Annotated in this window: 98 protein-coding genes, 5 tRNA genes, 1 other RNA gene, 1 pseudogene and 1 riboswitch (2 of these 106 running past the window's edge); of the genes and pseudogenes, 50 read left to right on the top strand and 55 right to left on the bottom strand. The window is 50.2% G+C overall.

What is annotated here, in order from left to right; all coding sequences use genetic code 11:
• From HMPREF0044_RS06415 to HMPREF0044_RS06385, 6 genes are all read left to right on the top strand, one after another.
• Window positions 1-39 (top strand) — tRNA-Phe (locus tag HMPREF0044_RS06415) (it extends 34 nt beyond the left edge of the window).
• Between the two features lie 593 nt (window positions 40-632).
• Window positions 633-1,730 (top strand): P-loop NTPase family protein, encoded by a 1,098-nt coding sequence (locus HMPREF0044_RS06405; protein ID WP_006547319.1) that lies wholly within the window; start codon window positions 633-635, stop codon window positions 1,728-1,730.
• On the top strand, window positions 1,730-2,224 hold the full coding sequence (locus HMPREF0044_RS06400) for a hypothetical protein (protein ID WP_006547318.1): 495 nt from the start codon (window positions 1,730-1,732) through the stop codon (window positions 2,222-2,224). Before HMPREF0044_RS06405 ends, HMPREF0044_RS06400 begins: the two co-directional genes overlap by 1 nt.
• 85 nt (window positions 2,225-2,309) lie before the next feature.
• Window positions 2,310-2,753 carry a phage holin family protein gene (locus tag HMPREF0044_RS06395; protein WP_006547317.1) on the top strand — a complete coding sequence of 148 codons (444 nt, stop codon included), beginning with the start codon at window positions 2,310-2,312 and terminating at the stop codon, window positions 2,751-2,753.
• Window positions 2,750-3,025, top strand: coding sequence for a DUF3618 domain-containing protein (locus HMPREF0044_RS06390; RefSeq protein ID WP_006547316.1), 276 nt, complete (start codon window positions 2,750-2,752; stop codon window positions 3,023-3,025). Before HMPREF0044_RS06395 ends, HMPREF0044_RS06390 begins: the two co-directional genes overlap by 4 nt.
• Before the next feature lie 144 nt (window positions 3,026-3,169).
• Window positions 3,170-3,352 carry a DUF3073 domain-containing protein gene (locus tag HMPREF0044_RS06385; protein WP_006547315.1) on the top strand — a complete coding sequence of 61 codons (183 nt, stop codon included), beginning with the start codon at window positions 3,170-3,172 and terminating at the stop codon, window positions 3,350-3,352.
• A gap of 226 nt (window positions 3,353-3,578) precedes the next feature.
• Here HMPREF0044_RS06385 and HMPREF0044_RS06380 read toward each other — a convergent pair whose 3' ends face one another.
• Window positions 3,579-4,154 carry a hypothetical protein gene (locus HMPREF0044_RS06380; RefSeq protein WP_040313075.1) on the bottom strand — a complete coding sequence of 192 codons (576 nt, stop codon included), beginning with the start codon at window positions 4,152-4,154 and terminating at the stop codon, window positions 3,579-3,581.
• A gap of 283 nt (window positions 4,155-4,437) precedes the next feature.
• Here HMPREF0044_RS06380 and HMPREF0044_RS08380 point away from each other — a divergent pair, with 283 nt between their 5' ends.
• Window positions 4,438-9,747, top strand: a complete 5,310-nt coding sequence (locus HMPREF0044_RS08380) for a S8 family serine peptidase (protein WP_040313074.1) — start codon at window positions 4,438-4,440, stop codon at window positions 9,745-9,747.
• A 232-nt stretch (window positions 9,748-9,979) separates the two neighbouring features.
• On the opposite strand, the gene purM is transcribed toward HMPREF0044_RS08380, so the two are convergent.
• The 8 genes from purM to HMPREF0044_RS06335 all read right to left on the bottom strand — a co-directional run bounded on the left by purM (window position 9,980) and on the right by HMPREF0044_RS06335 (window position 19,017).
• A complete protein-coding gene (gene purM / locus HMPREF0044_RS06370; RefSeq protein WP_040313191.1) occupies window positions 9,980-11,080 on the bottom strand; it encodes a phosphoribosylformylglycinamidine cyclo-ligase in 1,101 nt (366 codons plus the stop codon).
• 62 nt (window positions 11,081-11,142) lie between these two features.
• Window positions 11,143-12,654, bottom strand: a complete 1,512-nt coding sequence (purF, locus tag HMPREF0044_RS06365; RefSeq protein WP_040313072.1) for an amidophosphoribosyltransferase — start codon at window positions 12,652-12,654, stop codon at window positions 11,143-11,145.
• A 65-nt stretch (window positions 12,655-12,719) separates the two neighbouring features.
• Window positions 12,720-13,022, bottom strand: coding sequence for a monovalent cation/H(+) antiporter subunit G (gene mnhG / locus HMPREF0044_RS06360; protein WP_006547310.1), 303 nt, complete (start codon window positions 13,020-13,022; stop codon window positions 12,720-12,722).
• Complete coding sequence (locus HMPREF0044_RS06355; RefSeq protein WP_006547309.1) at window positions 13,019-13,330, bottom strand: MrpF/PhaF family protein; 312 nt, start codon at window positions 13,328-13,330, stop codon at window positions 13,019-13,021. The genes mnhG and HMPREF0044_RS06355 overlap by 4 nt, the downstream gene beginning before the upstream one ends.
• A 2-nt stretch (window positions 13,331-13,332) precedes the next feature.
• Complete coding sequence (locus HMPREF0044_RS07990) at window positions 13,333-13,896, bottom strand: Na+/H+ antiporter subunit E (RefSeq protein ID WP_006547308.1); 564 nt, start codon at window positions 13,894-13,896, stop codon at window positions 13,333-13,335.
• On the bottom strand, window positions 13,893-15,617 hold the full coding sequence (locus tag HMPREF0044_RS06345) for a Na+/H+ antiporter subunit D (RefSeq protein ID WP_050754375.1): 1,725 nt from the start codon (window positions 15,615-15,617) through the stop codon (window positions 13,893-13,895). The genes HMPREF0044_RS07990 and HMPREF0044_RS06345 overlap by 4 nt, the downstream gene beginning before the upstream one ends.
• Entirely contained in the window at window positions 15,614-16,153 is a 540-nt protein-coding gene (locus tag HMPREF0044_RS06340) for an NADH-quinone oxidoreductase subunit K (RefSeq protein ID WP_006547306.1), read from the bottom strand. The genes HMPREF0044_RS06345 and HMPREF0044_RS06340 overlap by 4 nt, the downstream gene beginning before the upstream one ends.
• Entirely contained in the window at window positions 16,153-19,017 is a 2,865-nt protein-coding gene (locus tag HMPREF0044_RS06335; RefSeq protein WP_040313070.1) for a Na+/H+ antiporter subunit A, read from the bottom strand. The genes HMPREF0044_RS06340 and HMPREF0044_RS06335 overlap by 1 nt, the downstream gene beginning before the upstream one ends.
• Window positions 19,018-19,215: 198 nt before the next feature.
• Between HMPREF0044_RS06335 and HMPREF0044_RS06330 the strand changes: the two genes are divergently transcribed.
• The gene (locus HMPREF0044_RS06330) at window positions 19,216-21,576 is read left to right on the top strand and encodes a heterodisulfide reductase-related iron-sulfur binding cluster (RefSeq protein ID WP_006547304.1); all 2,361 of its coding nucleotides are present in this window, start codon (window positions 19,216-19,218) and stop codon (window positions 21,574-21,576) included.
• Between the two features lie 49 nt (window positions 21,577-21,625).
• On the opposite strand, the gene HMPREF0044_RS06325 is transcribed toward HMPREF0044_RS06330, so the two are convergent.
• Entirely contained in the window at window positions 21,626-22,660 is a 1,035-nt protein-coding gene (locus HMPREF0044_RS06325) for a LacI family DNA-binding transcriptional regulator (protein ID WP_006547303.1), read from the bottom strand.
• A 158-nt stretch (window positions 22,661-22,818) separates the two neighbouring features.
• Here HMPREF0044_RS06325 and HMPREF0044_RS06320 point away from each other — a divergent pair, with 158 nt between their 5' ends.
• The 4 genes from HMPREF0044_RS06320 to lacZ all read left to right on the top strand — a co-directional run bounded on the left by HMPREF0044_RS06320 (window position 22,819) and on the right by lacZ (window position 29,148).
• Complete coding sequence (locus HMPREF0044_RS06320) at window positions 22,819-24,114, top strand: ABC transporter substrate-binding protein (protein WP_006547302.1); 1,296 nt, start codon at window positions 22,819-22,821, stop codon at window positions 24,112-24,114.
• Between the two features lie 189 nt (window positions 24,115-24,303).
• Window positions 24,304-25,203 (top strand): carbohydrate ABC transporter permease, encoded by a 900-nt coding sequence (locus tag HMPREF0044_RS06315; RefSeq protein ID WP_006547301.1) that lies wholly within the window; start codon window positions 24,304-24,306, stop codon window positions 25,201-25,203.
• Window positions 25,196-26,005, top strand: a complete 810-nt coding sequence (locus tag HMPREF0044_RS06310; protein ID WP_006547300.1) for a carbohydrate ABC transporter permease — start codon at window positions 25,196-25,198, stop codon at window positions 26,003-26,005. The genes HMPREF0044_RS06315 and HMPREF0044_RS06310 overlap by 8 nt, the downstream gene beginning before the upstream one ends.
• Window positions 26,002-29,148: a beta-galactosidase, LacZ type gene (gene lacZ, locus HMPREF0044_RS06305; RefSeq protein WP_006547299.1), complete on the top strand. Its 3,147-nt coding sequence runs from the start codon at window positions 26,002-26,004 to the stop codon at window positions 29,146-29,148. The genes HMPREF0044_RS06310 and lacZ overlap by 4 nt, the downstream gene beginning before the upstream one ends.
• 152 nt (window positions 29,149-29,300) lie before the next feature.
• Here lacZ and HMPREF0044_RS06300 read toward each other — a convergent pair whose 3' ends face one another.
• The 6 genes from HMPREF0044_RS06300 to HMPREF0044_RS06275 all read right to left on the bottom strand — a co-directional run bounded on the left by HMPREF0044_RS06300 (window position 29,301) and on the right by HMPREF0044_RS06275 (window position 34,639).
• Complete coding sequence (locus HMPREF0044_RS06300; protein WP_006547298.1) at window positions 29,301-30,608, bottom strand: hypothetical protein; 1,308 nt, start codon at window positions 30,606-30,608, stop codon at window positions 29,301-29,303.
• A gap of 11 nt (window positions 30,609-30,619) precedes the next feature.
• Window positions 30,620-31,228, bottom strand: a complete 609-nt coding sequence (dcd, locus tag HMPREF0044_RS06295; protein ID WP_006547297.1) for a dCTP deaminase — start codon at window positions 31,226-31,228, stop codon at window positions 30,620-30,622.
• Window positions 31,229-31,265: 37 nt separating this feature from the next.
• The gene (locus HMPREF0044_RS06290; RefSeq protein WP_006547296.1) at window positions 31,266-31,670 is read right to left on the bottom strand and encodes a PASTA domain-containing protein; all 405 of its coding nucleotides are present in this window, start codon (window positions 31,668-31,670) and stop codon (window positions 31,266-31,268) included.
• A gap of 96 nt (window positions 31,671-31,766) precedes the next feature.
• The gene (locus HMPREF0044_RS06285) at window positions 31,767-32,273 is read right to left on the bottom strand and encodes a DUF3592 domain-containing protein (RefSeq protein ID WP_006547295.1); all 507 of its coding nucleotides are present in this window, start codon (window positions 32,271-32,273) and stop codon (window positions 31,767-31,769) included.
• Window positions 32,274-32,312: 39 nt separating this feature from the next.
• Window positions 32,313-32,738, bottom strand: a complete 426-nt coding sequence (locus HMPREF0044_RS06280) for a DUF3592 domain-containing protein (protein WP_158027173.1) — start codon at window positions 32,736-32,738, stop codon at window positions 32,313-32,315.
• Between the two features lie 512 nt (window positions 32,739-33,250).
• The gene (locus HMPREF0044_RS06275) at window positions 33,251-34,639 is read right to left on the bottom strand and encodes an amidase family protein (RefSeq protein WP_006547292.1); all 1,389 of its coding nucleotides are present in this window, start codon (window positions 34,637-34,639) and stop codon (window positions 33,251-33,253) included.
• A gap of 651 nt (window positions 34,640-35,290) precedes the next feature.
• On the opposite strand from HMPREF0044_RS06275, the gene HMPREF0044_RS06270 reads away from it, so the two are divergent.
• Both HMPREF0044_RS06270 and HMPREF0044_RS06265 read left to right on the top strand, forming a co-directional pair.
• Entirely contained in the window at window positions 35,291-36,283 is a 993-nt protein-coding gene (locus HMPREF0044_RS06270) for a helix-turn-helix domain-containing protein (protein WP_040313183.1), read from the top strand.
• Between the two features lie 49 nt (window positions 36,284-36,332).
• A complete protein-coding gene (locus HMPREF0044_RS06265; RefSeq protein ID WP_006547290.1) occupies window positions 36,333-36,977 on the top strand; it encodes an alpha/beta fold hydrolase in 645 nt (214 codons plus the stop codon).
• 264 nt (window positions 36,978-37,241) lie between these two features.
• On the opposite strand, the gene HMPREF0044_RS06260 is transcribed toward HMPREF0044_RS06265, so the two are convergent.
• A tRNA-Gly gene (locus tag HMPREF0044_RS06260) sits at window positions 37,242-37,312 on the bottom strand.
• A 128-nt stretch (window positions 37,313-37,440) separates the two neighbouring features.
• Here HMPREF0044_RS06260 and HMPREF0044_RS06255 point away from each other — a divergent pair.
• Complete coding sequence (locus HMPREF0044_RS06255; RefSeq protein ID WP_006547289.1) at window positions 37,441-37,905, top strand: (deoxy)nucleoside triphosphate pyrophosphohydrolase; 465 nt, start codon at window positions 37,441-37,443, stop codon at window positions 37,903-37,905.
• A 65-nt stretch (window positions 37,906-37,970) separates the two neighbouring features.
• On the top strand, window positions 37,971-38,690 hold the full coding sequence (locus HMPREF0044_RS06250) for a TetR/AcrR family transcriptional regulator (protein ID WP_006547288.1): 720 nt from the start codon (window positions 37,971-37,973) through the stop codon (window positions 38,688-38,690).
• A gap of 108 nt (window positions 38,691-38,798) precedes the next feature.
• Here HMPREF0044_RS06250 and trxA read toward each other — a convergent pair whose 3' ends face one another.
• The 3 genes from trxA to HMPREF0044_RS08105 form a co-directional block, all read right to left on the bottom strand.
• A complete protein-coding gene (gene trxA, locus HMPREF0044_RS06245; protein WP_006547287.1) occupies window positions 38,799-39,167 on the bottom strand; it encodes a thioredoxin in 369 nt (122 codons plus the stop codon).
• Between the two features lie 351 nt (window positions 39,168-39,518).
• Entirely contained in the window at window positions 39,519-40,109 is a 591-nt protein-coding gene (gene recR, locus HMPREF0044_RS06240; protein ID WP_006547286.1) for a recombination mediator RecR, read from the bottom strand.
• Window positions 40,110-40,111: 2 nt separating this feature from the next.
• A complete protein-coding gene (locus HMPREF0044_RS08105; RefSeq protein WP_040313069.1) occupies window positions 40,112-42,484 on the bottom strand; it encodes a DNA polymerase III subunit gamma and tau in 2,373 nt (790 codons plus the stop codon).
• Window positions 42,485-42,710: 226 nt separating this feature from the next.
• Between HMPREF0044_RS08105 and HMPREF0044_RS06230 the strand changes: the two genes are divergently transcribed.
• A tRNA-Ser gene (locus HMPREF0044_RS06230) sits at window positions 42,711-42,795 on the top strand.
• A gap of 457 nt (window positions 42,796-43,252) precedes the next feature.
• Window positions 43,253-43,657: a hypothetical protein gene (locus HMPREF0044_RS06225; protein ID WP_040313068.1), complete on the top strand. Its 405-nt coding sequence runs from the start codon at window positions 43,253-43,255 to the stop codon at window positions 43,655-43,657.
• Window positions 43,658-44,485: 828 nt separating this feature from the next.
• Here the strand turns inward: HMPREF0044_RS06225 and HMPREF0044_RS06215 are convergent.
• From HMPREF0044_RS06215 to HMPREF0044_RS06205, 3 genes are read right to left on the bottom strand one after another with little or no spacing between them, the layout of a single operon-like run.
• The gene (locus HMPREF0044_RS06215) at window positions 44,486-46,882 is read right to left on the bottom strand and encodes a DEAD/DEAH box helicase (RefSeq protein ID WP_006547281.1); all 2,397 of its coding nucleotides are present in this window, start codon (window positions 46,880-46,882) and stop codon (window positions 44,486-44,488) included.
• A gap of 36 nt (window positions 46,883-46,918) precedes the next feature.
• Window positions 46,919-47,377, bottom strand: coding sequence for a YbjN domain-containing protein (locus HMPREF0044_RS06210; protein ID WP_006547280.1), 459 nt, complete (start codon window positions 47,375-47,377; stop codon window positions 46,919-46,921).
• Window position 47,378: 1 nt separating this feature from the next.
• Window positions 47,379-47,831 carry a YbjN domain-containing protein gene (locus tag HMPREF0044_RS06205; RefSeq protein ID WP_006547279.1) on the bottom strand — a complete coding sequence of 151 codons (453 nt, stop codon included), beginning with the start codon at window positions 47,829-47,831 and terminating at the stop codon, window positions 47,379-47,381.
• A gap of 134 nt (window positions 47,832-47,965) precedes the next feature.
• On the opposite strand from HMPREF0044_RS06205, the gene HMPREF0044_RS07980 reads away from it, so the two are divergent.
• From HMPREF0044_RS07980 to HMPREF0044_RS06185, 4 genes are all read left to right on the top strand, one after another.
• Window positions 47,966-48,961 carry a phosphatase PAP2 family protein gene (locus HMPREF0044_RS07980; RefSeq protein ID WP_141553860.1) on the top strand — a complete coding sequence of 332 codons (996 nt, stop codon included), beginning with the start codon at window positions 47,966-47,968 and terminating at the stop codon, window positions 48,959-48,961.
• A 144-nt stretch (window positions 48,962-49,105) separates the two neighbouring features.
• Entirely contained in the window at window positions 49,106-50,935 is a 1,830-nt protein-coding gene (locus HMPREF0044_RS06195) for a ribonucleoside triphosphate reductase (RefSeq protein ID WP_006547277.1), read from the top strand.
• Window positions 50,936-51,023: 88 nt separating this feature from the next.
• Window positions 51,024-51,740: an anaerobic ribonucleoside-triphosphate reductase activating protein gene (locus HMPREF0044_RS06190; protein ID WP_006547276.1), complete on the top strand. Its 717-nt coding sequence runs from the start codon at window positions 51,024-51,026 to the stop codon at window positions 51,738-51,740.
• Window positions 51,741-51,836: 96 nt separating this feature from the next.
• The gene (locus tag HMPREF0044_RS06185; protein ID WP_006547275.1) at window positions 51,837-53,207 is read left to right on the top strand and encodes a uracil-xanthine permease family protein; all 1,371 of its coding nucleotides are present in this window, start codon (window positions 51,837-51,839) and stop codon (window positions 53,205-53,207) included.
• Between the two features lie 313 nt (window positions 53,208-53,520).
• On the opposite strand, the gene ffs is transcribed toward HMPREF0044_RS06185, so the two are convergent.
• The 8 genes from ffs to HMPREF0044_RS08220 all read right to left on the bottom strand — a co-directional run bounded on the left by ffs (window position 53,521) and on the right by HMPREF0044_RS08220 (window position 58,595).
• Window positions 53,521-53,616, bottom strand: an RNA gene (gene ffs, locus HMPREF0044_RS08020) — signal recognition particle sRNA small type.
• Between the two features lie 51 nt (window positions 53,617-53,667).
• Window positions 53,668-54,291, bottom strand: a complete 624-nt coding sequence (locus HMPREF0044_RS06180; RefSeq protein ID WP_006547274.1) for a LytR C-terminal domain-containing protein — start codon at window positions 54,289-54,291, stop codon at window positions 53,668-53,670.
• A 140-nt stretch (window positions 54,292-54,431) separates the two neighbouring features.
• The gene (locus HMPREF0044_RS06175; protein WP_006547273.1) at window positions 54,432-54,839 is read right to left on the bottom strand and encodes a hypothetical protein; all 408 of its coding nucleotides are present in this window, start codon (window positions 54,837-54,839) and stop codon (window positions 54,432-54,434) included.
• A complete protein-coding gene (locus HMPREF0044_RS06170; protein ID WP_006547272.1) occupies window positions 54,832-55,167 on the bottom strand; it encodes a hypothetical protein in 336 nt (111 codons plus the stop codon). The genes HMPREF0044_RS06175 and HMPREF0044_RS06170 overlap by 8 nt, the downstream gene beginning before the upstream one ends.
• A gap of 56 nt (window positions 55,168-55,223) precedes the next feature.
• Entirely contained in the window at window positions 55,224-55,460 is a 237-nt protein-coding gene (locus HMPREF0044_RS08170) for a DUF4244 domain-containing protein (protein ID WP_006547271.1), read from the bottom strand.
• 124 nt (window positions 55,461-55,584) lie between these two features.
• Complete coding sequence (locus tag HMPREF0044_RS06160; protein WP_040313065.1) at window positions 55,585-56,538, bottom strand: type II secretion system F family protein; 954 nt, start codon at window positions 56,536-56,538, stop codon at window positions 55,585-55,587.
• An 88-nt stretch (window positions 56,539-56,626) separates the two neighbouring features.
• The gene (locus HMPREF0044_RS06155) at window positions 56,627-57,787 is read right to left on the bottom strand and encodes a TadA family conjugal transfer-associated ATPase (protein WP_006547269.1); all 1,161 of its coding nucleotides are present in this window, start codon (window positions 57,785-57,787) and stop codon (window positions 56,627-56,629) included.
• Complete coding sequence (locus tag HMPREF0044_RS08220) at window positions 57,780-58,595, bottom strand: hypothetical protein (RefSeq protein ID WP_006547268.1); 816 nt, start codon at window positions 58,593-58,595, stop codon at window positions 57,780-57,782. The genes HMPREF0044_RS06155 and HMPREF0044_RS08220 overlap by 8 nt, the downstream gene beginning before the upstream one ends.
• Before the next feature lie 161 nt (window positions 58,596-58,756).
• On the opposite strand from HMPREF0044_RS08220, the gene HMPREF0044_RS06145 reads away from it, so the two are divergent.
• The gene (locus tag HMPREF0044_RS06145; RefSeq protein WP_006547267.1) at window positions 58,757-59,599 is read left to right on the top strand and encodes an HAD family hydrolase; all 843 of its coding nucleotides are present in this window, start codon (window positions 58,757-58,759) and stop codon (window positions 59,597-59,599) included.
• Here HMPREF0044_RS06145 and HMPREF0044_RS06140 read toward each other — a convergent pair.
• Window positions 59,576-60,451 (bottom strand): hypothetical protein, encoded by an 876-nt coding sequence (locus HMPREF0044_RS06140; RefSeq protein ID WP_006547266.1) that lies wholly within the window; start codon window positions 60,449-60,451, stop codon window positions 59,576-59,578. The two genes, HMPREF0044_RS06145 and HMPREF0044_RS06140, sit on opposite strands and share 24 nt — an antisense overlap.
• Before the next feature lie 63 nt (window positions 60,452-60,514).
• Here HMPREF0044_RS06140 and HMPREF0044_RS06135 point away from each other — a divergent pair, with 63 nt between their 5' ends.
• The 3 genes from HMPREF0044_RS06135 to HMPREF0044_RS07975 all read left to right on the top strand — a co-directional run bounded on the left by HMPREF0044_RS06135 (window position 60,515) and on the right by HMPREF0044_RS07975 (window position 63,371).
• Window positions 60,515-61,372 (top strand): hypothetical protein, encoded by an 858-nt coding sequence (locus tag HMPREF0044_RS06135; protein WP_006547265.1) that lies wholly within the window; start codon window positions 60,515-60,517, stop codon window positions 61,370-61,372.
• 117 nt (window positions 61,373-61,489) lie between these two features.
• Entirely contained in the window at window positions 61,490-62,686 is a 1,197-nt protein-coding gene (locus HMPREF0044_RS06130) for an ABC transporter permease (protein ID WP_006547264.1), read from the top strand.
• A gap of 7 nt (window positions 62,687-62,693) precedes the next feature.
• The gene (locus HMPREF0044_RS07975; protein WP_006547263.1) at window positions 62,694-63,371 is read left to right on the top strand and encodes an alpha/beta fold hydrolase; all 678 of its coding nucleotides are present in this window, start codon (window positions 62,694-62,696) and stop codon (window positions 63,369-63,371) included.
• Here the strand turns inward: HMPREF0044_RS07975 and nth are convergent.
• Complete coding sequence (gene nth / locus HMPREF0044_RS06120; protein ID WP_040313064.1) at window positions 63,339-63,974, bottom strand: endonuclease III; 636 nt, start codon at window positions 63,972-63,974, stop codon at window positions 63,339-63,341. The two genes, HMPREF0044_RS07975 and nth, sit on opposite strands and share 33 nt — an antisense overlap.
• Before the next feature lie 234 nt (window positions 63,975-64,208).
• Between nth and HMPREF0044_RS06115 the strand changes: the two genes are divergently transcribed.
• A complete protein-coding gene (locus tag HMPREF0044_RS06115; protein ID WP_040313063.1) occupies window positions 64,209-64,886 on the top strand; it encodes a Crp/Fnr family transcriptional regulator in 678 nt (225 codons plus the stop codon).
• Between the two features lie 169 nt (window positions 64,887-65,055).
• Here the strand turns inward: HMPREF0044_RS06115 and sp36 are convergent, their stop codons facing one another.
• Both sp36 and HMPREF0044_RS06110 read right to left on the bottom strand, forming a co-directional pair.
• Complete coding sequence (sp36, locus tag HMPREF0044_RS08165) at window positions 65,056-65,214, bottom strand: Sp36 family protein (protein ID WP_006547260.1); 159 nt, start codon at window positions 65,212-65,214, stop codon at window positions 65,056-65,058.
• 23 nt (window positions 65,215-65,237) lie between these two features.
• A complete protein-coding gene (locus tag HMPREF0044_RS06110) occupies window positions 65,238-65,579 on the bottom strand; it encodes a WhiB family transcriptional regulator (RefSeq protein ID WP_006547259.1) in 342 nt (113 codons plus the stop codon).
• 170 nt (window positions 65,580-65,749) lie between these two features.
• Here HMPREF0044_RS06110 and HMPREF0044_RS06105 point away from each other — a divergent pair, with 170 nt between their 5' ends.
• The 6 genes from HMPREF0044_RS06105 to HMPREF0044_RS06080 all read left to right on the top strand — a co-directional run bounded on the left by HMPREF0044_RS06105 (window position 65,750) and on the right by HMPREF0044_RS06080 (window position 71,455).
• The gene (locus HMPREF0044_RS06105) at window positions 65,750-67,891 is read left to right on the top strand and encodes a transglycosylase domain-containing protein (protein ID WP_006547258.1); all 2,142 of its coding nucleotides are present in this window, start codon (window positions 65,750-65,752) and stop codon (window positions 67,889-67,891) included.
• Window positions 67,872-68,804, top strand: a complete 933-nt coding sequence (locus HMPREF0044_RS06100) for a metallophosphoesterase (RefSeq protein WP_006547257.1) — start codon at window positions 67,872-67,874, stop codon at window positions 68,802-68,804. The genes HMPREF0044_RS06105 and HMPREF0044_RS06100 overlap by 20 nt, the downstream gene beginning before the upstream one ends.
• 40 nt (window positions 68,805-68,844) lie before the next feature.
• Window positions 68,845-68,918 (top strand) — tRNA-Pro (locus HMPREF0044_RS06095).
• Window positions 68,919-69,098: 180 nt separating this feature from the next.
• Entirely contained in the window at window positions 69,099-70,034 is a 936-nt protein-coding gene (locus HMPREF0044_RS06090) for a universal stress protein (RefSeq protein WP_006547256.1), read from the top strand.
• A gap of 45 nt (window positions 70,035-70,079) precedes the next feature.
• Window positions 70,080-70,152, top strand: a tRNA-Arg gene (locus tag HMPREF0044_RS06085).
• Between the two features lie 40 nt (window positions 70,153-70,192).
• A complete protein-coding gene (locus HMPREF0044_RS06080; protein WP_006547255.1) occupies window positions 70,193-71,455 on the top strand; it encodes an MFS transporter in 1,263 nt (420 codons plus the stop codon).
• Between the two features lie 289 nt (window positions 71,456-71,744).
• On the opposite strand, the gene HMPREF0044_RS07970 is transcribed toward HMPREF0044_RS06080, so the two are convergent.
• The 6 genes from HMPREF0044_RS07970 to HMPREF0044_RS06050 all read right to left on the bottom strand — a co-directional run bounded on the left by HMPREF0044_RS07970 (window position 71,745) and on the right by HMPREF0044_RS06050 (window position 77,355).
• The gene (locus tag HMPREF0044_RS07970) at window positions 71,745-72,554 is read right to left on the bottom strand and encodes a CHAP domain-containing protein (protein WP_050754372.1); all 810 of its coding nucleotides are present in this window, start codon (window positions 72,552-72,554) and stop codon (window positions 71,745-71,747) included.
• A riboswitch (cyclic di-AMP (ydaO/yuaA leader) is annotated at window positions 72,555-72,707 on the bottom strand.
• A 136-nt stretch (window positions 72,708-72,843) separates the two neighbouring features.
• Window positions 72,844-73,611 carry a C40 family peptidase gene (locus HMPREF0044_RS07965; RefSeq protein ID WP_050754371.1) on the bottom strand — a complete coding sequence of 256 codons (768 nt, stop codon included), beginning with the start codon at window positions 73,609-73,611 and terminating at the stop codon, window positions 72,844-72,846.
• A gap of 35 nt (window positions 73,612-73,646) precedes the next feature.
• Window positions 73,647-74,342: a metal-dependent transcriptional regulator gene (locus tag HMPREF0044_RS06065; protein ID WP_040313062.1), complete on the bottom strand. Its 696-nt coding sequence runs from the start codon at window positions 74,340-74,342 to the stop codon at window positions 73,647-73,649.
• A 410-nt stretch (window positions 74,343-74,752) separates the two neighbouring features.
• Complete coding sequence (locus HMPREF0044_RS06060; protein ID WP_006547251.1) at window positions 74,753-76,192, bottom strand: NCS2 family permease; 1,440 nt, start codon at window positions 76,190-76,192, stop codon at window positions 74,753-74,755.
• A 55-nt stretch (window positions 76,193-76,247) separates the two neighbouring features.
• On the bottom strand, window positions 76,248-76,985 hold the full coding sequence (locus HMPREF0044_RS06055) for a DUF3027 domain-containing protein (RefSeq protein ID WP_006547250.1): 738 nt from the start codon (window positions 76,983-76,985) through the stop codon (window positions 76,248-76,250).
• A complete protein-coding gene (locus HMPREF0044_RS06050) occupies window positions 76,978-77,355 on the bottom strand; it encodes a cold-shock protein (protein ID WP_006547249.1) in 378 nt (125 codons plus the stop codon). Before HMPREF0044_RS06050 ends, HMPREF0044_RS06055 begins: the two co-directional genes overlap by 8 nt.
• A 156-nt stretch (window positions 77,356-77,511) precedes the next feature.
• Here HMPREF0044_RS06050 and HMPREF0044_RS06045 point away from each other — a divergent pair, with 156 nt between their 5' ends.
• Together HMPREF0044_RS06045 and HMPREF0044_RS06040 are read left to right on the top strand one after the other, a co-directional pair.
• The gene (locus tag HMPREF0044_RS06045) at window positions 77,512-79,566 is read left to right on the top strand and encodes a TPM domain-containing protein (protein WP_006547248.1); all 2,055 of its coding nucleotides are present in this window, start codon (window positions 77,512-77,514) and stop codon (window positions 79,564-79,566) included.
• Between the two features lie 93 nt (window positions 79,567-79,659).
• Window positions 79,660-80,397, top strand: a complete 738-nt coding sequence (locus tag HMPREF0044_RS06040) for a PspA/IM30 family protein (RefSeq protein WP_006547247.1) — start codon at window positions 79,660-79,662, stop codon at window positions 80,395-80,397.
• 146 nt (window positions 80,398-80,543) lie between these two features.
• On the opposite strand, the gene HMPREF0044_RS06035 is transcribed toward HMPREF0044_RS06040, so the two are convergent.
• Window positions 80,544-81,485 (bottom strand): sugar-binding transcriptional regulator, encoded by a 942-nt coding sequence (locus HMPREF0044_RS06035; RefSeq protein WP_040313061.1) that lies wholly within the window; start codon window positions 81,483-81,485, stop codon window positions 80,544-80,546.
• Between the two features lie 273 nt (window positions 81,486-81,758).
• Between HMPREF0044_RS06035 and glpK the strand changes: the two genes are divergently transcribed.
• The 4 genes from glpK to HMPREF0044_RS06015 all read left to right on the top strand — a co-directional run bounded on the left by glpK (window position 81,759) and on the right by HMPREF0044_RS06015 (window position 87,859).
• A complete protein-coding gene (glpK, locus tag HMPREF0044_RS06030; RefSeq protein ID WP_040313060.1) occupies window positions 81,759-83,285 on the top strand; it encodes a glycerol kinase GlpK in 1,527 nt (508 codons plus the stop codon).
• A 401-nt stretch (window positions 83,286-83,686) separates the two neighbouring features.
• The gene (glpA, locus tag HMPREF0044_RS06025) at window positions 83,687-85,279 is read left to right on the top strand and encodes an anaerobic glycerol-3-phosphate dehydrogenase subunit GlpA (protein ID WP_006547243.1); all 1,593 of its coding nucleotides are present in this window, start codon (window positions 83,687-83,689) and stop codon (window positions 85,277-85,279) included.
• Entirely contained in the window at window positions 85,276-86,601 is a 1,326-nt protein-coding gene (glpB, locus tag HMPREF0044_RS06020; protein WP_006547242.1) for a glycerol-3-phosphate dehydrogenase subunit GlpB, read from the top strand. The genes glpA and glpB overlap by 4 nt, the downstream gene beginning before the upstream one ends.
• A complete protein-coding gene (locus HMPREF0044_RS06015) occupies window positions 86,594-87,859 on the top strand; it encodes an anaerobic glycerol-3-phosphate dehydrogenase subunit C (RefSeq protein ID WP_006547241.1) in 1,266 nt (421 codons plus the stop codon). The genes glpB and HMPREF0044_RS06015 overlap by 8 nt, the downstream gene beginning before the upstream one ends.
• Before the next feature lie 250 nt (window positions 87,860-88,109).
• Here the strand turns inward: HMPREF0044_RS06015 and HMPREF0044_RS06010 are convergent, their stop codons facing one another.
• From HMPREF0044_RS06010 to HMPREF0044_RS05975, 8 genes are read right to left on the bottom strand one after another with little or no spacing between them, the layout of a single operon-like run.
• Entirely contained in the window at window positions 88,110-88,796 is a 687-nt protein-coding gene (locus HMPREF0044_RS06010; RefSeq protein WP_006547240.1) for a potassium channel family protein, read from the bottom strand.
• Window positions 88,789-90,240, bottom strand: coding sequence for a TrkH family potassium uptake protein (locus HMPREF0044_RS06005; RefSeq protein WP_141553856.1), 1,452 nt, complete (start codon window positions 90,238-90,240; stop codon window positions 88,789-88,791). Before HMPREF0044_RS06005 ends, HMPREF0044_RS06010 begins: the two co-directional genes overlap by 8 nt.
• 51 nt (window positions 90,241-90,291) lie before the next feature.
• Window positions 90,292-91,860, bottom strand: coding sequence for a lysine--tRNA ligase (gene lysS / locus HMPREF0044_RS06000; protein WP_425357252.1), 1,569 nt, complete (start codon window positions 91,858-91,860; stop codon window positions 90,292-90,294).
• A 44-nt stretch (window positions 91,861-91,904) separates the two neighbouring features.
• Complete coding sequence (gene panD, locus HMPREF0044_RS05995) at window positions 91,905-92,348, bottom strand: aspartate 1-decarboxylase (RefSeq protein WP_006547237.1); 444 nt, start codon at window positions 92,346-92,348, stop codon at window positions 91,905-91,907.
• A complete protein-coding gene (panC, locus tag HMPREF0044_RS05990; protein ID WP_006547236.1) occupies window positions 92,349-93,236 on the bottom strand; it encodes a pantoate--beta-alanine ligase in 888 nt (295 codons plus the stop codon).
• Window positions 93,237-93,277: 41 nt separating this feature from the next.
• On the bottom strand, window positions 93,278-94,168 hold the full coding sequence (locus tag HMPREF0044_RS05985) for a Rossmann-like and DUF2520 domain-containing protein (RefSeq protein WP_006547235.1): 891 nt from the start codon (window positions 94,166-94,168) through the stop codon (window positions 93,278-93,280).
• Window positions 94,158-95,831 carry a PH domain-containing protein gene (locus HMPREF0044_RS05980; RefSeq protein ID WP_006547234.1) on the bottom strand — a complete coding sequence of 558 codons (1,674 nt, stop codon included), beginning with the start codon at window positions 95,829-95,831 and terminating at the stop codon, window positions 94,158-94,160. The genes HMPREF0044_RS05985 and HMPREF0044_RS05980 overlap by 11 nt, the downstream gene beginning before the upstream one ends.
• Window positions 95,831-96,313: a PH domain-containing protein gene (locus HMPREF0044_RS05975; protein WP_006547233.1), complete on the bottom strand. Its 483-nt coding sequence runs from the start codon at window positions 96,311-96,313 to the stop codon at window positions 95,831-95,833. The genes HMPREF0044_RS05980 and HMPREF0044_RS05975 overlap by 1 nt, the downstream gene beginning before the upstream one ends.
• Before the next feature lie 181 nt (window positions 96,314-96,494).
• On the opposite strand from HMPREF0044_RS05975, the gene HMPREF0044_RS05970 reads away from it, so the two are divergent.
• The 4 genes from HMPREF0044_RS05970 (at window position 96,495) to HMPREF0044_RS05955 (ending at window position 100,245) form a co-directional block, all read left to right on the top strand.
• On the top strand, window positions 96,495-97,253 hold the full coding sequence (locus tag HMPREF0044_RS05970) for a response regulator transcription factor (protein ID WP_006547232.1): 759 nt from the start codon (window positions 96,495-96,497) through the stop codon (window positions 97,251-97,253).
• On the top strand, window positions 97,253-98,746 hold the full coding sequence (locus tag HMPREF0044_RS05965; RefSeq protein ID WP_006547231.1) for a sensor histidine kinase: 1,494 nt from the start codon (window positions 97,253-97,255) through the stop codon (window positions 98,744-98,746). Before HMPREF0044_RS05970 ends, HMPREF0044_RS05965 begins: the two co-directional genes overlap by 1 nt.
• Window positions 98,747-98,755: 9 nt before the next feature.
• The gene (locus HMPREF0044_RS05960; RefSeq protein ID WP_006547230.1) at window positions 98,756-99,745 is read left to right on the top strand and encodes an HD domain-containing protein; all 990 of its coding nucleotides are present in this window, start codon (window positions 98,756-98,758) and stop codon (window positions 99,743-99,745) included.
• Window positions 99,746-99,957: 212 nt separating this feature from the next.
• Window positions 99,958-100,245, top strand: a complete 288-nt coding sequence (locus HMPREF0044_RS05955; RefSeq protein ID WP_006547229.1) for a WXG100 family type VII secretion target — start codon at window positions 99,958-99,960, stop codon at window positions 100,243-100,245.
• Here HMPREF0044_RS05955 and HMPREF0044_RS05950 read toward each other — a convergent pair whose 3' ends face one another.
• Window positions 100,246-100,971: a uracil-DNA glycosylase gene (locus tag HMPREF0044_RS05950; protein ID WP_006547228.1), complete on the bottom strand. Its 726-nt coding sequence runs from the start codon at window positions 100,969-100,971 to the stop codon at window positions 100,246-100,248. It abuts the gene before it with no gap.
• A gap of 91 nt (window positions 100,972-101,062) precedes the next feature.
• Here HMPREF0044_RS05950 and HMPREF0044_RS05945 point away from each other — a divergent pair, with 91 nt between their 5' ends.
• The gene (locus HMPREF0044_RS05945; RefSeq protein ID WP_006547227.1) at window positions 101,063-101,683 is read left to right on the top strand and encodes a LytR C-terminal domain-containing protein; all 621 of its coding nucleotides are present in this window, start codon (window positions 101,063-101,065) and stop codon (window positions 101,681-101,683) included.
• Window positions 101,684-102,164: 481 nt separating this feature from the next.
• Window positions 102,165-103,784, top strand: a complete 1,620-nt coding sequence (groL, locus tag HMPREF0044_RS05940; RefSeq protein ID WP_040313157.1) for a chaperonin GroEL — start codon at window positions 102,165-102,167, stop codon at window positions 103,782-103,784.
• Between the two features lie 138 nt (window positions 103,785-103,922).
• Here groL and HMPREF0044_RS05935 read toward each other — a convergent pair whose 3' ends face one another.
• Window positions 103,923-106,286 carry a glycogen/starch/alpha-glucan phosphorylase gene (locus HMPREF0044_RS05935; RefSeq protein ID WP_040313059.1) on the bottom strand — a complete coding sequence of 788 codons (2,364 nt, stop codon included), beginning with the start codon at window positions 106,284-106,286 and terminating at the stop codon, window positions 103,923-103,925.
• Window positions 106,287-106,867: 581 nt separating this feature from the next.
• Between HMPREF0044_RS05935 and HMPREF0044_RS05930 the strand changes: the two genes are divergently transcribed.
• The 4 genes from HMPREF0044_RS05930 (at window position 106,868) to HMPREF0044_RS05915 (ending at window position 111,278) form a co-directional block, all read left to right on the top strand.
• Entirely contained in the window at window positions 106,868-107,122 is a 255-nt protein-coding gene (locus tag HMPREF0044_RS05930) for a hypothetical protein (RefSeq protein WP_006547224.1), read from the top strand.
• A gap of 138 nt (window positions 107,123-107,260) precedes the next feature.
• Window positions 107,261-107,743, top strand: coding sequence for a glutathione peroxidase (locus HMPREF0044_RS05925; RefSeq protein ID WP_006547223.1), 483 nt, complete (start codon window positions 107,261-107,263; stop codon window positions 107,741-107,743).
• 260 nt (window positions 107,744-108,003) lie between these two features.
• Window positions 108,004-108,729 carry an ABC transporter ATP-binding protein gene (locus tag HMPREF0044_RS05920; protein ID WP_006547222.1) on the top strand — a complete coding sequence of 242 codons (726 nt, stop codon included), beginning with the start codon at window positions 108,004-108,006 and terminating at the stop codon, window positions 108,727-108,729.
• 2 nt (window positions 108,730-108,731) lie between these two features.
• Window positions 108,732-111,278 (top strand): FtsX-like permease family protein, encoded by a 2,547-nt coding sequence (locus HMPREF0044_RS05915; RefSeq protein ID WP_006547221.1) that lies wholly within the window; start codon window positions 108,732-108,734, stop codon window positions 111,276-111,278.
• Window positions 111,279-111,454: 176 nt separating this feature from the next.
• Here HMPREF0044_RS05915 and hemH read toward each other — a convergent pair whose 3' ends face one another.
• The 3 genes and pseudogenes from hemH to HMPREF0044_RS05900 form a co-directional block, all read right to left on the bottom strand.
• Entirely contained in the window at window positions 111,455-112,453 is a 999-nt protein-coding gene (gene hemH, locus HMPREF0044_RS05910; protein WP_245528819.1) for a ferrochelatase, read from the bottom strand.
• A gap of 101 nt (window positions 112,454-112,554) precedes the next feature.
• On the bottom strand, window positions 112,555-113,403 hold the full coding sequence (locus HMPREF0044_RS05905) for a M48 family metalloprotease (protein WP_006547219.1): 849 nt from the start codon (window positions 113,401-113,403) through the stop codon (window positions 112,555-112,557).
• Window positions 113,400-114,581 (bottom strand): annotated as a pseudogene (locus tag HMPREF0044_RS05900) (LssY C-terminal domain-containing protein). Before HMPREF0044_RS05900 ends, HMPREF0044_RS05905 begins: the two are co-directional and overlap by 4 nt.
• Before the next feature lie 431 nt (window positions 114,582-115,012).
• On the opposite strand from HMPREF0044_RS05900, the gene lysX reads away from it, so the two are divergent.
• Window positions 115,013-115,343: the start of a bifunctional lysylphosphatidylglycerol synthetase/lysine--tRNA ligase LysX gene (lysX, locus tag HMPREF0044_RS05895; protein WP_006547216.1), read on the top strand. The gene runs 2,924 nt beyond the window's last position; only the first 331 of its 3,255 coding nucleotides appear in the window; the start codon lies at window positions 115,013-115,015; the stop codon falls past the right edge of the window.

Raw genomic sequence — 115,343 nt, 5'->3', positions numbered from 1 at the left:
AAAATCGAAAGGTCACCGGATCGACGCCGGTCGGAGGCACAAGAAAGTCCCGCTTCCTTGGAAGTGGGACTTTTTAGTTTTAAAGAACCAGATTGGGGCTTATTGGGTTATAGGACAGGATCGGTTAATAGAACACGGATTTTGTACTGATTTTATGCAGGAAAGTCTATATAAAAATACGTGCATAGTAGGTGTATGGTTACACATGCTAAAACCTACCCAACCTGTGGTTTTCCAATGGCTCATAATGAGCATGCTACTAACGGAACTCAAAGATGAGTTTGTCACCAGTGTAAGGTTTCGCTCAGGTAACACAACAACACTCAAGCTCGTGACCTAGCTTATTTCCCAGATACAAGCCGCACCTATCGTGAGCTTCTAGCGAAGAATCCACCACAACTTGTAGTAGCCGATAGGAAAAGCAGCTTCACCTCAGTATGCGCTGCTGCCTGACCTAACACACGTATCCAACGGTTAATGAAAGCTCATAACCACATTAAAGGAAACCTTAACAGTCAACTACTCACAATACTTAAACACCACCGTGGAATGAACGCCAACCATCAACCAAATTTGTCCTATGACCTCAGATTGGCTTGGAAAAAACCCGGCACTCAGACACAATTACAAGTATGAGTGTGAAAAAATCCCTGCCCCCAACCGCAGCCCCCATTCTCAAAGTAGAGAAACTAGCGGATACAAAACTCACATGCTTAATCAGCCCACAGCATAGCGTATGTATCCTCACTGATACTGACCACGAAGCCACCCAACTATTAAACGAACTTTTTCTCACGGGCAAAGCAAACGCTACCTACACTACTGAAGCAGGGCAACTACATACCCCATCTGAGAACGTTCGCGCAACCCAGAAAAACCTCTGTAAATGGCGTCAAACAAACCTCAGTATCTGGACAGAAAACTCCGCCTTACCTAAAGGACTTAAGGTACACGATCTGCTCTCCCGCGCACACCGAAAATCCTCTACCCCGCTTAGTTACAGTGAGTACGAGCAAATTATTTCGCTCCTGAATCTCGCCAGCTTAAAATCCCAGCAGTTTAAAAACCTCAACGAAGCTGCACAAACCCGAGTAGCTTTAGGGGTCGCCCTCGTGAAAAAAACTCCCCTGCTGGTTGTTGCAAACCCCGCTGCGAAGCTTCCCTACGAACAAGCCCATGAACTGGTATTCACACTGCTGCGTGGAGCAAAACAAACGGGCAGCGCCGTCCTCTACACAACCACTGACCCTGCGCTCGCCAGCTACGCAAGCCAAACTTTCTTTTATTCCGAGGGCGGATTCCACGATGTATCCACGCACACAGCTAGCGAACTTCAGGCCCTCACCGCGCACCTGCAAGTAACTCAGGCAACGAAACTACATGCCAAACAACCCCTTGCCCCTGCTCCTGAACCAACCTGGCATCCACGCCCAGTCCCACTACCAACACAGCCACAAGTAGTAGCGGAGACCCCCGTATCTGCCACTATCGAAGAACGCATTAACCTCGACCTCCTCGGCACTTTAAAAACCCTGCCCCCTGCTGAACCCGACACAGAGATTCAGCCACTCCCCGGAGAAACTCTGGAAGAAACCTTGCAACGCCTGGCACCAGCACGCGACTTTGACCCTGACGCCGCGCACCTGCTCGATGAAGCTCAAAAAATTCTACAATCCTTACCAGGGGCAATCGCACCAGACTTCCCGCCCCAAATAGACGGAGGAAAATAATGAAAGTCTACCTAGCCCAAACTAAAACAGATTTCCTCTGGCTATCCTCTACCCTAGTGATCAACCTGTTGCTCGGACTTCAACTTACACAAATCCTCAACAGCGCGTACCACTCGCCGGCAATCCCCATTGCCCTGCTTGCACTGATCAACCTAGGAATCTGCGTCGGCTACGCAAAACATAATTTTCCGCAAGCCAACTACGCGTACATTACAGGTGAAAGTTGCCTTAAAATCTCCCGCAAAACTTGGATTCCTCTGGTAATCAGTGGTGGGCTGGGATACTACCTGCCTCTCGGCTTTATTATTTTCCTGCTTGAGCACTACCAAGCACCGTATGGGCGCCCAGACTTTTACTCTTATTTCATCTTCGGAACTGAACTGTCCTACTGGGTAGTTGCGGCTTTCATCGGCGTAGTCTGCTTTGGCGTGACTATCCCTACAGTAGCTAATCTCCTTACCAGAGCCAAACTCTACAAGGACGGTTCGTTTTAAACGCAATCAGTATAGTTCCAAGGAAAAATCTAAGAATTTGTGAAAAACTAGAAGCAGACAGAGTTTACTCTTAGGAGAAAAGAAAATGGCAACTGAAACCCCCAAGCCAGTTGAACCAGTGACTATTGTGGAAACCACGCAGTCACGCGGTAATACTTCCGTTGGTCAACTGTTCGCAGAAATGACCGCGCAGGTTAGCACCCTGATTCGCAACGAAATCGAACTAACCAAAGTTAAAGCTGCTTCCATGCTGAAGAAGCTCGGCATCGGCGCTATTTTGCTCGTTGTAGCTGCGGTTTTCGCACTGTATCTGCTGGGTTGGATTTTCCACACCATTGAGCTAGCTTTCGCACTAATTGTGCCAGCTTGGGCAGCTTCTTTGATTACCACCAGCATCTTACTGCTTATCGTCTTAGTGTTGGCAGGTGTCGGACTTGTGCTAGTGAAAAAGAGCCAAGCGGACAAACCAAATCCGCAGGAAAACATTAACCTCAGCATCGCTGCAGTGAAGAAAGGTCTTGGAAAATGAGCGAAGCACGCACTGTTGAAGAAATCGAAGCAGAAATTGCGCGTACTCGCATCGCTTTACAGTCAACCATAGACGAACTAACTCACCGCGTAGATCCTCGCGCACAGGTTGCTGATTTAAAAGAACGCGCTACTGAATACGGTGAAAAGGCAAAAGAATACGCCTTGGATACTGTTGAAAAGGCTAAGGCTGGTTCTTTGAAAGAAATCGGCATCTTAACAGGTGTTGCCTGCGCAACCCTGCTGTGTTTAGGTTTGCTTTTTAAGCGCTAAATTTTTTGTAACGATACGCAGTTTTTAAGGTTTATTTGCGTGCCAGATAGAGAAAATCTGTTTAATTCGTTACAATAAGCTAGATAGGTTAGTGAAAGTTTAGGAACCTTTGGTTCCGTTCTACAGTGGAGGGGGTCGACGCCTATGGGGCGCGGCCGTCAGAAGGCCAAGCAAACGAAGGTCGCTCGCAAGCTGAAGTACTTCAGCCCTGAGACAGACTACGACGCTTTGCAAAAAGAACTCGCAGCAGCTCGTGGAGAAGATGATTCACCATATGGTGAGATTCCTCCAGCTACTGACGATGATGACTGGGATGACTATCGCTAAAATATAGTCAGATTGAAAGGTACTTGTTCGCGCAACAGGTACCTTTCTTTTTATTTCTAATCTGTACCTGCATTACCTCGCTCAGTACAGGCTTCTACTATTCCGCTTTTCGCACCCTAAATTCAGAATATTCTTACCGGCTAAAAACCCTCAGCAACTACCGTGTTTAGCTTGAGGTAAAGCACTAAACTGCAAGGAACACGTTTTGTGTCAGATGGTTTTATCTTTAGGGAACTTTCCATCCTGTTTCTGGAGTCCATTTCCATTTGTAACCAGTGCTGGAAGTACACTCTACTGACGTAAATCCTTCTACCGCCCAGTGGTTAGGAGGAAGCTGCATCATTTCTGTTTTTATTTGATAGGGACCGGCTGCGGTAAGTGGGTTTTCGATAGAAGAAGTAGTGTTTTTTCCTATCCTGGTTGTCGAGTATCGGTAAATGAAGTAGCGTCCTGGAACAACCACAGGAATAACGATTTCATAGTGACAGATGGTTTTATCTGGTTTTTGAGACCAAAATTTTAGAACGTAGTTACTGAAGGTAAGTTGTTCGGTCTGCGGGAAATCTAAAAGTACACCCCAATATTTATTATCACTTGAGTAGTATCCATCTGGAACTGGCAGATTCGCTTCTTCCGCCAGTCCACCAAATCGTGGCTGCAACCGAGGCAAGTAGGTTTTATCTTTTTCTTGCCGTTCCTTTTTTATGCGCAGGGTTGAGTAGAGAGTGGCTCCCCCACCGAAAAACAAACCAAACGCGGCGACTGTTGTACCAGCCCATTCTGCTAGTGACCCTAGTTCCATTTGTTCCCACCCGACTTCATTACCAATGCTTACTTTATTTATTCTACTGAATAAGTTTTTCAAAAAACTCTGTGGGAACACCGTTATTTACAGTGAAAATCATTTTGCCGCCACGTGCATTTTAATTCTTCAGATATGAACAGCGAGTGAAAATACTCACAGATATGCCCCTAATGTGCATTTAATAGCTATCCATAACACTAAGCACTGTCCATTTTCCGAATCTTCCGCTTCTCACAAAGCAAAATATGAGATTCTAAAGTGATTTATGAAAGGAGTAAACATGCGTTCTCTGCATAGCAAAACAGCTTTATCACTAACTGCTGTACTTGCACTGGGGTTCAGTACACTGATTACACCCCCAGCTTTAGCAACTTCAGAACACACCAATGAAGATGCCCTCACTCTGGTCCAATCAGCTCCTAAAGACCAGCGTGTTAAGGTAATGGTTCTACTTCAATCACAGCCTGAAGATGGCCCAGCCTTCGCTAACCAGCTCGTGAATCTGCGACAAGTCCAGCAGCTTCAAGACCAGCTAGCACAAAAATTTGATATCACTCCGGATCGTGAATTCGGTCTGCTTCTAAAAGGCTTTTCCGCCTGGGTAAATGAGTCTGATATCCCAGAAATTCAAACTTTCCCAAAGGTCGGTAAGGTAGCAAAAGTACGTACCTACCGTCAGCTGGCAGTAAACCCAGCTCATTACCAGTCGATTCTGCCAGCTATGCACACGGCAGCTGATCTAACCCGATCTGAAACAGCACGTCAGCAACATCAGCTAGATGGTCGCGGGCTGGTTGTTTCTATTATTGACTCTGGTTTAGATATTAACCACCAAGATATGCAGCTCAGTGACGGGGTAGTCCCTAAACTGCAACCAGCAGCAGGTTTCAATGCAAAAGTCCCGTTTGGATACAACTATGCTGATGAAAACCAAGATGTCATTGACTCAACAGCTAGCCAGCATGGTCAGCACGTAGCAGGTATTGTTGCCGCAAACGCGGGCAATGACCTAAAAGGCATTAAAAACTTCACTCGAGTTACTGGCATTGCTCCCAACGCACAGCTACTAGCAATGAAAGTATTTTCTAATGATGTTGAGCGTGGCAAGGCTGCAGCAGCAGATGACATCATTGCAGCTATTGAAGACTCGGTAAAGCATGACGCTGACATTATTAATATGTCTCTGGGACAAACCAATGGATCTGCTGATGAAGATTCCGGCGAACGCTTAGCAGTTGCAAACGCACGTAAGGCCGGGGTCGAAGTTATCGTTGCTGCTGGTAACGAAGGCAAGAACTCTTCTTTCGCTGGCGCAACTGAAGATGACTTAGGGTTTGCCGATGACGGCACAGTTGGCACTCCCGCTACAGCTCCTTCTGCATGGGCGGTCGCCAGCTATGAAAACTCCACGATTGTGCGTTCGCTAGCTAAGTTTAGAGCTTTCGAAAAAATTGGTACTGTAGCTTCTGCAGGCACTGGAACTAACACTGGAAATCTTCCAAATATCCCCCCACCGCCTGCTCTGCCTAAAAATAGGTTAATTACTCGGGATGTACCTCCTCCGCCACCGTTGCCACCTGGTCCACCACCGGCACCAGCATTGCCTCCGGTACCTCCCCCACCACCATTACCACCGGCACCAGGATTACCTGATTTACCACCGCCGCCACCACTACCTCTGCCACCTGCACCAACCCCTGGTGCGGGTACCGTGGAAAATCCACGTGATGCGCAGATTGGAGCGCTCGTAACCGAAGGTGAATTCATTTACGACCTGCAAACTGGATCACTCGATGGAAAAACCTACCGTTTGGTCTATGGTGGTAAAGGTAAAGTTGGGGAAGTTCCTGCCAGCGCGAAAGGTAACTTCGTGCTTATTGAACGTGGTGAAGTAACCTTCCACGATAAGTTCTTCCAAGCTCAACTCAATGGAGCTGCCGGCGTAATCCTTTATAACCACGCTGACGGTGGAGACGATCTACCAGGAATGGGAGGAATCGAATCCTTCACATTCCCAGGTGTCGCTATCGGCCACCAGGCTGGTGAAGAATTACGTAAGCAACTAGAAAACGGGAAAATCGTTGAGCTAACCCTCACTGAAAAACGTCAGGCGCAAGCTAACCCAGCTTCCCTGCGTCCTTCAGACTTTACTTCCTGGGGTACTCCAGCAGATCTGTCATTCAAACCAGAAATCGCTGGTATCGGTGGTAACGTTTACTCTACTATTAACCACAACAAGTACAAAGTATCATCCGGTACTTCCATGGCTACGCCACACGTGTCTGGCGTAATGGCATTGATGCTCCAAGACGCTACGAAACGTTTCCCGCACCTTTCTGCAAATGAACGCATTGAACGCTCCCGCAAGGTGCTGTCTAACACCGCGCAGGTGCTAGCTGACACTAATGGAGTCCCTTTCGCTCCACGCCAAATTGGAGCGGGTCTGGTAGACACTCTTGCAGCATTAGAGGCTACCACTATCGCAACTGTAGCGGGTAAGCCAGTAGCCGAACTTAAAGAAGTTAAGGGATCTGAAACCTTCACAGTGACATTGCGTAACGATGGTAATGAATCACAATCGTTCAATGTTTCGCCAACCTGTGTGATCAATGAGGAAGAAACTGACGCGACTACGACTGTATGTGGTGTCGGTGAATCAGTAGTCGCCTCTGTAGCTACAGTTGTTGTCCCAGCTGGTGGCACTGCTGACGTAACTTTCACTGTGAACGTTCGAACAGGTGAAAACCACTGGGTTCAAGGCTGGGTCCAATTCACTCCGGTTACCGCCGGTGCTCACCCGGTACTTTCCCTACCTTTCTTAGGTTTCGCTGGTGACTGGAATGCTGAACCTATCATTGACGTTCCACTCTACGAATCAGCTACCCCTATCTTAGGTAAAGAAGGGGCCACTCCTCCGATGCGTACTGCACTGTACACCACCATCAACGGTGGTGAACTCACCCTTTCTAAGGATGCGGCGTTTATTTCTCCTAACGGCGACAACTACTCTGACAGCGTGTACGCAAAGGTAGCGTTACTGCGTAACACGGAAGAGATTTCCGTTTCCGTCCTGGATAAGGACGGTAAGGTGTTGCGTGAACTAGGTAAGGTTGAGGACGCTACCCGCCCATCTTTGAAGGAACTCGCAGAAGCTCCTCGTGGGTCGCTAACTCAAGATCTGTCGGGAATCTCCTTCAATGGACGTATCTACAATCCAAAGACTGCTAAGTTCGATACTCTTCCAGACGGAAAGTACACCCTGCGTGTAGCAGCTTCCTTAGGGAAAGACTGGCCAGCGCAGAATACCGACATGCAGTTCGGTATCGATACGGTTGCACCAACCGTTGAAATTCTCAGTGTGGAATACAACGAGGACGGACACGCAGTTGTAACAGTTAAAGCAACTGACGATAACTCCGGTGTGAATGCCGTACAAGGTTTCCCAGGCTACGGCTCAATGATTCCATCTGAAGAGCTTGGCAACGACACTTACCGTATTACCGTGCCAGCCCCACAGCTGTTCGAATACGTTGAAGTCTACGTATCAGACTACGCTACCAACGTAGTTCGCAAAGTTAAGTTCTTCAAAGACTCTGAACTCTTCTTCGACTCCGAACCATCCATTAAAGATGAGCATCTGGGAATTAATGCTATCTCCGATCAGACTGACAACGCCCTGTTCGTAGATGGCGAGCTGGCCCTCACCGGTCGTGTTGGTAAGGACGTAGCAAAAGTCCGCGTCAACGGTGTAGAAACCGAAATCGGCAAGGACCAGCGTTTCATCTTGCACGTCCCAGTTGTAGCTGGGCAGAACAACTTGGTTGTCGAAGCCCTTTCAGCAACCGGGGAAGTACTCTACAGTCGCCCGCTGTCTTTCTCACACGACCCTCAGCCACCACAGATTACGCTGACTGCACCAGCTGGTGCCCCTGAAGTGCCAGCACAGCTGAATGCTGACGGTACGCTCACCATTACCGGTACAATTACCGACGACATGGCGAAGGTAAAGCAAGTTGAAATCGACGGACAAAAAGTTACGGTAGCTGAAGATGGTTCCTTCACCTACACGTTCACTCCGTCCTCGAAAGACACGTTCGTAACTGTGCGTGCACTCGACGGTGCGAATATGGGTCAGGTGCTGATTCCACTAGCGCGCCCAGCTGACACTTCGGAAGCTCTGCGTCTACGAGCCAACGCCACCATTGAACGCGCGATTAACTTCGTGCAGGTAGGTGACGACTCCGTCACCGGAGATACCGGAGACCATACCTTCACCTGGGCGGGTATCCTTTCAAGGCTGCCTAAAACCTTCCAGGTAGACGGCAAGGACGTCACCGTTGAACCGGATGGACGTTTCAAGATTGAACTGCCACTGGCTGAAGGCATCAACTCTTACAACGTGGTTATCATCGACCACGATGACGAGATTGTGAAGGATACTGCCCTGCGCGTCTACTTCGACACCCACGCTCCTGGCATGGTTTTGGACGAGCCAAAGATTGACGCTGACGGTGCCCTCTACGTAAAGAACCTTGACCCAGTGAAGTTCGCGGGTGAGGTTTGGGATAACGCTTTCGGATATTCCTTAACTTTGAATGGCGATGCCGTTGAGAGTTTCTCTTCTCGTTTCGAAGCTAACCCAAATGTGAACCGCCGTCCTTTCTCTAAGGATGTGGAAATCGCTGCGGGTGACACAATTCTGCTGGGCTTGTACGACCAGGCGGGTAACTCCTTCCTGCAGTTAATTCCAGTGGTACATGATCCGATTGCTCCGGAAGTTAAAATTTCTGGAGTTAGCGCGGGTCAGCGTATTCCAGCTGATCGAGTAATCAAGGTGGTTGCCTCCGATGAGAATCTTGCGTCCCTGCGCGTGCAGTTGGACGGTCAGGAACTCGCCTTGGTAGAGACTAAGTCTGTAAAGGCTAAGGGTGCTGATTTCCACTTGGTTGGGGATAGGGACACTGGTTTACGGACTCCGGCTCTCTTATCTGGTAAAGAGGATGCGCCAGCAGAGCTTTCTGGTTCAGCTGTAGTGTCTGAAGCTGGCGCACAAACGCGTTCTGCGGGATCTGAAGCTCTGGCAGTTTCCCAGCCTTTGGAAGTTTCCGAGGGCGGCACAGCAGATAATCTTGTCACTGACGCAGCTTCTGCCGCAGCAGACCCTGCGGTGACTGCTGAGGATGAACCTAAACCAACTGGTGATGGTTACACAGAACTGACTTTCGCAGTGCCTACCCCACTTGCAGTAGGTAACCACAATCTGAATGTCACTGCAGTTGATAAGGCGGGCAACACCACCTTGCGGGCAGTTCCATTCATTGTCGGCACCCCTCAGGTTAAGGGCGATGGTCTGCCAACTGAACCAGTTAAGCCAGGTAAGGTTGTTAAACCTAAGCACCAGGGTTCCCCAGATGGCTCCCCGCTGGGTAACGGTAATGCTGGTCTGAGCGTCACTCACAACCAGGCAGGTAAAACTGCTGGCGACCTCGCTAACACAGGGGCTTCAACGCAGCTAGCTTTGTCTCTAATGACTTTAGCTGCCTTAGTTGGAACTGGTTTGCTGGCTTGGCGCCGGAAGATAACTAAATGAGCTAGTTACAACTAATAGATAACTGTTGGGGTTGGGAAGTTTAAACTTCCCAACCCCAACAGTTTTTAATACTCCCGTTTTGTCATCTGTCATACAGAATCCTCAGCACCGTAAATCATAGGGACAAAACTTAACCTGTCACCTAGAAGCATGTATGGTTGCTCATTAATAGCTTTCATAAAATGAAACGGAGGCTCACAATACTGTGAGCCTCCGTTAGTTACTGAATCTATTACAGCTGATACTTGTGAACCAACAACGCTGCACCGCCGTCAACGCCCTTAGCTCCCTGCACTAAACGACCTTCAGGTAAACCAGCTTCATCAGAAGCAACTACGCGCCCCAAAACCCACGCTGACATACCGGCAGCAGCTAAAACGGAAACAGCTTGGGCTGCGCCCTCGGCAGAAACCACAGCAACCATACCAACCCCCAGGTTCAACGTCTCTTCTAACGCTGCCCAAGGAACTGCCCCTAAACGACGCATCACGTCAAAAACCGGCGGAATAGTCCAAGAATCGCGTTCCACAATCGCAGTTAGCCCCTGCGGAATCACACGAGAGATATTCGCTCCTAAACCGCCACCAGTAATATGCGAAAGCGCATGCACCTGTCCGGGCAAAGCATCAATCAGAGCCAAACAGTCGCGCGTGTATAAGCGAGTTGGTTCCAAAACTTCCTCACCTAATGTGCGACCAAATTCATCCACGTGACGATCCCACTCCCAACCAGCATCAGCAATAATGCGACGCACGAGTGAATAACCATTGGAATGTAAACCGGAAGCCGCCATGCCAATCAGTACGTCGCCAGCCTGCACTCGGTGCGCGCCAAGCAGATTAGGCTCATCAACCACGCCAGTAGCTGCCCCCGCAATATCGTATTCGTCCTCAGCCATCAACCCCGGATGCTCCGCAGTTTCGCCGCCAATCAGCGGGCAATCCACCATCGCGCAGGCCTGCGCAACACCTCTCACAATATCCGCGATCTTTTCAGGAACTACCTTGCCAGTAGCAATGTAGTCGGTCATCAACAGTGGCTTAGCGCCCATCACAACCAAATCATCCACGACCATGCCGACCAGATCCTGACCGATAGTGTCATGAATATCCATAGCCTGTGCGATAGCTACCTTCGTGCCTACACCGTCAGTGGATGACGCTAAAAGCGGGCGCTTCATTCCAACCAACGCAGATGCGTCGATTAAACCTGCAAACCCTCCAGCGCCTGCCAAAACCGTGTTGTTATGAGAGGCATTAACCGCGGCTTTCATGAGTTCAACCGTGCGGTCTCCGGCTTCGATATCCACTCCCGCAGTAGCGTAGTCAACCATTTCTGGCTCCTTAGTTTCTTTATCGAGGGCGGATTCCACACCCACCCGTCACTTCTACAGTTTCAGCAGGTGGTGGCACCTGGGGTTCCCGGAACTGGCGTTCCCGGTGGGATAGGCATCGGGTATTCGCCGGTGAAACATGCAAGACAGAGCCGGTCTTTTGTTTGCCCAGTGGCTTCAACAAGTGCTTCCAACGTTAAGTATCCCAGTGAGTCAGCACCAATGGAGCGACAAACAGCGGCTTCGTCCATTGCAGATGAGATGAGTTCCGCGCGGGTGGGGAAGTCAATGCCGAAGAAGCACGGCCACATAACTGGCGGTGCAGAAATGCGCACGTGGACTTCTTTCGCGCCGGCAGCCCTAAGCATGGCAACTAAGGCGCGTTGCGTGTTACCGCGGACAATCGAGTCATCTACTACCACCAGGCGTTTACCTTCAATGATTTCCCGCAGTGGGTTTAGTTTCAAACGAATACCTAGCTGACGTAGGGACTGAGTAGGTTGAATGAAGGTGCGTCCTACGTAAGCATTTTTTACTAAACCCTGAGCGTACGGAATACCAGATGCTTGCGCGTAACCTATAGCCGCGGGCGTGCCAGATTCGGGGGTGGCGATCACCAGGTCAGCGTCCACTGGGAATTCTTTCGCCAGAGCAGCTCCCATAGCTTGTCGTGCAACAATAATGGATTTCCCAGCGATCTTCGTATCCGGACGTGACAAGTACAAGTATTCAAAAGCACAACCATGTGGAGTGGGCTCAGCAAATTTATATGAGCGAACTCCATCTGAATCAATAGCGATTAGCTCGCCGGGTTCAATTTCGCGAACAAAGTCAGCGCCCACAATATCAAGAGCAGCCGTTTCAGAGGCAAGCACCCAACCAGAGGTGAGGCGCCCTAACACCAGCGGGCGAATACCGTGAGCATCCCGAGCCCCATAAAGAGTCCGTTCATCCATGAAGCAAAGCGAAAACGCGCCAGTAACTGCAGGTAGCACGTTCAGAGCTGCTTCAATAAGTGAACCACGCACAGTTTGCGGAACTTCTACTTTAGTTCCTACATCTGCACGGTTAGCTTTTTCTTTTGCAGACCCATAAGCACCCAGCAGTGCAGTTAAAACCATAGTGTCCGTGGATTCAGAAGAAATCTCTCGTTCTGAAACTTCTTTAACTTTTCCACGTAGTTCTTGCGTATTAGTAAGGTTGCCGTTATGTGCTAACGCAATCGTTCCAGTCGGGGTGGGACCTAAGGCAGGTTGAGCATTTTCCCATATATCCGCCCCTGTAGTTGCGTAGCGAACATGTCCTACAGCAAGATGTCCTTTTAAACCGGTGAGTGCCTGATCATCGAAAACTTGCGACACCAGACCCATGTCTTTATAAATACGGATTGAGCGACCATCTGATACGGCGATACCAGCAGACTGCTGGCCGCGATGTTGCAGGGCGAATAGACCAAAGTAAGTGAATCGGGATACCTCTTCACCAGGGGCCCAAACTCCGAATACCCCACATTCATCACGAACAGGGGTGTCGGAAGGCGATAAATCTAAGGATAATTTTCCATCTCCACGCACAGTTTCATTCTAGTAGGCAAGCTGATTACGAAGTTAAGTTGTGTCAATAAATGGGCAACTCAAAATTAATCTTTCGTATTAAGTTCCGAAGACCGCGAAGCAGAACGCCCCAACAAATGAGAACCCACCGGAGCAGACAAGGTTTGGAATAAAACAATCAGCATAGAAACATAAAACCACTGCCAAGTTTGATGGGTACAAACCAGCCCCAAAGCAATTAAAAAAACACCCAGCCACTGTGGTTTCGCCGCCGCATGCATACGCGTAAAAATATCGTTAAATAACAAAACCCCCACAGATGCCACTAAAAGAACCAGCGCCGCGCCTACAAAACACACAGCCCCAACGTAAAGTAAAACCGTGTTCACTGTAACTCTCCCTCAACTACGGAGTCGATCAGTTTAACGCCCTCGTGAGAATCCCGTACCGCCACGAAACGACTCACAATCACCGCACTAAAGAAACCCGTCAAAGCCAACAACACTAAGAAAACCATAGTCTCTTCCCGTGGTGAATAAACGGTCGCTAACCCTCCACCTGCCAAAGCCACCACAGTCAGCACATCCACTGCCACAGCCCGATCCAAAATCGTTGGACCCAACGTTAAACGTACTAGCGTCAGCAACGCTGCCAACAATACTAAAACCCCCGCAAACACGTACAACCAAAATAGCATCGCTACTTCCCCTCACTGGTTTCCTGTGATCTCACATTCAACCCCGTAGAACAACGCATAATCCGCGCTTCCTGCGCTTGCGTAGCCGCAACCACTCCAGCTTCAAAACCGGAAGCTTCTAAATCAAACACGTGCAACGTCAACTCAGCTGCCTGCGCATCAACTTCCAACACAATCGTTCCCGGAACCAAGTTAATCAATCCCGCTGTCATCGCCAAGACAATATCCTGCGCGCATTTCAGAGGCACTACTACCACAGCCCCCTCCCCTACCGGAGCTGGTAAACCGCGTAACCGAGCTAACAAAGTAGCCAAAACTGCTTTCGTCACCAGCCAGGTAGCTAAAACCACATCACGTAAAAACATCAGCATCAAAAACAGAAACGGTAGCACACGTAAACGCCTGAAAAACCCACTATGCGGTAGTGGTAAAAATATCTGCACCGCGAGCGCTATGAAAACTCCACCAATAATAGTTAGTGGGTCAAAACTTGCGAAGAGGAGCATCCAAATTCCGAAAAGCCAACCGGTTATGAAAAGCGATACACGGTTTAATAAGGTTTTCACTTCCGTTGGCCTTTCTCATACCAGTTTATTGACCACTCCTGCAGATACTGTGGAGCTTCCTCACGTAAAGTTTTAGATTCACCAATACCACGCCTATCTTCACCTAGCACTGCGTGAATGTAGGTGTAACGGGTGAGCTGATCAAAAGCAGCAGCCTGCGCGTACTTATAAACGAACCCTGCAAAACCACTCATTGCTAGCATGACTACTAACAGTCCACCAGCGGCAACATACATTAAATGATTAGTACCTGTGGCTGATTTTTCAGCTTCAGTACGGGAGCAGTCTTGAAGCAGATCAGATTTATCTGCAAGTTGCCGTTGGCGTTGAATACGGATTTCATACGCGGCTTGCTGTCGAGCCGACATTTCTTCACCGAGTTCTCGGTCAATAACATAATGGTCATCAGCTGGCTGCCAAAAAGCGTAGTTCCAGACTTTCACCACTACATAAAGAGTGAGGAATGAAGTCACTAAACCTGCACCTAGCAACGCCCACGCCAGTAGCGAATTTCCTGAGTTCACAGACGCCTGTGCTAAGCCAAGTTTCCCTACAAAGCCGGTTAGCGGGGGAATGCCAATGAGGTTTAATGCCGCTACTAGGAACATTCCTGACAGCAGTGGGTATCCTTTGAACATTCCGCCGAGTTCTCGTAGAGAAGCAGTCCCTCGGTAGCGTTCAATCAAACCAACGATGAGGAATAAGGTGGCTTGTACCAGAATATGGTGGGCGGCGTAGAAAATCGTGGCTGCTACCCCATTTAGGGAATGTAATGCTAACCCCCAAATCATAAAGCCAATGTGGGATACCAGCGTAAATGAGAGGATACGGCGAATATCATCTTGGGCGACTGCTCCAAGGATACCGACTATCATGGTGGCCACCCCCACTACTCCTAGCAGCAGGTCTGTTTCACGCCCGGGGAATAGTAGGACTTCCAAACGAATCAGCGCGTAAATCCCAACTTTGGTGAGTAGACCGGCGAATACTGCGGTGACGGGAGCGGGTGCGGTGGGATATGAGTCTGGTAGCCAGGCAGCCAGGGGAAATACCGCGGCTTTGATTCCGAATGCGACCAGTAGGGTGAGTTCGATTATCATTCCCGAGGGCGCCTCTAACTCTCGCAGTCGGAGTGCTAACTCCGCTAAGTTAATGGTGCCTGTAGCCGCGTAAGCATAGGCAATGCCGATTAAGAAAATTAAGGATGACACTAGGGAGATCACTACATAAATGGTGCCTGCGCGAGTACGCCCCTCTGTGCCTCCAAGCGTAATCAGCACAAATGAGGCCCCCAGCAGCATTTCGAATCCTACGTAGAGATTAAATAAATCTCCCGTTAAAAAGGCGTTAGAAACTCCCGCAACCAAAATCAAATAAGTAGGGTGAAAGATTGCTACCGGCACATCCGGATCGTCATCAGTTAGGTTTTGTGCGACTGAATAAGAAAGAACCGCGAGGGTTACCAGCTGAGATACCACTAGCATCAAAGATGCTAACCTGTCGGCAACTAAAGTCACCCCGATTGGCGCCGCCCAGTTACCCATATCCAAAACTACAGGAGACTCATTAGCAGCAATTGCTAAAGAAATCCCCACGCCTAGAACAATCACTAAAGTGAGTATTGACATGAGCTGTTGCAAACGCGGACGGCGACTAGCTAGCAACGCTAAACCAGCTGCAAAAAGCGGTAATAGTACGGGGATTGGAAGTAGCCAGTTCACTTTACTTCACCGTCCTTTATTGCGCCCTCAAATTTTGAAGAATCTGTAGTTTTACCAACCAACTCATCTAAAATATGTGCGGGCTCCGCTGTTTCTATATCTTCTGCATCATAATCAACTGCCGGATCCTCATCACCCGTCGAAGCCTCAGCTAAAGACTGGGCAAACTCTGCACGCTTTGCGAGTAAACGATCCTCTACGTCGTCAATGACTTCATCGTGACCAACCTGCACCCACGAACGATACGCCAACGCCATTCCAAACGCCGTGGTGCCTAAACCAATCACAATCGCCGTAAGCATCATTGCCTGTGGGAGCGGATCCACCACACCAGGCAAACCAGTTTCAGCTACCCTATTATGTCCCAGTAAGGCAGGTAAACCAGCTGCACCTCCCGACGCTAAAATCAGCAGATTTACTCCATGAGTAAGTAACGCTAAACCAATCACAATCCGCGTCAAAGCCCGGTCAGTCACCAAATACGCGCCGCAGGCAATAAGAACCCCAGCTAACGCCACTAAAGTTACTGAAGCCATCACCCCTCCTGCTTCACTTCATCTAAATGAGCGCCCAGCGCCATCACAATGTCCAAAACCAATGCGACCACCAAAATATAAACACCCACATCCAATAACAATGCAGAAGTGAAATGTAAATGCCCGAAAGCCTGCCAACCCGTCAAAGCAGCTAAATCCCAATCGAACTCTGCGGTTTGCAAAACCGATCCCCCAAAAAGCAGCGGCAATATACCACTTAAAGTTGCTAAGAAAAGCCCCAGCCCCAGCAATCGCCCCGGATTAAGTGGCAACGCGAGTTTCAGCTCATGACGACCACCCGCCAAATACCGCAAAATTAAAGCAATACCCGCGACCATTCCGCCAACGAATCCACCCCCCGGCGCATTATGCCCCGTAAGAAGTAGCCAAATCGAAGCCACGACTAAGGTTGGGAACAATAACCGCGCACTAACTTCCAACATCAACGATCGCTGCTGCAAATTCAAAAACTGTACGCCGGGAAGCCACTTCCCACGCTTCAACATCGGGCGAACCCGAATCTGCTGCGAACGCCGCGTCAAATAAATCAGTGAAGCCACCCCCGTAGCAGTCACCAGCAGAACTGAAAGTTCCCCAACTGTATCCCACGCGCGTACGTCCACCAAAATAACATTCACAATATTTTTACCGGCGCCAAATACGTAGGCTTCCGCTGGAATCAAAACAGAATTCGGAACTGCCGTGCGCACCTGTGCAATGACGAGGCTCCCCACGGAAACCACCAACCCTAAACTGACCGCTACCGCTAAACGCACCCACCGGGAAGAAACCAGTGGACGGTCGGAAAAATACTTAGGCAACTTACGTAAAACCAGCACGAATACCAGTAGGGAAACTACTTCTACTACCAGTTGCGTAAGCGCTAAATCCGGCGCCCCGTAGTCAACGAAAATAATGGCCACGCTTAAACCAACAACTCCTAAAGCTAAAACAGCTTTCAATCGCTTCCGAGAACGCACTGTAATAATAGCTGCCAATACAGCGACAATAGCGGCTCCCACCTGTAACCCAGAATCAGCCAGCGGAACCGAATACTTAAACACTCCTTCAGCAGAAAATCTGCTAAACACTGAAACCAGACTGAACCCCAGCATACTAATCAGCACCAGCATAATAGTCATAACGTCCAGCGGTAATGAGCCCCGCTGTACCGCAGCCGTTACTTTTGCCGAACCCTGCTCCAAAAGCACCAGGGTCCACCGGTACAACGACGTAGCTTTTAAACCAGGTACCTCTAGTTTCGCTTGGAGTTGCTCAACCCGCCCTCTAAATAGGAAAAGTAGCCCACCGCCAACAAAAATCGCCAACGTAACCAGCGCCGGAGCCCACCCCGACCAGTACGCTACGTGCGCATGCCCCGGTAAAGTTTGGAATGTTCCCTGATGTAAAATCGCGTCAGCTAAAGACACCACCGGTAGGTAAAATGATAAGGCTGCCAAAACTGCCAAAGGAAAAGCTGCTAAACCAGGCAAAGGCTTACATTCACACCACGCAACCCCCGGTTTCACTCCAAAAGCCCCCCACCAAAAACGCAGGGAGTACGCGGCCGTCATAACCGAACCAGCTACCAAAATAAGTAAAAATACGCTCTGCATAGAATCTGAAATCCAAGTTGCATCAGTTCCAAATAACCCCGCAGAAACCGCAGACTCCTTACCTAAATACCCTAAAAATGGTGGGAAGCCCGCCATCGAAGCTGAAGTTACTAAAGCTAACGCGGCTAGTAACGGCTGGCGAAACAACAATCCCGAAATCTTACGCAGATCTCGTGTCCCTGTGAGTTTTTCAATCAAACCTACCGTCATAAACAGGGTGGATTTGAAAAGAGAGTGTGCGACTAGCATTACCACGCCCGTTGCCAGCAATGTTTGCGACCCAAATCCCACGGCAGCTGCGATCAGCCCCAGCTGTGAAACCGTTCCATAGGCTAAAACTAGTTTCAAGTCTGTCTGGCGTAACGCACGATAGCCACCTACCAGCATCGTTGCCAAACCGAATCCCACAACCGTCGCAGACCAACCTGGAATTAGTGACAATCCGGGAACTAAACGCGCCAGCAAATACACACCTGCTTTAACCATTGCTGCGGAATGTAGGAAAGAAGACACTGGGGTAGGTGCTGCCATTGCGCCGGGAAGCCAGAAATGATTTGGCACGAGGGCGGATTTTGAAGCGGCTCCGGCAAAGATTAATAGGCTCGCAATTATCGTCTGTAGTGAATCAACTGGATAATCTCCTCTTGCCATCGCTTGCAGTAGGTTTGAAATGATGAAGTAGTTTTTCGTCGTTGAATGAGGCAGGGCAATCATTACGAAGCCCGCGAACATCGCTAAAGATCCTAGGGAAGTAACGTGAATTGCCTGACGGGCGGCTGCTCTGGCCGCGCGGCGGTCATAATGATGGCCGATTAAGAGGAATGATAGGATTGTCGTCAGTTCCCAAAATAGATACACCATCATCAAGTGGTTGGCGGTTACCAGCCCGTACATGGCGGCTGCGAAAGCAGAAAAAACAGCAGTAAACAGGGGTAATCCAGCAGCGTTTTCAGGGAAGTAACGGCTGGCGTAAATCATCACGAGCGCACCAACTCCGGTGACAATTAAGCTCATCAGCCACGATAACCCATCGAGTTGAAAAGTTAAGGACAAGTCAAGGTTATTTACCCATATGTAGGACTGTTGTAGGGGGGTTTCAGAAAACGCTTGCTTGTATTGGGTTGCAGTCCAAATGAAGGTTACTAGCAGTGGTAGTGCCAGGATAAGCAGAGCGTTTCGTTTGAACCGGCGAGTCAGTGCAGGCGCAAATAGTGAGGCAGCGAATAAGAAGGTGACGAGGTAAAACACAGTTAGAGTCCTTGGCGCTGTTTGGGATGCTCTTTCCAACTTAACAGTGTGAGCTCGCTCGCGCGACATTTATTGCCGTTGTATGTCTTAGCAGAGTTGATATCTTCTTGCGACTGGGCTCCGCTTTACCTGTTGCGCGGAAAGTTAGATAATTAAGGGGACTATGCGTTCTACTTTAACTTGCTTGATTTTTTCGGAATGCACCCAGTATTAAAGGAGCTTTGGTTGAACCCGTCTACTGTGCGCCTCGTGAGCTTACTTCTCGCTGTAATTATTTCCGGGATTGGTTTAGCCGCGTTTCTTCGCGCGATTCTCGTACTGGTTTCACGTATTAAGCAGGGGCGTCCGCAACCTAGCCGGTTTAATCACCCGTGGCAGCGGTTAAAAATGCTGCTGTTAAACCTGCTGTCACATAAGGAATTTAAAGGTCGCCCGGCTGTGCGGATTGCGCACTGGCTGGTGATGGTTTCTTTCCCAGTTTTATTTTTAACCTTAGTAACCGGCTACGGGCAGCTTTTTAACCCGGCTTTCCAGCTGCCTCTCTTGGGGCATTTTTTCCTGTTTGAGTGGCTGGTAGAGTTTTTTGCTTGGGCTGGTTTAGCGGGCATTATTTGGCTGATTTTTGTGCGCGTGCGGGCTACGCATGGTTCAGTTGAAGAAGCCGAGGGCGGCACACTACGTGTTTCTGCTAAGCACGAGCCTAACAGCCCTTATCCTCAAGGAGCTTCACGTTTCTTAGGGTCTACCCGCTGGGAGGCTCGCTTTGTTGAAGCGATTATCCTTTTAGTGGTTGTAGCAGTGATTGGTCTACGAGCTTTAGAATTCGCCCTTGGGAAAACGAGAGCTACGAATGAGTTCGGGACTCTTATTCTGAATCCTGAGTACGCAACTGCCTGGCATTTCCCCCTAACTGCGTGGCTGGGGACTTTACTGGCTAAGCTACCAGTAAATGCTCTGCTGAGCGCCTTGTATGTTCTGGCTTTCCTTAAAATCGCAGTTTCTATGATCTGGATGGCTGTAGTTGGCGTAGTCACCACGATGGGCGTTGCCTGGCACCGTTTCTTAGCGTTGGTGAATGTTTATGCGCGTCGGAATGCAGATGGGTCTAAGTCTTTAGGAGCTTTGCCGCCTCTGTTGGTGGATGGTAAACCGGTTCGTTCTGATGAGGACTTAGAGTCTTTGGATGAGGATGCGGTACTGGGCTATGGTTCTGTGGCGGACTTGACATGGAAGGCTCGTTTAGATTTTTCGACTTGTACTGAGTGTGGTCGTTGTCAGGAGCTTTGCCCCGCATGGAATACGGGTAAGCCACTTTCTCCGAAGCTGTTGGTGTTGTCATTGCGTGACCATGTGGCGGCAGTGGAAGTTACGAAGGCTCTGCCATCTCCTGAGGGGAATGAGGTTGATCCAAATTGGCCACAGTCTGCACATTCTGTGGATGTTTTAGCTGCTTTGCGGGCGTCTGGTAATACGGGCGACTCTGGGGTTTCTTTGGTTTCTGCATCCCTGGTTGGTGAAGTGGTTTCTGAGGATGCCCTGTGGGATTGTACGACTTGTGGGGCTTGTGTAGATCAGTGTCCGGTGGATATTGAGCATGTAGATCATATTATTAATTTGCGTCGCCACCAGGTTTTGATGGAGTCTGCGTTTCCGCGGGATTTGGCGAAGCCTTTCCGCTCGTTGGAAACGAAGGGGAATCCGTATGGTCAGGCTGCGCGTAAACGTATGGATTGGGCAAAGAACCTTGATTTTGATGTCCCGGTAATCGGTGAGGACGTTGAGGATGCGTCTGAGTTAGATTGGGTTTTCTGGGTTGGTTGTGCTGGCGCGTTTGATGATCGGGCTAAAAAGACTTCTGCGGCAGTGGCTGAGTTGTTGTGGCGAGCTGAAGTACGTTTTGGCGTGTTGGGTTCAGGTGAGTCTTGTACGGGTGATCCGGCTCGTCGTGCGGGTAATGAGCTTTTGTTCCAGATGTTGGCAGAGCAGGCTATTTCCACTTTGCATGAGGCTTCGGTAAAGCGGATTGTAGTGTCGTGTGCGCATTGTTTTAATACGATTGCAAATGAGTACCCTGAGTTGGGTGGTACTTTTGAGGTGATTCACCATACGCAGTTGTTGAATCGGCTGGTGCGTGAGGGGCGTTTGCGGTTGGCGGCTCCTCCTGTTTCTACTTCCGAGGGCGACGCTGTTTCTTCCAGTATTTTGAAAACTAAGATTACGTTCCATGATCCTTGTTATTTGGGGCGTCATAATCAGATTTTTGAGGCTCCGCGTGAGTTATTGTCGGCGGATTCTCAGTTGGAGCTGGTGGAGATGCCACGATCACAGGACCGTGCTATGTGTTGTGGAGCGGGTGGCTCTCGCGCTTGGATGGAAGAGTCTCGCGGGCAGCGGATTGCTCAGGTACGTGCTGATGAGGCAGCTGAAACTGGGGCTACTGTGGTGGCTACGGGTTGTCCGTTCTGTACGCAGATGTTGTCTTCTACAAGTGCTTCGGTTGAGGTTAAGGACGTGTCGTTGTTGATGTTAGACGCGGTGCGTCGCGGGGATGTTGAGTAGTTTTTACGTTTCCCCAACATGAAAACCCGGGTTTTCGTAGTGGTGAATGTTATTTTCGAATACCTGCTAGCGCGGTACTTTCCCTGACGATTAGTTGTGTGGGGATGAGTGTTGCAAATTCGCCTGCGATTACCCCCTGGTTTATTTGTTGTATTACTAGGTCCACCATGGTTCGTCCGGTTTTTGCGAAGTCTTGACGTACGGTGGTGAGTGGAGTGGGTAAGAATTCCCCTAGTTCGATTCCATCGAAACCGATGACTGAGACCTCTGAGGGGACGTTTACTCCGGCTTCGGAGAGGGCACGCATGACTCCGACTGCGATTTCATCGTTGGCACACATAACTGCGGTGATTCGCTTATCGGCGGCAATCTGTTTTCCAGCTTGGTAGCCTGATGCGGCTGTCCAGTCGCCGGGGAAAGCGGGGATTATTGGCAGTTGTGCTTCTTGGAGGGCTTTTTCCCATTCTTCTTTACGTAACAGTGCAGATTGGGAGTTACGTGGTCCGGTTACGTGGGCAATGTATTTATGCCCTAGTCCGATGAGGTGCGCCATGGCTTGACGCATTCCGGCGCGTTGGTCGGCATTCACTGAGGGGAAAAGGTGGGTGAGGGCAGAATCGGCGACGACTACTGGAAGGCCTGATGGTAGGGATAGTTGTTCGTTAGTTGAGGTACCGGCTTGAACGATGATTAGTCCGTCGATGGCTTGTTCAGAAAGGCGTCGGACAAGTTTTCTACCGTCGCCTTTTTCTGGTTCGTGGGTCTGCACGAGCGCAATCGTATATCCCGCTTCGAGGGCGGCTTCTACTACTCCGCCCGCTGTGAGAGATTCACCAGTGCGTTCAATTCTTTGAGTGAGTACGCCTATGACTTTAAATTTTCCGGAGCGCAGGGCGCGAGCTGCGCGGTTTGGAGAGTAGCCGAGTTCCGCCATAGCTGCAAGGACTTTTTCCCTGGTTTTGGGGCTTACCTGCTGGGCTCCGGTGGAGATGCGGGAGACTGTTTGCGAGGATACCCCCGCTAGTTTTGCAACATCAGCAATTGAGGGGCCCACTCGCTTCTTTGCGCGTCGGGTTGTTACCATGACTCCTACTTTATCACCTGATTTCCACTCTGTTACCAAAGTGTTATTTAAGAATCTGGAAAATGTTTACGTAAACACGATACCATGTTTACGTAAACATCGAAGCGGTCACCGAAGACCGAATCAGTTACACATTCACAGAAGAAAGAGGCTCAAAGATGAGGAAACTCCGCAACTCAGTAATTGCCGTTGCAGCAGCAACCACCCTACTCTTGTCTGCATGTGGCGGCGGCGCTGCCGACAACAAGGCAGCTGATAAAGACGACAACACCCTCACCGTCTGGACCTGGGATCCAGCATTCAACATCTACGCGATGAAGGAAGCAGAAAAGGTCTACCAGGAAACCCACCCAGACTTTAAGCTCAATATCGTAGAAACCCCATGGGATGACGTACAGTCCAAGATCATCACCCTGGCACAGTCCGGTCAGACCGACCAGCTACCAGACATCTTCCTAATGCAGAACTACGCATTCCAGAAGAACGCTATCAACTACCCAGACCTGTTCACCGACCTAACCGACTCCGGCATCAACTTCAAAGACTTCCCTAAGTCAGTAGTTGACTACTCCACTGTTGACGGCATGAACTACGGCGTTCCATTCGACTCCGGCACCGCTATTTTGGCACTGCGCACCGACGTCCTGAAGGAAGCCGGCTTCACCGTAGCTGACTTCACCGACATCACCTGGAACGAATTCATCGAAAAGGGCAAAGTTGTTAAGGAAAAGACCGGCCGCCCAATGATCTCCACCACCGCTGGCCAGTCTGACATCGTTAAGATCATGATGCAGTCCGCAGGCGCATCCTTCTTCAACGAAAAGGGTGAACCAACTATCGCTGACAACGAAGTTCTGCTGAAGGTCACCAAGACCTACAAGGACCTGGTTGACTCTGGCGTACTGCTCGAAGTTAACTCCTGGGACGAATTCATTTCCTCCTTCGTTAACGACCAGGTAACTGGCGTAATGCAGGGCGCCTGGATTTCCGGTTCCATCCAGACCGCAAAAGACCAGTCCGGCAAGTGGGCAGTAACCTCCATCCCAGCACTCGATGGTGTTGCCGCCGCCACCCACTACTCTGCAAACGGTGGTTCCTCTTGGGCAGTTTCCGCTAACGCAAACGTAGAACTAGCAACCGACTTCCTGAAGTCCACTTTCGCTGGCTCCACCAAGCTCTACGACACCATCCTCCCAGCATCCGGCGCAATCGCTAACTACATCCCAGCTGGTGATTCCTCCGTCTACGCAGAACCACTGGAATTCTTCGGCGGCCAGGCAATCTACGCTGACATCGTGGGCTACGGCAAGCACGTACCATCCGATAACACCGGCGTTTACTACTACGAAGGACTGGCAGCAGTATCCGCAGCTATGACTAAGATCGTTCAAGGCCAAGATCCAAAGACCGCTCTGAAGGAAGCACAGGAAACCGTCGAATTCGAAATGAAGTAAGGTTTCCAACCTAAAACTAAGGTGGGGGCGCAGTCAACCTCTCCGACCGCGCCCCCACCTTCACACTTACACTCTTCTTCCGCCCTCGGGAAAATCCACGCACCCAAGCAACGCAGCCTACAAACACAACGAAACATCCCGATATAAAACCGAATTCGTCCGAGTCCACCCCATCAAAGGAGATGACCGGTGTCTAAAGAACGACGCTCATTGACGCAAGGACAACGCTACAACCTCATCGGCTGGTGGTTCCTGCTACCTGCCGCAGCGTTAATCTTTGTAATGAACTTCTACCCCATGTTCAAAGCGTTTCTGCTCTCACTGCAAACGGGACGCGGACGCAATCTAAAATACGCAGAACCACTCTGGTCCAACTACCAGCGTCTTTTGGAAGACGAAATCTTCCTCAAGACCATGAAAAACACCTTCATCTACTTGATTATCCAGGTGCCAATCATGCTGATTCTGGCACTACTACTTGCTGTACTACTGAATAATCCAAACTTAAAATTCAAAGGACTTTGGCGTACCGCTATCTTCCTTCCCTGTGCAGTTTCCCTAGTATCCTACTCCCTGGTTTTCCGCACACTCTTCGCCACTGATGGCTTCTTTAACGACGCCCTACTGGGTATGGGGATTATCAGCACTCCTATCAACTGGCTGGGACAAACCCACACTGCTCAGTTCGCCATCATCTTAGGCCTACTCTGGCGCTGGACCGGCTTCAACATGATTTTCTTCCTCGCTGGATTGCAAAACATTGACCGTTATACTCTCGAAGCAGCCAAACTTGACGGCGCTAACGCTTGGCAAACTTTCTGGTACGTTACCGTCCCACAGCTAAAACCAATGATTCTACTAACCGCCATCATGTCCACTAACGGCACCCTGCAGCTGTTCGACGAATCTTGGAACCTCACTAAGGGCGGTCCAGCCTACTCCACCATGACCATGTCCCACTATCTCTTTGATGTTTCCTTCTTAAAGAGCCCTAACTTTGGCTACGCAGCAGCGATTTCCTACGTAATCCTAATCCTGGTAGCAGTCCTCGCATTTATCCAAATGAAGGTAGGTGATAAGCGTGACTAAGAAACTTCGTAACGCACCCGCATACATTTTCCTCACGATTTTCGCAGTTTTCTCAGTCTTCCCGCTGTACTTCATGATGGTTTCCGCAACCAACACCTCCCAGGAAGTACTCGGCTCAAAGCTCCTACCAGGCACAAACCTGCTAGAAAACTTCAATAACCTAGTAGCCCAGCAGGATTTGGGTTCAGCCCTCTACCACTCTGCTGTAAACGCGATTCTCACTACCGTCCTGTCTCTCATATTCTGCTCTTTCGCAGGATACGGCTTCGAAATCTACCATTCTAAAGGAAAAGACCGCCTCATGGCAGTACTGCTATTAGCAATGATGATTCCATTCGCAGCCACCATGATTCCACTGTTCCAGCTGTTTGCACAGAATGGTCTTATCAACTCCACTGCCGCAGTTATCCTGCCAACTATTTCTACGCCATTCCTGATTCTGCTTTTCCGTCAGGCCTCCCGTAACTTCCCACATGAAATCTTAGAAGCCGCCCGACTGGATGGCCTGTCTGAAATCGCAATTTTCGCCCGCATTTACCTGCCCACTATGCGCGCTACCTACGCGGCAGCAGCGGTTATTACTTTCATGGCTGCGTGGAATAACTTCCTCTGGCCAAAAGTTATCCTGGTAGACTCTGCCTACCAGACTATGCCGATGTTGATTTCCAACTTTTCTTCCGGCTACGTCACTGACTACGGCGCTTTAATGCTGGCAGTTTTGATTGCTTCTTTGCCAGCTATGGTTATCTTCCTAGTATTGCAGCGTGCTTTCGCCGAAGGTATTACGGGGGCAATCAAATGACCTTTACTTTAGATTGGTTACGCGAACCTACGCGTATTTTCGACAACCGTTTAGAAGCACACAGCGATCACCGTTGGTTTGTTTCTGAGGCAGAATCCCACACCAAAGTTTCTAGCTTTGACCATGACCTGAGTGGAACTTGGGATTTCCGCTACTACCCTACTTTCACGGCTTTGCCTCACCCAGAAGACTTGTCACAACTAGCCACCCTTACTGAATGGGAGCAGATTCCAGTTCCAGGTCATCTGCAGATGCACGGCTACGACCGTAATCGTTATGTGAATACCCAGTATCCGTGGGATGGTTGGGAAAACTTAGAAGTTGGGGATTTACCTTCCTTACATAACCCGGTGGGCGTTTACCGACGTCGTTTTACTCGCCCTGAACAGGTGGCGACGGATAGTCGTTTCCGCTTAGTTTTCGAGGGCGCTGAATCTGCTGTTGCTGTTTGGTTAAACGGTAAGTGGGTAGGTTATGCGACGGATGGTTTCACTCCGTCTGCTTTTGATGTCACTGACTTGCTGGTGGATGGTCAGAACACTCTGTTGGCTGTGGTGTTCATGTGGCATTCAGGATCTTGGCTGGAAGACCAGGATTTTTTCCGCTTTGCTGGTTTACACCGTCCGGTGTGGCTGCTAGAAGTTCCCGCCACACATGTTGAACACCTTACTATCCGCGCAGATTTAAACGATGATTTCACCCACGCAACAGTCAGGGTTCGTGTCGAAGGTGTCGCAGCGGAATCCATTACCGCGGTTTTGCGTAGCTCCGATACTGATTTAGAGCTTAGTTTTAATACTGACGAAAAAGTTTTCGAGGGCGCCCTCGATAATCCTCGTCTGTGGAGTGCGGAAGACCCGTTCCTTTACGACCTAACGCTAACCGTACGTAACGTAAATGGGGAAATCACTGAGGTTATCCCCCAAAAGCTAGGCGTGCGACGCTTTGAAATTAAAGACAGTCTGTTGCTGATTAACGGTCAGCGTTTAGTCTTTAAAGGCGTAAACCGCCATGAATTCGGACCTAACGGGCGGGTAGTTTCTGATGACATGACTACTCGGGATTTGCTGGCGCTAAAGAATATCGGCTGTAATGCGGTACGTACCAGCCACTACCCTAACTCGTCGCATTTATACGCTGAATGTGACCGCCTGGGCTTGTACGTCATCGACGAAATGAATTTAGAAAGCCACGGGGTTTGGGATAAGCTACGTTTCTACGGGCTACCTGATACTGAGGCAGTACCGGGCGACTTCCCCCAGTGGCTACCCACCCTGCTTGACCGTGCGAAGTCAATGCTACGCCGCGATTTGAACCATCCATCAATCATCATGTGGTCTTGTGGCAACGAATCTTACGGCGGCACTAACCTACTGGAAGTTTCTAACTACTTCCGCAGCGCTGACGATCGCCCAGTCCACTATGAGGGCACCTACTGGGACCCACGCTACACCGATACCACCGATGTACTGACTTCCATGTACGTGCCAGCAGCGGAAATCGAAGATTACTTACGTGAAAACCGTGAAAAGCCTTATATCGTCTGCGAATACGCACATGCAATGGGTAACTCTTTCGGGGCGGTAGATAAGTACTTAGATTTAGCACGACGCGAACCACTGTTCCACGGTGGTTTCATCTGGGACTTCGCCGATCAGGCGGTTTTGCTGACCGATCCGCAGGGTAAGCCTTACTGGGGTTATGGCGGTGACAGTGGCGAAGCTCCCCATGATGCTGAATTCTGTGGGAATGGTATTTTCTATGCGGATCATTCAGAGTCTACAAAGATTCCAGAAGTCCGCGCGGTTTATGCACCTTTCCACTTTGTAGTTTCTGATACGGCAGTTGAGATTTCTTCTGACCTGTTGTTTACCGCGTCAGACCAGTTTGTTTTCCGTGTTACGCTGTCAGCTGATGGCGTTGAAGTTGCTTCCGCAACTTTTGATACTGCAGTTCCTGCCTTGGGTAAGGAAACTTATCCTTTGCCTGAATCTGTACAGATTCCTGCATTTGCGCCCGAATCTGTGGAGGTAGAGTACACGCTGACAGTTTCTGCGCTTACGATCAGAGCGACTGAGTGGGCACCAGCTGGTCATGAGGTGGCTTTTGGACAGTCCTCTTTCCGTTACCTTTCAGAGGTGCTTACGTTAGTGCCAAAGCCTGGTTCAGCACCGGCACGTCAGTTGATTGTTGATTCTGCTTCAGCAGAGCGTACCAAGCTTTCTACTGCTCCGATCCAGGTTACGGGGCTGAGAGTAGTGGATGGGATTCATAATATTGGTATTCATGGGGAACGGTTCTCAATCCTGTTCTCTAAGATTTATGGTGGGCCGATTTCTTACCGTTTTGGGGAAGTTGGTCGCGGTCCGGATGATGGTCGCCAGCTGTTAGCGGTACCTCCACGTCCATGTTTTTGGCATGCCCAGACTTCTAATGAGCGTGGCTGGCAGTCTACTTTCGTTGACGGCCAGTGGTTGCTTGCCAGCCGATACGCTCGCACGCTACCTGATGCCATGCCGACTTTGACTTACTCAGATAATGCCGCGGTGGTTACTTATGTTTATGAGCTACCTACTGTGCCTGTTTCTCAAGCTGAGGTTGCTTACGCGGTTTCTGCTACTGGCCGCATAGAGGTAACCGTTGAGGTAACTCCAGGTGATGGTTTAACTGATATGCCAGAGTTTGGTGTGCTTTTGGCAGCGCCAAAGGAGCTGCAGCAAATGCACTGGTATGGTGAAGGTCCAGTTGAATGTTATGTGGATCGTCGTTTAGGTACTCGTCTGGGTATTCATGATGCGCTTGTAGCTGATCAGCAGGTACCTTATCTGCGGCCACAGGAATCCGGTAATCGTACTGGCGTGCGTTGGGTTGAAGTTGTTGATGAGAGCGGTTCTGGGTTGCGTTTTGATTGTGCTGGTAGTCTCTTTGGCATGGAGTTTGCGGCACAGCCTTATAGCCCATATGAGGTTGAGAACGCGCGACATAGCTTCGAGCTTCCTCCGGTTTCTTATACTTGGTTGCGTCCGGCGTTAATGCGTCGCGGTGTGGGTGGGGATAACTCGTGGGGTGCTCGCACGCATCCTGAGTTCTGTCTGCCAGTTGGAGTGCCGTTGCGTTTTACTTTTGCTTTCCAAGGTATTTAAAACGTTTGTCGATATGAGAATTTCGATTTTCATATCGACAAACGTTCTTTTGCTGCGCTTATGCATATGAAATCGTGCGTTGGCATGTGATTATTTATTTTCCCGAGGACGGAAAATTATGTCCTCACACGTGCGCGGATGAGTTTCGAGTTTTAAGAGGCGACTAAAAATCCGTCCTCGTCTAAAATCTGACCAGCAGTAGCTTTGGAAATCAGGTACGCGATTTTCTCTATCTCATCGCGTACCCGCGAGCGTTCTAACCGCATTGTGCGCGTGAGTGGAACATTAAAATCGCTTACGTTAAAACCGTAGCTGGTGTGTCCAGCTGGAATCCATTGAATCCCGTATTCTACGGCTTTACCATCTGGCCAGGGCTGGTGGCGGATAGCCATTGGTAGGAAATCAGTTACCTGCACGGTGACGTGCACCCGTGAGCGGTTCCCCGCGGAAGCAAGTAAAGAGTATGATTCGGGCATAGTTGTTCCAGCGTAGGCTTTTTGCACAGCTGAGCTACTTACTTCGGCGACTCTTTCGTAGAGGTTCGCTGTGATGTCCCTGGCTAAAGCTAGTTCTTCTCGGTTTTGTGTAAGCTGGGCTTCTACCGTGTCAGTGGCGTTTCCTGACGGCACTATATCTGGGAAAAGTCCTTCTAGCAGGTAGGTTAAGTCTGCGGAATCTAGCCAGCGGTTTGAGTAGACTCGCAGGTTTACCGCACTTTCAGGGTCAGGTTGTACTAGTTTCACCTGTCCGGCAACTCGAATGGCTCCTGCGAGGCGTTTTGCTATGCGACGTACTGCGTTTAATGCGCCCAGTTCATTTCCTGCTGGGTGCTCACCTGAGAATACTTGTGACCAGGTATCTTGGACACCGATGAAAACACCCGTGTCGGGCACTCTTTCAGGCGTGACGTCTAGAATCCAGGCTTGTGGTAGCTCTGCGGGTACTTCCAGGGTGGCGGTGTCATTGGCGGTGAATTTAAATGGTCCTTTTAGAGAAGCACCTTCAAATAAGAAAAGCTGTCCGGGTCCTGCCCAATGTGCGGTTGCCCAGATTGAAACTGCCAGGGCTTCCAACTCGCGTGGGTCTACGTCATCTCCTAGAAGTAGCAGGTGTGCTCCCTGCGCTTTCTCAGCCGGCAGGTATACGGCGTCTTCCCAGCGTACTTGGAAGAGGTCTACTGCAGCTACTACGTCAGTTGCTTGTAGTTCCCCTGCTTGAGTAACTGTTAGGACTGGTTCGGCATAAAAATCTGTACCGAAAAGTGAAGCGTGTAGCATCGTGGAGGTAAGTGTGTATTCAGCGCTGATGTTGGTTTCCAGGATTGGGTCTGGGACGTTTACTCCGACGGGTGCTTCTGCCGAGGGATTTTTCGCTGATTCTAGTTGCTTGATGCGTTGCGCGATAGATACACGTTGTGCTACTCGTGGCAGACTTCCAGTTTTAGGGTTCTCAATTGTCACGCCGGTTGTCCTCAGAGGCGCTGGATGGAATCGTGGTCAGTGGATTCTGGAACGTAAACGCGGTGGAAGTTCAGGTGGGAGCGGGAGGCAGTTGGGCCACGCTGCCCTTGGTAGCGGGAGCCACTTGCTCCGGAGCCGTATGGTTTTTCAGCGTCGGAGGACAGTTGGAAGAAGCATAGTTGGCCAATTTTCATGCCTGGGTAAAGCAGGATTGGCATTGTCGCGGTGTTAGATAGTTCCAGGGTGACGTGTCCGGTGAAGCCTGGGTCGATGAACCCTGCAGTAGAGTGTGTGAGCAGTCCCAAACGTCCGAGGGAGGATTTTCCTTCCAGACGAGCGGCAATTCCGTTTCCAAGAGTAACTTTTTCATAGGTTGCTCCGAGTACGAATTCTCCGGGGTGTAGTACGAATGGGCGATCGCCGGTGTCCACTAATGCGGTGAGGTCACTTTGGTCTGCTGCGGGGTCGATAACTGAGTATTTGTGGTTGTTGAAGAGTCGGAAATAGCGGTCCAAGCGCACGTCGACGCTGGCTGGCTGGATCATTTGTGGGTCCCAGGGGTCCAGCCCAATCTGGCCGTTTTCAATGTTTGCCAAAATGTCGTGGTCGCTGAGAAGCATTTTCCTGTTCCTTCTAGTTTTAGTTCTATTTTTCGGATTATTTTTGGTTTTTTCCGCGGGCAACTTTTTCACGCTCTAATTCGGTTGAGCCTTCACGGTAGGCGAATAGGTGGAGGTTTGCTCCAGAGCGTGAGGCTTTTTTACCGGCGGCTGGAACTTGCCGAACGATTACGTATTTTTCAGGAATTTTTGAAGAGAAACCTTCATTTACTCCTAGGAATCTTCCACTGCCTTGTTCGGTGAATTCAAATTGTTCAAATCCGGCTTCTATTAGGGTTTCGCGTGCTTCGATAAGTGTCATCCAAGAAACGTCGGGGACGACTCGTTGGTCTGCTTGGGTAGTTTGGTTTCCGAAATATACCCAGCCGAGCAGGGAAAGTGCGATACTACCTGAGATGATCATGAATAGGTAGTCTGCCCAATTGTGGGTTTTTATTTTCACGCAGTCTCCTTCCTTTTCGGCGGGATAGTTATGAATAGAATACCAGTCCGGCGGTTAAGTAGCTTTCCAGTATCGGAGGGCGGTTTGTCCTCGCTTTTACATCTTTGTTGTAACCGCAGGTGTGTTACCTTTTGGACGTGTCAGTAGCTTCCGCGGACTAAATATGATGTAGATACAGGCTGCTGCCATGAGCCCAGCTAAAAAGAACTTCATGACGCTGTAGTTGAGGAAATGCAGAGTATTTTCGCTGGGGTTTTCAGGATTGTAAATTACTTTGATTTCTTTACCTATTTGCGGGCAGGTGAACTGAAATTCTGTATTTTCTTGTCCTTTGGGTCCCACATAGTGTTGGTTACCTACTTTGAACTCATACTGGAGCTGACAGGTGTACTTAGAAAGCCTCTTGTAATGGTGTACTACGCGTTTCTCAGCTACGGTCACAGTGGCGTTGGTGGTTACTGTGTGAGTAGTGAAGCTTTGGTAAATCGCGTTACCCCCATTGAGGTACATAAATATGAGGGAGGCAACTAGCATACCAACCGCAGCCAGTTTAAAGAGAAAAGCTTTAGATTTCTTTGTGTTACCTGTTTGTGGATTTTCCATGTCGGTTTATTTCCTGGTCTTTATACAATATATTTCTCTTTATCGCATACTACTCTCTTCCAGTCGTATAAGAGAGCGCTGGTGCAGCCGAGTGTAAATGTCGCTAATCCTGCGCACCAAATCGCTCTCAGGAGAGAGCCATAACTGTAATAGCTCATTGTCATTTGGATTATCAGGGTTATAAACGATTTTTAAGTTTTCCTCAATGGTATTACAAGGGTTATTAATTTTTTCTTTTGAAAGTTCTCCTGACCCCTTGTAAACTCGCCCTTTTAGTTCAAACTTGTACTTTAAAACACAGTTGTATGTAGTACGTTTGCTGGTATAGATTTTTTCTGTTTTTTGAATAACTTGCGCCTGAGTGGTTTCAGAAAAAGTAAAAGACCTTACCCAAAGGTCTGTTCCTCCAGTGTAGGAAGCCCAGTATAAAAAGACAGTAGCTACTCCACAGACTAAAACCATCACCACGTAGGTTAGTAGTTCTCTAAAGTAACTTTTTTCATATCAATAGGTTACTACTGGACTATTAAAAATAAACTGCAACTTCTTTTACGTCGTTTTTTGAAGCCTGTTGATAATAACTGCGGTGAGACTTACAGCTGGAAGCATTGCGATTCCCACAACGCACGGGGATATCATCATTCTTGGTGGTTGTGTTTCCGCGGATGGTTTTCCCGTTTACTTGATACTCATATTCCACTGAACAAAAATAGATTCCTTTTCCGAGTCTTAAATAGAATAAGCTTCTATACTCATAGGATCTGATAACGACGGCTTCGGTTGCACCACTATAATGAGCTGTGTCATTGGTTTTAAAAATACCCAGATACCAGGCACTCAGAACTACAAACAGAGCTAATAGTATCGCCAAGGTGGAACTGTATATAAAGCTTTCCCGTATCTTTTTTAAGTAAGGATTACGAACCTACTTATCAACTGCGGTCCTGGAATCTGAAACCATGAATTCGCTTTCGTGTCTACGCAAGGTCTAAGCTGTTTTCCAATATAGCAACCGCCCGCAACAAGTGTGCTTCGTCTTTACCAAAAACACTTGCCTGCACGCCAATCGGTATTCCTGTAGCTGTGCATCCAAGCGGAAGGTTAATGGCCGCATCTCCAGTAACATTTGCCAGACCAGTGAAAACCACCATTGGCATTGCACGAATTAGTCCGGTGATCGCATTGCAGTTTCCCAGAACCTCTTGTTTAGGAAGTTGACAAGCAATTGTCGGGCTGAGAATCAGGTCATAGTTACGATATTTGTTAGCTAGTTTCAGGGCAAGTTTCTTTCCTTTTGCTTCTGCTTTCAGCAGCTTCCCTCGGGAAATAAAACTGCCTATCCGCACGCTCTGTCGGGAACGCTTCTCCATATACTGCGGCGAGTCTACGCGTTGAGCTTCCGCATGCAATGCAGCGAAGAATTGTGGTAAGAACGCTGGCGTGGCGTCTGGCCAAGCCCCTAAGTTCTCCACCTGATGCCCAGCTTTTTGCAGTTTTTGTTGGGTTTTTTGGAGTACTTTTTGAACTTCAGGATCAACTTTCACCAGTGGGTTGGTGAGTTTTCCGATTATTCCAATACGCAGTTGGCGTAGGTTTACTTGTTGGTAAGCGTGTGTGAGGGATTCTGAAAGCGGTTTCGCTTTCCACAAGTCAGTTTCCAAGTATCCGCTGATCACGTCATATAGTAATGCCGTGTCAGCAGTAGTTTTTGTAAGTACACCAAGAGTTCCTAAGGCTCCCCACAGGTCCGTTTCGGGAGCGACGGAAACTCGTCCACGTTGGGGTTTAAGACCTACGAGCCCACAAGCTGCGGAGGGGATACGGAGGGAGCCACCTCCGTCACCACCGACGGCTGCGGCTACGATTCCAGCGGCGACGGCCGCAGCGGAACCTCCGGAGCTCCCTCCGGTAGTGTGTCCGGGAGCTACTGGGTTACCTACGCTGCCCCAGTTGGGTGATTCCGTATAGGGGTATTGCCCAAATTCGGGCATGCGCGTAGTACCGATGATGAGTGCGCCGGCGTCTTTTAACCGTTTTACGATTTCACTGTCGATGGGACTTGGGGATTTTTGCGCACTTCCGCCGTAGGTGGTGGGCAGTCCGGCGATAGCATTTTCTGCTTTGATAGCGATGGGCACACCCGCTAAGGGCAGTTTGTGTTTTTCGTTTTTACTGAGGGAATCCAAGTGATTTGCTTGGTCGCACGCAAGTTCTGGGGTGAGTTTTTCAAATGCGTTTAGAGTACTTTTTTGAGCGTTTTCGAGGGCGGTTTCGGCAATTTCTTTCGCGGTAATTTGACCACGTTGGATTAGTTCAACGATTTCAACTACCGTCAGCGAAGCTATTTCAAACTTTTTAACACTCATGGGCTTAGTGTATCTCAAATAAAATGAGGGCGTACACCTAAATGCACGCCCAATCAATCAGACCAAAGGTTGTCACGATGGATACAAAGGCTGGGGTGGATGCAGTCCGAGCCCAGGTGGGTGCATCTTCATATGTGGGTGGGTGCATCTTTGGGCGCAGGTGGGTGCAAAGCCGAGCCGGGTGGGTGCGCCTCTAGGTGCGGACGGGTTTACATTTCGCGCGAAAACGATTCAGAGGTGCAACGGACCGGATGTCAAATTGGTGAGGTGTCATGAGAAATTATGGAGTCGGCTTGCCGACTCCAAAGGAACTCATTTATGAGGTAGTAACCGTCAACAAGTATGGAATCACCGTACGAGGTGTCCCTCGGGACTCGTCTTTTCTGGGCCTCCAGGTGCCATTTTATCCCGGAGCCCCTTCGCAACACGAAAGTTTGTGCTGGAACACGTGCCTTGGGATCGGAGCACATCACCTGCAGTAAGGTCCGAGTGGATGCAACCAATGGTTGCGGGAGAAATTTGGTTGCTTTGTAGATCGCAACCGCTGGGTGGTGGATATGCCGCGTCCTCACTGGCAAAGTGGAGAATGAACCACCGCAGGGGAATGCGATGACAGTTGTGTCTCCCGCGGCCATACTGAAAGGAGTTACTATGTCATTTCGTGAGAACCTGCAGCACCTGAGGTCCACTCGCGGCCTTACCCAGGAGCGTTTGGCTGTCCTGCTCGGGGTGTCGCGTCAGGCGATCTCCAAGTGGGAGTCGGACCGCGCCTACCCGGAGATGGACAAACTACTCACCATCTGCGATCTCTTCGGATGCACCCTTGATGAGCTGGTCACTGGGGACCTGCGTACCACAGATGCGGACACGTTGGAGGATCCTCTGGTATCACAGGCCGTGAGCCCGGTGCAGGACTACACCGGGTACGACGCACACATGCGTGGATTTGCGTGGAAGATCGCAGCCGGTATGGGTGTGATCATCGCCGGTGCGGCCTTGGCTGTACTAATCGATGGCCTGGCGGTTGGCTCCTTCAAGGACGCTGCCGAGTTCGTGCTCATTGCTCTCGGGATCGTGTGCGGACTGGCGCTGCTGGTTCCAGTCGGTCTGAGCCATGCCGCCTTCCGCAAGGAGCACCCGTACATCGAGGACTTCTACACGAGCGCTGACCGTGCCCGCGGCATCCGGGAACTCGCCGTGAGCATCGTCATCGGGATTGCCGTCATCCTCGGCGGGATCGGCCTCATGCTCCTGGGAAACGCAGTTCATGAGCGGGAGGACGGCTGGTGGACGGCTGCTGTACTGTTCGGCGCCGCCCTCGGGACGGGCTTGTTCATCTGGGGCGGTATCCGTTACTGGCGTCTCGACGTCAGCGGCTACAACAAGGAGCAGCGCCAGGAGATCGATCCAGCCCGTCGGGCTGCGAGTGCCAGGGTGGAGCGGGTGTGCGGTGTCATCATGCTGATCGCCACCATCATCGCGCTAGCCGCCCTGTTCCTCGCCGCTCCATGGGCCTCTGAACACGTGATTGCCCGCGTCATCGTGGCGAACTTTTGGCTGGCCTGGGTAATCGGCGGTCTTGCCTGCGGCATCGCCGCCCTCGTACTGAACAAGTCGCAGCCGGACGAGTCGCAGGGCCTATGAGAACCCGTGTCCAACACAGGCGGCGTATGCCTAGGCCTGGTGGTGCATCGTGATAAGCGGAACTAGCGCCCTCCTGCTGCACGGGCTAGGAGAGAACCCAGACTCATACCAGGATCTGGCCACCACCTTGGCAGAACGCCAATGGCAGGTGTCTGTGCCGAGTCTCATTGAGCCTCACGAGGTGTCGAGCTGGACACTCACCACATGTACGGATCGGATCGCAGCGAGTATGCACGGTGAGCCCACCCACGTGATCGGCCATTCACTCAGGGCTGTCATAGCCCTTGATCTTGTGCAGCGTCATCCGCACCTCATCACGTCACTGTTCCTGTCTGCGCCGCAGGCGAGGGTGCCGCAGGCGTTACTAGTGCTCCAGAAGCTCGTCATGCAACTGCTGCCTGAAGACCGGGTCGCCCTTCCCGGTCTCTCGAAAGAGGCCCTCGTGACAGTCATGGGATCGCTCACCCATCTCGATCTGCGCGACGGCCTTGAGCGCATTGATCGGCCGACGACCGTCGCATGCGGCCTGCGCGATCTTGTCAATGTGTGGGCGGCGAGAACAATCCAGACGTGTATTCCGGGTGCGGCACTGCAGCTGGTACGTGGCGCAGGACATCAGTGGATAACCCAGCGCCCTAGTCTGGCAGCAACGCTGATACAGCATCACGTCACTCGCACATCGAGCCGAGGCTGATGCCACCACTCCTTGCTAGTGCTACCGCCCTAGGCCACGTGAGACCGCGCGGACACGTTTCCAACGCGGCGACACTGGTGCCAACCTACCAAAATCAGTGCCATTCCAACGAAAAATAGTGAACATTCAAAGGTCGCGCAACTGGGTTCAGTCCACAGCAACACAATTTGTCGTATAATCCAAGGTTCACTGTTTGAGCAGCAGAGTGCAATAAGAAAAATCCCCGGAAATATTTTCCGGGGATTTTTTGAAAGGATTATTACGAGCGGGTGACGGGAATCGAACCCGCCTCTACAGCTTGGGAAGCTGTCATTCTACCGATGAACTACACCCGCATCGCTACTCAAACATCAAGTAGCTTCTCTAATCATACTCTGCTCACTTAACGGCTTCAACATCACCTCACTTAACACCGTTTTTCATCCCACTACAGCCCGGAACTAATACGTGAGAAGATTAAGACATGACCCCTTTACTGGCACCGGTAGTTGCTGCCGCCATCTTCAATCCACATGCTAAAGACCCACAGATACTTTGTGCCCAACGCGCTTACCCAGACAACCTTCGCGGAAAATGGGAGCTTCCTGGCGGAAAAGTCGAACCCGGAGAAGAATACACCACTGCGATTATGCGTGAAATCAGAGAGGAACTTCGTACAGAAATCACTCTGCATAGCCCGATACTTAATCCCGGCAGCTCAGATGGGTCTTGGCCAATTTTAAATGGGCGCGTAATGCATGTTTGGCTTGCTACTTGCACAACTGCGCCCACTCACCACGATGACCATCTAGCAATCCGCTGGTGTTCTTTTACAGAGGCTAGCCATCTTGACTGGTTAAGCCCAAACATTCCGATTATGAAAGCCGCCTTCCAGGTCTTAACAGAAGCTAAGAGAACTAATTCCCTAAGACCGCTAGGTAATCTTTAGGACTTCCGTCATATTAATTTCAAGGTTATTGTGACATATATCGAAAGTTATGTCATAATAATACCATGCCTAAAATCGTTGGCGTCAACATTGACGAACACCGCGAACTAACTCGCCAAGCACTCTTCACCGCTCTATCGAATCTGCTTAAAGAACAGAGCTTTGAAACTATCACCATGGCACAGATTGCGCGCCGAGCAAATATCGGACGCACAGCGGTTTACAACCACTTCGCCGATAAAGAATCAATGCTACTAGAACTAATGAGTGCCACAACTCAACAGTTCACCAAAATTCTCAGCGAAGCTTTGGAAGTAGTTGACAACCCCCTACAGAAACTGCGTATTTTCATTCGCTCCCAGCTAGAGCTGAAACACCACTACCATCTGGGCGAAGGCATGAATCTACGTTCTTTAGCTGCTGGACGCGACACTTCAAAACTAAAAGAACATGCACGAATCCTTGACCATATTCTTTCCCACCTGCTTCAACTGGCACACCATTCCGGAGAGATTCAACCTCCATCCCCGCAGACAAATTCACTAATTCAAGCCTGCATTTCCGGCCAGCATGTACCTAATCACCCTGGTCTAAAGGCACAGGTAATTGGTGAAACTGAAGCATTTATTCTACGCGCACTAGGAGCAAGCGAATACTGCGTCCGCGATATTGACCCACGAGTTTCGGAACTACGTTTCATCTTCTGCGAAAAAGATGAAAAGCCGATTGACGAACCTGAGTCAGAAAGTAGCACCTATCTGCGTTGCCCTGTACACGTTTCCTAATTTCAAGGGCGGTTTAAAATCTATTAGTTTATGTTTTATCCCCAAGAGAACCTAGTTCTCTTGGGGATAAAACATAAAACAAAAAGTTACAAGCTTACTAACTGCTTATCACTCGCCAGCTTCTTCAGCTGCAATCTGGCGGCGGACCTCATCCATGTCCAGCCCCTTAATCTGTTCAATAATGTTGTCGAGTTCTCCACCCTGCAGCACACCTGAGTGACGGAAGATAGCTACACCGTCACGAAAAGCCATCAGGGTTGGAATGGACTGAATCTGCGCTGCTGCTGCCAACTGTTGTTCAGCTTCAGTGTCTACCTTGCCGAACACTACATCTGCATGACGTTCAGAAGCAGCTTCAAAGATTGGACCAAACATGCGACATGGACCACACCAGGACGCCCAGAAATCAACCAGTACGATGCCTTCTTTTTCAACAGCTTCGCCAAAGGATTCGTAGGTAAAGTCTACAGTTGCCATTTTTCCTCAATTTCTAAAAGGGTTTATTTGTCTATAAGTCTAATCTAGATTTACGGACGCTGCATTTTAACAGCAACCGTAGGGAAAACTCGCAACTCAAGTTTCATTCCTCACCCACCCCATTCTGATCTAAACAGAAATACTTACTTAGGCGTTCGCATCATATTAATACAGTTACAGCAGCAGTTGCTATTAGCGTTGGGACAACCGCTGGGAATATAAATATAGCCACATTAAAAGCAATCTGAATCACATCTTTAAGACCAGGAAAACTCTTAGAAAATCTGTAGACAATTTCAAAATAAACATGTTAAACTGACCGAAATAAAAGAAACCTCAAAGGTTTACGCGTTAACTCAACAAACGACGCCCTTCAAATGCGCGTCCCAGAGTAATCTCATCTGCATATTCCAAATCTCCTCCCACTGGTAAACCTAAAGCTAGTCGAGAGGCGGGAACCTGCATAGTTTCAAGCATTCGCGCTAAATAAGTAGCAGTCGCTTCACCTTCAATATTCGGATCAGTTGCAATAATAACTTCCCGTACATTCGTGAGCCGCCCTAGTAACTGACGAATCCGCAACTGTTCCGGCCCCAAGCCTTTAATCGGATCAATCGCCCCACCTAAAACATGGTAAAGCCCCCGATAAGAGCCAGTACGTTCGATAACTTCAACGTCTTTGGCTTCCTCAACTACGCAAATTAGCGTCGTGTCACGACGCGGATCCTGGCAGATACGACAGGTAGGCGCCTCTGCAATATTTCCACAATTTTCACAGAAACGAACTTTTTCTTTAACTACACGTAACGCGTTCGCAAGGCGCATCACGTCTGCCGAATCAGCCGAAAGAATATGGAAAGCAATGCGCTGCGCCGATTTCGGACCTACACCTGGCAAAGCCCCAAGTTCATCGATCAGGTCCTGCACCGCACCTTCGTACATTACTACCCTTCCTTTATTTCTTCGATTACTACTGCATTAAATACTCGTTGGACGACTGGAACACCAACTTCTCGGGTTTCAGCGACTTCTGCATCATAAAGTGACGCTCCCCCGGTTTCGTCATCCCATTCCTCATAAGTTTCTACCACCGGCGGCATAGGAACAACTTTTTCCTCTGTGACAGGAGCTTGCACGTTCCTATCATCAGTTAGTTGGGCACCATAATTTGGTTCTGGTAGCGGAGCATAAACAGGTTCTGGTTCATAAACAGGCGCCTCTAACGGTGGCAGCTCATAAGCAGGTTCCGGAATTTCTGCGTGTGCCACCACTGACGCATCCCCCAATTCAGAGATGGGGGCAACAGTTTCTGAGGGAGACTCATAAACCGGTTCCGGTAGAGGCTCATAAACAGGTTCTACTTCATAAACAGGTGCTTCTAACGGTGGTAGCTCATAAGCAGGTTCCGGCATCTGCACAGGAACTACAGCGGGTTCCGGAACTACATAAATAGGAGTTGCGGGTTCAGCAGCAGCTACAGGTTCAGAAGGACTGTCCTGCTCCAATGGTTTTCCCGGCACCATCACTTCCGGCCAAGCCTCAGCAACTTCAAGTGGCCCTACGAACTTAACTCGTTTAACCACTCCAAGGGTTTTTTCAACTACACCCGCAACGATAGTAGTTCCCTTTTCGCCTGAGAGTTTTTCAGCTTGTTCAACAGTTGGTAGCTGGAAAATTACCTCAACTTCATTTTCTTGGTGAACTTTCAAGGCAGCAACAACATTTTTCCACCCTGCATGTTCACTTAGGAAAATCTGGGTGAATACATCCCACTTTTCTATCAGTTTCACTTCTGCCACAGCTGGCTCTGCGACGGTTGCAAGCGGAGTAATCGGAGGCACTTCATAAACTGGCTCAACCGTTGAAACTACCGGAATAGCAGTAGTTACCGGAGCCTGTTCCGCTGTCGGAGTTATCGGAACAGTTGCTTCTTCTGTAGGCGTTGGCTCTACAGAAACCGGTGGGGCTGAAACTGTTGGGGCTATTGGTTGCAGCGGTTGCGCAGCTGGCGCAGAATGCACTGGCGAAACAGGAACTGACTGCGCCTCCCGAGCCTTAGCTTCTTGCATTTCCCGTAAACGACGAGCTTCCTCACGCGCTAAAGCTGCACCGCTCAACCCCGATGGGTAAACCACAGGAGCATCCGACGAAGCATTTCCAGCTGAGTCACCTCCCTGGTCGGTAATTGCCCTTTCCACAGATGCTTTCGCCGCCCCTTGGATTTCCACCAGGATACGACCAATCAACAACTCAACCTGTAGTTTAGGACTGGTTGCTCCCACCATTGAACGCAATGCTTCATCAGTTAAATCTGCAGCTTTAGAAAGTTTCGTGGCTCCCCATTGCTGCGCTTGCTGATACATACGTTCAGATTGTTCTACCGGAATTCCCTGCAGCAGTGTACGCGCGCCCTCGGGAGCTAAAGAAATAACCAGCAGGTCACGTAAGCGTTGCAGGAAATCTTCAATGAAGCGACGCGGATCGTGACCAGAATCAACCATACGTTCCAATGCGTCAAAAACAGCACTTCCGTCACCCGCATGTAAGTTCGTGACAATGCCATCAAGCAGGGTCCCGTCCGTGTAACCTAGCAGAGCAATCGCACGTTCATAGGAAATCACGCCATTTTCTGCTCCTGCCATGAGTTGGTCCAAAACTGAGAGGGAATCACGGACAGAACCGCCACCCGCACGCACTACCAGTGGCAACACCCCCTCAGCTACGGAAATGCGTTCTGCAGCACAGAGACTCGATAGGTATGGCATAAGTACGTCACCAGGGACTAACCGGAATGGGTAGTGGTGTGTACGAGAACGAATCGTGCCGATAACTCGTTCTGGTTCGGTGGTTGCGAAGACAAATTTCACATGTTCTGGTGGTTCTTCCACCAGTTTTAATAGTGCGTTGAAACCCTGCGGGGTAACCATGTGAGCTTCGTCAAGGATAAATACTTTATATCGGTCACGAGCCGGTGCAAATGCGGCTCTTTCGCGGAGTTCACGCGCGTCATCAACACCGTTGTGCGAGGCAGCGTCGATTTCTACGACGTCAAGGGAACCGGGACCACCAGTGGCTAGTTCAATACAAGAGGCACACTTACCACAGGGGGTGTCGGTAGGCCCTTCTACACAGTTTAGGCAGCGGGCGAGAATGCGCGCAGAGGTGGTTTTACCACAGCCACGTGGACCTGAGAATAGGTAAGCGTGGGTTACGCGATTTGCTTTCAAGGCAGCTTTAAGTGGTTCGCTCACATGATTTTGACCGATTACTTCTGCGAAAGTTTCCGGACGGTATCGTCGATATAGTGCAGTGCTCACATTCCCACTCTATACGGGAGCGCTGACATTTTCTGCCCCCTTATTTTCCCCAAGGGCGTCCTTTCACAGTTTTTCGTTGATTTTCTGAGGGTTTTTGAGGTTTTTGAGTTTTTCGTTAATGTCAAAAAATCCATGCAATTAAGGTCACATAGCTCGTAATTCGACGTAAGCGATGGTTTCCGGTAAACTTATTTTCTGTTGAAGTTATTTCATAGCTTTAACAACTGGAGGATTCGCCTAGCGGCCTATGGCGCACGCTTGGAACGCGTGTTGGGTGCAAGCCCTCGGGGGTTCAAATCCCCCATCCTCCGCAGCCACCCCGACATTTCATTGAGATGTCGGGGTTTTTCTTTTATTTTCTAGGGAAAACTAGAAATTTAGGAACGTGAATAATAGAAATATAGAAAATAGGATACAACCTGATATAACCTGGTAGTGGCACGTAGGTGGCACGGACACAACAGAACATCAATCGAAAAGAGAATAGCTACAAGCCAAGCAGCGTTAGGGTCAATACGTAAGCCACCCTCTGTGCATCTTCAGGCCCAATATGTTTTTTAAAAGCACGTCAGCTACCACGTCAGTTAATTTTCCGAATCAGCGAAAATGCTTACCGTAATGATTTCCAGGCAACCAGTACTTTAGACAATAGAAAGTACCGGCTAGAAATATCCTACGCATTAACGGACACTGGCTGGGTATGCACAGAGACTGTGAATCAGGTGGAGAACGTACATGCATCCCACGGACTAATCTAAAGGAGGCAACTTGCAGCCAGCACATTATAAGACCCTGCGTGAAAGCATGGGAATGACCCGTGAATGGGTTGCCTCCATGCTAGGCGTGAACCCTCGTACCGCTGGGTACTGGGAAGCTGTCAAAACCGATGAAGTCCCCGACTATGTCGAAGATTTTATCCTCGACTGGTGGGAGACCTATCAGGAGCGCGTGCGTGAAGTCCTAGCTGAAGTGCATGAAGAGACCATGAAGAATGGTAGAAGCCCCGAATGCGTGAATCTCACCAGGTTTGCTACCAAAAAACAGTGTCAGCGCGCGAACAGTTCTATGACCGCGGGAATGCACGCCGCACTACTCGGACACATCACCATGGCCCTGGAACAGGCTAAATTCACCGTCGAGATCAACTTCACTCCAATTAATGTAGGAGACTAAGAGACCCGAAATAGTGGCACGTATGTGGCACGACCCTTAAAAAGCCCGATATTTCAAGAGTTAGAGAAAATCCCATATCCTCCGCAGCTACCCCGATATTTTATTGAGATGTCAGGGTTTTTACTATTTAACGGGGTTTTATGCCGGGGCTTACCTACCGCGGTACAACTGAAAGTAGCGAATAGCGCGTGGAAGTAGCGAATAGGCTCTGTAGGTAGCAGTTAGTACGTGTAGATAGCGATTAGTGAAGGGCCCTTCACTAATCGCTACTTTTAACCCTGATTTTGACACTAATCGCTACTTACAAGGGGTTAAAAGTAGCGAATAGGGCGTGGAAGTAGCAAATAGTAAACAAGACCATGAGTAACTGAGCTGATGACGATGGTTGGTGCTGTTCTTTTGAGGAAAACTATTGTCGCATAACCCAAAAGTTCAGGTTTATGCAAAAACTGCTACCCCTGTGCACTAACTGCGTCCTTTCGGCACTAAATGCGTTCCTTAACTACAAGTAGCACCCATCCGGATCCCTTTCACCCAGGATGTGGATACCTCTAACGCGGGAACTTAAACTCGCACGCAACGAAAACGCCGGAGTTGCGATTCCCACGCAGGAAAAACGCGCGAACGCGATTTCCCACGCACAAATAGTTTCAGCCGAGCTCATTCGCTCGGCTGAAACTAAATATCCCATCAACACAGTGCGAGTTCTAAACTGTTTAGTCTTAAACTCTAACTTCCAGAGAATCTCTTGAAGATATTTATATCCTAAGTACACTACCTGAGCGCACACCTAAGCTAACCTTAAAGTTTCCTGGGAAATTAGCGATCTCACTTTCCCGGTGCATTCCTCACTAAAAACTTTAGAAGTTTCAGAGCCCCGCCCTTATCCAACGGATTATTTTTATTCCCACACTTCGGAGACTGCACACAGCCCGGACACCCAGATTCACATGGACACCCCGCCACTAGATCCAAAGTTCGCTGTGCCCAGGTAACCCCATGGTGGAAACCATAGTGTACAAACCCAGCTCCGCCTGCGAAAGCGTCATGGACGAAAACTGTCGGCGCGAAAGTCTGCTCGTGCAGAATCGTTGATAAACCACCTAAATCCCAGCGGTCACAAGTAGCTAAAATCGGCAGAATCGCGATCATCGCATGCTCACACGCATGCAGTGCACCCGGTAAATCTTTAAGCTCAATCCCCAGCTCCGTCGCTACTTCATCAGCTAGTTCAAACCAAGTAGACTGAGTTTCCAACACCCGCGAAGGCATACTTAGTTTTTGATTCCCCACGTACTCTAACTTCGGCAATCGCAACGTATCAAAATCTGTAACCTGCTCTGAAACTCGAGTACGCCCATGTTTCCAAGTTACTTTCCCTGACGGAGCAGTCCAGACTGTCACGCCCTCGGAAAAATTATCCGCATCCAAAATCTGCACGCTAGTTTGTGACCCCGCCACCGTACGAAACTGCGTAGTAATCCGCTTCGCTAACGCAACCGTCGCGGGACGCACACCCCCACCTACGACAGCGGGAACGTACTCAATAATCTGAAAAGTCTGCCCCTGGTGAACATACACCGCCCCTGGGTGTACCGCCGCATCTGCCTGCGCTACTGAAACCGTGCCGATTACTCGCCCAGTCTCAGCTTCCACAACCTGCACTTCCGTGTCCTCGCCACGCAACTCCGTTAACGTATGCGGAGCGGCATGCAACGCCACGTTCCAATACCAACCGGTCGGACGCAACCGCAGATATCCCGCCTGCTCCAACTCTGAAAATAGTTTTGTAGACGGCAAGCCAAAAACCGCAACATCATCCTCAGTAAGTGGATGTTCAGCAGCCGCTGCACAAATATGCGGGGTAAGAATGTACTGATTTGTCGGGTTAATCGTGGCTGCTTCGACGGGTTCAAAAATAATCTCTGGATGTGCCATCACGTAGTTATCCAGCGGATTATCAGCCGCAACTAATACGGATAATCCCGCGGTTTCCCCACGCCCGGCACGCCCAATCTGCTGCCATAAAGATGCCCGTGTTCCCGGCCAACCGACAGTTAAAGTTACGTCCAGCCCTGAAATATCAATGCCGAGTTCCAAAGCATTCGTTGTCACCAGGGAACGTAGTTGCCCGGTGCGAAGTGCGGTTTCCAACTCACGGCGTTCTTCTGGCAAGTAGCCACCTCGATAGGCTGCGACTGAGCCAATCAAATGCGGATAATAGGCAGAAATCTGTTCCCGGGAGTGGGCAGAAACTGATTCCGCAGCGGCGCGTGAACGCACGAAGGTGAGGACGCGTGCGTCCGCTCCAACCAGGTGGGCGGTTAGCTTCGCAGCTTCAGCGGTGGCAGACACCCGGCGAGGTTCGGTTTCGTTTTCAGCTATTGCATATCCTGGCTGCCATAGGATTAGTTCTTTGGCGGCGATGCGGGAGGTGTCCTCAGCAACTGTATGCACGTCTGCTTCAGTTACCCCGATCAGGGCGGCAGCGGTTTCAGCGGGGTGGGCGACGGTGGCGGATAGGAAAATGACTGTGGGGTTTGCGCCATAGAGGCGACAGAGCCGCAGCAGTCGGCGTAGCACCAGAGAAATGTGTGAGCCGGTGATGCCACGCCAGTAATGCATTTCATCGACGATTAAATATTTTAGTCCGCCCAAGAACCGTGCCCACCGTTGGTTTCCTGGCAGCATTACGTGGTGGAGGTAGTCGGGATTAGTGAGGATGAGGTTAGCGTTGGCGCGCACCCATTCTTTGGTTTCGCGGGGTGTATCTCCATCTGCAGTCCCCAGGCGGATACCAGTTAGGTCCGGGCAGAGTTCAGTGAGTTTGTGGGCTTGGTCGGCGGCTAGGGCTTTGGTGGGTGCCAGGTAGAGCGCGGTGGTGGGGCGTGCCCAGTCTTTGAGGCGGGCGCGTTTATTCGCATCATTTGAGTTTTCGAGGGCGGTGAGTACCGGTAGCCAGGCGCAAAGGGACTTACCGGATCCGGTGCCGGTAGCGATTACGGTGTGCGTGCCGTGGTGAATACTGGTTGCTGCTTGGGTTTGGTGTTGCCAGGGTTTTTCAATGCCTTTAGTTTTGAAGGCGTCTACTACTTGTGGGGTTGCCCAGTCTGGCCAGGTGCCGTAAATGCCTGGACGCCCGGGGAAACTGAAGTGTTTCACCAGGCGTCCACTTCCAGCATCGAGGTTTATGAGCAGATCTAGTAGCTTTTGAGTGGAGCTCATCTGCTTTCCTTTCAGCTGGTTACGTTTAGGGGAAGTTTACATACTTTTAATGGTTGAGACGACGTGTGCCATGAACTGCAATGCGTCGATGCCGGTAGATACTGCTGCAGAAATGTTTTCTAATAGCTGCGCGTTATCTAGTCCGGCTTCTACACCTACGATGTAGTCGGCGACGACGTGGGCGGTTTCGCCAGTCCATTCAATGTAGACGGTTGGGAAGTATTTTTCGCGGTTCCAGGAGTCCGCTGCGGTAAATAGGTGCGCCATTTTAGAGGCGTCTTTTTCTAATCCGGATTCCCAGATGGCACGAATGGAGAGGAATTTGTCGCCTGAGGTGAAGTTGAATTGGAATGGGACGTCGTTGATGCGTGCCAGTGCTGTGTGGTGTTCAGCGTCGATTTCCAGTTTGGCATCGAGGACGGTGAGTTGTTCGCTGATGCGTTCGAAGGTGACTTTCTGGATTTCGTCGGTGTTTTCTACGCAGTGCAGGTGCATGTCAGTTTTCCTTCCAAGTAACCAGGTTTGGAACTGCCATGTCGAGTTCCTGGAATAGGCCCATAATCATGGTGAGCGCGGTTTCGTAGAAGGTGCCGAGCTGACATTCGGTGGCGCCTTGGCTGACTACGAGGTTTACTTCTGCGCCGACTGAGAAACGCTGGTTATTATCCATTGGCAACATATATGCCTTTGGACCGGAGCGGTAGTTGTTACATTCTTGCACCATGGATACGAGGGTGGAGAATGAGTCGTCGTCGGTGGCAATGCCTCGCCACTGCCCGCGGATCTGCAATACGTTGTCGTTGTTCAGGTTAATGAAGATGATCCCGGATTGGGTTGGGTAGACGAGTTCGTTTTCGTATTCCTGAAATTCCAGGTCAAAGTCACTTCCGGCGAGGGAGCCGAGGAAGTTTTGCAGACGCTGGGCGTTGACGGGAGTTGGGTCGCTCACGAAGCAGCACCTTTCAAAGTTCAATCGTTAAGTCTTTCTCTAGGTTAATGTAGTTGCCAAAGATGCGCGCGCGCTACCGGTATGTGAGTGTTATGGTTAGGTGATAGATTTCTTTAACACTGGGGGTGATTTGGGTGCGCAAGGAACGTGTTTCTTTACCTGAATCTGCCATACAACGCCAGCGTGAACAAGTGGTAAAAAACCAGGGTTTAAAGGAAAAATCTGGGTTGCAGTTAGGTCCAGCGGACTGGCGTCGCCCGGTGCGTGTGGGAGCTTTCGGAGTTTTCTTACTGCTTTTCATAATTTCGACTTTTTTTAGTCTTTTTACGGCTACTGGTCAGGCGTTAGATCAGCTAGTTTTAGACATGGCGATGTTGTCTTTTCCGGGGGCGCGGTTTTTTGCGTGGCCGGTGGCTCGCTCTATTTCCCTGTGGGGGATTGCTGCAGTTACTTTAGTGGCAGCTTTATGGGCGGTAGCGAAGCGTCGTTGGGAGTTGGGCCTGCGGATTGCAATTTTTGTTTTAGGCGCAAATCTGACTACTCAGGTTTTAAAGAATTGGCTGCTGGGTCGCCCTTATTTGGGGGTGGGCTTTGAGCTTCCAAATTCTTTACCGTCGGGGCATACTACGGTGGCAATGTGCGCGGTTTTAGCTATTGTTGTGGTGGCTCCGCAGCGTGTGCGTGTGCCGGTGGCTATTGCGGGGGCACTTTTGGCAGCGAGCGTGGCTGTGAGTGTGGTGTTACTTGGTTGGCATCGTCCGTCCGATGTGGTTTCTGCGATTCTGGTGGTACTGTTGTGGGCTTTGGTTTTGGTGCCGCATGAGCGTCCGCAGGGTTTTTCGCAGGGGTTGAATCTGCGCCTCCTATTCTTAAACCTGGGACTTTTGTCCGCCTTCCTTTTGGGGTGCGCGGCTTTCTCGTCGCGGCTTCAATCCGTCATTACCCAGATGATTTCTTCTCCGAGGGCGCCCGGTAAAGTCACTGCCGCAGGTACCCCACTGGAAGTTTTTACGATGTTTCCGGGGGTTACTTTCTGGTTTGCAGTTTTTTCTCTAGCGGCAATTGTTTCCCTGGTGGGGTTCGTAGTGCACTTTGTGGTGCTTTTAGAGTCCGGACGTACTAACAAATAGCATATCTAGGGACACTTGGGCGTGTCGGCACTATATATAGTTTTTCGGAGTAGTGTTAGGAAGCGTCGCGGTTAGTTCAACTCACCGCCCTCGAAAAATAAAACCACACGGAAAACGGAAAATAAGCACGCAAGGAAGCCGATTATGACCTCCCCAACTCCGGCCGCAAACGCACCCATCTACCCCGTCGACGCCATCAGCACCATCGACGAATACCTCACCCGCTCAGACTGGCGCGTAAACGCCAACGCCAACCAGGACTACAGCCTCGGCGGACTCATCCTCAACACCAGCGGCAAAATGGTCGCCAACTACTGGCTCACCAAAATCTACTCCCCAGAAGCCGGCACCGCCCACCGCGAAGGCGACCTCCACATCCACGACCTCGACATGTTCGCTGGCTACTGCGCCGGCTGGTCACTCAAACAACTCATCCAACAAGGATTCAACGGCGTCCCCGGAGCCATCGCCTCAAACCCACCCAAACACTTCTCCTCAGCCTGCGGACAAATCGTAAACTTCCTCGGCACCCTCCAAAACGAGTGGGCCGGAGCCCAAGCCTTCTCCTCCGTAGACACCTACCTTGCCCCCTTCATACGACTAGATAATCTAAACTTCGAGCAAGTAAAACAGCACCTCCAAGAACTCGTGTTCAACCTCAACGTCCCCTCCCGCTGGGGCTCCCAATGCCCATTCACAAACTTCACCTTCGACCTCACCTGCCCTGCAGACCTCCGCGACGAATACCCCCTCATCGGCGACGAACTATGCGACTTCACCTACGGGCAACTACAAGCCGAAATGGATCTCATTAACAAAGCTTTCATCTCTGTCATGAACGAAGGCGACGCCGACGGACGAGTCTTCACCTTCCCCATTCCCACCTACAACATCACTCCCGACTTCGACTGGGACTCCCCACTCACCGACGCTCTCTTTGCAATGACCGCTAAATACGGTCTGCCCTACTTCCAGAACTTCCTTAACTCTGACCTGGATCCCGGTATGATTCGTTCCATGTGCTGTCGTCTGCAACTAGACTTACGCGAACTTCTTAAACGTGGCAATGGCCTGTTCGGATCCGCAGAGCAAACCGGCTCCATCGGCGTAGTCACCATCAACCTAGCCCGCCTCGGCTACCTCTACGCCTCTGACGAAAACGGTCTAATCGCCCGCCTCGATCAACTCATCGACATTGCCTCAAGCACCCTAGAAAAGAAACGCGAAGTCATCCAACACCATATGGATAACGGGCTATTCCCCTACTCACGCCGCTACCTGGGTACTCTCAACAACCACTTCTCCACCATCGGCATTAACGGCATGAATGAACTTATTGCCAACTTCACCCTGGGTGAATACGACATTACTGATCCACGCGGACACTCATTAGCCGTGCAACTTATGGATCACATCCGCGAGCGCATGGTAGAACTTCAAGAAGCCACCGGAAACCTCTATAACCTGGAAGCCACCCCGGCAGAAGGCACGACTTACCGGTTCGCAAAAGAAGACACGAAGCGCTATCCCGGCATTATTCAAGCGGGTACTCCAGAAGCGCCTTACTACACGAATTCTTCACAGTTACCAGTTGGTTTTACTGATGACCCATTTGAGGCCCTGGAACGACAGGAAGAACTCCAGGGTAAATACACCGGCGGTACTGTCTTGCACCTTTACATGGGGCAGCAGATTTCTTCCTCTGCAGTTTGTAAGACGCTGGTTCGCCGCGCGTTGACGAACTTTAAGATTCCCTACATCACGATTACGCCAGTATTCTCGATTTGTTCCTCTCACGGTTATATTCCTGGCGAGCATGCCCAGTGTCCTCAGTGTGCCTCTCGCGGAATTGTCACTGAATGTGAGATTTGGACGCGTGTGATGGGCTATTTCCGCCCTCTGAAGTCTTTCAATATCGGTAAGAAGTCAGAGTTCGCTGAACGTCAGCTCTTCACGGAACCAGTTTTCGCTTAAGGTACGTGCTTACGCGTCGCACGGGGACTTTATTCGCCGTGCGACGCGTAAGCGCAGGATACAGAAACTACGATTCTAAAGGTCTCAAATGCTTCAGATTGCAGGGGTTCAACCGCTTTCCTTAGTGGACTGGCCCGGTAAACTCGCGCTGACAGTCTTTTGCCAAGGCTGCCCGTGGACTTGCGTTTACTGCCACAATCACCAGATTTTAGACTGCCAACTTCCCGGCATCATCGACTGGGCTAAAGTTTACGAGACTCTCAAAAAACGGCGTGGACTCTTAGACGCGGTAGTTTTTTCCGGAGGTGAAGCCACCCGCCAAGGCCCTGCACTTAAAGAAACTTTACAACAAACACGTACCCTGGGATTTTTAACAGGCCTACACACTGCCGGAGCCTACCCACGTACCTTGCAGCAGCTTCTGTCTGCAAACCTCTTGGATTGGGTGGGGTTGGACATTAAGGCTCCGCAAGACACCTACCCTTTAGTGGTGGGTGCCAACTCAGCAAGCGGGATGAAGGCTTGGCAGTCCCTGGATATTTTGCTCGAGGGCGCTCAAAAAACCACAAACCCGAACTTCGCTTACGAAGTTCGCTTAACCGTCTACCCAGGAATGCCTTTTAACCCTACCGAAGTAGTAGGTACGTGTTTAGAAAAAGGCGTTGAAAACCTCGTCATCCAACAGGCACGCGCAACTGGAACACCAGCCGGATTTAGCGAAAACTTCCAAAACTGGGAGTCTGATTTCCAAACTATTAAGGCTGAACTCACCGCCCTAGGGAAAGAAAAATTGTCTTTCCGCTAACAAAATCCGGACAGGTTTGCTTCAAGCCCAGCAAGTAAGTAAGCTGAAATTCCGATCGAGCATTTTTGCTTCCGCAAACTCAAAGATCGGATTCCCATGAGCAACTCATCGTTCCTGAACGGCGTCGCCCAGGCATTTACCTGGAAACTTCACGGAAACGGCAAAAGCGTTTCCGCTGGCGAAGTAGTTCTGCCACACGAACGTCTCACCTGGCCACGCACCGTCGGAATTGGTGCACAGCACGTTATCGCAATGTTTGGGGCAACCTTCCTAGTTCCACTGTTAACCGGTTTCCCACCAAACACTACCCTTTTCTTCACCGCAATTGGCACTCTGCTATTCATTGCAATTACCGCTGGGCGACTCCCATCCTATTTGGGGTCGTCCTTCGCTTTAATTGCTCCTATCGGCGCGGTCTCTGCTTCCCTCGGCCCTGAATACGCTTTGGGCGGTGTCGTAGCTACCGGTCTGACCCTGGCAGCAGTCGGCATTATCGTCCACTTCGCGGGCGCTAAGTGGATTGACGTGGCAATGCCACCTATCGTAACTGGCGCAATCGTTTCCCTAATCGGTTTCAACCTGGCACCAGCTGCTTGGAATAACGTGAAGGAAGGCGCAGTCACCGCAGTTGTCACTATCACTGCTATTCTGCTGGTGACTGTACTGTTCAAAGGCATCATTGGGCGCCTCTCTATCCTAGTTGGTGTCCTGGTTGGTTATGCTACCGCAGCTCTGCGCGGTGAAATCGACTGGAGCAAGGTTGGCGAAGCAGATTGGTTTGGTCTGCCTCAGTTCCATTCCCCACAGTTCTCTGTTTCCGTTATGGGCTTGTTCATTCCTGTGGTTTTCGTACTGGTTGCTGAGAACGTGGGTCACGTTAAGTCCGTTTCAGCGATGACTGGTCAGAACTTGGATGATATTACTGGCCGTGCTTTGTTCGCTGACGGTATTGCTACCGCATTAGCTGGTGCTGGTGGCGGGTCTGGCACTACCACTTATGCTGAAAATATTGGTGTTATGGCGGCTACTCGCGTGTACTCTACGGCTGCTTATGTGATTGCTGCTGGCTTTGCTTTTGCTCTATCTTTGTTGCCTAAGTTCGGCGCTATTATTCAGACTATTCCAGCTGGTGTGCTGGGTGGTGCGGCTACTGTTTTGTACGGCATGATCGGCATGTTGGGTGTGCGTATTTGGGTACAGAATCGGGTTGATTTCTCTGATCCGGTGAACTTGAATACTGCTGCTGTGGCGATGATTGTGGCGATTGCTAACTACACTTGGGCTCCTGCTGGTCTGGAGTTCGCTGGTATTGCTTTGGGCTCTGCTTGTGCGGTTGGTATCTACCACATCATGCGTGCTCTTTCGAACTGGCGAGGCACAAATCTTGAGGCGGCTACTCCGGCTTCTGCGCCGGCGGGTACGGATTTGGAATCCGAGGCCTATGCTAAGCGTCGTGCACAGCACTGATTTTTAAGAGTTTAAAGCTCGGCTGGGATTGTCTTTTCGGATAGTTTCGGCCGAGCTTTTCTTTTTCTGTTTTTGTCCATCGTGTGGCATTCTTCTTTGTCGCGCGGTGGCTTTCGTTTTCATGCGACGCAGTTTCCGAGGGCGCTGCATGCAGCTTTCCGTCGCACGGCAAATTTAACTTTCGTGCGACGGAATAAGACTTACAGTCGTAAGTTTTCCTGCGGGTAAAACAAAAACGCCAAGTCTATTGGGGTTTCCCCGGACTTGGCGCTGATACAACTTGGTGGGCGGTATTCTGTTACCTGATTTGGATATAAAGGATCCCCCGCGCACCCGATAGAGCTACCCTATCCTTGCTGCCTTCCGGCCCTGGGGAGGTTCAGGAGATATCGTCACACGAGGGATCTTTTATAGAATACACGGTTTTTAACAAAACCTGTAGTCGAGTCCCATTTATAGGCTATTCCTTAACTTTCAAACAGCCTTCTGGGTTTTCAAACTCGACATCGCGTTTTTCAGCAATCGCTTTAAGTTCTTCTGCTGGTTTCATTTCTGTGAATGCATCACCAACGATGATCTGAATGACATCTGCAGCGTCTGGGTCATAGTAGACGCTGGCACCTTCAAATAGGCGTGCCAGGGAGTATGCATTTACAACGTTTTTACCGTTTGTGACGATGCGGATATTTCCGAAGAATTGGCCGTCGTAGTTGGCTTTTTCGGTGAATTCTAAGCCTACGCCTGCCAGTGCAGTTCCAACGGTATCTGCCAGTCCGGCGCGGGAGGTTCCGTTGAAGACTTTGATTTTTACTCCGGTTAAGTCTGCGGGTTTAACGTTTTTTCCTACGCAGGCGATGTTGCCTTTTTCAGCGAAGCGTTCGACTTTGTTGAAGCTGTTGTAGTAGGGGAATTTGAGTAGCCCGGTGAGGATGAGGAGTGCTACTAGGGATGAGATTCCCATGAGGACGACGATAACGTTAAAGACTTTGCCTTGCCGACGTTGGCGACGTTTACGATATGCTACTCGCGGCGTAATCTGTGGAGCGCGTGGCGCTTCCTGAGGTTCAGTGTTCTGCGTTTCCATCACGTTAATAACTTTATCTTATTCGTTGCATGGAGTGCAGTTACTTAATGGCATATAAAAAGTGAGGATCGCACTTAGCTCTCCCTTCTAAGTGGATCCTCACACAAACAACTATAACAGACTTGTATACCAAAGCAAATTTAATGACGTGCCTCACTAAACACTAGAGCGGGAATAGTTGCACGAATTCCCACATGGCTGCACGAAATACCCGTAAAGTGAAGCCTGTTCCCTTGATTTCTAAGGCAAACCCAAACTTCCGTTGCCGTAGAAAAACAACGGTCAACAATAGTTCGATTATCTGCTGCAAGCTCCGCAACGGTAACGCAAGTAGACTGCGTCACTGTCCCAATATCTTCTTTCAATGCCTCGGCTCCACCCAGCGCAACCACATCTGCTTTCAGCTGCAACTCCACCCGTTCTTGCTGAACCGTAACCACGCCACTAATCAACGCAACTACCAAAAGAAGCAGGCTGATTACTGCTAACTGATAAAGTGAAGCTGCTCCGCCCTCATTCTTGCCCGCATTTGGCATTCCCCTATTCATTACCCACCGCCTCCCGTTTCAGCACCAGTTGGCATTCAACGGGCACCAGCATCATTTGCTTCACTGCAGTGACCCGCACTTTTTCATTCCCGAGGGCGTCCACCGAAACCTCATACCCTGCTGTAGAGCTATAGGCTTCGCCCACTACAATCGCCCGCCCAGCTTCAAAGGCGACAGCACAGCTACTACCTTTCGCACCTGCAACTATGAGCATGCCAATTAGAAAACTGGTAACCAGGATCAGAGCGGGGAAGGCAAGTGCTGTTTCAGCTGTCACCATCCCCGCTTCCTGTTCCTGCCTGACTAAGTTCAGCTCATTAGCGTTCATGTCTTAATCCGACTACGCAGATTGAGCCAACTAAACCTTCAACTCTGAGCACTCTTTTATCCAGCTACACTAAGGGCATTTTGGATGATGCCAAAAAGAATTTGGCGGACTGAATCAGATTTAATAATCGCAAGGAGCAGGCCAGCGAAAGCTACCGCCGTGACGATCCCAACCGCATATTCGGCGGTAACTAACCCAGCTTCGCCCATGTATTCTTCTTCATCTGCCGTTTCCAAGCTAAGGCGTCGCAGCTTCAGACTGGATTCTGCTAACTGTTTTACTGTAGTGCGCATTTTCTTCCCTTCTTTCCTAGTTGAACTACAGGTAAGACCAGCTTCCTCTGCTACGAGAAAGTTTGCAGTACCGCCCTCGAAAACTGTGGAAAACTACCCCAACGAAAACTGCCTGTGCACACACTTAGGAGAGGAAAAGCAACCACGCCACCGGCACCACACCTAAAAGCACAAAGGCCGGTAAAAAACACAATCCCAACGGCAATGCCAACCAAACCCCTAGTTTTTGAATCTCTACCTGCACCCCCAGCAGACGTTCTCTGCGCAACCGTTGCACCACTAACTCCAAAGTTGCCAGCGGGTCAGATCCTCGCATCCAAGCAGTAAGAATCGCTAATCCTAAATGTGTTGTAACCACGTCAGATGCCGCCACTGAACTAAGAAACTCAGTAACTTCACTACTATCAGCCCCCAGCAGAAACAAACGCGATACCACCGCTAAATTCGGGTAACCACACCCTGCAGCAATCACTTCTAAACTCCGTGGCACAGCTAACCCCGCAACTAAACAGGCTGCAAATAAACGCACTGCCACCACCGGATCCACATTTTCACGCTTCTGTTCATGGAACTTAGCTACCAGTCGGCGCACCCACACGAAACCAGCCACCCATAATCCCCCGCCGGCAACTGCCACCAACCACCCCCAAAACGTGCCAGTAATAAATGCAGGTAAATCTGCTCCTAACAGCCATGCCAACCCTAACCCCACTGCCGGTAAAGCCGCTAAAAGACGCACAGTAGCCTGCGTGCTAGCAAACGCCACTTCCAAAGATTTCGCGTTTTCTTCAGCTTCTTCTAAACTTCCCACAATTGCTTCTAAAGCATCCGCTAACCCCACACCGATTTCAGCACTCACTTTCCCCGCAGCTCGAATAGAAGAAGCTACTTGCGCAAACTCAGGCTGATTCAAAACTTCTTCAGCGTCTACCCCAACCTGTAAATCCTCGCAGGCTTGTTCCCACGCTTGCGGTACTGACATTCCGCAACGTAGGTAAGCCACTACAGCTGCAACCACGTAGGCGGGCACAATCGGCAAGTTCATTTGCAGTGCCTGGGACTTCGTTTCTTCACCCAACCACTGGGCTTTAAAACTCCTCCGCCGGTTTAACCAGAAATACCCTTGCCCTATAAAGGCAAAACCTACGAGTATCAACAGAACTGTTTTAACCCCTCCCATGGGCACCTGGTTTCCATAGATAACTGCGCTCACCAACAAGTGGATTAGTCCAGATTGGTTTCACCACCAGCCCTTGCACAGCATCTTTTTCAAGGGCTGAGATTTCAATTATTTGTCGGATGAGTTTACTTCCCTTCCCAGCTGCCTCTGGCAAGTAACCTTTATCTACCCCGATACTTATTTTTCCAACGTGTACTAACGCATCTACCCCGGCAGTAGCTTGAGCATGGACAGCAGCTGGACTCATTTGCGCCAAAGCGCCTAAGGCTTCCAAACGAGCTGGCACGTCGGTCGCTGAGTTAGCGTGCAAGGTACCCCAACTGCCCTGGTGACCAGTGTTTAAAGCCCCCAGCAGGTCTCTAATCTCTGAGCCACGGCATTCTCCTAAAATGATTCGGTCAGGACGCATTCGCAACGCTGTTTGCACTAGCTGCGCTAGGTTCACTGCTCCCTTTCCTTGTACATTAGCTTGTTTTGCCAGTAGAGAAACTACGTGTGGGTGCGGTGGGTGTAGTTCTGCAGTGTCTTCGATGGTGAGAATCCGCTGGTTACTTGGCATGGCTGCAATTACGGCGGAAAGCAGGGTAGTTTTCCCACTTCCGGTGGCGCCACTGATAAGAGTTGAAGCGCGACTAATGATTAGGTTTTGTAAGACTTCTAAGCTGCCGGCGGGAAACATTCCGCGAGCGTCTAAATCCGCTAGGCTGAAATGGTTTTTCTTAACTGTGCGGATACTTATCACTGTTCCTTGTGGGGAAAGTGGAGGGATGATTGCGTTTATGCGAGTGCCGTCTGCCAAGCTCCCATCAGCTATGGGTTTAGCTTCATCCAACCGGGTCCCAGCTTTTGCAGCTAGGCGTACCGCTAGTTCTCTTACTTGCGCTTCACTGTAGACGCTACGTTTGATGAGAGTGAGTTCACCGGCTTTTTCTGCCCAAATATCAGTTGAGTTTATGAGAATATCTGTGATTTCCGGGTCAGCCAGCAGGTTTTCTAACTCTATTCCGGGGCCTTTTAAGGTGGCTTCCGCGCTAGCTAGGGTTTGCCCTAGTTCTGCGGGGGTTACGAAAGGGCTGGAGGTTTTACTAATAGCTTCTGCAACGCTAACGCCTTTGCCGATGAGTTGGCGGGTACCTGGTTTAAGCATGGGATTCCTCCGCCAGCAGTTCACGGATTCGGCGGTAGCTACGTATGATGGGGATTTCCCATTTTTGTGCCAGTAGTTTCGTTTCGGCTGCGGTTTTCCACCGCTGGTCGATGAGCAGGATTTTCGCATTTGTAGCGACGGCGAGCTCGTTAAGTTCAGCACTGATGCGTCCGGCATCTACCACGGTGGGGGCTGTGTGGCTGAGTTGGCAGAGTATCTGCGCTAAATATTTTTTATCCGAGGGCGCTGAGCATTCTTTCCCTCCGTCGATAACAATTTCTCCGGCCGGTAGGTACTCGGTAATGATGCCTTTTAGGTCGGTTTCTGCTGGCCAAGTTAAGTGCGTGTGTGGGGTTTTCACGCGTTGACGAAACTGCGGGTCTTCCAGAAGGTTTACCCGAATTAGAGTAGGTTTCGTAGTGCGTGGTTGGAGGCTCATAAGACGCGGGTGAGTGGCTAGCTTAGTGCAGCCGCTTTTACTTTTTCCGCTGGTTAAGAGGATTAGTGGGTAACGGGTGGGGTGAAGAAGTCGGCTGAGGATTTCATAGAGTAAGGGTTCTTCACCGGGGAGTTCTAAGTCCACCCCAAGGCGTAGAATCTTTTTCCAAGGCAGTTTCAGGATTTCAGTTAAGTCTGTCGTCACGGTTTCAGCTTGATCGATTAGAAGCAGACTCTTTTCTGCATCAAGGCTCACTGAGTCGGTCACTGTTGAAAGGGTTGCGAGTTCTGCAGGCAGGTTATAGAGTTTCAGCCTTTGTGTAATTAGTTCCCGGCGGGTGGCGTTACTGTGGGCAAGGTAAATTTTCATAGGCTGATTTAAGCAATATAGCTGTGTCCTTGTCCGCCCTCGGAAAAGAAACTGTGGAAAACTGCCCGCCGAAACTATCCTTGGGGATAACTTGATTTCCCGCGCGCAACCACTGTAAACAGGCTAGAATGTGGGAATAAGTTTGTAGCGAAGGAGCCCTTATGCGAAAGTTTAAACGCGCCGCATTTTTCGACTTAGATAAAACTATTCTGGCAACTTCCACTACCATGGCAATGCACGGACCACTGCGTAAAGCAGCGCTATTAACCCGCGCCGACGCTGTTTCCTCTACCCTACGCCACCTACCTTACCTGGTGATTGGCGAGGGTGAAGAGCGTAATAATCGCATGAAGGAAGAACTCGGGCGGATTTCCAACGGCTGGTCGTTAGCCTCTTTACGTAAGGTAGCTAATAAGGCTTCTATTACGCAGATGTATCCGCGGTGTTTTGAAGAAGCCCTGGATGAGATTGCCTATCATCAGGCAGCTGGACATGCCGTGGTTATCGCCAGTGCTTCTCCGGCTCCCCTAGTGGAGCCTTTAGCCCGCTTGCTGGGCGCAGATTTTGTGTTAGCGACACAGATTGAAGTTGTGGACGGTAAACTCACCGGCCAGGTTAAAGAATATAACCACGGTACTGAAAAAGCTGCTGCGGCTCGTCAATTAGCGGCTGCTCAAGGGTGGGATCTAAAGGATTGCTGGGCGTATTCTGATTCGATTTCTGACTTACCTTTATTTGAGTCCGTGGGCCACCCGATTCCAGTTAATCCAGATCGTCCGTTACGCCAGATTGCGACTGAGCGTGACTGGCAAGTACATCGTTATTCGCGCACGGTGAAGGTTTTACCGAAGCAGGTGATTCCACCGGTAGTGGCGGGCACTTTAACTACTTCTGCGCTGGCAGCTTTAGCTGGTTACTTACTGTGGAGTGCGGGTAAACAGGCGGGCTTGCGGGCAGCGCAGGCGCAACAGAACCCGTTGTTAAAGATTCGTACACTCTGGTAGTTTTCCAGCTTGCAGGTGGCGGATTAGTTGCTGAGAGGGAGCTACGGAGTCTGCCAAGATTTTTACCCACAGACGTAGCCAGTTTCCTAGCAGTTCCGGGTTGGCGCCAGCCTGGGTGAGGTTTTGTAGGGCTTGGGTGTAGGCTACTTGGTTGGCGCGGATTCCAGCCATGAACTGTAGGCAGCCGGTGGGTTCGACCCCGCTTTCAACTAGGTAGTTTCGCACAAAAGTCAGGGTTACCGTCTGGTTTTCTTGGGTGAAAATGGGGGCGAGCTGACTTTGTGCTACTAGCAAACCGGCTTTCAGTATTCCCGGGATCCCGTTGGTTTCAAATAGGTTTTGGAACAGTTCCAGGTGTTGGCTTTGCGGGATTGCCATTTGTGCGTGGGGTAAACTCACGCAGGCGAGTTTCTGCATGGTTGCTAAGGTTTGTGGCAGGGGCAGTTGGCGCGGTTGCGTTGCTTGGGGGCGGGTACCGATGTTTAAGAGTCCGCCGCGCCCATTTTTGGGTGGGTTGAGTTGGGCCCAGTGTTGGCTCACCCATAGTTGCATTTGCCAGTAGTCGCGGACACGTTTTTCTTCGACCGTGAGTTTTGGGGTTCCGCTGTTTTCTTTTTCCGAGGGCGTTAGGTCACGACTTTCTGTTGGCAGCAAGCTGATTTCTCTGAGGCGGTTTAACTCTATGTAGATTCCGTTTACAAACCCCAGGTCAAAGGCGAAGTGGAGGTTAGTTTCTGCCCTGGCTGCGTCTGAGTTGCGGCGGAGTCCTTCGGCGAAGCGTAGTTCCGTAAGGGCTTGGTTTAGCTGTTCTAGTTGGGTTTTAAACTGGGGGTCTGCCAGGTACGTGTTCATTTTCCTGTGGTTCCTGCGGGTTTTCTTACTGTTATCAGGATAGTCAAAGGTAGAGTATTTTGTATGACTCAGTCTCGTTTATGGCAGCAACAGAATCTTTTCGCGATTGCGGCGGCAATTATTTTCCCTATCGGCTTGCACTTACTTTTCCAAGCAGTTGCAGAACTAACTACGGTTGGTGCTTTGGGAACACCGTTGGCTGCGCCCCGCGGGCAGTTTCAGCTGCTGGTTTCCGGGGCTTTATTTACTACGGTTTCTTACTTGAGTTGGCGTAGTGAAACAGCTTTCCGCGTGATGGTGTTTTGGTCTGGGTTTTGGGCTTTCAGCACCTTGTTGACGGGGATTTTAGAGTGGAGTCGCCTGCAGTTCATTCTCTTTCCCGCTTTTTTAACTTCACCATTATTACAGTGGAGTCAGCTTCCCACTTTAGTTCTGTTGGTAACTTTTGCTTCGGCTTTGAATAGCCCAAATGCTTGGCAGAGTTCTGCTCCGGCGACTTCTAAAACTATTACACGCGGTAAAGTTTGGGTACTCATTATGGGCTTAGCTAGCTCAACTTCCCTTTATGGTTTACTTTACTTTTTAGCTCCTAAATCTGCGGTTCCTCTGGTAACTAAAAACTTGGCGCAGTTTCAGCATTCTCATATGTCTCATTGGGCTTTACTGATGGTTGCCGGGATTTTGGTTTACGCATTGACTTGGTTGGCGGTTACCTATCCGTCTCTTACCCAGCTTTTAGTGTGGGTTTCTTTGATTCTGCCTGGTTTAGTGGTTCTTCCACTTTTTCTTACTATCGCTGGTTGGGTGGCTACGCCGCATGATAGTTTTCTGGTTGGTTTAAGTGCTGTCTTGCCGACCTCGGGAAGTATTGGCCTGATTATTTCAACTCTCACGGCCATGCATTTGGTGCGCAACCGCTAACTTTTCCCCGTAAAGAGTGGGCTAACCCACGTCATAATCTGTTTTCATTCGGCACGCCTGCATGGAATTTTGCAGGTTTTTGACTAACTTTAGTATTAGCTATAAAAGGAGGTTTCCATGTCGGAACAAAATAAGGATGAGATTTTAGAACCTACCCCAGAAGCCCAGGCAGCGAACTGGGATTTAGGCGAAGTTGAAGCAACCCCTGAACAAACAGATCTGCTGCCACCTGCAGCAGAAGCTACCGGGGAAACCTTTGAGCTTCCTACTGATTTGAGCCTACCTGTAGAGTCCCAGATTATCCCTGCAGAACCCGAAATTCTGCCTGAATCCCCAGCCGTATCCGACGTGGACGCAGAGCTCACCTCCGAACCAGTCGCTGAAGACGCTGTTTCCGAAGCTGATATCTTCCTACCAGCTCAAGAAACCCCAGAAGCTGATGTGCCACGCGACCCATTGTTTATGCGTGAAATGCCGGAGTCTGAACCTACTCGTCGTTCTTTCGATTTTGCACAGCTTTCTGAAGGTGAGGCTGAAACCCCGGCTGAGCCAGTTCAGGAACTGGATCCAGTTCTGGCTGACTTGGAAGTAACTGAAGTTGAAGTAGCCACCGCTGAGGAAGCAGTGGATGTAGAAACCACCGCAGTGACTCGTAAGGCACTGTTGGAACGCGCTCAGGTTGAAGCAGAAGAAGCTGTTTCCGCTTGGAAACCACGCGAAGAAGACCTCCCAGTTTCTGAAAACACTACGGAACTAATCCTGGGTGATACTTCTGTCCCTCTGGTACTTCCTTCCCGTGTTTCCGCTCGCGTTTGGTCTTTCTTCATGACCCTGTTGGGCGCTCCGGTAGCTTGGTACTTGATTTCTGACGCGGCAGCTCGTTTCACTTTGGCGGATAATAGCCCATTCAAAACTGGCCAGCTCAACTACGCAGCCTGCATCGAGTTCACTGCCGGCGCACTGATCGCAGTTGTTCTGCTGTCCTTCCTGGTGCGTTCTTCTCTGGGCGCTCTGTTCTCAGGTTTAGCCGTCATGGTTGTAGGCGCGCCTTTCCTGTTGGTTCCAGGTTTAACTAAGGAAATCTTGCAGCCTGCCATTGACTGGTTGACTTCCTGGAATGATTTTGGCGCTAACCTTGCCCACCACTTGAACTGGACTGGTTACACCGGCGCAATCTTCATTGCGGGTCTATTCCTCTTCGTCATGGGTATCATTGCGATTCTGGCTCGCCGTGATGGCCGTCGCGAACAAGAAATTCGCGCTCAGATTGAACGCTACTCTCCAGAAACCATCAAGAAGCGTCGTCGTAAGTAGTTTCTAGATGTTTTCTAGCTTTTCTAAACGGCCGACCATTTCTAATACAGATGGTCGGTCGTTGTTGTTACCCACTGGTCCTTGGACGCATGAGACCGTTTACGCGGGTGGTTTAAACTTCCACGTAGTCTGTTTACAGCAACCGCTACTTACTGGCACGCAGCCACCAGTTTTCTTCCTCCACGACTTCGCTAACACTTGGTTACAGTGGCAGTCTCTGCTCCCCTTGCTAACTGATTTCAGTGCTCCGGTTTATGCATTAGATGCGCGGGGATTCGGCAATACTGATTTATCTGCGTCCCGCCCAACCGCTCAGCTTTTAGCTTCCGACATACGAGCTCTCGCCTATTCTTTAGGCTATTCTCAGATAAACCTAGTGGGTGTGGGCATGGGGGCTGTTTACGCTGCGGTAGTTAAGTATTACTATCCGGATTTAGTTGCCGATACTTTACTATTTACCTCAGATTTCCCAAGGCGTTTTGTCATTCAACAACTACGTAAGCCCAAGTTCCCTACTGCCGCTTACGAGTATGCTTTCAATCGCGTTTTCGCGTGGAAACGTGCTGGTTGGACTGCTAAAGCCCTTCTTGCCGAAAAAGAGGTTGTAAAGCACGCCCTCGGGAAAGAAAATCCTCTGTCAACTGAGCTGGAGCTAAGCCAAATAATCCGCGCTCGCTGGGCATAGTTGCTGTAACGGGCACTGTCCGCAAAGGGGTTTGCGCGCATCACAAATAGCGCGCCCATGCTCAATCAGCCGGTGACATAGCAGGGTCCAGTCATATCCAGGTAGCAGCTTCGCAATGTCTTTTTCAATCGCTAACGGTGTTTTTGCCTGGCTCCACCCTAGGCGGGTAGTTACTCGCCCTACGTGGGTATCCACTGTAATCGCGGGGATTCCAAAAGCGTTCCCCAGTACTACGTGCGCAGTTTTCCGCCCGACTCCTGGCAGTTTCTGCAAGGCTTCTCTATTTGCAGGGACTTCTCCGGCGTACTCTGCCACCAGGGCTTGAGAAAGCTCTTGCAACTGGGTGGCGCGTTTATTTTGGAAACCTAAGACGCGCGTAATAGAGGCTAAATCTGCGTGGTCTGCGTTAGCCATCTCAAAGGGAGTAGGATATTTTGCAAACAGCTGGGGTGTCACCGTGTTAACCCGCACGTCAGTGGTCTGCGCGCTTAAAACCGTAGCTACTAAAAGTTCGAAGGGGTTGCGATAATCCAAGGCACATTTGGCATTTGGGTAGGTTTGCGCCAAGACTTCTACAACCTCTGGTGCTGTTTCACCGTCCATGTGTACCTTTTCCTTCACCCATCTCGGTATGCCAACTTTGTCCAATTACCGACAAAATCTAGCTTATTTTTAACAAATATGCGTGAGAATGCGTAATTTTGACGAAAAATTAGCTAAGCTGGTGAGTGGCATCACAAGTATTGTGAACAGTGTATTCTGTATCGGCAGTGATTCCGCACGTGAATTTGCTGCCCTGTAAGATTTATCTGTCCGTATTAAAGATTGAAGGATACCGTGGAAGGCAACTACATCAGCCAAGTTCCTCTGTTTGAAGGACTTGATGAGGAACAGCAAGAATCGCTCCACTCCAAGATGGGTCAGAGCACCTTACGCCGTGGCGAAGTTCTCTTCGAAGAAGGCGACCCAGGCACTCGTCTGTACATCATCACTGAAGGCAAGGTTAAGCTGGGCCACACTTCCATCGACGGTCGCGAAAACTTGCTGGCAGTTCTTGGCCCAGGCGAAATTATTGGTGAACTAACTCTCTTTGATCCAGGCCCACGTTCCACCACTGCTACTGCAGTTTCCCCTGTAACTCTGCTGCACTTGGACCACGCTGACCTGGTTACTACTCTTTACAACAACCCATCCATGAGCAAGCACATGTTGCGCGCTTTGGCTCGTCGTCTGCGTCGCACCAATGAGTCTTTGGCTGACTTGGTATTCTCTGACGTTCCAGGTCGCGTGGCAAAGGCACTGCTGGATTTGGCAGAACGCTTCGGCTCTAACACTGAGAACGGCGTGCACGTTCCTCACGACTTGACTCAGGAAGAGCTGGCTCAGCTGGTGGGTGCTTCTCGCGAAACCGTGAACAAGTCTTTGGCTGACTTCGTTTCCCGTGGCTGGATTCAGCTAGAGGGTCGCGCAGTTACCTTGATTGATATTGAGCGTTTGGCTCGTCGCGCTCGCTGATTTTCTGATTTTCCCGAGGGCGGATTTTAACTGTTACAGTTAGGATCCACCCTCGGGCAATTCTCATATGCGAACTCGAGTTCCCATATGAGTTTCTAACCGAAGAAAACAAAAACTCATATGCGATCACAAGTTCCCATATGAGTTTTTGTGAAGTAGGTTCTTACACTCAGGCGATTGGACGCTTCATGTAAGCTACGAGGTTATCTGGATTAGTTGGAGATGGCACTACCTGCACCAGTTCCCAACCGTCTTGTCCCCACTGATCGAGGATTGCTTTAGTTACATGTACCAGTAGCGGTACCGTTGCGTATTCCCATTTTTGCATAGCTACAGTTTAAACCAGATTAGTTAGCCACGTACTTTTGAAAGCACATGTGGGACACGAGGTTCACGAATTTCTAAAGCCAGTGGGTCTTCTGAAGTAGTCAGCCACTTCCACCAGTTAGTGACGTCTGTGTAGTGTCGTAACATCGCACGACGTTCACGTTCAGTTAAACCACCCCAGACACCGAATTTAACTTCAGACTGTAGTGCATCTGCTAAACATTCCAAACGTACTTCGCAACTCATGCAACGTGCTCGGACTTGACGTTGTTCAGCTCCCTGAACGAATAAAGCATCTGGCGTATCAGTTGCGCATAGTGCGCGAGCAGCCCAGCTCTGGTCAGAATCTGCATTCGTGTAGCTCATGTTCACCCCATTGTTAACTAGCTAAGAATTAAATGCTCTATATGTGACGATACACACAAGCGAAGCAAAAAGCCAATTTACCGGTTTCCACTTTCGCCAAGTGATATACAAATTCAAATTTCATGACGTCTTTCTGGGCGTTTAAGTACGAAAACCAGTAACCTAGTAGTATGTCTAAATCTAAGCACCGTCAGGTTCAGAAGAAGCAGTACGTTACCCTGCTCAGCGCATTCGTAACCACCTCTGTTTTAGCTGGCTTCGTAACTGCAGGCATCGTCGCCCCCGCCGCTACCGTCGCCGGTATTACCGCCACTAGCGCTCCAAAGGTTTTTGACAGTTTGCCAGCAGAATTCGATGTACTGCCGCCCTCAGAAAAATCCACTCTCCTTTCCGCAGACGGTAAAGTGATTGCTTCTTTCTACGCTGAAAACCGTATCGTGGTGCCTCTGGAAGACATTTCTGAAAACCTCCAGAAAGCCATTGTGGCAATTGAAGATAAGCGTTTCTTCGACCACAAGGGAATTGACCCTGAAGGTATGGCGCGTGCACTGGTGAATAACCTCCAAGATCAGTCAACCCAGGGTGCTTCTACCCTCACCCAGCAGTTTGTTAAAAACACGCTACTTGAAAATGGTCTGCAAAGTGGCGACCAGGTAGCCATTGACGCTGCTACCGAACAGACAGTGACCCGTAAGCTTAAGGAAGTTCGTTACGCGTTAGCTTTGGAACAGAAAATGTCAAAGCAGCAAATTTTGGCGGGCTACCTGAATATTTCTCCTTTCGGCCCAAACGTCTATGGGGCGGAAGCCTCAGCGCAACGCTATTTCTCTCATTCCGCGAAGGAACTTTCCGTTGGTGAAGCTGCTCTGCTGGCTGGTTTAGTAAAGTCTCCGGTTGAGTATGATCCGTTGCAGCACCCTGAAGCGGCACAAGAACGCCGCGATATCGTACTAAACGAAATGTTGCGCCAGAAGAAGATTAGCCAGGAAGAGTTCGACGCAGCGATTGCAGTACCAGTTCCTGATATGTTGAAGCCCAACCTGCACCCACAGGGTTGCGCAGGCGCAGGTGCTTCCGCTTACTTCTGTGACTACGTGATTGCAGACCTGTTGCGTTCAGACCAGCTGGGTAAGACAGTTGACGAGCGTCGCCGCAACCTGCAGCGCGGCGGTTACACCATTAAGACAACGTTGGATTCCCGTTTAGAAGCACTTGCTTACCAGGCGGCCATTGACCGCGTACCTGTAAATGCTCCTGATGGACTAAATTCTGCGTTGGTGGCGACTGACCCTCGTAATGGGCATATTCGCGCTATGGCTCAGAACACCATTTATGAAGCTCCGAATGACACTAACCCAGGTGCTACATTTAACTCTTTTACCGTTGGTAAGGTACACGGCGGTCAAAATGGTTTCGTAGCAGCGTCTACTTTGAAGCCTTTCACTCTTTTAGAGTTCTTCCGCAAGGGACATACCGCTTGGGAACGCACTGGTAATCACTCTGATACTTTCCGTTTCGATGAGTTCAAGGCTTGTGGACAACAGTTGGGTGGCGAGGTCTGGAAGGTCGGCGAAGCTGGTAATAAACCAGGTTCTTTCGATGCTATCGGGGCTACCAATAACTCTGTTAACCGTTCCTTCGCCCAAATGGCAACTCACCTGGACTTGTGCGACATCATGAACGGCATGAAGGATCTGGGCATTACTAAGCAGGATGGTTCCGCAAATGACCCACTCCCTGCAAATATCATTAACACGGTTGCTACCCCACTGCAGATGTCCACTGCTTACGGTGCTTTCGCTAATGCGGGTATTGTTTGTGATCCTATGGCTATTACTGAGGTTTTGGACCGTGATGGAAATCCGGTAGCTAAGTTTGAGCCTTCTTGCCGTCAGGGCACTGACCCGGTTGCCGCTAAGAAGGTTACGACGGTTTTGGCTCGTTCTGCTAGCCAGTACTCATATTCTTCTGTGCAGATTGGCCGCCCGATTGTGGCAAAGACTGGTACCGGTGAAGATAACGCTAACCTGTGGGTACTGGGTGGCACGCCGCAGCTGGTAACTGCCGCTTGGGTAGGTCGTTCAGTTGAGTCTTCGCGGTCTTTGAATGGTGTTACTTTGGGTGGGGTTACTTATAATCCTGCGTATGGTATTAATGTGACTGCTCCAATGTGGCGTCAGTTCATGCTGGGGGCGCATGAGGGCGTAGAAGTTCAAGACTTCCAGTATGGCGACCTGGGTACTCCTCCAGCACCACCTGCAAAGAAGGATGACAAGAAGGACGCAAAGAAGGATGACAAGAAGCGGAACTAAGCTCGTTCCTGCGGTTGCGGGACTGGGTCTACTGGCGGGTGCCGGGTTGGCTTGGACGCAGTTTGAGCGTCGTTGGCCAGTTTTACGCGAGTACACTGTGGCTGTCACGGGTTTACCGTCTTCTTTCACGATTCTGCAGGTCGCGGACCCGCATTTTTATCCGGGTCAAGAGTGGCTGGTTGCGTATTTCCATGAGCTAGCGGAGTTGGATTTCGACTTCGTGGTGGCTACTGGCGATAATTTTGGTTCCGTTGAGGCGTCTGAAATGGTTGAGGCAGCGTTTGAACCGTTGCTTGTAAAACCGGGTGCCTTTGTTTTTGGTTCAAACGATTACTATTCCCCGTTGCGGAAGTCTTGGGCGAGTTATCTTTGGAAGCATTCAAATCCGGCGGCGCATCGGACTGAGCCTGATTTACCGTGGGAGGATTTACGGGATTGGTTTACCGAGGGCGGTTGGGTGAATGTTATTAACCGCAGCGCTTCGGTAACTTTACCTGATTCTGGGCTTTCTTTGGCGATTGTGGGGACGGATGATCCACATATTAAGCGTGATTGGTTGCCTGAGGTTGATGATTTCCCTGCTGAGTGGCTGGCAGGAGCTGATTTTAGGCTTGGTGTGACGCATGCTCCTTATCAGCGGGTGCTGAATCGTTTTGCTCATGCGCAGGCAGATTTGGTGTTGGCTGGGCATACTCATGGGGGCCAGTTGGCTGTTCCTGGTTATGGGGCGTTGGTAACTAACTGTGATTTGCCGCGTCGGTTTGCTTCCGGGTCATTTAAGTGGGAGGCTCCGCTGGGGTCTGTGGTTACGCATGTTTCTGCTGGTTTAGGCACTTCTCCGTTTGCTCCGGTTCGGTTTGCTTGTCGCCCTGAGGCGTCTTTGATTCATTTAGTTCCGGGACTGGAGTCTTAAACTTCTGGTTCAAGCTAGTGTTAAACTGTAACTGATCTTTCGGGGTATGGCGCAGTTTGGTAGCGCGCTTCGTTCGGGACGAAGAGGTCGTGGGTTCAAATCCCGCTACCCCGACTCTTTTGTGGCTGTGGTTTCCCACAGCCACTTTTCTTTACTTTATTTCCCTGCGCGGGAACTCGATTTCGCGCGCAGGCAAAACGCGGGAACTTAAACTCGCGCGTTATTTTTCCACATTAATGCGACCCACGCCACATCCTAGTAGAATATTAGTATCCCTATCGCAAGGAGGCGAAAATGGCTACTAAACCCACGATTCTAGTCGGTGTAGATGGTTCCACAGAGTCCTATAATGCTGTCGATTGGGCTGGCGCCTACGCTAAACACTACGGCGCACAAGTTCACGTCCTCTGCACCTACGGCCTGGCATCCTACACTTCTTCTTCCTTAGAACCCGGTTACATATCCATCAACGAAACGAAACTTAAGGAAACTGCTGAACGCGCTGTTGAAGAAGGTCTAGCACGTTTAGCTCCCTACCAGGTAGAAGCCGCTAGCTCCATCGAAATCGGCGATGCCGCGGGAGTAATGGTGGGACACTCCCACCGAGTAAAAATGATTGTTGTAGGATCACGTGGGGGAGGCAATTTCTTAGATCGCTTGCTCGGATCGGTCTCTGCTTCCCTCCCCGTACATTCTGACTGCCCTGTAGTGGTAGTTCCCGAACACACTTCAGGTTCTCCATTCATGCCCATTCGTCGAATTGTAGTTGGCGCTGATGGTTCCGAAGTCTCTTCTAACGCGTTAAAAGCCGCCGTAGATGAAGCTATCCAGTGGGACGCTGAGCTGACTGCAGTTTCTGCACTACCGTACTCTACCGGAGCAGGCATGTTTGCTTGGATGTTAGCCGCCGTAGACCGTTCACAACTCTTGACAGAGATGAGAAGTGGCTTAGCTAAAGCAGTTACGGAGGCACTTGCAGGACGCCCTCGGGAAATTAAACAGCATGTGCTGGATGGGTCACCCGCCGAACTACTCACTGAATTCTCCACTGCCGTGGATCTAATCGTAGTCGGTAATCGTGGTCGTAGCGGTATTCAAGGACTGATTTTAGGCTCTACCTCACAGTCGGTACTTGAGCAATCCACCTGCCCAGTGATGGTGGTTTCTTCCCGCAAGCATGCGCACGCAGACCAGGAGTACCCAGAATCTCCTGAATGGACTCGACGCTAAGCTGGTGCTCTATTCCTGCTATACTGGTAAAGCCTAACTGGTCTTGCCCTCGTAGCTCAGGGGATAGAGCACCGCTCTCCTAAAGCGGGTGTCGGACGTTCGAATCGTCTCGGGGGCACTTTTTCATGCCAGAAAATGCACTACTTGGGAATACCTAAATGTCCAGAACCTTCCAATCGTTCAGTATCTTCAACTTCCGGCTGGTCTTCACAGCCGCCATTTTCTCAGCCACAGGAATGTGGTTCCAAGTTTTTGCACAAGACTGGCTGGTACTCACTGAACTAACCAACCACGACATGGCACAAGTTGGTTATATTACCGCCGTACAATTCACCCCACAGCTACTCTTTGCACCTTGGGCAGGAGTAGTTGCTGACCGTGTAAACCGTCGCCGCATGCTCCAGTGCTGTCAAATTACCGGAGGCGTTTTAGCCGCCACTATGGGCACACTGATTGTCACCGGCATGATTCACCTGTGGCACGTTTATCTGCTGGCTTTCCTGCTGGGCACGTTAGGGTCTTTTGAAGGTCCAGCCCGCATGTCCTTTGTTTCTGAAGTTGTCCCACGTAAAAACCTTCCTAACGCAGTAGGACTTAACTCAGTAGCTTTCCACAGTGCGCGAATGATTGGCCCCGCCACAGCAGGTATCATCATTGACGCGACTGGCACGGGTTGGGTTTTCATCGTCGCGTCTTTCCTCTACCTGATTCCCCCAACCGCTTTCGCTTTTATGCGTCGTGAAGAGTTACTTCCACGTCAACGCATCCAAAAGGAGAAGGGACAGATTAAAGAAGCGATTGCCTATGTGAAGCAGCGCCCAGAGATTCAAATGGTACTTTTGGTAGCTGCGGTGGTAGCAGGTTTAGGTTTGAATTTACAGATGACCTCTGCATTCATGGCCACTGATGTATATAACAAGGCTGCTTCTGAGTACGGTATTTTCGGAACTTTCATTGCAATCGGAGGGGTTTCTGGCGCTTTGCTAGCTGCCCGTCGTACTACGCCGCGCTTACGGACGGTAATTATGGCGGCGGGTTTATTTGGCGTGGCGGAAACAATTCTGGCATTGGCTCCGTCTTTCACCACTTTCGTTTTAATTGCGATTCCAGTGGGGCTTTTTTCGCTGACTTTCATTACTTCTGCAAACGTGTACGTACAGTTAGCTGCGGAGGAACATATCCGAGGGCGGGTACTAGCTCTCTACGGAATGATTTTCTTAGGGGTTTCTCCACTTTGCTCTCCTTTGATTGGGTGGATAGCTGAGCATGTGGGGGCTCGCTGGTCGATTCTGGTGGGCTCTCTCTCTTGTATTCTTATTGCCGTGGTAGTAGCTTCATGGGCTTATCGTTATCGTCTTTCTCAAGGGATTAAACCAGAGCTTTTCGAGATTTTGAAACGACCTCGTCTGCGACGTAGATGAGTTCTAGCGCTTATCGCGTTACCAGTATTATTACTCAAGTTTCTACCGTTTAGGTTTGCACACCCACACCAAATAGGCTGATTTTCACTAACGCTGTCAGTTCTTTACCGCTTGTTTCTAGGATTCTTCTACCAAGCAAATAATGCGAGCCGGAACTGCTTTTCAAAATCGAAAATCGCTCATTCCCCAATATGTGAAATCAGTTTTTCATGTGCTGGAAACAAAAATGCCTTCTGCTACTCTGATGAGTTCGCAGAAGGCATTTTCAGAAACTTATGCAACCAACCGATTAGTTCGGGTAAATGTAGGTTACAGCACCCTGTGCCCAGGTTGGATCGAAGAAACCACGGTAATCACCGATGTTCATATTGCCAGCCCAGTTAGATTCCATTACGCGAATGGAGTTATTGGACTGAACTTCGACTACTACAGCAACGTGGTTTCCAGACCATACTGCAATAGCACCTACCTGTGGGGTAGTTCCGGTGCGGAATCCAGCAGAAGATGCTGAGTAAGCCCAGTTTGCAGCGTTACCCCAGTTATTCCCTGCCCATGGTGCAAGAGTCTTTGCACCCCAGGTGCACTGACCCCAGGGGTAGGAGTTAGGAGCATTAGAAAACGCTGGCTGGATTGCAGCCTGTGGAGCAGCCTGCTCTGCATTCTGACCGCTCAGGTCAGCACGTTCGTAAGAACGGTTTGCTGCTTCTTCACGCTCACGTGCAATGCGTTCAGCTTCCTCACGTTCTTTAGCTTCTTTTTCTGCAGCTAGACGTGCTTCTTCATCCTGATCTGGAGTTACGACTGCAACAGCTACTTGATCTGCTGCTACCCATTCTACGTCTGCAGGAGCAACCAAAGATGGGTTGGCTTCTGCCTGGAAGGAAGCATCAGTGACCAGTACTTCTTTTGAGTCATTTAGATCTAAGGAAGTTACTTCATTTGCGGATGCAACACCTGAGGTAACTACGGAAAGCACCATGCCAGTTGCTGAAACAACTGCCAAAGAACGAGCCGGATTGATAGTGTTCGTCAAATCATTAAGCGGAGTCACTGGCCGGCAAGCCCGACGGTGACGCGCCTTTGGTTTGCTTGAAATCACTCTTATTCTCCTATGGCCTACGAGGTAAGCTGTCGGGTTCAGGATGGAGTCTCCTGGCAGTAAGCCTTGCGACTTTTTCTGCTTCACCCCAAGGGATAATCCCAAAAATGGGTCCCCCGCACTCTAACGCTGTTCGTTCAGCAAAGATACCGTTAGAGTCTCAGCCTAATATCTTCACTAGTCACATCTTTAGATACAACCAGTTACATAATATAACGATTAGGACACAAGAGTCATTTGTTTACGAAAATTATGAGACAGATTATGTTCCGCCCTCAAGCAAAAAGCCTTACAGGCGTACGAACTGGTAATACTCATTCCAAAGTGGAACAAGTTCAACGCTACGCCCCGGGTAAGGAGCATGCATAATCTGCCCATTACCCGCATAAATGCCGATGTGGCCGGATGGGAAATAAACCAAATCTCCTGGCTGCGCTTGAGAAGCTGGAATCTGAGTACCAACCATAGCCTGAGCAGCGGCCGTACGGGGTAACTGCACTCCCGCCTGCGCATATACGTATTGCACGTAACCCGAACAGTCAAAACCAGCGGGGCTGGTACCGCCAAACACATACGGAGTACCCAAGTATTGGGAAGCTACCCCTAAAATCCCACTGAAATGCGCGGTTGGAACTGCTACTGAGGCTGGTTCTTGACGTTCATAAGATCGATTAGCGACAGCTTCGCGTTCTGCCCGCTCTGCAGCTTCTCTTTCAGCAGCCTCTTTATCTGCCTTTTCCTGCTCTTCCTTCGCCACATCTTCCGGAGTTACAACAGCCACTGCGACGGTGTCTGCCGCAGCCCATTCCATATCTCCCGGCGCAGCAAAAACAGGATTTGCTTCAACCACGTGGTTTACCAAGATTTCTTTAGAAGGGTTAAGATCTAGTGAAGTAACTTCGGTCGCTACCGCCCCAGTTGGAACAAATAGCGCAACACCGGTTGCGGAAACAACTGCTAAGGAGCGTACTGGATTGAAAGTTCCGGTTAGTGGCGTAAATGGAGTCTGTGGGCGGCAGGCTCGTCGGTGACGTGGCTTTGGCTTGGAAGAGTACACAGTTACACCTCAGTTTCCGGAATTTAAACAGTTATTCAGCAGTCTACCACAAAGAAATGCGGTTCTAACTCGATTGGGAGGGTTGCCACTTTTCTATCTTTAGACTCTTCCAAAGTGTATGAAATATCAACAGAATCTTTTTCAAAAGACAGGTAAATAGCTTTCCCTGGACGCAGTCCCATGTCTGAGAACGCACGCATAGCAATTCCATCTGCCTGAATTGGTTCACCAATCCGGTCTACAGCGATTCCAGCGATTACGGTTGTATTTGCGGGTAGTTCCTCACGTACTTTCGCCAGAGATACGCCTTCGTTCAGAACCGCTTCACTGTATGGAATAGGATTCCCATAAGGGTCGCGCTCTACATTATCAAGAAGTTTGCCGATGCGTTCTTCTACGGCATCAGACATGACGTGTTCCCAACGGCAGGCTTCGTCATGAGCGAGTTTCCAATCTAGTCCAATAATATCCACCAGTAGTCGTTCTGCCAGGCGGTGTTTACGAACTACTTCGGTAACTACTTCGAAGCCTTTTTCCGTGAGGTCCAAACGACGGTCTGAAGCTACTTTTACCAGCCCGTCACGTTCCATACGAGCGATTGTTTGAGAAACAGTGGGACCGGAGTGTCCCAGGCGGTCGACAATACGGGCACGCATTGGCGTAACGCCATCTTCAATTAGTTCGTAGATCGTTTTCAGATACATTTCTGTGGTGTCGATCAGGTCACTCACGGGTTTCTCCTTAAACAATTTTTGCTTACTTTCTAATTTCCACCATGCCACATTTTGGCGATTTTCTTTAGAGATATTTTTTATTTTCCCAAGGGCGTCCCCCAACACTTTTAACACCGTCTATGACACTCCGCTTAAGTAAGCGAATTTTTAGCGACTTTTCGCTTATTTTCTGGATTTATCAAGACAGTTTCAAGAGTGTTTATATTGGTTATTTTTATGCCTTATAGTTTTTCCACTACAGGTACGTTGTTATGTTTTAAAAGGATTTAAAAGGGAATAACGCAAAACGTATATCACTAATAATCAAACTGCCGTGCAGAATAATCTGCACGGCAGTTTACGGACAGTTTTATTTACTGGAGTTTCTTTCCAGGAATCTCAATCGCCAACTAGTAGCGAAGCTAGACTCAAGCACCCAACAGAACCTGCTTAATTGGATCCAGGGTAAAGAATACAACGAACAATGCTGCGATCAACCACATGAGTGGGTGAACCTTCTTAGCCTTGCCCTTTGCTGCGCAGATAACTACGTAAGCAATAAAGCCTGCGCCGATACCTACGGTGATGTTGTAAGAGAACGGCATGAATGCAATGGTGAAGAAGGCTGGGATTGCGATAGCCGCATCGTGCCAGTCAATATCTGCAACCTGCATCATCATCAGGAAGCCAACAAATACCAATGCGGTAGATGCTGCTTCAGATGGAACCATTTCAACAACCGGCGCAAAGAAGATAGAAAGCAGGAACAGCACACCGGTAACAACGGATGCTAAACCAGTACGTGCACCTTCACCTACGCCTGCAGAGGATTCTACATAAGAGGTGTTAGAGGAAACGCCGCCCAGACCACCAGCCACTGCAGCCAAAGAGTCCACCAGCAGAATGCGACGCGCGTTTGGTGGATTACCGTCCTTATCCAACAGGTCACCTTCGTGGCCGATAGCCACCATAGTACCCATCGTGTCAAAGAAGTCAGCCAACATTAGGGTAAAGACCAGCAGTACCACTGCGATTACGCCGAGCTTACCGAATGCACCGAAGAAGTCGATTGCACCCAGGGTGGCGAAGTCTGGAATGGATACTGGGCTACCGTGTAAAGCTGGAACGGTCAGACCCCAGCCGGTTGGATTCTTACCATCAGAGGTGTTTACGCCCAGTGGTTTTACGAATTCAATGATGAAGCCCAATGCGGTTGAGGAAAGAATACCTACCAGAATAGCGCCACGTACCTTGCGCACAAAAAGAATAATGGTTACGAATAAGCCAAACACGAATACCAATGCTGGCCAACCAGACAGGGATCCGTGAATACCTAATTCAACTGGAGTTCCCGCACCACGACGAATGATACCGGAGTTAACCAGACCAATCAGCGCGATAAACAAACCAATACCTACAGAGATTGCAACCTTCAGCTGAGTTGGAACAGCATTGAAAACTGCTTCACGGAAGCCAGTGAGCACAAGGACGGTGATTAGTACACCTTCCCAAAAAATCAAGCCCATTGCTTCCTGGAAGGTAAGGCCAGAGCCGAGCACCAGGGTAAAAGCAACCATTGCGTTCAAGCCCATACCCGCAGCTAATGCCAGTGGGTAGTTTGCGAATACACCCATCAGTATGGTTAGTACGCCTGCGATCAGCGCAGTACCCGCTGCAATAGCTGGGATGCTGATATCAGTACCTTCGAGGGCGTTGGATAAAATGATTGGGTTTAGAACCAGGATGTAAGCCATCGCGAAGAAGGTGACAACGCCACCGCGTACTTCGCGTCCTACGGTAGAACCACGTTCAGTGATTCGGAAGAACTTGTCAATAGCAGACAACTGTGTAGTTTTGGTAGTTTCCACGCACAATAGAATGACATCAGACGAATAATTTTTAAATGCCTGACCACATAGTGAACTATCGTTCCAGTTGCGTCATCTCTAAATCAAGCTCATTAATCCGCGGTGGAGTAACCGGCCACTCAGAACCGTGCTTAGCAACATCCGTCTCCGAATGAGCACCACAGGCGAAGCTCAATGGAACTAATTTTCCGTCCTCGGAAGACCACTCGTTAGCACAGACCCCGAAAGTCTCACGTAACGGACCTTCCAAAGTCACCAAGAAACCACACGAAGAGCAAACAGACGGCTGTTTACGTAGCCTCGCTTGGGAGCGCAAATTCCGCTTCCAACGCAACGCTACCTGCCCAATCCCCTTATCAGAAAGCACTCGCAAGCGTGAGAAAGGCGCCTCATCTGCTGCTTTACCAGCCTCACGTAAAAAGACTAAACGTTCGTCCGACGCTCGATAAGGAAGCACATCATCAGGCGCTACATCTCCGGGCTTCAGGCGTTCTTCCCAAGGAATCCATGCTGGAGCCAGCAGCGCTTCCTTACCGGGAAGTAAATCAATCTCACAAACCGTGACCGTCTTAGACCGCGGCGCACGTGCCACCGTAACTGCCCAATGCCAACCAACATAACCAGGTTTATTACAAGCGAAGAAATGCGTATGTAAGCGCTCTCCCTCAACACGGTCACCCAAATGTGAGCCAATCTCAGCTACCGGAACAACTTCAGAAATAATTTCCAGAATCTGCGCCTTAGCTTTCGCTAAAACCCGGTCAGCTTTCAAAGGCTTGTCTAACTCAGGCATCGAAGTCATCCGCTACCACACGCAGAAGCTGTGCGATTTTATCACCATTTTCTGGGTACCGACCCCGACGTAACGCATCAGAAGAAGCATCCAGCACCTTAATCAAGTCCTCAACCACAGGAATCATATTCTGCGGAGTACGTCTGCGTAGCTTACGCAAAGATGGAGCTTCGGGGAGCAAGTTCACATGGATAGCCTGCGGACCACGACGACCATCAATCATCGAAAACTCAACACGTGCCCCATTCTTAGGATGCTTCAGATTTTCTGGTAGCGCTGAAGCATGTAAGAAAACGGATTCGCCATCATCACTTTCAATAAAGCCGAATCCTTTATCAGCATCAAAAAACTTTACCTTACCGGTAGGCACAATCGCCCTCCTGAGCTTAGAAAATACTTTTGTCTAGTCTACTAATAACATACCCTATGCCTATCAAAGATACCCGTTTAATATCCGTCGGTCTCATTTTTCTGCCCTCAGAGTTAAACAGGTGACAAGACTCTGAAAAGAACCGATAATCAAAATATGACCAAGTTATCTAAGCAACTGCGGAACCTCAGTGCCGCTTTCGCTATGTTTTTGACAGTATTCGCGCTCATCCCAGCTAGTACAGTACAAGCTGCCGCGATCTCTACCATCACTGACCAAGTTACTGACCCGGAATCCTTCCTATCCCAGTCAGAAACCACTAAGGTAAGAGAAAAACTTCAAAGCGCCCAAGATTCCGGTGTGCAGATTTATTTCGCCGTATTCCCAAAGTTTACTGACGCTCCCACCAAGTGGTGCACCAATAGCGCTAAAAACTCTGGATTACCTAACTCTGCCATTCTTTACGCAATTGCTTATGATGCTCGCAACTACGTGGCTTGCCACGGCAACTCAGCCCCCTACTCTGACAGCCAGATCACGGCAGCTACCGGGGAGGCAGTAGATTACTTGCACGAAAATCCACTCAGTGGACAAGCCGCGGCCGACGCTGCAGTAGCTTTCACTGACAGCCTATTAAACAGCACATCATCCGACACAAACACTGTAAATAGTTCTAGTTTCTACTCACCAAATAGCGGAATCAGTGAGGTTATCAAAGGATTAATTGGACCACTGTTCGCGTTCATTATTCCACTAGCACTCATTTTCTTCTTTTTCAAGAAAAACAAAGCTAACCTGCCAACTAGCGGTTTACCTACAGCTAAGAACCTAGAGGAAGTCCTTAAAGAAACCGCCTCTCAACTGATGGCTACTGATAATTCGGTACGCTCCGCAACAGATGATTTAGCTTTCGCACAGGCGCAGTTCGGTCAGTTAGAAACCAAAGAATTTGCAACCGCACTTGCACAAGCCCAGCAACTCATTTCTGAAGCCTTCACGTTACATCAAACTATTAATCAAGAAACTGATGTGGTCCGTAAGCGCCAAACTGCTAGTCGAGTTTCAGAACTTTGCCAGCAGGCACAGAACGCGTTAGCTGCAAACGTTGAACGGTTTAATAAACTCCGTAGCGACGGCGCGAACCTACCACAAAATATCAGTAATCTGCAGCAACAAATTGCTGAAGCACAAGTTAAGAACGAGCAAGCGAAACGAGAAATCGATTCACTGCGTGTCATTTACCCTGACGAAAAACTGCGCTCGCTCTTTGATAATCCTGGCAATGTTACGAACCTGCTGGGAGCTGCTTCAGCTGCCTTGGAGCAAGCTAACACGGCGTTAGCCACTGGCACGCTCTCTGCTGAGCAGGAAGCCCGCCACCAGGTAACCATGGCACAGCGAACCTTCGGTCAGGCAATCAATCAGATTAACGAAGTAATGTATGCCAGCCAGGACTTAGCGGATGCACCAGCACGTTTAGCTTCCGCGATCGGTTCTATTGCTGCTGACCTTGAAGATGTGAAACGTTTAGGAGCTAATCAGGCCGCGTTCCACGGGATCGTTACTAATGCGAATAATGCAATTGAACGAGCAAACCGTGCGCTGGCAGACGAAGGGGACGTTTTAGAATCCCTGGCAAATCTGCGTATCACCGAGGACGCTTTAGACGCTGCTTTAGCGCCCCTACGTGCCGTCTCTGACCAGCTACAACGTGACCGTCAGCGCTTTGCCTTACTTGACGGTGAGGTGCAATCTCTGATTCGTCAAGCGGATTCCTATATTAGTTCTAATCGCGGGGCAGTTGGTCAAGATGCGCGCAGTGCTTTGGCAACGGCTTTAAGCTCACAGCAGCAGGCGCAACAGCATTTCAATGCCTATCTACAGTCAGGTAATCCTGATAAGCAGCGTTTGGATACCTGCTTCCAGTTGCTTAACCAAGCGAAATCTTCCGCACAGAACGCTTTAACTATAGCCACTAGCGAATCTCAACAGATGCGTTACTCCCCCGGTTCTTTAAGGCAGACAAGGTCTGGCGAAATTGACCTAACTTCCTTAATTTTAGGTGGCATTTTATCTGGAAGTCGGTCTAGCTCTTACGGTCACAGCCACGGTAGTCCCAGCGGTTGGTCCGGTGGCGGATTCTCTGGCGGTTCTTCTTGGGGGTCAAGTTCTGGAGGTGGCTGGTCTTCTTCAAGTTCCGGTAGTTTCTAAATAAAATCAACAAGAAAAAGTAACCTAAACCACTTACAATGAGAATGTTTGGAGTGCAACAGACACTCTGTGAGTTCCTATGAAAGGATAATCATGGCAGAAAAGCAGTCTATCTTGGGCCGTATCACTCAACTAGCAAAAGCAAATATTAATGCTCTGCTTGACCGCGCCGAAGACCCACAAAAAATGCTAGACCAGCTGGTTCGTGACTACACTAACTCCATCGTTGAAGCTGAAGAAGCAGTAGCTCAAACTATCGGAAACTTGCGTCTGGCAGAAAAAGACTACGAAGAAGATCAGATTGCCGTACGTGAGTGGGGCGTAAAAGCAATCGCTGCTTCTAAGAAAGCTGATGAAGTGCGCGCAGCAGGACGCGAAGATGAGGCTGCCAAGTGGGATGCGTTGGCTCGCACCGCGCTAGCTAAGCAGATTGACTTCGAACGTGAAGTTAAGGAAGCAGAACCAGTAATCGCAACACAGCGTGATGTAGTTGAAAAGCTAAAGAGCGGTTTAAACCAATCTCGAGTAAAGCTCGAAGACCTTAAAACTAAGCGCGATCAACTAATCGCTCGTCAGCGTACTGCTGAAGCACAACAGAAGCTCCACGCAACTGTTTCTTCTATCAACGTACTGGACCCAAATTCAGAACTGTCCCGTTTCGAAGACCGCGTCCGCCAACAGGAAGCTATTATCGCTGGCAAACTGGAACTGGCTGCAGATTCCTTTGAAGCGAAGTTCGAAGAACTGGAAGCCTCCGCTGATGACCTAGAAATCGAAGCTCGTTTGGCAGCTTTGAAGAACCTGGGTCAGCCACGTCAGATTGAAGACTGAGCTTAATATCTAGTAACTAACTAAAACTAATGGTGGTGGTTCCCAACTGGGAACCACCACCATTATTATTTAAGCACTTGCGTCCGAACTCGCGTTCCCGCGTTTCCTCTGCGTCCGAATCGCAGTTCGCGCGCAGAAAATCTGGATTAGCCGAAGCTACGCACACCCGCACCGGAAAGACGAATCTTTTCCAACACACGACGAGCCGTACGATCATCAACCACCAAGTCAGTAATTAAACCAGCTCGTAAAGCCGCAATCAATGGAATCGTCTTAGCTTCACCCGCTACAACACACAGGCGACGCGGAATCTTCCGTAGAGTCTGCGGATCAGGACCAGAAGCCCGCTCATTAATCGGTAAGTCGTAAGATCCGTCCTCGCGCAAAAGAACAGTACAGACGTCGCCAACTACGCCATCTGCCCGCAAAGCCGCAATTTCTTCCGGATCAATATAGCCCGCCGAATAAACATGAGACGGCATATCACCATCAAATGCTCCCACACCGAAAACCGCAATATTCGCATCTTCGATAGTATCCAGCACGTAGCGTACTGACCGTTCCTGCCACAGTTGCTGCTTAGTCTCCGCGTAATCAAAGAAAGCTGGGACTGGGAAGTGCACCATATTTGCGCCGAAAGATTCCGCCGCTTGCGAAATCGTGGTGTCAATATAGCGAACACCAGCGCCAGTGGAAGAACCCGCACCATTAAGCTGCACTACCGTCACGTTAGGGATTTCCACCGGAGGTAAATGACGAGCAACTTCCGCAGTGGTATTACCCCACGCGATTGCCAGTGTATCCCCTGCGCCCACCATATCCATCAGGCGTTCAGCAGCAACCTTCGCTACATTTCCTAAACGGTTTACGCCAGTATCAAAATCGCGGACGCGGACAACCGTGGAATTAATCCCAAAGAACCGGTTTAGTTCGCCTGCCAGCGTGCCACGTTCACCGGGAGCAGCTGCCACGGTAATACGCACCAAACCAGTTTCACGAGCATATGCCAGTAAGCGTGAAACTGAAGAACGGGATACTCCCAAGTGCCGGGCGATGGTTTCCATAGTTTCGCCCTGCAGGTAATACATCGACGCTGCTTCATGCGCGTCATTATCTCGAATGGTCACAATATATAGTGTGCCATGCACACATGACCAATTCATGTCCAAATCGTCCCAGTAACTAAATTTAAATCACTCGAATACGTCACAATAGGACTATTGGTGTTCAGACGAACATCAGATACGAACTTCACACTCCAACGACCCCCTCGGCGCGCGATGACGCCACCGGTCGGTCACAGGGTGAAGAAAACAGCAAAACTCCGGGCAAGCCCGGCTCCACAAGGAAGTGAAAACAAAATGACTGAAAAGAAGTACGTTCTTTCTATCGACCAGGGCACTACCTCTTCTCGCGCAATCGTATTCGACCACGCCGGTAAGATCGTTTCCGTTGGCCAGCTGGAACACGAACAAATCTTCCCTAAGGCAGGTTGGGTAGAACACAACCCAGTAGAAATCTGGGAAAACATCCGCGAAGCTGTAGGCCAAGCACTTTCCAAAGCTGAAATCAACCGCCACGATCTGGCTGCAGTAGGTATCACCAACCAGCGCGAAACCACCGTTGTTTGGGATAAGAACACCGGCGAACCAGTCTACAACGCAATCGTTTGGCAGGATACCCGTACCGCAGAAATCGTCCGCGAACTGGCAGGCGAAGTCGGCAACGACAAGTACAAGGAAATCTGTGGTCTGCCACTGGCAACCTACTTCTCTGGTCCAAAGATTAAGTGGATTCTGGACAACGTAGAAGGCGCACGCGAAAAGGCAGAAGCTGGCGACCTGCTGTTCGGCAACACCGACACCTGGACCCTGTGGAACCTGACCGGCGGCGTAAACGGTGGCGTACACGCAACTGACGTTTCCAACGCATCCCGTACCATGCTGATGGACCTGAAGACCCTGCAGTGGCGTGAAGACATCTGCGCAGACATGGGCATCCCAATGTCCATGCTTCCTCAGATTCGTTCCTCTTCTGAAATCTACGGCTACGGTCGTAAGAACGGTCTGCTGATTGACACCCCAATCTCCGGTATCCTCGGCGACCAGCAGGCAGCAACCTTCGGTCAGGCATGTTTCGAAAAGGGCATGGCTAAGAACACCTACGGCACTGGCTGCTTCATGCTGATGAACACCGGTCATGAACCAGTACAGTCCGAAAACGGCCTGCTGACCACTCTGTGCTACAAGATTGGCGAAGCACCAGCTGTTTACGCACTGGAAGGTTCCATTGCTGTTACCGGTTCCCTGGTTCAGTGGCTGCGCGACAACTTGAAGATGTTCACCTCCGCTCCAGAAATCGAAGGCCTGGCACGCTCTGTTGAAGACAACGGTGGTGTTTACTTCGTACCAGCATTCTCCGGTCTGTTCGCACCATACTGGAAGGATGATGCTCGCGGCGCAATCGTTGGTCTGACCCGTTTCAACAACGTTGGACACATTGCTCGTGCAACCCTGGAAGCAACCGCATTCCAGACTCGCGAAGTTCTGGACGCTATGAATGCTGACTCCGGCGTTGCCCTGACCGAACTGCGTGTTGACGGCGGCATGATCGCTAACGAACTGCTGATGCAGTTCCAGGCAGACATCCTGGGTGTAGACGTTGTGGCTCCTCAGGTTGCTGAAACCACTGCTTTGGGTGCTGCTTACGCAGCTGGTATTGCAGTTGGCTTCTGGGAAGGCGAACAGGACGTTATCGACAACTGGGCAGAAGGCAAGCGTTGGAGCCCATCCATGGACGCTGCAGAACGTGACCGCACCTACCGCCTGTGGAAGAAGGCTGTAACCCGCACCTTCGACTGGGTAGATGACGACGTACGTAACGCCTGATTCTAAATAACTTTAGGGAGCCTCACCTTTGGGTGGGGCTCCCTTTTTTGTTTTCCGAGGGCGGCGTCTACCACCCTCCACGAATTATTTAAGTAACGCAGATTTTGCGTAATCGCCTAAGAAATAGCTAACAAACGTATAGGTTTTATTTACTTAGAAACCTATTTAAACAGCTGAATAAACCGCCCTCGGAAAATGAAAAACCCGGAAAACCAGGCTTTTCTACCAAGCTCACATGCACGGATTCTCACCACCCCCTAAAGACAGTGAGAATAAGCAAAATGCGTAAATAGCTCACCCAAGCGGTCATACGATTAAAGAGTAAGGACATATGTGCATTGCCGGGTAGCCAACGAAGGACCCGCAACGCACCGCCCCAAAAGACAAGCAACGGAGCAACCATGCAGACACTCGAAACAGACGTAGTAGTCATCGGCGGTGGAGCCACCGGCGTTGGCGTACTACGCGACCTAGTAATGCGCGGCTTCAAAGCAATCCTGGTAGAACGCGCCGACCTGGGCCAAGGCACCACCGGCCGCTACCACGGGCTGCTCCACTCAGGTGGCCGCTACGTCGTATCCGACCCACACTCCGCAACCGAATGCGCCCAAGAAAACGAAATCATCGCGCGACTACACCCAGACGCAGTCGAAGACACCGGTGGCCTCTTCGTAGTCACCCCACACGATGACCCAGAATTCGGCGACCGCTTCATCAAAGGCGCCCAAGACACCGGCGTCTGGGCCGAAGAAATCTCCATCGAAGAAGCCCTCCGCCGCGAACCACGCCTCAACCCCGGCATCACCCGCGCCTTCGCCGTAAAAGACAAAACCGTCGACGGCTGGGCCATGCTCTGGGGCGCAATCCGTTCCGCAAAGAAATACGGTGCAGAAGTACTAACCTACCACCGCGTAGACAAAATCCACGTCAACAACGGTCAAGTCGAAGCCGTACAAGTACACGGCACTAAAACCGGCGAAGACATCCTCATCAACTGTCGCTTCGCCATCAACGCCGCCGGCCCATGGGCAGGTGAAGTCGCAGCGAAAGCCGGCATCGAAGAAGTAAACGTGGTACCGGGACGCGGCATCATGATCGCTATGAACCACCGCCTGGTGAACTCCGTCGTAAACCGCTGCATCTACCCTGCTGACGGTGACATTCTGGTACCAGTCCACACCGTCTGCATCATCGGCACCACCGACGTAAAAGTCGACTCTGCAGACCACCTGGAAATCCCTCGTAACGAAGTACAGCAAATGCTGGACGCAGGTGAAGCCCTCATCCCAGGTTTCCGTAATGCCCGCGCCGTACACGCTTGGGCAGGCGCACGCCCACTCATTAAAGACACTCGCGTGGCAGCTGATGACACCCGCCACATGTCCCGCGGCATGTCAATCATCGACCACCAGGCGCGCGACGGTGTTTCCGGTCTGCTCACCATCGCTGGCGGTAAGCTCACCACCTACCGTCTGATGGCAAAGAACACAGTCGACTACATGTGCCAGCAAATGGGTGAAAACCGCCTCTGCATCACCGACACCGAAATCATGCCAGGCACCATCGTAGGCGACAACTACAAAGTCACCCACCGCCTGGGCGAACGTGAAGAAGACCGCTTCAAGTCACAGATTATCTGTGAATGCGAACTGATGAACCGCCACATGTTCGAACAGCTCCTGGAAGTTCAACCAAACGCAACCTTCGACGACCTCCGTCGCCAGCTGCGTCTGGGAATGGGCCCATGTCAGGGTGGCTTCTGCTCCATGCGTGCCGCCGGCATCACCCAGGAAATGGAACGTGGCGACGTTGCAGACGTAACTGAACTGATGCGTCTGTTCCTAAAGAACCGTTGGATCGGCCTGTGGCCAATCCTCTTCGGTCGGCAGGTACGTCAAACTGCTTTGGATGACTGGATTTTCCAAGGCACTTTGGATATCGAACACCTCCCAGTTGTTGACGATCAGCAGATTAAGAGTAAGGCAGTGCGATGAGTTCAGTAGTTGTAATTGGCGCCGGTATTGCCGGTCTAACCGCGGCTTTGCGTCTGCGTGAAGCTGGCCACCACGTCACTTTGGCTTCAAAGGGCATCGGCGGTCTGCAGCTTTCCCAAGGATCCGTTGACATTTTGGGTTACGTTCCGCTGACCGGCGACGAAGATTGTTCCGAGGGCGACGCACAGCGTCACGCTCGCGACAAACGAGTACGTAACCCTCTGGAAGCTATCGACTCTCACCCATTCCCAGTAGATGAGATTACTGGCTCTCACCCATATGACCTGATTGGTTCAGATGCAGTTAAGCGTGGTGCTGATTACCTGGTTGAAAAAGTTGGCACCGGCCTGCTGGTTGGAGACGTAGCTCGTAACTACTACCTACCTACCGCAATTGGCGCTATCCGCCCTACTGCTTTAGCGCAACCTTCCATGGTTAGTGGTGACTGCGTGGCCGGTAAGAAATTCGTGATTGTCGGTATCCGTCAGATTAAGGACTTCTACCCACAGTTCTGTGCCGAAAACCTTAACCGCACTGACTTAGAAGACGGCGGTCGCGTGAGCGCTCGCGCAGTTCACGTAGAGTTTGAAGCCCGTGCCGGAGAAGTTGATACTTCCGCTTTGAACTTCGCGCGCGCTTTAGAAGACCCAGCTAAGCTAGAAGCCTTCGCAAAGCTCGTTGCCGCACAGGTTGAAGAAGGCGAAACCGTGGGTCTCCCCGCAGTTCTGGGCGTAGCTGGCGACGGGCTCTTCGAAAAGTTCCAGGAACTCGTCGGACACCCCGTCTTCGAAATCCCACTCCCACCACCATCTGTTCCAGGTATGCGCCTCAACCAGAAACTCACTCAGGCAGTAAAGGATGCTCGCATCCGCTTCATGCTTGGCACTGAAGCAACTGGCGTAGTTGCAGACGGTAAAAAGGTAACTCACGTGGTAGTAGCTACCGCTGGTCGCCCTCGAGAAATCCCTGTTGATCACGTAGTACTGGCAGGCGGCGGTTTTGAATCCGGCGCACTCAACTTGGATTCTTACTGCAAGATTACTGAACGCGCCCTGGATCTGCCCGTCACCGAAGCTCCCATTGAAAAGCTCATTCACGGTGACTACTGGGGAGACCAGCAGGCACTCTTCAAAGTTGGTGTCGCAGTTGACGCGGATATGCGTCCACTAGACGCCACCGGTGAACGCGTCTACGACAACGTACACGTACTTGGTGGCACCATCGCTGGCGCAATGCGTTGGCAGGAAAAATCTGGTGAAGGTATTGCGTTAGGTTCCATGATCCGCGCAACCGATTTCATCCTAGGAGCAGACAATGACTAATCCAATCGATATTGCTCGCCGGAACCTGGCACGCACTTCCCTCGACAACTGCGTAAAGTGCACCATCTGTGAAACCCAGTGTCCTGTCGCCCGCATAACCCCAAAGTTCCCCGGACCAAAGTTCGTTGGTCCACAGGCTGAACGCTTCCGCAACGGCGAATCCGTCGACCACTCCTTGGACTACTGTTCTGGCTGTGGTATCTGCACCATGGTTTGCCCTCAGGGCGTAAAGATTGCGGAAATCAACGCACAGGCACGCGCAGTGATGAAAGCACAAAACGGTATGCCAATCCGTGACCGCCTCATCACCCAAACTACTCTCATGGGTATGGCAATGAGCCCAGTCGCTCCAATCGCTAACGCCGCCCTGGGAATCAAACCACTGCGTAAGGTCATTGATAAAGTCATCGGTATTGACGAAGACGCTCCCATGCCGAAGGCACATGCCGCCACCCTGCGTTCCTGGCTGCGTAAACGTCCAGCTCGCACCACCCCAGCAACTAAGGGTCCAGTTGTGTTCATGCACGGCTGTGCAGGTGGCTACTTTGAAGTACAGACTTCAAAGCACACCATCGAAATCCTGGAATATTTGGGCTACGAAGTGCTGATTCCAAAGCAGGGTTGCTGTGGTCTGGCTGAACAGTCCAACGGTCTCTTCGGTGGCGCTACTAAGAAGGTTCTGAAACTCTGTGATGATCTGATTTCTGCCGGTAAAGACCTGACCATCATTTCTTCCTCTGGTTCCTGCGCGGGCATGCTTAAGCACGAAGCACACGAAATCATGGGCGTTGACGATCCACGCTTAAAAGATGTTGGAACTCGCACTTATGAAACCTCTGACTTCCTGCTGGATCTCTACTACCGGGGCGAACTGCCAGTAGAAAAGATGCGTGGCATGGAACTTACCTTGCCTTACCACCAGCCTTGCCAGGTTAAGGGCCAGGGCATGGGTATGCCAGCGGTTGAACTGATGGAACTGGTACCGGGTGTGAAGGTTGTCGAATCAGGTCAGCCATGCTGTGGTATCGCGGGTACTTACGGTTTGAAGTCTGAGAAGTATGAAATCGCCCAAGCAGTTGGTAAGCCACTGTTTGACATGATTAAGGCTACGAACCCTGAGTTGGCTGCCTGTGACACGGAAACTTGTCGCTGGCAGATTGCTAAGGGATCTGGTGCAAAGATGATTCACCCTATCTCTTTGATTCACTGGGCTTTCGGATTGTCTGATGATTTGAGCGCACACGCTCAAAAAGCCTGATTTTAGGTAAACCTGGTTTAAAAGGTGTTAAAAGTGGTGACCCGGCTTTGTCGGGTCACCACTTTTTGCATTAAAGTACGTGCTTAGTTTTCGGGGTAAGGCATGGTCGAAGACCACTTGAATCACAAAACTCACATCCGAACTCGCCTTCGCATATGAGTTTCCGCCCTCGAGAATCAAAAACTCACATCCCAACGCGCCCTCGCATGTGAATTTTTAGAATCCCAACCCAAATATTTAAAACCCAACCCTATTGTTTAAAAGCTGAGTCCAACTTCTGCTTTGGACCTGCTACTAAAACTACTTGCCCGGTTTCTAACACGGATTCAGGCACAATAGGCGCCCACACACCTGAGGGATCTTTCACCGCAACAATGGTGATACCCAGGCGAACCCGCAGGTTCAACTCCCGTAAAGATACTCCTGCCATGGAAGCCGGAAGCGCTGCGGTTGCCATGGCAAACCCATCTCCCAAATCAAAGTAGTCGAAGAGAGAATGGGTTAGCAGGTGCGCCACCCGACGTCCCATGTCTTTTTCGGGGTGGAAAACATGTTTAATGCCCATTTGTTGGAAAATCTGCCCCTGTGGCCCGGTAGAGGCTTTCGCCCAGATTTCTGGACCGTTTAGTTTTATCAGTGAAGAAGCTACAAGGATTGAGGAGGCTAAGTCGTCACCGATAGCAACTACTGCATGTGAGAACTCATTTACGCCCAGGTCGTAGAGTGTTTCTGGAGTAGAGGCATCAGCTCGGATTACTTGGGTGAGTTTACCGTTCATGAGTTGCACTACGTCTGCTGATTTGTCGATTCCTAGGACTTCCACGCCGCTTTCCATGAGTTCTTCTGCCATGGAGCGTCCGAAGCGTCCCAGCCCAATGATAACAACTGAATCTCCCGCTGCTACGCGGGGTTTCAATGGGAAACTGAACTTAACCAATGATTGGCCTTTCTTTTGGATATTCGTAGCGGCGTCGGATAGGTCGAAGCGCCAGCGCAGATGCGATAGTTACGGGACCGATGCGTCCAAAGAACATGAGGATGCAGAGTACTAGCTGTGAGGATACTGGCAGGTGATTGGTGATACCGGTGGAAAGTCCGACGGTGCTCATTGCCGATACCACTTCAAAGAGAACTTGGTCTAAGCGGAAGTGGGTTTGTGCCAGGATAGTGGCGGTTGCCAGGATTAGAAGTACGAAAGCGAGGATAACCACTGTGATGGCTTGGCGTTGCGCAGAGCGTCCGATGCGACGTTCGAAGAGTTGTACGGCGTCGCCGGCTCGGACTTCGGTGTAGACGATGAAAACCAGGATCACTGCGGTAGTGACTTTTATTCCACCGGCGGTTCCTGCTGGGCCAGCACCGATGAACATGAGGAAGTCTGTGATGAGCCAAGTGATGTCTGATTGGCTGGCGATATCCATGACGTTGAAGCCGGCAGTGCGTGGAGAAATAGCAGTGAAGAGAGTGAGTAGGAGTTTTTCACTTAAAGGAGCGTTAGCGATGGTTGCTGGGTTATGCCATTCGGCGATGACAATAAGAAGCCAGCCTACTAGGATGAGGACCGCGGTTGCGGAAAGTACGATACGGGTGTTGAGTGTCCAGTTAGGTTGCCGGTCGGGGCTTTGTCGGAGTGAGCTCCAGACCTGCAGCATCACGGGGAATCCTAACCCGCCTAGTACCAGCAAAAGCATGACGGGGATGACAATTAGTAGGTTGGTTCCCTGGTGGACGAGATTGTCTGGGTAGGGTGAAAATCCGGCGTTGTTAAAGGCGGAGACGGAGAGGAATAGAGAATTCCCGAGGGCGGTGTACCAGTTCTCTCCGTCGAGGATTAAACCTAGGAAAATGAATGGCGTGAAGAAAAGTTGCAGTATGGCACTGTATTTAACGATGCGTTTAACTAGTCCCTGAATATCAGCATAGGTGATGTTGCCGGTGGTAGAGGCAATCAAGAGCCGCTGACGCAGATTTAGTTTATGAGCAACTAAAAGTGCCATTAACGCACCGAGGGTCATGGTTCCTAACCCGCCAATTTCAATGAGAATTGCAAGGATAACCATGCCGAAGCCACTCCAGTAGGTGGCAGTATCTGCAACTACCAGCCCGGTTACGGAAGTGGCGGATACCGCAGTGAAGAAGGCTACGGAGAGTGGGGCACCCCCCAGGTTGATTCCGGCTACGGGAGTGGCAGTAGTAGGGTCAGTGGGGTTTTCATTTGGCCATGCGGGTGCCCCTGTATGTGCCCAGGGAAGCATGAGCAGAAAAGTTCCTACTGCGATTACTAAAGCCAGGGTGTAGACAGAGAGTCGAGCTGGCTGAAAACGAGAGAAGAAGCGTGGACTAGGTTCTAGTCCACACTTCTTTCTAAATAAGTTAGGCATTGTGTTTTCACTCTACGTAATAGAGATAACTTTCGCCAGGCTTTGGCTGGTTCAGATACGCTTCGTGAGTGGGAAGGTAATGGTTTCGCGGATCCCTTGACCGGTTAACGCCATCAGCAGGCGGTCTAAGCCCATGCCCATACCTCCTGTTGGAGGCATGCCTTGTTCCATGGCTTCCAGGAAGTCTTCGTCTAATACCATTGCTTCTGGGTCACCGTTTGCAGCGGCTAGTGCCTGAGCTTCGAAGCGTTCGCGCTGTACCACTGGGTCTACCAATTCTGAGTAGGCGGTTGCTAATTCGAAGCCACGTACGTATAAGTCCCACTTTTCTACGCGACCTGGGAGGCTGCGATGCTGACGCACCAATGGTGAAGTATCCACAGGGTAGTCACGTACGAAGGTTGGTTCCCAAATGTGGTCACCAACAGTAGCTTCAAAGATTTCTTCGACTATCTTGCCGGCTACTGCGTGATCTGCGTATCCGATTTCACGTTCGTCTGCGATTTCCCGCAGGCGTTCAATTGAAGTGTCTGGGGTGATTTCTTCACCAACCGCTTCAGATACGCAATCGTAGAGGGAGATAGACTTCCAAGAACCAGACAGGTCGTATTCAGAACCGTCAGCGAGGATTACCTTTTCGCTACCGAATGCATCGCGAGCCGCTTTCTGAATGAATTCACGAGTACGCTGTGCCATGGTATCGTAAGTGCCGTAGGCTTCGTAGGCTTCCAGCATAGTGAACTCTGGGGAGTGAGATGAGTCAGCACCTTCATTTCGGAAGTTGCGGTTAATTTCGAAGACCTTTTCGATACCACCAACTACTGCACGCTTAAGGAAGAGTTCTGGAGCAATACGCAGGAATAGTTCCGTATCGTAAGCATTCATGTGGGTTTGGAATGGGCGTGCGGCTGCCCCACCGTGAATGTTTTGCAACATTGGGGTTTCGATTTCAATGAAACCTGCCTGGTCAAAGTATTCTCGCAGGGAACGTACTACTTTGGCGCGCATACGAACCATGTCGCGCGCTGCTGGGCGGACGATCATATCCAGATGGCGACGACGAATACGAGATTCCTCGGACAGGGTCATTTCTTCACCGTCCTCGGAAACGAATGTCTTTGGCAGTGGGCGGATTGCCTTTGCTGCCAGTTTCCAAGCTGGGATTTCTGCGGATGGAACTGCGAAGATAGACAATTCGCCACGCTTAGAGCGGATTGCTGGACCATAAACGAATAGGTAGTCACCCAGGTCTACGTCTGTCTTCAACGCTTTCAGGGAATCTAAACCAACTTCAGCAGCCGAGAACATCACCTGAATACGGTTACCTTCACCGTCTTGCAAAACCACGAACTGGAGTTTTCCGGAGCCACGCATCAACATGACGCGACCAGCAACACCTAAGGATTCTGGGGACTGTTCGTCGATTTCCAAATGCTGGTAGTTGCTGATTACTTGCTTGATAGTTGAGTTAATTGGCAATTCCACCGGGTATGGGTCAGTGCCTTCTGCCAACATACGGTCGCGCTTTTCAATGCGGACGCGAATCTGTTCTGGAGCTTCATTATCTACGCGTTCGGCTACAGTATTTTCAGCCGGAGTTACTTCGTTATTTTCCACGATACCTATCTTATCCTGAATAGTTTTACGAAGGAATTAGTAAAGTCCTAAATAGTTCCAGCAGAATGCAGTGGTTTTGGGCCACCGGTGGAATTTTCCATCCCTGCGGGGATTACGCCAGCATTATTGCCTTGGTGAATAATCTGGTTGTTTTCATTTACCAGCACTACACTCTGTTTAAACCCTCTGGCTTGGGAGTCAGGTACTTGTGCATAGGCCATGATGATGACGATGTCACCGGGGGTAACGTGGTGAGCGGCAGCTCCATTTAGTTGGATTATGCCGGAGCCGTTTTCACCGCGAATTGTGTAAGTAGATAAGCGCGCCCCATTATTGACATTTACGACATCAACTTTTTGGCCTTCCAATATATTTGCTGCGTCTAAGAGCAATCCGTCTACGGTTATAGAGCCGACGTAGTGCAGGTCAGCTGCGGTGACGGTAGCGCGATGGATCTTTCCAATCATCATTTCACGCAGGAATTCTGCCATTTATTTAACCTCTACCAGGTAGTTGTCGATTAGTCGCGTGGTCCCCACCTTCGCGGCGATGGCTAGCACGGCTGGTCCGTGATCAACATCTTCAAAGGTCACAGGGTCTACCAATGCAATGTAGTCCAAAACTAGGGTAGCTTGCGAATCTGCGGTGGCAGATGCTTCAGAAATCACAGTTTCAGCTGCCGCGAGGATTTCTGCACGAGTTCCACCTTGAGTAGCAATTGAAACCCCAGCGCGGAGGGACGCTGATAGGGACAGAGCGGTTTCTCGCTGAACTGGGCTGAGGTAAGCGTTGCGAGACGACAGTGCCAAACCATCTTCGGCGCGCACAATTGGTGCTCCCACAATAGTTACTGACATATCTAAATCCGATACCATCTGCCTAATAATTGCCAGTTGCTGCGCATCTTTTTGCCCGAATACTGCAACATTTGGACTTACTAGGTTTATTACCTTATGAACTACTTGGCAGACTCCTGCAAAGTGGGTGGGGCGAGTCTTACCTTCCAGCACGGTGGCAGTTGGTCCTGGGTTGATGGTTACGCGGGACTCTCCATTTGGGTAGATTTCTTCCGGGGTTGGCGCAAACACCAGGTCGGTTCCAACAGTTGCCAATAATTCCAGGTCTTTTTCTAGCTGACGTGGGTAGGCGTCAAAATCTTCGTTAGGTGCAAACTGAGTTGGGTTTACAAAGATTGAGACGACAATGTAATCACTGTGTTTGCGGGCTTCTTCGACTAGGGATAGGTGTCCAGCATGCAAAGCTCCCATGGTCATTACCAGACCGATTAGTTGGCGTGGGTGTGCGTCACGTTGGTTTTCTAACGTAGTGATTAATTCCGCGCGGGTTTTGACTACTGCGGGTAGTTTCAGTTCTGACATGCAGACTCCTTTAACTGGTGCATTTTAATTTTATGCCACGTTTAGAGGGATTCTGCGCCCAGAGCAGTGTGGACTGCACGATATTGTGTGTCGGTGAGCCGCCCATGATCGTGAGCTAGTTCCGCTGTGGCACGCGCTAGTTCTTGATAGGTGGTTTTTATTTTTTCTCCCGAGGGCGTACCTAATACCTCTAAGTGAGCAGTTAAAGTTCCTGTGTCTGCGCGCACAACTGGCCCGGTTAATCCGTTAATGCCTTCAGATAGCGCCCGATCTAAGGCAGCTTCTAATAGTGGTCGCAGATAAAGCGCAGGGTCTGCAACCCCAGCTTCTCTGAGTAGTTCCAAAGATTGAGCTACCAGCGTATTGAGGTGGTTCGCTCCGTGAGCTAAGGCAGCATGGTAGAGTTTCCGATTTTCGTCTGCGACTATTTGTGGCTGACAGCCTATTTCGATCAGGAGTGCCTGGCCAATAGGTTGGGCAATAGCGTTAGCAGTTACTGCCGCTGGACAGTTTTCTAATCGCTGTAGATCTAAACTATAGCCGGTGAATGTCATCGCGGGGTGTAACGCCAGTGTGAGTGCACCACAAGCGGCAGCATCCACTAAAACCGCCAAGCCATGTGCGCCACTGCAGTGAACTACGATTTGCCCAGGACGCCAAGCGTTTAGTTTCGCCAGTCCAGCAACGACCGGACGAATTTCATCATCCGGCACGGTAACTAACACCAGGTCAGCTTGAGCGCAGAGCTCAGGGGCTTCTAGAACTGGCACTCCCGGAAGTAAAGCTTCAATCCGATCTTGGTTTTCCACTCGCGTGGAAGCCGTCACCCCGATAACTTCATGCTGAACGTTACGTAAAGCTAATGCCAGAATAACGCCAACTTTTCCAGGGCCGATTACCCCAACTTTAAGGCGACCTGGCTTAGGGTTCACGGGTAGTCTCCTGAACTTCCTCGAAAGAAACTTCTGTCGTTAAGCCATACCGGACACGCGCCTGCCAGGTTTCCAACTGCTCAACTTGGCGACGTTGTAAAGCATAACGAGAAAGCTCAATGAATAGGTTTTTCGCAACCTGTTCATCTAAGTGCGAAAGAGCGCTCTCAACCATAGCGTTGTGGTCCACCGTATGTAAGCTAATGGCAGCTACTTTCCGGCGACGCGCCCATGGGCCTTGAGAAATCTGCAGGGACTGTAAACGCGGGTATGAGAAAACACTACAACGACGAGTAATACGCCCGGTGCGAGTAATCAGTACCCGCCGAGTAAGCATATGAGCATTACGATTGTAGGTAAACCAATCCCAAATCCGGGCACGTCGTGGATTATTCACAAACCCACCAGATTCTCTGAAATCCTCAGAGTCACCAAATCCTTCTAAACCAACGCGCAGGACGTTAATCGGATCAGCTACCCCAAGGTCAGGGAAAACCATCCACACTGCGCGTAACATTTCTGCACGAGTACCTACCGGAAGCAGAATGTTTGTTTGCTTCGTACCTTCATCCCCTTGGAACGCAGCCTGAGAAATCTCAACTTTATACCAGTCGAACAGACGCCAGAAGTAAGGCTGAATAATATGCACGGCGTGGATGCGTTGTGGCGAAATGGTTTGCGCACGGGTTTCAGTAAGTCCCGCACGCACACGGATACCATCAGCTGCCAGGTAAGCGCGGAAGTTAAAGTTTTCAGTAACAGTCTTACGTAACGCTGAAAAACCGGTCAGCGCAGGCACACCCAAGGCCACGAAAGTTTCCCAACCCGCATCAAAAACAAATACGAGCACCAGCGTTCCGATTACCATGGCGATCAGGAAAAGCAGTGAAATAATTACGCCCATATTCACCATAGTGGCAGTAAGCAAACGTCTCAGTGGCACAGAGTAGATCAACTGCCCATCAGTTTCCTCATTCAGTAAGACTTTCAGAGGGTCAGCAGTTTGAGACACCGCAATTTCTAAATCACTCCCAGATTGAGTTTCCGCGAGCAGGTTTCCAGTAGCGTACTCGGAAAACTCAGAAGCTGAACTGTCGGTAACGGATGCTGTCGTACCAAACTTTACTGCCTGAGAGAACTGCAATATTTCCAAACGTACACGCTCTAACTCAGCGGTTTTCAATAAACCGAACTGCAAGTTGGATCCCGCTCCACCAGCCACCTCAATATCAATGCGCCCCAATCCGAAGATTCGTCCCAACAGCGGGTGGGTGATATTCACTGCCTGGATTTTATTTAGTCGTGCCAGGCGTTGACTGCGAAAGAAAATGCCAGAACGGTAATAAACTGCCTCAGTTGTAATGGCATACTGCATACGTCGCCAAGCTAGCCAAGAAAACAGGCCAGCTAGAAAGCTGATTACCAGAGTTCCTGCGACTGCCCCTGCAATAACTACCATGATCATGGAGTATCCGAAATAACCGGGCCCCCAGAGAACTTCAGAACTAAACAGTTCTCTCAAGTCATCTGCCAGATTAAACAAAATATAGCCGAATATACCGGCAAACACCGCCCACGTTTGAGCCAGTGGGGTTACGGGATGCAGGCTACGCCAAGCTGCTTCTGACACACCCGTATCTGCAATGGATTCTTTGCGTGCCATTAAATACCAACCATTTCTGCTTCACAACGATTGGATAGAAAAGCCCGCAATTCTGCTGCTTCTGCGGTGGGGATACCCGGAATAGTTGCGTCAGTAGCAGCAGAAGCCGTGTGAAGTTTGATTTCTGCCATGCCAAAGTAACGGGCGATAGGACCTTCAGAAACATCTACGTACTGAATCCGCCCATAGGGCACCGCAGTCATGTCTTTAAACATGATTCCCTTACGCACGAATAGTTCGGTTTCTCCCAGTGCGTATTGCAGGGCTTTAACCTGTCGGGTGATTAGTATAGCTACCCAAAGGTGAAGAATAGTAATAATACCTGCAGCAATCCATGCCCATGGAGTTACAAACACAGCTACTAATGTGGCAGGGATTGTGAAACTTAAGAATGAGATGGCAGTGCCAGCGAAACGAGCTTTCGCCAAGTTAGGAGAAACATGACGGAAATCGATTCCGACAGGGCTAAATAGGTCGCTCATCACAAGCCTTTCATTCCTAGTTTTCTAAGTTTGTATCCAGTCTACTGGCAGCCTCTGACAAAAACTATTTTCAACTGAAAATTAGAGTTTCACCCTGAGTTCTGAAAATACCCGAAAACCCCGCTTTCCTTTTAAGCCAATTCCCAGGAAACCTCCAGCTTTATCGTTTTATGATGGATACATGATGCCTAATAACGTACCTACTTACTCCCCTACTACCAGCGAAAATCCCCTCACGGATACCTCTAAAAGCACTGGCGAAGCCCGCCTGCTAGTAGTAGACGACGAACCAAATATCCGTGACCTGTTGGCATCATCATTACGTTTTGCAGGATTTGAAGTAATCACCGCTGCTGATGGAGCTTCCGCATTCCACCTAGCGACCACGGAAAACCCTGACTTAATCGTCTTAGACGTAATGCTTCCGGATATGGACGGTTTTACCGTAACCCGGCGCCTCCGGAACGCCGGCACCCGCATTCCAGTTCTCTTCCTAACTGCCCGCGACGATATGCGTGACAAAATTCAAGGATTAACGGTAGGTGGCGACGATTATGTCACCAAACCGTTCGGCTTAGAAGAAGTAGTTGCCCGTATCCGCGCTATTCTCAGGCGCACCATGGATTCCGTAGATGACGGTATCCTCCGAATCGCAGATTTAGAACTTGACGAAGACGCTTACGAAGTACGCCGCGACGGAGTTGAGTTAGAACTTTCCCCCACGGAATTCAAACTTCTACGCTACCTGATGATCAACGAAGGCCGCGTGGTTTCTAAAATGCAGATTCTGGATCACGTATGGGAATACGACTGGGAAGGTGATGCCGCAATTGTGGAATCCTACATTTCCTACTTGCGCCGTAAACTGGCTGTTCATGAAGATAGTAAAGACTTAATTCATACTCGTCGGGGCGTTGGCTACATGCTGCGAGCTGAATAATGGCGACTCTGCTAACCTCTATTGCTAATGCGTGGGATAACCTTTCCCTACGTACCCGTTTAGTGTCCCTTTTTACAGCTGTCCTGACCGTCTGTTTTGCTTTCGCCACTACCGCGGTGCTGGGGATTCTGCAGTCCCACTTGGTTTATCAGTTAGATTCGGAACTGCAGTTATCTGCAAAGTCGCTGGCGGTTTCCGCCTCATCCTCACTGCTTCGAAATGAGTCTACGGACATTCCAACTAACTACTATGTGCGGATTGACAGCCCTAACGAAGCTAGCAAAGAGTTTATTAATCCAAAGATTGCGCAGCGTTATGGTTATCCGGATGAGGAAACTCTATTACCTTTCGGAGTGATTCCTGAAGATTCTATTACTACTCCCGCTAGCATTGGTTCGTCTAAAACGGGGGCTTACTGGCGTGCTGTGGCAGTTCCGATTGCCACTCAAGATGGAACTCAGTTTGGGGTAGTTACTGTTGCTTTACCTTTGACAGGTGTTTCCGAAACGTTGCTGAATAGCGTTAAGTACTTTGGAGTTTTAGCGTTAGTGGTTATCGCCGTGGGTGCGACCAGTGCCTACTACCTAGTACGTCGTTCTCTGCGTCCCTTACAACGTATTGAATCTGTGGCTGCGCAGATTGCAGCGGGAGATATTTCTCAGCGTATTGAGATTGAAACCCCGAACACTGAAGTTGGGTCTCTTTCTGTTTCTTTAAACCAGATGCTTACCCAGATTGAGCAGTCTTTTGCGCAGCGTGACGCTGCCCGTGAAAGAATTGAGCGTTTCATTTCGGATGCTTCTCACGAGTTACGGACTCCGTTAGCGACTCTGCAGGGGTATGCGCAGCTGTATAGGATTGGGGGGATTACTCCAGAGAATATTCCAGATGTGATGGGGCGGTTTGAGTCTGAGGCTAACCGGATGAACGGTTTAGTTGAAGATATGTTGCGTTTGGCGCGTTTAGATGAGCAGCGGAAAGTTAATCCTGTACCTTTGGATCTGACTGCTTTGGCGCAGACGGCGGCATTTGATTTGCGCGCCCTCGATGCCTCGCGAGTTGTCCAAGTCCTGAATTTGGGTGCGTCCGCTCCTCTGCCCGCTTCAGGTTCTGTTTCCGAGGGCGGTTTGCCGGAACTCTTCGTGAATGCTGATAAAGATCAAGTTTCACAGGTGTTTACGAATATTATTAGCAATATCGTGCGCTACACGCCTAAGGGAACTCCGGTGGAGATTATGGTTGGGCGTAGTGATCAGTGGGCGGTTGTGGAATTCCGCGACCATGGTCCGGGTATTTCAACTGAGCATCAAGAAAAGGTTTTCGGACGTTTTTATAGGGTGGATAAGTCTCGTTCGCGTGAATCCGGTGGTTCGGGTTTAGGCTTGTCGATTGTTTCTGCGGTGATGGCTCTGCATGCGGGGAAAGCCTCTATCGTTACCACGCCTGGCGGGGGCGTTACGGTTCGCTTGTCATTCCCCCTGCCTAAGTCATAGCATTGATTCGTGCAAGAAAATTATTCGGGACGCTGTGGCACTCCCGCTTGGTTATTACGTTCTTTCGTAGATTCGATGCTAGCTGCACAAGCTACTGCTACTGAAGAGCAGCTTTCTTTAGCTGGTGAAAAACTCCTTTTCCGCTGGGGCGCGCCGCACCGCATTTTTCATAACACTCGTTACTTGGCGTCTCTAATTTCGCATATTGATGAACTTTCCGGTATCTGCCACGATGCTGACTTGTTGCGGATTGTTGCCTGGTATTTAGGTGCGGTTGAGCCCGTGAGTGTTTACCTAGATGACCAGGTTTTTGATGCTCGCGTTGAAGAATGTCAGGCTTACTTAGGGAACTCTGCTTCTCAGTTGGGGGTTCCGGCAGAGACAATTTCTCGACTGCAGGAACTGGTTTCTTTGGCTTTGCACCATATTTCTTCTGTCACCGAGCTTGATGGCACGGTTATTATTGACGCTGATTTAGCGGTATTGGCTTGTACTCCGCAGGAGTATAAGAAGTTCCGTTTGGCGATTCGCGAAGAAAATGCGAAGTTATCTGATTTTGATTATCAAGTGGCTCGCCGCCGTTTCGTTAGGCGCCTGCTGAAGCGTAAGAGTCTTTTTAAGTCTCCTACTGGTAGTCATTGGGAGGCAATTGCTCGGCAAAACCTGGAGGCGGAGTTAGCTAACTTGGATGCTTCGCTAGAGCAACTTGACCCACAGGGCTTGTCTGACGCTGGCTGGGTGCCGGTTGAGGAAACTGATATTTCTACGACTTCTACTACGATTTTTAAGCGTTCTGCAATTGCGGTACCTGAAGCTGCTGTTGAAGAAACCTGTTGTGTTTTACCTCGTTTTGTTACGAAAACTGAAGAAGCTCAGTCGCAGGATTATTCTTCTTTAGAGTTTGAACCTGATGTTTTGGATAAGGCTCCTATCGGAGTAGTTCGCCGTCTTTCTGCGAAAGAATTAGCGCGCCAAGCAGCGAAACACAAACAGCTGTAGTTTTTCTTTCCGCTTTATTGATGCGCGAAACTTTGGGTGTGCGGGTAAAGCACCCGCACGTTAGTTCCCATGTAAGAATGTGTGCACAGGGCGTGAGCGCACCACAGTTATCCACAGATTTTCTTAGCAGTGGTTTCTTTTCCATTTGAAACCAGGAACACTAATGACAACGCCACCGCGTTAAATTCAGAGTTCTAACTAAGGAGTCCCAGATGACCATGTTCCAAGTTGATGTTGCGGAGGTAGCCCGTACTTCCGCTCTGGTGAAAAGTTCAGTAGAAAATGTGCGCACTGAAGTTACCGCTCTTATGGCTCACCTCAGGGATTTGGAAGCCTCCTGGACCGGCCAAGCTGCTACACAATTTCACCTTTTGGCAGAGGAATGGCAGGCTACCCAAGCCCAGGTAGAAGCAACCTTAGATGACATCGGTGTGCGACTGCAACTCGCTGCCACCCAGTATGCGGATGTCGAATCTCAAGCTACCGGCCTGTTCCTGTGATTACAGCCAATTGATGGGTGATAGTCCCCAGGCTTCTAAATGCTGGTTCGCCTGCGAGAATGGTTTCGACCCGAAGAAACCTCTTCGCGCTGATAATGGGGAGGGATGCGCAGATTCTAATACTAAAATCTCTGGTGAAGTAGGAATCAAAGGTTTCAGTTCCTGCGCATCTTTCCCCCACAAAACTACGACCAGTGGCTTATTACGCTCCACCAACGCGGTAATCGCAGCTTCTGTAATTGTCTGCCATCCCAGCTTGTTGTGGGACTTAGGTTTTCCAGCTTCAACTGTGAGCACACGGTTAAGGAGGCAAACCCCCTGCTGGGCCCAATCTGTTAAATCTCCTGAACGCAATGGCATATTCGGATTAGCGGGCAACCCTAAATCCAATTCCCCCTCTACAGGTGAGATCCTAATATCGTCAGACAGCTCCTTAAAAATATTGCGTAAACTGGCAGGGAGTTGCACCTCAGGCGGAACTGAAAAACTTAACCCTACGGCATTTCCTGGAGTTGGATACGGATCTTGCCCGACGATTAATACTTTCACGTTCTGTAATGGGTAAGTGAAGCAACGAAGAATTTGTTCACGTGCGGGGAGGATTTCTGCGCCCTCACCTACGCGGGTTTCTAGTTCTTTTTCGAGGGCGTTCAATGCATCCTGATGGGGAGAGAAAACTGTCTGCCACTGTGGGTCTAATGCAGTGAGGTTTAAGAACCATGTCATGAGTTTAGTTTATAAGGTTAAGGCAGGTTGCTTGGGGAGTTTCCGGCGTGTCCATTTACTCGTTAAGCCTTGGAAAATATAGCCTTGAAGGGTGAATACTCAGTATCCTGAAGACGAATTTGACGAAGCTGGTAAGCTCTATCCAGTAGGCGCTTACCGCCAGGCTCCTTCTAAGTGGAAGGCAGTTGTACCTTTTCTGTTGGTTTTGGTGTTCGCACCGATTCTAGCTTGGGCGACGGTTTCTTTGCTTACGGCTGGCACTACCACGGAGCAGGCTGCGCAGCAGAGCACACAAGCTACTCAAGCTAAACAGCAGGAAACAGCAGAAAAAGAGGCTACTCAGAAGGTCGAAGAAACTGCTAAGCCTGAAGAAAAACCAGCCGAGGAAACTAAGCCGGTTGAAAAGAAACCAGCTGAGGAAAAGCCAGCAGAACAAGCTAACAAGGCAGCTGCAGTGCAGGTTCTTAATGGTACTGGCGTTAATGGTCTGGCAGGCGGCGCAGTTGGTAAACTGCAGGCTGCAGGCTTTTCTAACTTAGCACCTGATAATGCTGTAGGTTGGCAGACTGAAGTTTCCACTGTTTACTTCAAGCCCGGTAATGAAGCTACGGCTAAAGAAGTTGCCACCACCCTGGGAATTGGAAACGTATTGGAATCTGATCAGTCCACAGGCGACGTAACCGTCATTCTAAAGGGTGATTATCAGCCTTAAAATTATGATTTAAATAATGTGCCCGCCAGTTTTATTCCTGGCGGGCACACTTTATTTCCTGTTTATGAAGTCTCATGCTGGGTTTTATTTGCTTCCTGCGGGATTATTACCAGTGTGATGTGCTGTCATCGCGCTTTGTCAACTTACTTAAATTAGGGTTAAGTGTTAGAAGTGTGTTTAAAACTGGTGTGTTGGGGTAGATATATCTAGGTTGTCTTTTAGGTAACTGTTGATACATTCATTTAGGTTCAGCTAGCCTAAAACTCCCTCTCTACTTCGAAATACCGCGTGTAAACACGCGTTATTGGTAAGAACGCAAAATTTACAGAAACCATGCCAAAAACCACTCACCTTGCACTCAAAGGCAGAGAGTGCCAGAATTGAGTTAGCACTCGCATAGGAAGAGTGACAGAACCAAAAATTTCTAACCTCAAATATGAGGGTAGAAATTAATCCTGTTACCGCGAAGGGAACACCAAAAATGGCAAAAATGATTGCATTTGACGAGGAAGCACGTCGCGCGATGGAACGCGGCCTGAATATCCTAGCTGACACCGTAAAGGTCACCCTGGGTCCAAAAGGCCGCAACGTAGTCCTCGAAAAGAAGTGGGGCACCCCAACCATCACTAAGGACGGCGTGTCCGTAGCAAAAGAAATCGAACTTTCTGAACCATACGAAAAGATTGGTGCAGAACTGGTAAAGGAAGTTGCTAAGAAGACTGACGACGTTGCAGGTGACGGCACCACCACCGCAACTGTACTTGCCCAAGCACTAGTACGCGAAGGTCTACGCAACGTAGCAGCTGGCGCAAACCCAATTGCGCTCAAGCGTGGCATCGATATCGCAGTAGCAAAAATTATTGAAAAGCTACACGCAGCAGCTAAAGAAATCGAAACCACCGATGAAATCGCAGCTACCGCATCCATCTCTGCAAACGACCCAGCAATCGGTCGCCTAATCGCAGAAGCCATGGAAAAGGTCGGCAAGGAAGGCGTAATCACCGTCGAAGAAGCAAAGTCCTTCGAAACCGTACTGGAAACCACCGAAGGTATGCGCTTTGACAAGGGATTCCTCTCTCCATACTTCGTAACCGACCCAGAACGCCAGGAAGCAGTCCTGGAAGATGCGTACATTCTGCTAGTAGAAGGCAAAGTATCCAACGTTAAAGACCTGCTTCCACTGCTGGAAAAGGTAATGCAAGCAGGTAAGCCAGTAGCCGTAATCGCAGACGACATTGAAGGCGAAGCACTGGCAACCCTGGTTGTTAATAAGATCCGCGGCCTGTTCCGCTCCGTAGCAGTGAAGGCACCAGGTTTCGGTGACCGTCGCAAGGCAATGCTACAAGACATGGCTATCCTCACCGGCGGCCAGGTTATTTCTGAAACCGTTGGCTTGTCCCTTGAAACCGCTGACCTGGACGTGCTGGGTCACGCACGCAAGGTAGTAGTTTCCAAGGACGAAACCACCATCGTTGAAGGCGCTGGCACCAAGGAAGCAATCGAAGCTCGCGTCGCACAGATTCGTGCTGAAATTGCTAAGTCCGACTCTGAATACGATAAGGAAAAGCTGTCCGAACGCCTCGCAAAGCTGGCAGGCGGCGTAGCAGTCATCAAGTCCGGTGCAGCCACCGAAGTTGAACTCAAGGAACGTAAGCACCGCATCGAAGACGCTGTACGTAACGCAAAGGCAGCTGCAGAAGAAGGCATTGTTGCCGGTGGTGGCGTAGCCCTCATCCAGGCAGCAAAGGGCCTGTCCGAACTGGACCTCGAAGGCGACGAAGCAACCGGCGCAAATATCGTTGCAGTAGCAGTACAGGCACCACTGAAGCAGATTGCTATCAACGCAGGCCTAGAAGGTGGCGTAGTAGTCGACAAGGTACAGAACCTGCCAGAAGGCGAAGGCTTCAACGCAGCAACCGGCGTTTACGAAAACATGCTGGCAGCAAATATTGCTGACCCAGTAAAGGTAACCCGCTCCGCACTGCAAAACGCTGCTTCCATCGCAGGCATGTTCCTCACCACCGAAGCAATCGTGGCTGAAAAGCCAGAACCAGCAGCACCAGCAGCTCCAGGTGCTGACGAAATGGGTGGCATGTACTGAGCCTAGGTTCAGCTAACTAGCCTTTTCGGGCGTCCACGGAAAACCACCGTGGACGCCCGATTTTAACAACAGCAATCAAAAACCGCCCTCGGGAAAATCCATTCAAAAATTCCCAAGGGCGGCTTATTAACCTAAAAATCAGATTTTAGTAGGCTCAATCTTCCAAACTTCACGAGCGTAATCGCGAATCGTGCGGTCAGAAGAGAAACGACCGGACAAAGTGATGTTCTGCCAACACATCTGCGCCCAGTGACGACGATCAGCATAGTCAGCAGCCATCTGGTCACGCGCAGTACGATAAGCATCGAAATCACCCAGCAGGTAGTAAACGTCTGCTGGATCCCAACCGTTAGAGTTCAGAAGAGACCAACGCAGGTCGTGGAACATACCAGTGTTTCCGTCATCCAAGGTACCGTCGGTGAAAGCATCCAGAACACGCTTCAAACCAGGAACGGTTTCATACTGATAGCGTGGGTCGTAAGTGCGACGCAGTTCTGGAAGTTCTTCTTCCTTAGCCCCGAAAATATAAGCATTGTCAGCGCCTACAGCTTCCAGGATTTCTACGTTTGCACCGTCCAGAGTACCCAGGGTCAGTGCACCGTTCATCATGAACTTCATATTAGAAGTACCGGATGCTTCCTTGCCCGCAGTAGAGATCTGTTCAGAAACATCAGCAGCTGGAATAATCTTTTCCGCTGGGGAAACATTGTAGTTTTCTACGAAGACGACCTTCAGACGACCGTCTACGTCAGCATCGTTATTTACCAGGCGACCAACTTCGTTGATTAGCTTAATAATTGCCTTTGCACGTACGTACCCTGGAGCTGCCTTAGCACCAAAGATGAATACGCGCTTTGGAACATCAAGCTTTGGATTTTCCTTAATGCGGAAGTACAGGTCGATTACGTACATGATATTCAATAGCTGACGCTTGTATTCATGCAGACGCTTAATCTGTACGTCGAAAATTGCTTCAGGGTCAATCTCAATCCCCTGACGCTTGTAAATCCACTCTGCGAAAGCTACCTTATTGGCGTACTTGATTTCGTTGAGGCGGTCGTAAATTTCATCCGTGCCCTTATCAGCATAGTCAGCTAACACATCCAGGTCAGTTACCCAAGCGTCAGAACCGGTTACTTCAGTTAGCAGTGCAGAGAGGCGAGGATTACACTGGTTCAGCCAACGACGTGGGGTTACACCGTTAGTCTTGTTATTGAACTTTTCTGGCCAAATAGCGTGCCATTCTCCCAGGGTTTCACGTTTGATGATTTCCGTGTGTAGAGCTGCTACACCGTTAATGGAGAAGGAAGCGTAGCAAGCAATCCAAGCCATGTGTACCAGACCGTTGGATACCGGAGCCATGTAGTTGATACGTCCTTCATCTAAGCCCATTGCGTGCATTTCCATGCGGAAACGACGGTCGATTTCCCAAACGATTTCCATTACACGTGGGAAGAGACGGTCAAAGATAGAGATTTCCCAGGTTTCCAGAGCTTCAGCCAAAACAGTGTGGTTAGTGTAGGCAAAGGTCTTAGAAACAATGTCCCAAGCTTTTTCCCAACCCAATCCGTGTTCGTCCATCAGCAGACGCATTAGTTCTGGGATTGCCAGTACTGGGTGCGTGTCATTTAGCTGGATAGAGTTGTACTCAGCAAAGTTAGCTAGGGTACCGTGCTGCGTCAGGTGGTTTTCTACGATTTCCTGCAAGGATGCGGAGCAGAAGAAGTATTGTTGGCGGACACGTAGAACTTTACCTTCGTAAGTGGAGTCGTTCGGGTAGAGTACGCGAGAGATATCCATGGTGCGTTCACGGTCTACGATTGCGTCAGTGAAACGCTGGGAGTTGAAAGCAGCGTAGTCGAATTCTTCGATTGGTTCTGCCTTCCATAGGCGTAGGGTACCTACGTTGTCAGTGCCATAGCCAGTGATAGGCAGGTCGTATGGAACTGCGCGTACCTTTAGGTCTGCGTAGGTTACGAAGCGGGTTTCTTCCTGATGGCGGACGATGAATGGGTATTCTTCTTCCATCCAGGAGTCTGGGGTTTCAGTCTGGTAACCATTAGAGAATACCTGCTTGAACAGACCGTAGCGGTAGAGAATACCGTAGCCAACTACTGGCAGGTCTTGGGTTGCACAAGAATCCAGGAAACAGGCTGCTAGTCGACCCAAACCACCGTTACCCAAAGCTGCGTCTGGTTCCTGTTCAAGGATGTCTGTGAGATTCATGCCGAAGGCATTAGTGGCTTTTTCTGCTTCTTCTACCAGGCCGAGGTTCAGCAGGTTGTTCAGCAGTGCGCGTCCCATGAGGAATTCTGCTGATAGGTAGTGCTGGCGACGACCAGCTTTGAATTTTTCAGTGGTGGCGTGCCAGTTGTCTGCAATCCGGTCAACTACGGTTGCAGATAGACCCTGCCAGAATTCCATTGGAGTGGATGCTGAGGTTGGGCGGCCAGAAACCGCACGAATCTGCGCTTCTGCTGCTCCCTTAAAGTCCTGAGCCATGCGTTTATCCTCCATATTTATGTAATCGAGGGCGTGTAAGACCTTGCAAACGCCTTACACGGTTTACCGTACCTAGATAGGTTTAATACGCAGTAAGTTTATCCGCTATTCGCGCGATTTTACAGTTATTTTTAAGTCATTCTGCTCTCATATTTAGTTTTTCAAGTCGTTTCAAGGTTTTTCAGAGATTTTTCAAAGACACACTGCCTGGCCTCCAAAATTAGAAAACAGACAGTTTCGTAATTATCGTTGCTTTTCCACTCCCAAGGGCGCCACAAAAAACATATCTCCCATTTATGAACTCGATTAACTTAGCCAAACCTATTAGACCTTAGCTCCCCCTAACCAACCCAGGTACGTCATCGCATTTCACCTTTTCTGTAGGGAAAAGTACCGTTTAACTACGCCCTCAAATAATTAAGGAACGCCACCTTTAACCAAAATCCCTCTCACTTAAATAAAAACCGCGTTCCCATGAAAAAATCCACCTTGCAAACAGATTTCAAAAGCGTAGGTTAGAGCTATCCGGCCCACCCAAACGGGCTTAAACAAAAGTTTCTAAATATATTAAGGATTCCAAAATGACCACCCCAGAAATCAACTGTGCAACCACTAGCTGCTCATTCAACAACAACGGTTGTGGCGCCTATGCTGCAACCATCGGCACCAAAGGCTGCGTAACCTTCCTAGAAATCGGCGTCCGCCCTACCATCAAGCACGAAGCAACCGTTGGCGCTTGCCAACGTACCGACTGCACCTTCAACCACGACCTAGCCTGTGACGCAACTGCCGTAACTGTAACCAATGCAGAATGCCAGACTTTCACCGCTAAGTGAGTTAAATTCACCTATTAAGCTACCCGGCGAACTAACTTTTGGGTCTTACAGTTAGTTCGCCGGGTTTTTTCGTATCCCCCACGTGAAATCACAATATTCACAGAAGCAAATTAGAGGCTATCAATGTAAACTGTAGGTATGAAAAACAGTATCTATGACTTCACCGTAACCGACATCAAAGGCGAAGCCCACGACCTATCCCAATACGCCGGCAAACCACTACTAATCGTCAACACTGCCTCAAAGTGCGGCTTCACCGTCCAATACGACGGACTCCAAGAACTCTGGGAAGAATACCGCGAACGCGGCCTGGTCATCCTCGGCTTCCCCTGCAACCAATTCAAACAGCAAGAATCCGGCTCCGCCGACGAAATCCAAGAATTCTGCCGCCTCAACTTTGGCGTAACCTTCCCACTCATGGCGAAAATCGACGTAAACGGCGACGAAGAAGCAGAAATCTACACCTGGCTAAAAGCAAAAGCACCCGGACTACTAACCTCCAACATCAAATGGAACTTCACCAAATTCCTGATATCCGGTGACGGCATAACCGTAAAACGCTTCTCCCCCACCTCCACCCCAGCCTCCCTGCGACCACACATCGAAAAAGTACTAGGCTAAAACGTTAAGTCCAACAAACCTCAGTTCTGCCCACGTAAGAAACCCTGCTCTTACGTGGGCAGATTCATATCAAGCAAGAGGGCATCGCACGGCAAGTAAAAGCATCGCACGACGCACTGAAAGTCTCATGCAACGCCCTCGGAAAATCCCCCAAACCAAACCCAAATCAGGGTGCAACCAGGGTATCCCCCGATATCCCCCACCCCACCCCGAAATGTAACCTGGAAGAGTACAAAACTCTCAAACCTCAAAGAGGAATCATGGAAACCCAAACACCACAGGCAATCGCCTCCCTTAGCAACGTAAGCAAAATTTACGGAAACGGAACCACCCAAGTCATCGCCCTCAACGATGTCAGCGTAGACTTCCGCGCCGGCGAATTCACCGCCATCATGGGCCCATCCGGATCCGGAAAATCCACCATGCTACACACCCTCGCAGGACTAGACTCAGTCACCAGCGGCAAAATCAGCATCGACGGAAAAGAAATCACCGGACTATCCGACAAAGACCTCACCAAATTCCGCCGCGACCACATCGGCTTCATCTTCCAATCCTTCAACCTCATCCCCACCCTCTCTGCGCATGACAATATTGAACTACCCATGCGCCTAGCAGGACGCAAAATTGATGCCAAATGGATGGCATCCATCGTGGATTCACTACAACTGACTGAACGCCTCACCCACAAGCCATACCAACTATCCGGTGGACAGCAGCAACGCGTGGCCGTAGCCCGCGCCCTGGTGGCTCGCCCAGCCATCCTGGTAGCCGACGAACCAACCGGCAACCTCGACTCCGTCACCACCGCAGAAGTACTCAACCTGTTACGCTCCGCCGTGGACCAACTCAAGCAAACCGTCATCATGGTTACCCACGACCGTCACGCTGCCGCGATAGCTGACCGCGTACTGATTGTAAAAGACGGGCAAATCGTGGCCGACCTGGATCACCCAACCGCTGATGAGATTGCGCAGGTTGCATAACCATGAAAGGCCTACTCACTGCAAACGTAAAGGCTCATGCCAGCCGTTACGTAGCCACTTCCATCGCGATTGCCCTGGCAACCGCCTTCATCCTGGCATGTTTAGGTATCGCCAATGGGTTCTACGCGTCCTTAGAACGCACCCTGGCAAATGACACTCTAGGCGCAGAAGTCGTTGTCGCTCTAAAAGACAATGCTGACCCAGAATCTAATACCCTGATTGACGTAGATAAAGCCGTCCGTGAAGCAGACCTGGACGCTAAGATTCGCACGGTTTACTTCAACTTCACCCTCTTAGAAAAAGACGGCTACAAGTCTCAAGCACGCGTCCTGGAAACCCCGCAAGAACCTTTCAAGTTCCTGGATATTAAAGACGGTAACGAGCCTATTGACCAAGTTTCCATTGCTATTGATGAAGGAACCGCAAAAGCTCTACACGCTAAAGTTGGCGACTCCGTGAGGCTTACTGGCTACGACGCTGCAAAGCAAGAACCTTTCGAACTCAGCCTGCGAGTTAGCGGTATCTACCCATCGGGTACGATTGCAATTCCAACCTCAGTTGTGTCCCCAGAAGTTGCTAAGCAGTTCCTGGACCCTGAGGTGGCTCCTAGCTACGTTCTGTTGGCTGGCACTGACGTTGCCTCTGTACAAAAAGTCCTGAAATCAGCAGTCACCGCAACCGACTTTGAGATTCAATCCCAGCAGGATTTCGTTGCGAACTCGGTTGACAAGTTCACTTCCGGCACCGGCATTGTCCTGGCGATTTTAGTAACCTTCCCAGCTTTAGCAATCATCACTGCCATCATCGTAGTTTCCACAACGTTCAACGTTTTATTAGCGCAGCGTAAGCGGGAACTGGCGCTCCTGCGTGCAATTGGTTCCACCAGTACACAAATCCGTAACCTGGCACTGAAAGAAGCCATCCTAGTTGGCGTAGTTTCTGCCCTGCTGGGTGTAGTAGTGGGTACTGGTTTAGCAGGTTTGCTTAACCACTCAACCGGTATGATTCCAATTTGGAAGGACGCTTTCTTAGCAGTTTCACCTACTTCCATGGCGATTGCTTTCTTCCTTGGCCTATTCATCGCTGTGGTTGCTAGCTTCGGTCCGGCGCGTCGCATCGCGGGAGTTTCCCCAATGGTCGCACTTCACCCAGATGATCCGAATACTTTGGCATCTGGCAAGCGCATTGCCCGCACCGTAATTGGTGGGGTGGTTTTCGCCCTGGGTACGTCCTTAATGGTTGGTTCTCTTTTCACTTTGGAAGGAGGCACTCGTTTCGGCGTGGCTTTCGTCGGTGGCATGATTTCCTTCCTCGGTGCCCTGTTCCTCGTGGGCGTGCTAATGCCAAAACTGAGTTCCCTGCTGGGTCGTTTGATTGGCAAGCGCTCTCTAACTACTCAGCTAGCAGGTGAGAATACGGTCCGTAACCCTACGCGTACCGGCGCAACCGGCACCGCCCTGTTCCTGGGGGTCACTTTAGTGGTGATGATTATGGTGGGTGCAGCTTCGGTACGTAACACAGTCCTTACGGAGATTGACGACAAGCGCCCAATTGACGCGGTGGCGATTTCCTATACGGAAAAGGGTTTTGCTGATTCCGAGGGCGAACGAATCAAGTCTTTGAAGCACGTGGAAAAAGTAGTTTTCACTGAAGCCTACAATGGGAGCGTCAAGGTCGCTGACCAAGACGTTAACCTGCCTTTAGTTTTGAAGAATGTTGATTTAACCGACTACGCTCACTCTGAAATTCCACAGCCAAAGGATGATGAAGTGCTGGTTCCTCGTTCTGAGTGGAATCCTTCTGCGAAAGAAATCACTGTGGCGGTAGGTTCTAAGCAGCTGAAGTTGAAGCCAGTTTTAGCTGGCGTTCCTGGGTACGTGCTTTCTGAAAAGAACTTCAACGTTATGAAAGCTGAGTTTACGAACGCTAACCAATACCTTTACGTAGATGGTTCTGACGTGCTCCCGCAGTTGGGTGATGTGACTGGCACGGTTGCTAACCGCGTGGCGTACGTGAAGATTGATAACAATATTTCTTCCGATGAAATCACCTCACTATTCAACAAGATTGGTAACAATGCAGATGGTGTAGACGTTTCTGGTGGCCTGCCTGAACGCATCATGTACACCACGATTCTGAATGTTCTATTAGCTGGTGTGGTGGGCATGCTGGCAGTTTCCGTAGTAGTTGCACTGGTGGGCGTCACCAACACCCTGGCTCTTTCCGTAGTGGAACGTCGCCGCGAAAACGCCCTGCTACGCGCTCTAGGAATGACGCGTGCTTCCGTACGCCACATGCTCAGCCTGGAGGCACTACTGATTGGGGCTAGTGCCCTGATCTTGGGCATCGGCATGGGTATCTTCTACGGTTGGGCTGGTTTCCGCGCCCTCCCATTAGAAGATGTAGGTACGCCTTTGCTGCAGGTACCGTGGTTGCAGGTACTGGGAATTTCTACTTCTGTTATGCTCGCAGCCCTGCTGGCATCAGTTGCGCCGGGTCGTAAAGCAGCGAAAGCCCACCCAGTCGAAGCCATGGCTGACGCTAACTAGCCTTTTCACCCAAAGGTACATGCTTAGTAAAAACCAAGGTACGTGTTCATAAAAATAAAGGGTACGTGCTGGTGTTTTTAAGCGGATTTCCGCGCGAAAACACCAGCACGTACCCTTTTACATTTAGGGGTGAAACAGCCTGTGGAAACTAAAGACGTACCTTACGGTAGTTTTAGTTAAACCCACCCACTTAAACTCTTTTGCACTTGCGCAACCAACATCTGCACACACCCGGCAGACGCATTAGCCCACGGAACATAGTGGAACCCAACACCACCATTAGCCGCATAAGCCTCACGGTTTTGAATCGCAATCTCTTCCAAAGTCTCTAAACAATCAGCCACGAAACCCGGACAAATCACATCCAAACGCTTCGTCCCCCGCTTACCTAACTCACTGATAGTGTCAATAGTCGCTGGCCCAATCCACTCTGCGGGTCCAAACACCGACTGGTAAGTTACCTGCAGACCGCCCTCGGGAATATTAAGACGCGCTGCCAACGCAGCCGCCCCGGCCTCACACTCTTCGCGATACGGGTCGCCCGCCTTATGCATTGCCATTGGAATCGAATGATAGGAAGCCACCAGCTTATCTCCCGCCGCGAAATCCGGGCGACCATACTGAGCCCAATGATTTTCCAACGCCACCGCGAGCGCCTCAATATAATCTGGCGCCGTCGGATAAGAACGTACCCACCGCAGTTCCGGCAAATCACGGTTGCGTTGCACCCACTGGGAAACCTGATCAAAAATCGCGCCGACAGTACTTGCCGCATACTGCGGATAGGCAGGCAGAATCACAATCCTACGTCGCCCAGCTTCCATTAATTCACTGAGTACGTCCTTAATATTGCGGCTCCCGTAGCACATTGCTAAACGCACTTCGACGCCATCTCCTAAAGCCGTTTGCATCAGCTCAGCCTGTTTCACAGACTCTGCCATAAGCGGAGAACCCGCGTCAGTCCAGATGGTCTGGTAGGCGTGCGCTACTTTCCGAGGGCGGACACGCAGAATGATTCCTTCCAGAATGGGACGCCACAGCAGTGCCGGGTATTCAATGACGCGCGGGTCAGTGAGGAACTCGCGCAGGTAAGCACGTACCTTCGCGGGAGTGGGCGCGTCGGGGGTTCCGAGGTTTACGAGGACGACTACCGGCTTATCTGCTGGAACTGACATATTTTCCCTTCCTGTCATTACCAGCTAATCATAGCTAAGGTACGTGCCCATTTTCGGGCGCACCTTATGACACTTTGTCATAACGCTATCCGCCCCAGAATCTAGCAGTCACACACCTTAAATAACCGCTGCCTCATGCTTTCATCTAAAGGCGCCACCAGCAAACCAGCCTTACGTAACGCCCGCAGGCGATTCCGCACCGGCGCATGCACTGCCGTCCACTTTGCGTACCTACCAAATAAGCCGGGACGGTAAAGTTTCTCAGAAAAATCCTGCTGCGGGTCTAAATACACGTAATTATCTTTACCAACCGCGCATAAACCTAAGGCTCGGAAAGCCCCCTCGGGAACCTGCGTCGCCGCCCACACGTCAGCAGAATACTCCAGGTTCTTCGCCAACTTCGCCCCTAAAACTGGGGTAGCGAAACCACCCGTAAAATACGCCAGCCAACAGTTACTATCGTGGTTGAAAACGAAGTGACCCACCTGATGTGCCAGCATAAAACGCAGTGCTTCCGGAGTATTATTCTCACGACAACCCGCTAAAAAATCACTTCCTAATACAATACTTTTTCGCAGCCCCGGGGTTTGCGTACACGGGTCTACCCCAGCGTCCTTTGACAAATATACTGGCTGTACGGCTTTAAGTCCGGCGGCTTCGCACAGTTCCACTACCATTTGATAAACCTCGGGAAGTTGCTCAGCGGCGACCGGCACAAAATCTAAACGGGCTTGCGCAAGTTTCAGGCGGTGCACCAAGATTGCGCCGACTGGGAAGTAGATTACCGCCGCAGCCCAGTTAATGATGTCGCCCTGCAGTTCTTCAATCGAAAGCACTGCTAAAGAAAATGCTAAGAGCAGGCCGAAAGCCAGCACTGAAAGGGAAAGGAGCAGGTGGCCGCGCCGACGATAGGCGTTCAGAATCGCATCTGTTGATTTTTTCTTACTCATTTTCCCTCATTCACCCATTGGCGCATGGAATCAGACGAAATCGCCCACAGGACGAGTACTGACACGCCAGCTGCCAGTAGGTTCGTTTCCGCGTAGTCAGCGGAAATCGTGGCGGTCATTAGGTCTTGGAAGGTGCCGATTACGGATAGGGCGAGTAGCAGGATACGCGCCCAGCGGTGACGTTTTGCAGTGAGAATCCACAGAATTCCGGCGAGCACAAGTAACACGCTAAGAAACGCGAAAGTCCCCAGACTATAGAGTTGGTTCTCGAGGGCGTCCTTTTCAACTTCCCGCATAAAATCTGGATCTCCCAGTGCCGGAATGAACAGTGCCCATGCAGTTACCGTAGCAATAGTGCTCAGGGAAATGATGATGCCTGATAATAGGAACGGTAGTGGGGGCAGGTGGTGTTTCTTGGTTTTTTCTACCTGATCCGCCAGGGACGTACCTACAGTTTTACCCTTATTTTCAAGGTTTTCAGGTGATGATGTACCCAGCGTGGTTTTTTGCGCAAGTACTTGTGGGTGGCGTTGCGCAGCCCCCGTGACATCCAGTACCGGCAGGTCTCCGTCAGTGTGTACTAGGTCGCCTCCGCCATTGCGGTGATGGTACGCGGTTGAGAAATCCTCAATTAGTTCAACTCCACACTGTGGGTCAGCGTAACGTACTGTGTCGATTACGTAGTCACGTTCTTTATCAATATTTGCGTCAATCTTATGCGTAACCTGACCTGTGAAAATGCTTAACCCTACTGCCCGGTCATAGGTACCAGCTGCCAGCCAGCTAACCTGATGTCCGCCGGGTAAGAGCCAGCCTTCAGGAGTGGGCCAGAAACGAATATGATGGCGCTGCGCGGCATTACCATCAACTTCCTGCTGGTAGGCAAAAGCGTGTCGGTTTCCAAACAGGTACAGGTCAGAAACTGGTGCTTCCGGATAGGACGTACCCAGGACGGAAGATTTCACAATCCCCCACGCGGATCCGAGGGTGATTTCATCCGCCTGCACCTAACTGGCGTTACACATTGCAGCGTGAATGTCTGCAGCACTTCCTTCTAACGCGAGGTTTACGGGATCACCTAATACCCCATCCATGGTACGAGTACGCGCAATGAAATAGTCAGGAACATACAGTGCTGTGAAGAACTGATGCAGCCGAGGCAACACTAAATACGCCATCACTGCCCAGAAAAGAATCAGCCAAATCAGAGAGGATAATTCTAAAGACGTACCTTTCAGGGATAATAGGCCACCCAACCAAATCGTGAGGATGACGCCAATAATTACCGCAGCGAATTCGAAAATATCCGCTAGGCTGAACTGTTTTGCTCCCGCAATTTTTCAAAAGAAGCGTCATAGTGTGGGTGTTCGGTGGGAATCGGGTAGCGATTTTCACCGCAGGTACGTGCCTTGCTCATACCTATCATTCTCTCAAACCTACATGCTCAGTCCCTATAAGATTTCAGCCACTAAAACACTCCCCCCTACCCTGAAAACACCCTGAAAAACGCCCTCGGGAACGAAAAACCCTGCAGGTACGTGCTAAGCGAATGCTATGATAGCGGAACTAAGAAACCCCATCCGTTTTCAACTAAACCGAAAAACTAAACATGCCAATCTTGAAAAGAATCCAATCACCAAAACTGATTGCGTCTTTCCTCAACCTCACTGCCCTATTCATCATCCTCGACAACCTCGCGGGTGAACGCGGACTACTACGCAAAATTATCGAGGGCGTAGATTACGTCACCTACGTCAGTGGAAGTGGCGTCTTCGGTGCTCTGGTGCTCATCGCCATTGCGCACGGTATCGCGCGACGCAAAAGCATCTCCTGGTGGCTGGCAGTCATCTACTTCGGTTTAGACATCATCCTAAACACCCTGATTTTCAGCATTTTCGGGGCTGGTAGCTACGCCAGCGCAGGCGGGTACGTCACCCTCA

This window comes from Gleimia coleocanis DSM 15436 (genome assembly GCF_000159015.1).
Lineage (GTDB): Bacteria > Actinomycetota > Actinomycetes > Actinomycetales > Actinomycetaceae > Gleimia > Gleimia coleocanis.
Note: the sequence above shows the minus strand (reverse complement) of the source record. Positions and strands in the feature narration are given on the sequence as shown.

What these genes read in the sequence shown, in the direction of transcription:
- HMPREF0044_RS06340 (WP_006547306.1), bottom strand. Translation starts at nt 16,153, where the DNA reads ATGGCTTCAGTAACTTTAGTGGCGTTAGCTGGGGTTCTTATTGCCTGC.
- panC (WP_006547236.1), bottom strand. Translation starts at nt 93,236, where the DNA reads ATGTCAGAACTGAAACTACCCGCAGTAGTCAAAACCCGCGCGGAATTA.
- sp36 (WP_006547260.1), bottom strand. Translation starts at nt 65,214, where the DNA reads ATGCAAAAATGGGAATACGCAACGGTACCGCTACTGGTACATGTAACT.
- HMPREF0044_RS08380 (WP_040313074.1), top strand. Translation starts at nt 4,438, where the DNA reads ATGCGTTCTCTGCATAGCAAAACAGCTTTATCACTAACTGCTGTACTT.
- HMPREF0044_RS06130 (WP_006547264.1), top strand. Translation starts at nt 61,490, where the DNA reads ATGTCGGAACAAAATAAGGATGAGATTTTAGAACCTACCCCAGAAGCC.
- HMPREF0044_RS06355 (WP_006547309.1), bottom strand. Translation starts at nt 13,330, where the DNA reads ATGCTATTTTGGTTGTACGTGTTTGCGGGGGTTTTAGTATTGTTGGCA.
- HMPREF0044_RS08170 (WP_006547271.1), bottom strand. Translation starts at nt 55,460, where the DNA reads ATGCGCACTACAGTAAAACAGTTAGCAGAATCCAGTCTGAAGCTGCGA.
- nth (WP_040313064.1), bottom strand. Translation starts at nt 63,974, where the DNA reads ATGGACGGTGAAACAGCACCAGAGGTTGTAGAAGTCTTGGCGCAAACC.
- HMPREF0044_RS06250 (WP_006547288.1), top strand. Translation starts at nt 37,971, where the DNA reads ATGCCTAAAATCGTTGGCGTCAACATTGACGAACACCGCGAACTAACT.
- hemH (WP_245528819.1), bottom strand. Translation starts at nt 112,453, where the DNA reads ATGTCAGTTCCAGCAGATAAGCCGGTAGTCGTCCTCGTAAACCTCGGA.
- HMPREF0044_RS08220 (WP_006547268.1), bottom strand. Translation starts at nt 58,595, where the DNA reads ATGAAAATTTACCTTGCCCACAGTAACGCCACCCGCCGGGAACTAATT.
- HMPREF0044_RS07975 (WP_006547263.1), top strand. Translation starts at nt 62,694, where the DNA reads ATGTTTTCTAGCTTTTCTAAACGGCCGACCATTTCTAATACAGATGGT.
- HMPREF0044_RS05935 (WP_040313059.1), bottom strand. Translation starts at nt 106,286, where the DNA reads ATGGCTCAGGACTTTAAGGGAGCAGCAGAAGCGCAGATTCGTGCGGTT.
- HMPREF0044_RS06045 (WP_006547248.1), top strand. Translation starts at nt 77,512, where the DNA reads ATGACCAAGTTATCTAAGCAACTGCGGAACCTCAGTGCCGCTTTCGCT.
- HMPREF0044_RS05980 (WP_006547234.1), bottom strand. Translation starts at nt 95,831, where the DNA reads ATGGCACGCAAAGAATCCATTGCAGATACGGGTGTGTCAGAAGCAGCT.
- HMPREF0044_RS06270 (WP_040313183.1), top strand. Translation starts at nt 35,291, where the DNA reads ATGTCATTTCGTGAGAACCTGCAGCACCTGAGGTCCACTCGCGGCCTT.
- HMPREF0044_RS05950 (WP_006547228.1), bottom strand. Translation starts at nt 100,971, where the DNA reads ATGACATGGTTCTTAAACCTCACTGCATTAGACCCACAGTGGCAGACA.
- HMPREF0044_RS06380 (WP_040313075.1), bottom strand. Translation starts at nt 4,154, where the DNA reads ATGGAACTAGGGTCACTAGCAGAATGGGCTGGTACAACAGTCGCCGCG.
- HMPREF0044_RS06395 (WP_006547317.1), top strand. Translation starts at nt 2,310, where the DNA reads ATGGCAACTGAAACCCCCAAGCCAGTTGAACCAGTGACTATTGTGGAA.
- HMPREF0044_RS06015 (WP_006547241.1), top strand. Translation starts at nt 86,594, where the DNA reads ATGACTAATCCAATCGATATTGCTCGCCGGAACCTGGCACGCACTTCC.
- purM (WP_040313191.1), bottom strand. Translation starts at nt 11,080, where the DNA reads ATGGTTGACTACGCTACTGCGGGAGTGGATATCGAAGCCGGAGACCGC.
- panD (WP_006547237.1), bottom strand. Translation starts at nt 92,348, where the DNA reads ATGGCAGAATTCCTGCGTGAAATGATGATTGGAAAGATCCATCGCGCT.
- HMPREF0044_RS06275 (WP_006547292.1), bottom strand. Translation starts at nt 34,639, where the DNA reads ATGAGTGTTAAAAAGTTTGAAATAGCTTCGCTGACGGTAGTTGAAATC.
- HMPREF0044_RS06040 (WP_006547247.1), top strand. Translation starts at nt 79,660, where the DNA reads ATGGCAGAAAAGCAGTCTATCTTGGGCCGTATCACTCAACTAGCAAAA.
- HMPREF0044_RS06405 (WP_006547319.1), top strand. Translation starts at nt 633, where the DNA reads ATGAGTGTGAAAAAATCCCTGCCCCCAACCGCAGCCCCCATTCTCAAA.
- HMPREF0044_RS06100 (WP_006547257.1), top strand. Translation starts at nt 67,872, where the DNA reads ATGACAAGAAGCGGAACTAAGCTCGTTCCTGCGGTTGCGGGACTGGGT.
- HMPREF0044_RS06185 (WP_006547275.1), top strand. Translation starts at nt 51,837, where the DNA reads ATGAGCAACTCATCGTTCCTGAACGGCGTCGCCCAGGCATTTACCTGG.
- HMPREF0044_RS05915 (WP_006547221.1), top strand. Translation starts at nt 108,732, where the DNA reads ATGAAAGGCCTACTCACTGCAAACGTAAAGGCTCATGCCAGCCGTTAC.
- HMPREF0044_RS05970 (WP_006547232.1), top strand. Translation starts at nt 96,495, where the DNA reads ATGATGCCTAATAACGTACCTACTTACTCCCCTACTACCAGCGAAAAT.
- HMPREF0044_RS06140 (WP_006547266.1), bottom strand. Translation starts at nt 60,451, where the DNA reads ATGAACACGTACCTGGCAGACCCCCAGTTTAAAACCCAACTAGAACAG.
- HMPREF0044_RS06055 (WP_006547250.1), bottom strand. Translation starts at nt 76,985, where the DNA reads ATGCCTGAGTTAGACAAGCCTTTGAAAGCTGACCGGGTTTTAGCGAAA.
- HMPREF0044_RS05905 (WP_006547219.1), bottom strand. Translation starts at nt 113,403, where the DNA reads ATGAGTAAGAAAAAATCAACAGATGCGATTCTGAACGCCTATCGTCGG.
- HMPREF0044_RS06170 (WP_006547272.1), bottom strand. Translation starts at nt 55,167, where the DNA reads ATGAACGCTAATGAGCTGAACTTAGTCAGGCAGGAACAGGAAGCGGGG.
- HMPREF0044_RS06390 (WP_006547316.1), top strand. Translation starts at nt 2,750, where the DNA reads ATGAGCGAAGCACGCACTGTTGAAGAAATCGAAGCAGAAATTGCGCGT.
- HMPREF0044_RS05925 (WP_006547223.1), top strand. Translation starts at nt 107,261, where the DNA reads ATGAAAAACAGTATCTATGACTTCACCGTAACCGACATCAAAGGCGAA.
- groL (WP_040313157.1), top strand. Translation starts at nt 102,165, where the DNA reads ATGGCAAAAATGATTGCATTTGACGAGGAAGCACGTCGCGCGATGGAA.
- recR (WP_006547286.1), bottom strand. Translation starts at nt 40,109, where the DNA reads ATGTACGAAGGTGCGGTGCAGGACCTGATCGATGAACTTGGGGCTTTG.
- HMPREF0044_RS06330 (WP_006547304.1), top strand. Translation starts at nt 19,216, where the DNA reads ATGCACCCAGTATTAAAGGAGCTTTGGTTGAACCCGTCTACTGTGCGC.
- HMPREF0044_RS06135 (WP_006547265.1), top strand. Translation starts at nt 60,515, where the DNA reads ATGACTCAGTCTCGTTTATGGCAGCAACAGAATCTTTTCGCGATTGCG.
- HMPREF0044_RS05930 (WP_006547224.1), top strand. Translation starts at nt 106,868, where the DNA reads ATGACCACCCCAGAAATCAACTGTGCAACCACTAGCTGCTCATTCAAC.
- HMPREF0044_RS05955 (WP_006547229.1), top strand. Translation starts at nt 99,958, where the DNA reads ATGACCATGTTCCAAGTTGATGTTGCGGAGGTAGCCCGTACTTCCGCT.
- HMPREF0044_RS06320 (WP_006547302.1), top strand. Translation starts at nt 22,819, where the DNA reads ATGAGGAAACTCCGCAACTCAGTAATTGCCGTTGCAGCAGCAACCACC.
- HMPREF0044_RS06110 (WP_006547259.1), bottom strand. Translation starts at nt 65,579, where the DNA reads ATGAGCTACACGAATGCAGATTCTGACCAGAGCTGGGCTGCTCGCGCA.
- lacZ (WP_006547299.1), top strand. Translation starts at nt 26,002, where the DNA reads ATGACCTTTACTTTAGATTGGTTACGCGAACCTACGCGTATTTTCGAC.
- glpB (WP_006547242.1), top strand. Translation starts at nt 85,276, where the DNA reads ATGAGTTCAGTAGTTGTAATTGGCGCCGGTATTGCCGGTCTAACCGCG.
- HMPREF0044_RS06195 (WP_006547277.1), top strand. Translation starts at nt 49,106, where the DNA reads ATGACCTCCCCAACTCCGGCCGCAAACGCACCCATCTACCCCGTCGAC.
- HMPREF0044_RS06255 (WP_006547289.1), top strand. Translation starts at nt 37,441, where the DNA reads ATGACCCCTTTACTGGCACCGGTAGTTGCTGCCGCCATCTTCAATCCA.
- HMPREF0044_RS06190 (WP_006547276.1), top strand. Translation starts at nt 51,024, where the DNA reads ATGCTTCAGATTGCAGGGGTTCAACCGCTTTCCTTAGTGGACTGGCCC.
- HMPREF0044_RS06090 (WP_006547256.1), top strand. Translation starts at nt 69,099, where the DNA reads ATGGCTACTAAACCCACGATTCTAGTCGGTGTAGATGGTTCCACAGAG.
- HMPREF0044_RS06400 (WP_006547318.1), top strand. Translation starts at nt 1,730, where the DNA reads ATGAAAGTCTACCTAGCCCAAACTAAAACAGATTTCCTCTGGCTATCC.
- HMPREF0044_RS06080 (WP_006547255.1), top strand. Translation starts at nt 70,193, where the DNA reads ATGTCCAGAACCTTCCAATCGTTCAGTATCTTCAACTTCCGGCTGGTC.
- HMPREF0044_RS05975 (WP_006547233.1), bottom strand. Translation starts at nt 96,313, where the DNA reads ATGAGCGACCTATTTAGCCCTGTCGGAATCGATTTCCGTCATGTTTCT.
- HMPREF0044_RS05920 (WP_006547222.1), top strand. Translation starts at nt 108,004, where the DNA reads ATGGAAACCCAAACACCACAGGCAATCGCCTCCCTTAGCAACGTAAGC.
- dcd (WP_006547297.1), bottom strand. Translation starts at nt 31,228, where the DNA reads ATGCTTCTCAGCGACCACGACATTTTGGCAAACATTGAAAACGGCCAG.
- glpA (WP_006547243.1), top strand. Translation starts at nt 83,687, where the DNA reads ATGCAGACACTCGAAACAGACGTAGTAGTCATCGGCGGTGGAGCCACC.
- HMPREF0044_RS06325 (WP_006547303.1), bottom strand. Translation starts at nt 22,660, where the DNA reads ATGGTAACAACCCGACGCGCAAAGAAGCGAGTGGGCCCCTCAATTGCT.
- HMPREF0044_RS06105 (WP_006547258.1), top strand. Translation starts at nt 65,750, where the DNA reads ATGTCTAAATCTAAGCACCGTCAGGTTCAGAAGAAGCAGTACGTTACC.
- HMPREF0044_RS06035 (WP_040313061.1), bottom strand. Translation starts at nt 81,485, where the DNA reads ATGTATTACCTGCAGGGCGAAACTATGGAAACCATCGCCCGGCACTTG.
- HMPREF0044_RS06285 (WP_006547295.1), bottom strand. Translation starts at nt 32,273, where the DNA reads ATGGAAAATCCACAAACAGGTAACACAAAGAAATCTAAAGCTTTTCTC.
- HMPREF0044_RS05965 (WP_006547231.1), top strand. Translation starts at nt 97,253, where the DNA reads ATGGCGACTCTGCTAACCTCTATTGCTAATGCGTGGGATAACCTTTCC.
- HMPREF0044_RS06385 (WP_006547315.1), top strand. Translation starts at nt 3,170, where the DNA reads ATGGGGCGCGGCCGTCAGAAGGCCAAGCAAACGAAGGTCGCTCGCAAG.
- HMPREF0044_RS06210 (WP_006547280.1), bottom strand. Translation starts at nt 47,377, where the DNA reads ATGCACCTGCACTGCGTAGAAAACACCGACGAAATCCAGAAAGTCACC.
- trxA (WP_006547287.1), bottom strand. Translation starts at nt 39,167, where the DNA reads ATGGCAACTGTAGACTTTACCTACGAATCCTTTGGCGAAGCTGTTGAA.
- HMPREF0044_RS06175 (WP_006547273.1), bottom strand. Translation starts at nt 54,839, where the DNA reads ATGAATAGGGGAATGCCAAATGCGGGCAAGAATGAGGGCGGAGCAGCT.
- HMPREF0044_RS06155 (WP_006547269.1), bottom strand. Translation starts at nt 57,787, where the DNA reads ATGCTTAAACCAGGTACCCGCCAACTCATCGGCAAAGGCGTTAGCGTT.
- HMPREF0044_RS06005 (WP_141553856.1), bottom strand. Translation starts at nt 90,240, where the DNA reads ATGCCTAACTTATTTAGAAAGAAGTGTGGACTAGAACCTAGTCCACGC.
- HMPREF0044_RS06215 (WP_006547281.1), bottom strand. Translation starts at nt 46,882, where the DNA reads ATGAGCTCCACTCAAAAGCTACTAGATCTGCTCATAAACCTCGATGCT.
- HMPREF0044_RS06180 (WP_006547274.1), bottom strand. Translation starts at nt 54,291, where the DNA reads ATGGAAACGCAGAACACTGAACCTCAGGAAGCGCCACGCGCTCCACAG.
- glpK (WP_040313060.1), top strand. Translation starts at nt 81,759, where the DNA reads ATGACTGAAAAGAAGTACGTTCTTTCTATCGACCAGGGCACTACCTCT.
- HMPREF0044_RS06145 (WP_006547267.1), top strand. Translation starts at nt 58,757, where the DNA reads ATGCGAAAGTTTAAACGCGCCGCATTTTTCGACTTAGATAAAACTATT.